We start from the raw sequence: 115,343 nt of genomic DNA on the forward strand, positions 1-115,343 counted from the left end.
GGCCGCTAATCCGAAGGCCGACGGACGGCAGTCGGATGTATTGATCAGCAGTTCTGACACCGACGCTGTCCGGTTTACCGGCAGTTGGAAGGAAGGCAGCAGCAAGGGATATGGTCTCACGTATGTGGAGGCCGACGGCAAAGAAGGATTGAGTACCGCCAGGTTTGTCGCAAACGAGCTGAATCCGGGCAGCTATCGGCTGTATACCTATTTTCCGAAAACCGATGAAAGTGCACCACGATTCAGTTACACGATCGCCGATGGCCGCCGGGTTTCGGAAAAATTATTAGATTTGTCCGGTGTAGAAATCAAGGGCCAGACTTCCAGCACATGGGTTCCGATCGGTGAATTGACCGTGGCGGAAGGTGCAGACGAGGTGTTCGTCGAGCTCACTACCAAAGGCGCCGATGGAGTCGTCGCGGCTAATGCGGTATTGTTTGTGCCTGCCGGCGATCAAGCGAACAACAATAAAAACTAATAGTAAACCATGAAATTTCTCTCTTTTTTAGGTGCGTTGTTCTTGCTGAGCCAAGTGAACTGTACGTCAGCCGACAAACCAATTGAGGCCGACATCGTAATCTATGGGGGCACATCGGCGGCTGTGATAGCGGCCGTACAGGCCAAGAAGTCGGGTAAGTCGGTCATCGTCGTGTCTCCGGACAGGCACTTGGGCGGACTGTCCTCGGGCGGCCTGGGCTTCACCGACACGGGAGACAAGTCAGTGATCGGCGGGCTTTCACGGGATTTCTATCATCGGGTCTACCGGCATTATGCCGACAGCGCGGCTTGGCAGTGGGAACGGCGGGAGGACTACGGCAACCGGGGGCAGGGTACACCGGCTATCGATGGAAGCGCCCGTACGATGTGGATTTTCGAGCCGCATGTGGCCGAACAGATCTTTGAAAATTACGTAGATGAATATGACCTGCAGGTGCACCGGGACGAGTGGCTAGACCGGGAGAACGGGGTGGAAAAGGCCGGCGGCCGCATCGTGTCCATCACCACGCTGAGCGGTAAGACCTACCGGGGCAAGATGTTCCTGGACGCCACCTATGAGGGCGACCTGATGGCGGCGGCAGGAGTCAGTTACCATGTGGGGCGTGAGGCCAACAGCGTGTATGGTGAGCAATGGAATGGCGTGCAGGTGGGCGTGCTGCACCACAAGCACTGGTTCGCAGCCGACATCAGTCCATATAAGGTGCCGGGCGACAGCACGAGCGGTCTGCTTTACGGCGTTTCGTCGGAACACCCGGGTGAATATGGAGAAGGCGACCATCGCGTACAGGCATACTGCTTCCGCATGTGCCTGAGCAATCACCCGGACAACCGGGTGGTGTTCCCGAAGCCGGATAACTATAACCCCGAACACTATGAGCTGCTGGCTCGGGTATTCGCCTCCGGCTGGCGGGAGACGTTTGAGAAGTTCGATGAGATACCCAACAAGAAGACGGATACCAACAACCATGGCCCGTTCAGCACAGACTTCATCGGGATGAACTACGACTACCCCGAGGCCAGCTACGAAAGGCGAAAGGAAATTATCAAGGCGCATGAAGACTACCAGAAAGGACTGATGTATTTTCTGGCCAACGACGTGAAGGTGCCGGAGGAAGTTAGGGAGGAAATGGCCCAATGGGGGCTGGCCAAAGACGAATTTACCGACAACGGCCACTGGCCGCATCAACTCTACATCCGTGAGGCGCGGCGGATGGTCGGGCAGTATGTGATGACTGAGCATGATACGTTCAGTGAGCGGACAATCAGTGACCCGGTTGGCATGGGCTCTTATACGCTGGACTCGCACAACGTGCAGCGGTACGTGAAACCGGACGGCTTCGTGCAGAACGAGGGCGACATCGGTGTGCACCCAAAGGAGGGGCCTTATCAGATCTCATATGGATCATTGGTTCCAAAAAGGGAAGAATGTACAAACCTATTGGTGCCGGTATGCGTGTCCAGTTCGCACATCGCCTTCGGCAGCATCCGCATGGAACCGGTGTTTATGATCCTGGGACAGAGCGCGGCGTTGGCCGCTTCCTTGGCGATTGAGCAGGGTGTGGGTGTACAGGATGTGCCTTATGCTGACCTGGAGGCGCAACTCCTGAACGAACAACAGGTGCTGAAGAAATAATACCGGATGGACATCCGTTATTAAGGACAGGATTTATACCTTTGGTGCCATGGTAACAGGTCGTGCCGATTTCCAATTCAAAACCAATGATTACTTTTTTTGTATGCGTATGCATTCTGGTACTGGGTTATTATACTTACGGACAGTTATGTGAACGGATTTTCGGTATTGACCGGGAGCGGCCTACACCCGCCACTGAGCTCGCTGATGGCGTAGATTATGTCGTGCTGCCAAGATGGAAGTCGTTTCTCATCCAATTTCTGAACATCGCAGGACTTGGACCGATTTTCGGAGCGGTGGCCGGGGCCATGTGGGGGCCGGTCGCTTTCATCTGGATCGTGCTGGGTACTTTGATCGCCGGGGGTGTGCACGACTATTTTTCGGGCATGCTGTCGCTCCGCCACGGCGGAAAGAGCTTCACCGAAATAACCGGGCGGTATTTAGGTGCCCCACTTATGCAGTTGATGCGGGTATTGACCTTTGTGCTGCTGATCATGGTCGGCACCGTGTTTTTTGTGGGACCGGCGCAGATCTTGGCTGATCTCACCGTAGGCGGGATGTCTGTTGCCGTCTGGTCGTGCGTCATCCTCTTTTATTATATACTGTCAACGGTGCTGCCGATCGATCAGGTTATCGGTCGATTCTATCCGATATTCGGCGGTGTGTTCCTGCTCATGACGGTAGCGCTCGGTGTGGCGATGGTCTATGGCGGGCTGCCGGTGCCGGAGTGGTCGGCAGGGATCCTATCAACCAACCAGCACATCCATCCCGAAAAATTTCCCGTGTTTCCGATGCTGTTTGTCACGGTGGCTTGCGGTGCCATCTCAGGATTCCACGCGACCCAGTCGCCGCTGATTGCTCGTTGTCTCCGCCACGAAGGCCAGGGCAGGAGCGTATTCTATGGCACCATGGTAACCGAAGGTGTGGTAGCCATGATCTGGGCCGCAATCAGCATGAGCTACTTCGGCGGTGTCCGGGAATTAAACCTGTTTATGGATGAACGCGCCGGCAACGCGGCCATAGCGGTGAATGAGCTCTGTACCGGTTTGTTGGGCCGATTGGGTGGTCTACTCGCAATCATCGGTGTGGTGGTTGCACCGGTCACCTCCGGGGATACAGCGTTTCGCAGCGCGCGGCTGCTGCTGGCTGATATTTTTAAGGTCAGCCAAAAAGCGATCAGAAACCGGTTGGCACTCGCTTTGCCGATGTTTGCCGTGGCCTACACCATCAGTATGATGGATTTTGCGGTCATCTGGCGTTACTTCGCGTGGACTAATCAGACACTGGCGACTGTGGTGCTGTGGACCGTTACGGCTTACCTGATCCGCGCAGGCAAAAATTACTGGATCGCCTTGGTGCCGGCAGTGTTTATGACCAACGTGGTCGTGGCTTACCTATTGATTGCACCTGAAGGCTTTTCGATGCCGCACGCGGTCTCGTATCTGTGTGGCTTGTTGATCAGTACCGCACTGTTGCTCTACACTTTTCTCTACATTTATCGGAAAGGAAAACGTCCGGTTTCGGTGCGACCGTAGGATGTCTCCACTTATTTTCCCAAATTTGGCGCGTGGAAAATAAAAATCTAGTGTTCCTGATAATTGTTTGTTGGCTAGGTCTCCAATGCCAAAGCCCACAACGCGACGGGGTGTTATCTCCCGAAGCTTCGTTGAAGGCGATGGAAGTGGAAAAAGGGTTCGAGGTTGAGCTGGTCGCTTCCGAGCCGCTGGTCGTTGCTCCGGTGGCGATGGCCTTTGACGGACAAGGACGGATGTGGGTGGTCGAGATGACGGGTTATATGCCGGATACGCTGGGTTCAGGGGAAGAGCTGCCGGTAGGCAAAATCGTTATTCTTGAGGACAAAAACGGAAATGGTAAAGCAGATAAGCGGACGATCTTCTTGGATTCACTAATCATGCCGCGTGCCATCTGCCTGATCGGTGGCGGGATATTGGTAGCCGAGCCGCCCAACCTGTGGTATTATGAAATAGTCGATGACCGGCCGCAAAACAAGCAATTGGTAGACAGTGCCTATGCCGACGGCGGGAATGTGGAGCACCAACCGAACGGGCTTTTAAGAGGCCTGGACAACTGGATATACAGTGCCAAATACGATTGGCGGTACCGCAGGTTTCAGGATGGGACATGGGCAAAAGAAAAAACGCACTTCCGCGGACAGTGGGGCATCAGCCAGGATGATTGGGGGCGGCTTTATTACAATGATAATTCCAGCAACCTTTGGGGGGACTATTTTCCACCGGGTCTCGGCGCCGGCAACGCGAATCAGCGCAAGGTAGCGGGCTATGGGGTTACCATCGTGGCCGATAAGCGTGTTTACCCCATTCACCCTACTCCTGGTGTAAATCGCGGGTACATGGAAGGGGTGCTTGACAGCACCGGTCGCTTGGTTAACTTTACTGCGGCGTGTGGCCCATTGGTCTACCGCGGCGGAGTCATCAAAGGCTTAAATGCTTTTGTAGCCGAACCGTCGGCCAACCTGATTAAGCGGAATGTGTTGGATACTGCGGGCTATCGGACAACGGGCAAGCAAGCCTATCAAGGCAGGGAATTTCTCGCCAGCAGCGACGAACGGTTTAGGCCGGTAAACCTTTTTGATGGGCCCGACGGATCCCTTTACGTCATCGACATGTATCGCGGTATCATCCAGCATAGCACCTATCTCACACCTTATCTTAAAGACGAAATTGAAGCGCGTGGACTGACCCGGCCACTGGGAATGGGCAGGATCTACCGGGTGTTCCCCAAATCCGCCGCGCGCGACAGGGTGACGATTCCCGAACGGACGGATTCATTAATCGCGCTGTTGGGGCATCCCAACGGCTGGGTCCGGGATCAAGCGCAGCATGCATTGATAGACCGCCGTCAAAAGGATGCTTTAACAGGACTGCGTAGCGTCCTTATTGGCAAACATAGCCCCCTGCAGGTCATCCATGCCCTGTGGACAATAGAAGGGTTGGGTGAGTTGACGGTGGCTGATATCCGGGCGGCGCTGAATCACGACCGTTGGGAAGTCCGATCGCAGGCATTGGTTGCGCTAACGTCATTGGGCGGGAATGCTGCTGGGCAGCTGATAGCGCTAATGGAAGCCCACCTGGCACCGACTGATACCCTGCTTGCACCTTACGCCACATTGGCCCTGGCGTCGCTGGCGTCAGCCGATCGCGCGACAGCCGCGCCTGTCCTTGAAAGATGGGCCCTTGACCATCCAGACAACCCGTACGTCGCCGACGCGGCGATCAGTGGCTTAGCAGGATATGAAGAGCAGTTCTTGCGAAAAGCCGCTATACAATTACAGGATACATCTGCCGTCCTATACCGGCGTATATCATCTGTGATCGATCAGATCCGGGGCAAAGCCGCGGGCGGTAATCAGGCCTCGTTAGCTAGAAAATATCCCGAGGGCATGACATTGTTCCGGACGGCTTGCCAGCCCTGCCATGGCGAAAACGGAGAAGGTGTCGCATCCGTCGCCCCGCCACTTGCCGGATCAGAGTGGGTACAAGGTAACAAAGAGCGGCTGGTTGCTTTGGTGTTGTACGGACTCACTGGGCCCGTAGATGTCGCAGGACGCACGTATAAAGCTCCCGATGTAAGTGGCGAGATGCCCGGTATCGCGCATAATACAGCCATCGGGGATGAAGACCTTGCCGAATTGCTGAGTTATATCCGCAATGCTTGGGGAAATAATGCGGACGATGAAGTGTTGCCGGAAGATCTGGGCAAAGTCCGCTCGGAGTTTGGCGACCGGACAAAACCATTCACTCAACAGGAGCTGTTCGTGTTGTTCGGAAAGGACTAATCAGATAGTTGTAGCGTTTATACGTCGAAAGTTTTCCAACGCCCTTTGCTGAACAACCATAGTGAAAATATACCAACGGCGGTTTCCGAAATGAACACGCCCCAGAATACGCCGGAATGCTGCCACCCCAGCGTGATGGCCAGAAAATATGAGAGTGGAATCTGGATCAGCCAGAAAAATACCAGGTTGATCTTCGTCGGTGTACGGGTATCCCCGGCACCGTTGAACGCCTGCACAGACACCATCCACCAGCCGTATACAAAAAAGGAATAGGAGAGGATGCGCAGCCATTCGGCACCAATGGCAACCACTTGGGCTTCCTGCGTAAACATGCGCATCAACGACTCGTTGTAAAAGAAATAGATAAACGAAACGCCAACGAGGAAGATCATGTTGTAAAACCCGATTTTCCATACACTTGATTCCGCACGTTCAGGGTGTCCGGCACCGAGGTTTTGCCCTACCAGGGCCGCTGCAGCATTGGATAAACCCCAAGCGGGCATCATCGTAAACATCATGATACGCATGGCAACTGTAGCCCCGGCAACGGCCTCGCTTCCGACGTCGGCCAGGATACGCATCAGGAATATCCAAGAGGTCATCATGACTAACATCTGGCCAATACCGCCGATGGAGGTACGGAGAATACTGCCCAGGGTTTTGGCGTGGAGATAGAGGTGTTTACGCATGACACGGATATGTTTCCCACCACGGAAGAGGGTCCAGCATTGGATCAGCACGCCGGCCGCTCTGCCAATATTGGTAGCAATAGCGGCGCCCTCAATGCCCAACGCCGGGATGGGGCCCCATCCGAAAATCAGCAGTGGGTCGAGCAAGATGTTGAGTCCATTGGCAATCCAGAGTACCCGCATGGCGATGGCCGCATCCCCGGCTCCGCGGAAGACGGCATTCAGAAGGAAAAGTAACACGATTACGACATTTCCGCCAAGCATCCATTGGGTATACCGATACCCATGTTCAATGGCCCAGGCATCGGCACCCATCAGCGCCAGTAGGTCTTTGGCGAAATAAATACCCACGACGGCAAAGGGAAGTGATGCCAGCACGGCGATAAACACGGCCTGTATCGCAGTGATGCCAGCCGCTTCTTTATCTTTCTCCCCGATACGCCGCGCCACAATGGCGGTCACTGCTGTGGATAGTCCCATGGCAACGGAGTACAAGAGATACAAATACGTTTCCGTAAGGCCGACAGCCGATATGGCTGAAGCACCCAATTTGGCAACAAAGTATATGTCCGCCACGGCGAAGGTAGACTCCATCACCAACTCCAGAATCATGGGCACGGAAAGCAAAAAAATGGCTTTCCTCAACGGGATTTTTGTATAATCTGCCTCAGTGCCCCGAATGGCGTCTTTCAAGGCTGCCCATAGGGACTGCTTGGGAGGATTCGGTAATTGCGCTGCCGTACTGGTAGTCTGCTCGTTCGCCATATATAATGCTGTGATGTCGGCTGCAAAAATAACATAAGCTGCACACACGGATGTGGTACATTCATGACATTTTACATGGCAATACACGACAAGGTGCAATGACGATGTACCCGGCAGGCCAGTTAACTTAAGGATGTGAGCCAAAAACAGTATGTTTTTTTTACATTTGCCATTATGTCAACGTTATCAAAGATCAAAGAATATCCGATTATCGCGATCATCAGGGGACTTCACCCCGACCATGTGGTGGAAGTTGCCGAAGCGTTGTATGTAGGCGGCATACAGGTGCTGGAGGTAACGATGAATTCGCAAGAGCCGCTGGCAGCCATTCGGCGATTGTCCGAGATCATGGGCGAACGGATGGTTATCGGTGCCGGAACGGTATTGGATACCCAGACGGTAAAAGCTACCGTGGCGGCGGGTGCACGGTTCATCCTTTCTCCGGTAGTGGACGCAGACGTCATTAAAGCGACCAAAGACGCAGGTGCGGTCAGTATTCCGGGGGCGTTCACGCCTACGGAAATTTATAGTGCATATAAGCATGGAGCGGATATCGTAAAAGTGTTTCCTGCTACCTCACCGGCTTATATCAGGGCTATAAGCGGGCCGTTTCCGCAGATACCACTGCTGCCTTCAGGGGGGCTTACACCGCAGAACATCAACGGCTTTAAACAGGCAGGCGCCGTTGCTTTTGGCGTAGGCAGCACATTGGTCGATACAGCGCAACCTATCACGGCAGGATACTTACAGCAATTGACCGATAAGGCCCGTGACTTCGTTGCGGCTATTGCCGATTAATGAGCCATTTGCAACAGGCGAACAAGCTTCATCACCGACAAAAACAGATTTATACAGATGAAAATTAAATCCTACGACCTATTCCAGGTTCCGCCACGTTGGCTATTCCTGAAAATTGAAACGGATGAGGGGATCACCGGCTGGGGCGAGCCAGTAATCGAAGGTAAGGCAGCGACGGTGAAAAGGGCGGTCGATGAGCTGATGACTTACTTGGTGGGCAAAGATCCGATGGCGATAGAAGATCATTGGAACGTGATGTACCGAGCCGGATTTTATCGCGGAGGTCCCATTTTGATGAGCGCAATTGCCGGCGTCGACCAGGCATTATGGGATATAAAAGGCAAATACTACCAGGCGCCGATCCATCAACTGCTGGGCGGTAAGGCACGAGATAAGATGAAGGTCTATTCGTGGATCGGAGGGGATCGTCCGGCGGAAGTGGGATTAGCGGCCAAACGCATGGCAGAAAATGGATTTCTCGCAGTCAAGATGAATGCTACGGAGGAGCTGCAATACGTTGACAGTTACAGCAAAATAGATGAAGCTGTGAAACGCATGGCGGCCGTCAGGGAAGCCGTGGGTGCAGACTTCGGCATCGGCGTCGATTTCCATGGACGGGTACATAAACCCATGGCCAAAATACTCGCTAAGGAGCTCGAGCCCTATCGGCCGATGTTTATCGAAGAACCGGTGCTACCGGAAAACAACGAAGCGCTAAGGGAGATCGCCAATCATGTAGCTATTCCTATCGCCACCGGTGAACGGATGTTTTCAAAATGGCAGTTCAAAGCGTTGTTGTGCGCAGGCTATGCCGATATCATCCAGCCGGATGTGTCTCATGCAGGCGGAATCACCGAATGTAAGAAAATCATTTCCATGGCTGAAGCGTTTGATGTGGCAGCTGCGCCACATTGCCCGCTTGGTCCGATCGCGTTGGCCGCATGCCTGCAGGTCGATGCTACCTGCCATAACGCGTTTATACAGGAGCAAAGCCTCGGCATCCATTATAACCAAGGAAGCGATCTGTTGGATTACTTGGTTGACAAGACTGTGTTTGAATACAAGGACGGGTACGTCAATATTCCGGAAAAACCGGGATTGGGCATCGAAATCAACGAAGCGTACGTTCGGAAGATGGCTGCTGTAGGCCATCAATGGCAAAATCCCGTTTGGCGGCATGTAGACGGTAGTATAGCAGAATGGTGAGCGATGGAAAAATTTCTAAGTTGCGACTGGGGGACAAGCACGTTCAGGCTGCGGCTGATCAACGCGGATAACCTCCGTGTGCTGGCCGAGACAACCCACGAATCCGGGATTGCTGACACGCACCGTCAATGGCTGCTGCAGCCTGAGGGTTCGCTGTCGCGCCGGGCATGCTATACAGCTGTTTTAAAGCAACGGCTGGATGAGCTTAGCCAAAGGGCTGGGATTGCACTGGATGATATCCCCATTGTGCTCTCAGGAATGGCCTCGTCGTCAATGGGCATGGTTGAACTCCCCTACAAATCACTCCCTTTTGATCTCGATGGCAGCGATTTGATCGTCGAGGCATTACCTAACTTGGATGTCAGCAACCCGATTTTTATGGTATCCGGTGCACGTACTGATCACGATGTCATGCGGGGAGAGGAAACCAAAGTATTGGGATGTTCGGCGATCGTGACGGAGAATAGCGATAAACAGCTCCTGATTCTTCCGGGTACGCATCCTAAACATATCATCGTGATAAGGCGCCAGGCGGTCGAGTTAGCGACCTACATGACAGGTGAATTCTTCGACCTGCTTTCGACCCATAGCGTGCTGTCGACCTCGGTAGAAGCTGGCGCGAATTTTGGTGACGCAGAAGCCCAGCGATGGTTTAGCGAGGGAGTCGAAGCCAGCCGTACATCCGGAATGCTCAAAGCCGCTTTTAAGGTAAGAACTAACGAATTGCTCAGACAGATTCCCAAAACCCATAATTTCTATTATTTGAGCGGTATTTTGATCGGTTCGGAGTTACAGCACATCACGCCGGCAGTACCGGTCTACTTGATTGCTGGATCAATGCACCGCGCCTTGTACAAGAAAGCACTGCAAATAATTGATGTGCCGATCGCAGGAGAGCTGGATGCCGACCTGGCGCTAATCAAAGGACAGCGGATGATTTTGTCCCGGTTATCTTGACGACTTGAGCAGTGATAGCTTAAAATCAGGTACACCGATTGAAAAGCGTAAAAGATCGTGTTTTTCGTGGCTTGCACAGCCCTCGTCTGGAAAGATTAGCGCTCGAGAATAAAATGGAAAAGGGCTTTCTTTACCTTTGCTTAAGCGTGGAGAAAACCTGTAATTTACAAGGCAGTTTAACAAGCTGGGGCTCATAGTCAGTCCGTGGGTGATTTACAAGGTCCAGCAAAAGTAAACCTGATTTTTGCCCAATTTCATAGGGTTGTTCTTTGAGTGAAGCGAGAGGTGGCCGCTCTAGATATTGGATCATCGGATTGGCGCCGTAGCCGATAAGCGCGATAGAGTCGGCTTTTGACGGAAATTCCCGCCGTAGACAGCTCAGCGCATCCAGCATGACCTGATCCTTAAAAGAAAGGATGGCCGTCGGCGGGGTGTTGAGCTGCATCAGTCGGCGCATGGCGTGGAAATTGCTTTCTTGGGTGAAGTCGCTTTCCTGAACGAGCGATTTATCAAACGGAATGCCGTGCTGAATCAAGCCATCACGATAGCCAAGAAAGCGGTCACGGCTGGTAGTCCAAAAAGAAGACGCATTGATGAAGCCAATCCGCTTATGACCTAGCGAAACGAAGTACGCAATGGCATCAATGGCACCGGCATATACGTCGCTGCAAACGCAATGATATTCCTCATTAATGGGCTTCCGCATAAAGTATACGATGGGTATACCTGATCGCACGAACTCGTTGATGTGTGTGGTGTCGACCGTCTCACGGGATATGGCTATGATTAACCCGTCTACTCGGTTACTTTGCATGGTGAGTAAGAGTTCTTTTTCCCGTTGAAGGCTCTCATGACTCTGGCCGATTAGAACATTGTAGCCGTTATCATAGGCGAACTTCTCAAAGCCTTCCACTGCAGCCACGTAAAAATGGTCAAGCATGCTCGGTATCAGTATGCCCAGCGTGAATGATCGCTGCTGTTTAAAACGGATTGCCGTTTGGTTGGGAACGAAATGGAGTTGCTTGGCAAGCCTTTTGACACGTTCTTTAGTGACCACACCTATATTTGGGTGATCTCTCAGCGCCTTCGAAACGGTGGATGGAGAGAGTTTCAGTTCCGATGCAATATCCTTGATGGTAGCTCGTTTGTGGCCCATTTGGCTAAGATACTAAATCGGCACCAAGATTCAAGGAGCGAAGGCAGAACACGAGGAAGAATTCCGGGCCGATTATTGATTGATGAAACACGATAGATAACAGATTGATGAAAACAAGAAGAGCATTTATTCAAAAAGCATTGTTGAGCGCATCGGCCGCTACCATACTGGGGTCATCCGTTGCCCTTGCGCACCCTCGCCGTCGCGGTCGAGGCAAACAATCGCAAGACAAGTTTGAACTCGGTGTCGCAGGTTACAGCTTTGTGCACTTCAGCCTCGACGAGTCCTTAGCGATGATGAAACGGTTGAATGTGCATTATTTGTGCATCAAGGATTTTCACCTGCCATTTAAAAGCAGCGATAGTGAAATCAGGGCCTTCCATGAAAAATTAGCTCAATCTGGCGTCACCGGTTATGCTGTGGGGCCGATTTACATGACGAAATCCAAGACTGAAATCGATAATGCGTTTGAATATGCCAAACGTGTCGGCGTTAAATTGATTGTGGGTATACCTAATAAGGAAGATTTGCCTTATATTTCGGATAAAACCGCAGAATATGATATCCGATATGCCATTCACAACCATGGACCTGAGGATAAGCTGTATCCAAACGCAACCAGTGTCTTTGACTTGGTAAAGGACCTTGATCACCGTGTGGGACTTTGTTTCGATATGGGACACAACATGCGTGATGGTCACGATCCAATCCGGGATCTAGCCCGATATCACAAGCGGATTTTTGATATCCATCTAAAAAATGTCACTGCCGTCGCGAAAGAAGGAACGACGTGTGAATTGGGGCGCGGTGTCATTGATATTCCTAACTTTGTAAATGCCCTGCGGAAGATTGGCTACGACGGAAAATGCAGTTTGGAGTTTGAAAAAGACATGAAGGATCCATTGCCCGGCCTGGCCGAATCGGTAGGTTACTTCAAGGGTGTGCTGGATGCATCCGTATAATCAGTAGCCAAGAAGTTTTTAATTCAATAAATCAATTATAATGAAAAAACACGAATATTCAAGAAGAAAATTTCTCCAACGGGCGATGTTAGCCTCTGCGGCTGCGGCAGTTGCGCCAAGTGTGCTATTAGCCAAGCCAAGGTTCGCTGCTGCCAACGAGCGGGTAAATCTGGCCTGTATTGGGATCGGTAACCGGGGCGCACAGATCATTGACGATCTCTACGCAACCGGATTATGCAATATTGTGGCGCTCTGCGATGTCGATATGGGTGCATCCCATACCACAGCAACGATCAAAAAATTCCCGAATGTGCCGCGTTTCCAGGATTTTAGAAAGATGTTCGATAAAATGGCGAACCAAATTGACGCGGTCGCTATCGGTGTGCCAGACCATTCGCACTTTCCAATAACAATGCACGCAATGGCACTTGGCAAACACGTGTATGTCGAAAAACCATTGTCGCGTACGTTCCAGGAGAGCGAATTATTGATGGAGGCTGCCAAGAAATACAATAAGGTGGTCACCCAGATGGGCAACCAAGGGCATTCCGAAGCTAATTATTTTCAGTTTAAAACCTGGGTGGAAGCAGGTATCATCAAGGATGTTACCGCCATTACAGCGCATATGAATTCTCCACGTCGTTGGCATGGCTGGGACCCAAATATGAGCAGTTATCCCCCGGCTGAGCGAGTACCGAAAACACTGGATTGGGAGTTGTGGCACATGGCGATCGCGGAGGAGCACGATTACAATAAAGATTTTATTAACGGACAGTGGCGTTGCTGGTACGATTTCGGTATGGGCGCACTTGGCGATTGGGGAGCGCACATCATTGATACGGCACACGAGTTTCTTGACCTGGGGTTGCCCTACGAAGTGGAATGCGTTAAGGCGACCGGACATAATCCGTTTTTCTTCCCCATGTCGTCAACAATTGTTTTTAGATTTCCCAAACGGAGGCAGATGCCTGCGCTTGACATCACTTGGTACGACGGATTGGACAATCTTCCACCAATCCCGGAAGGCTATGGTGTTTCAGGATTGGATCCGAATATCCCGCCGCCGAGCACCGGTGATATCGAACCGGTGAAGCTGAATCCTGGCAAAATCATCTATAGCAAGGAACTGACCTTCAAGGGAGGGTCGCACGGAAGTACGCTTTCCATCATTCCGGAGCAGAAAGCCAAAGATATGGCGTCACAGCTGCCGGAAGTTCCTGCCAGTCCTTCCAATCACTTCGCCAACTTCCTCAAAGCATGCAAAGGTGAGGAAAGAACGCGATCACCTTTTGAAATCTCCGGTCCACTCAGTCAGGTTTTTTGCCTCGGTGTCCTGTCACAGCAGCTAAAGACCAAGCTGGTATTCGACCGGGAAACCAAGACAATAACAAATAACCCATTGGCCAACAAACTGTTGGTAGGTACTCCGCCGAGGAAAGGGTGGGAAGAATACTATCGGGTTTAGTCTAGTAGTATATGCTCGATAATTAGTAGTTGAAAATGAAAAGTCGAAAGTTAAATTTCGACTTTTCATTTTCAACTCTGTTTTTTTTGAGATATATTCACCTCCATGGTTGGAAGGTGTCTCATACTCCTCCTGATCTCCTATGAAAGCATCGCCCAAACCTACCTAGGTCCGAGATTTCAAGCCATGGGTAATACGGGCGCCGCCCTTCAGGGGATTTACAGCCTGGCGGTCAATCCTGCAGGCTTGTCCGCGTTGGAGCGCCCGACAGTCAGCCTTGACTACCAACATCATTTTTTCGCTACCGATATTACCACACAATCTGCGATGCTGGGTGTTCCTACTCGTTTGGGAACGTTCGGATTGGCGGTCCGCCAATATGGGTTAAAAGGTGCCTTTGATGATATCAAAGCAGGGTTTTCCTTTGCAAAGCAGCTCGCCCCGTATTTCATCCTCGGCATGTCTGCAAGTTTTCACCAACTTTATGTGCCGAATTACCTGAGCACTTCTGCCTTGTCCGTGGATGTCGGCATGCAATATCTGTTTGGTGAAGGTGCGATTGTCGGACTGCAATATGCCAATGTCGGCAAGGCAGATTATGGATCTGATGCTTATGGCACCATCCCTGCTTATTTGCGGATTGGTGTTAGCTATCCGCTGGTTGCGGTACTGGTTTCTGCCGACGTTGTGTACCGTGCCGTTGGCTCGCTGGGCGGGCATCTGGGTATCGAGTACCGCTTGGGTGAGGTATTGCATTTACGCGGCGGATTATCCGTCAATCCCATGGAGCGGCACGCCGGTTTTGGTTTTCACTGGCAGCGTTTGACGTTCAACACCGCAGCGAGCTTCCATTCTAGGCTAGGCACTTCGCCTCAAATCGGTCTATGTTATGCCTTTTAACCGCTATCGGTATATTGCATTGTTAAGTGGCTTCCTTTGGTTGTCCAGCGTATGGGCGCAGACCGAGGAAGACTTGCTTATTGAACGTCTGGTCGAACTTTCGGCCGAGGACTTGGCGGAGGATGTTGACCTTTCCGAGCTGCAGGAGCAGATGGAATTTTACCGGAACAACCCCATCGATCTAAACCGTACGGATGGTAGCGAAATGCAGGACTTGCGGTTCATACCGCAGCTGTTTATCGACAACTTAATAGCGCACCGCGAACGATCGGGGAAGTTTGCTTCGGTGTATGAGCTTCAGGCCATTGAGGGGCTCGATGTCGAATTGCTTCGCATGCTCACACCCTATGTAACGGTGGTCCTTCCAAGGTCGTTGGCAAATACCGGGGCGAAGCAGCTATTGAATGAGGGCAAGCATGATTTGTCGGTCAGGTATGGCCGCACGTTGCAACAGCGTAGGGGGTATGCTATCGAAGATACTTCCCGCTCCCGGTATCTCGGCAGCCCTGACCAAGTACTGACGCGCTACCGGTATCACTTTGGCCGTGACCTGAGGATAGCGCTTAATATGAAGAAGGATGCCGGGGAAGCATTCTTTAGCGGTGCCCAGCGGTACGGCTTTGATTTTTATTCCGGGAGCGTCCATATACACGACCAGGGCAGGCTCAGGGATATGGTGGTGGGCGATTATGCGCTGCAATTCGGGCAGGGTCTGGCCATGTGGGGCGGTATGAGTTTTGGCAAAAGCTCAAGTCTGCAAAATTTGGCAAGACAGGCAACAGGTTTGCGTCCCTATACCTCATCCAGCGAAGTGATGTTTCTGCGCGGGGCTGCAGCCACCGTTGCACTGGGGCGCCTGGCGGTAACGCCTTTCCTTTCGTGGCGCCGCCTTGACGGATCGGTGTCTTATACCGCAGCGGGGGAAGCTGTCGTAGGCACCATTAATCAAACCGGGCTGCACCGCACGCCAACGGAAGTAGCAAATCGCGGCGCTTTGCAGCAACACGTATACGGATTGAATGTGCAGTACCGGGCCGGACGGCTGCAGGTGGGAACGACGACCTATCATACGGGTTTTGATGCAACCGTCCAGCCGCAAGATTTGCTGCGCAACCGATATGCGTTCCGGGGACGCAGTCTTTGGAACACAAGCTTGTATTATAAGCATTCGTGGCGCGGGCTGCACGTATTTGGCGAGACTGCTCATAGTATTGGCAGCGGTTTTGCCTTCGCCAACGGGTTGATCGCCAGCCTGCACCCCCACCTATCATTGGCGTTGCATTACCGCAATTACCAGCGCGACTACCATTCGTTCTTCAATCAGGGGCTTGCTGAAGGCAGCACCGCTGCCAATGAGCGCGGTTTTTACTCGGGTTTGATGTATCACCCGAATAGGAAAATAGAATGGACGGCTTATGCCGACTTCTTCCGTTTTCCCTGGCTGAGATACCGCGTAGATGGTCCGTCGCATGGCGTCGACCTGCTTACGCAGTTTACCTATATATGGTATAAAAAGGCCAACGTATCTGTTCGCTATCGCTATAGGCAACGTCAGGAAAATGCAGCCCTGGGATTGCCCGAGCAAACCGTCGCAGGTGTCTTGCGGCAGCAACTGCGCATAAGTGGGCAGTATACATTGAACGCGGCATGGAGCCTGCGAAGCCGTTTGGAATACGCTCAATATCAAAAAGAGGGTGTTGCCGCCGAAATGGGGTGGATGATGTATCAGGATGTGATTTATAAACCGATGGGCAGCCGGTTCAGTGGCAATATGCGTTTCGCCTTATTCGGAATCCCCGGATATAACTCGAGGATATACGCTTACGAAAACAATGTGCTGTATGCAAATTCTTTTTCAGTATATCACAACGATGGCATCCGCACCTACCTCAACATACGGTGTCGAATTGCGCGTAAAATGGATATATGGTTCCGTTATGCGGCGTTTATGTATCGCGGTATTGATCAGATCGGTAGCGGCCTCGATGCGATAACCGGCAGTAGGCGTTCGGACGTCAATGTACTGTTGCGGTGTCAATTTTAACTTGGCATCCAGGCGACGTGTCCGCAGGTTAGATTAGTCGGTAACCTGATTCTGGCTGTTCAATTATTTATATGGCAAGCAATACAGCAACAAACCCGTTCCGCCTCAACCATCAGGGCCATACGCCTTTCGTGCGTTTCCTGATGGCACTGTTGGCGGGGATAGGCACGGGTTACTTGCTCACGCCCGAGCAATCGTGGCATACCGTCGCATGGTGCATCCTGATCGTTGCAATGATTGCTTTTGTGGCAATCGCCTGGTATACTAGACTGCAGAAATACGGATATTACAGCGTGTTGGGTTTTGCTGTGTTTTTTATCCTGTATGCTTTAGGCTGGATTTCAACATGGCAACCCCATCCGGAAATAAACCGCGCTCATTTCAGCAATAGCCAAGCAGATGCATTGGCCGGCTATGTGGCCGATGAACCTGTCGAGCGGGGCACCCGCGCGCGGTTTCCCTTTGTGGTTACCAAAGTGTACCGTCAAGCCAGCTTCGAGGCCGCCACAGGAAAGCTGATGTTGACGGTCGACATAGGCGATACCGCGCTGACACAATCGTTCCGATATGGCGACGAATTGATACTCCCTTCGGAATACCGGGAAGTACCGCCGCCTTACAATCCCAATGAAATGAACTACAGGGGTTATCTCGCAAATAGAAATATGTGGCATCAAGCTTATTTGCGGGCTGATCAGCTACAACGCCTGGGTAAGGGAAAAGGCAACCGACTTATCGCTTATGCGTTAGCCGAAAGGCAGCGGATGGTTGCGAAGTTTTCGAAATATATAGCCGATAGGGATGCTTTCTCAGTGGCCTGCACATTAATATTGGGATATCGTGCAGACCTGAGCGACACGTTGATGCAGGCGTTTTCCAACACGGGAACCATTCATGTGCTCAGCGTGTCGGGTATGCATGTAGTTATTGTGTTTTGGTTGTTATCTAAGTTGTTTTGGTGGACGGACCGCAGTAAAAGACTAAGGGTTGCCAAGTTTGCGGTTTTGTTAACAGGCATATGGAGTTATGCGTTGCTGACTGGTTTTTCTCCATCGGTATTGCGGGCGTCCATTATGATCAGTTTTGTGCTGGCGGCGGCTAATTTTGACAGAAAAAACCGGATTTATAACAGCATTGCCGCTTCAGCATTTTTTCTGCTTTTATATAATCCCAAATTCATCGCGGCCATCGGTTTCCAGCTTTCGTATCTCGCGGTGTTGGGTATTGTTTCTCTGCTTCCGGTTCTCCAGCAGGTTTTCCTCGTAAGCAACCGTTTTGCCAGGCCAATTTGCGACTATGCTTGGATGTCAATTGCTGCGCAGGTCGGGGCGGGCCCGCTGGCGGCTTATCATTTTCACCAGTTTCCGCTTTACTTCCTTCTTGCTAATCTGCTTATCGTTTTGCCTGCAACTGGGATTATGTACCTGGGCTTTGCGCTATTGATCCTGCCATCCGGCCAATTGTCAGCCTGGACAGGTAAGGTATTGGAGCAGCTTATTTCGTTGACCAATAATATACTGCTCACCATAGAGCAACTGCCGATGGCAAATATCGGTGGGCTTTGGATGGCCTGGTGGCAAACGTTGCTGGTTTACTTGTTCATACTTGCCGTGCTGCTTGCATGGGTGATGCGCAGCAAACGCTGGGTATATGGTGCTTTCGGGTGCGTGGCTATCTGGGTATGCTCGTCTTTTCTGTCAATTACCCGGCATGCGAACAGCGCTAAGGCCATTATCTTCAACATTAGGCATAACCTCGCGATCGGCTTGATCCAAGACAGAAAGGTCTGGTTGTATACCAACTTGGCATCCGCTGATGACCCGACCATCGGCTATTCGGTATTACCTACATTAGCATCCCATGCGGCGTTCGATACCATCAATTTCATACCATACGATGGCAGCTACCGGGATAAAGTGGTATATGCAAGGGAGGGAATTTTGCAATTCGGCGAGATGCGACTGATGGTATATGACGGCACCACCACTTACAGCGGAAATCTGGATGTGGATGTCCTCCTGTTGCGGAACAATGCGGATGTGTCATTGAAAGCGATGTCCGAAACGGTTAGGTGCAAAATGATCGTCCTCGACGGTTCCAATCATGACACCACGATAAATCGCTTCAATGAAGAGGCACATGCCGCCGGAATTCCAGTTTACGTTCTGAAGAACAATTTTGCCTATCATTTGAATTGACAAAAGCGATCGGGCGCTGTGTTATTTATTGCTGGTCAGGGTATAGCCAACCGTCCATTCAACAAAATCGGCTACGGCTTTATGGGCTTTGATCGAAATGCCGGTATACGAATTCCCCATCACCCGGTAGCGCACCCCCATCCTCAAAAATATTGGATCTGTCTCACCATTGAACACGTTGCGGTGGAGATACCAGCCTACATTTCCGTTGAGATAGAGTCTGCTAGTGAGCAAATGATCGATGTTTAACGCGGGTCCTCCCGAAAACAACGCCCCGGGAGTGGACGCTTTTCCGCCTGCCTTTTCCGTGTCACTCCCCGATTGCGAATAGAAAATGTCGGCTCCCAATCCCAGGCGCCATTTATAGCTTAGCGGACGGTTCCAGTACAAGCCGAGTGTTGATTTAAAGTAACGGCGGCCACCAGGTTCGTATTGTTTTATCCCCGCCGCATAATGCATGTCAACGTGATGCGCTTTCTCCAATGGCGGTACGGGCGCTTCGCTGAAGTCGAACCGCCGCGGCTTTGGAAGGTATGTGAGGGCTACGGTAAGGGGAACCAAGTTGATGCCCGAGTTTGGTTTTCTGATCGCGCCATTCGAAAAGTGATGGAAAGCAAACCCAGCTCCCATCTGCAAGCGGTCACTCAAGCTGTAGTTTGCTTGCAGGCCGAGGTCAATAAAAACGTTTCGGTGGGTGCCCAGCAGTTCATTGAATGGGTTGTTGTCTTCATCATAGGGCTCAAAGTTGCTGGCAAGTCCCAAGGATATCCGGTAATTAAAATCCCATCGGCTAAACCGACCGGGCTTGATGGGAATGGCCACAAAACCGTATATCGCGTTAGGTGTACCTATGGCGGCCTTCCGGAACGTACTGGAATACAGCCCAATGCCGTAAACCGGATAGTTGAATAATTGGTGGTTGATATCCCCTCCGCGCTCGGTTTGCCATCCGATTTTGAGGTTCACACCGTTGTAATATATTTCACCCAGCTCCTCTTTTATTGCCCCATTCTTGTACAGCATACCGCCGTTCTCGATTTCCAACTGGACAAGTATCCTGGATAAGGCAATTTTGGAAGAGTCCCGGGGCAGATACCTGGAATGCTGGCCCCGGGGAATGACCTGCGACAGCAGATGATGCGGTGTCAGTAACAGGCAGCCCATGAGAAAAACGGATGAAATACAGTTTCTTAGATGGTAAAACGACCGTAACAGCATGGTATTGTAAATGTAGAAGCGCGTGTTTTCCGCCTGCGAAGGTATTATCTTTCGTAAAAAGATTTGTCTTGCCAATGTATTTTCTTGACAATACGGCACAGCACTCGCGATACGCTCAATGCAAAATACATTACGTATGTTTGTATGGGTTCAGACAACATGAACAGTGTAGAAATTCTTCATAAGTACTGGAAACATGAATCGTTTCGGCCGCTGCAGGAGGAGGTCATCCAGTCGGTCTTGATGGGTCGCGATACGTTGGCACTGATGCCTACCGGGGGTGGCAAATCAGTCTGTTTTCAAGTGCCGGCGTTGGTTAAAGAAGGGATATGCATTGTGGTGACGCCACTCATCGCATTGATGAAAGATCAGGTGGAAAACCTTAGGGCGAAAGGTATCGAGGCAGTGGCCATCTTTTCGGGCATGACTAAACGCGAGGTAGACATTATCCTCGACAACTGCATCTACGGCAACATTAAATTTCTGTACCTTTCACCTGAAAGGTTGGCTTCCGATCTGGTACGGGAGCGGATCCGCCATATGAATGTCAACCTGTTTGCCGTTGATGAAGCTCATTGTATTTCCCAGTGGGGATATGATTTCAGGCCGTCGTACCTTTACATTGCCGTGTTGAGGACACTGCATCCCAGTATTCCATTTCTTGCACTTACCGCTACTGCTACCATAAGGGTCATAAGCGATATCCAGGACAAACTGGAATTTGCACAGCATAATGTTTTCAAGACAGGTTTCGGCCGAAAAAACCTCGCCTACATGGCATTCGAAGAGGAAGATAAGATAGGCAGGATGTTCCGGATTATCCGCAAGCTTGGCGGTAGCGGCATCGTTTACGTCAGAAACCGGCGGGAGACACAGGAGGTAACCCGCATCTTGTTAAACGAAGGGGTTTCGGCCGACTTCTACCATGCCGGTCTGGATACCCCTGAGCGTGCACGCAAACAGGAAGCCTGGAAAAATAACAGCACGCGCGTCATTGTCGCGACCAATGCCTTCGGCATGGGGATCGATAAACCCGATGTTCGTTTTGTTATCCACCTGGATTTACCGGATTCTTTGGAGGCCTATTATCAGGAGGCAGGGCGTGCAGGGCGTGATGGTAAAAAGGCATACGCTGTACTTTTGCACCATCGCAGTGACCGCGACCGGCTTCTCCAGCACTTTGAGCTTAGTTTTCCGCCACTGGAAGATATCAAACGGGTGTACCAGCATTTAGGCAACTATTACCAACTTGCATACGGCGCAGGCGAGGGTGTCACACTTGACTTTGATATTGCCGACTTTTGCTCCCGGTATAAGTTGGATGTGATCGCGACGCTCAGCGCACTGAAATTTCTCGAACGCGATGGCTGGATAACCGCCACCGATACGGTATACCTGCCCTCAAGGATTAAATTTGAAGCAGACCAACACGAGTTATATCGGTTTCAGGTGGGCAATGCGGCTTATGACGGGCTGATCAAAACTGTTCTACGGAGCCATGGCGGCGCATTTGACCATTATGTCCCCGTACGTGAGCACGACTTGGCCCGCCGCATGGGCAAACGCGTATCTGACATCATTGATATGCTGCGATACCTCCAAAATGCGGAGATATTGAGTTACCTTCCACAGACGGATAGCCCCCAGCTGCAGTTTTTAAGGCCACGGGTGGATAGTAGGTGGCTGCATATCGACCGGCAGTACATCGTGCAACGGAAAATAATCAAACAGACGCAACTTGATGCCGTGTTCCACTACCTCGATAGCAATACCTGTCGAAGTAAGTCGCTGCTGGCGTATTTTGATGAGCCGAAGTCGACACGCTGTGGGATATGCGACAGGTGCTTAAAAAGCCAGAAAACGGAGGATCTGGACGATCAATTGCTGGCGGAACTGGTAGAAGTGCTGGCTGAAGGGCCGCTTTCCATAGATAAGTTGGTTACAGGCATGCGTTTAGGCGATGAGGAGGCCAGGCTAGCATTTATCCGTAAGCGGTTGGACGATGGAACCCTGAAGGTGAACGGAGATAAATATTACCTCGGTCGGGATCAGCCCGGTGAACGCCAGCTTGTAGAATAGGGTAATTTTCGCTACTTTTGAGACCCAAATTCATACAGATTATGTCGAAAAATACCACGATTTTTTACACGAGGACTGACGAGGCTCCAGCTTTGGCCACCTATTCTTTTTTACCCATTGTTACGGCTTTCACCGCCCCGGCCGGAATATCGGTTGAGGAAAAAGATATTTCATTGGCAGGCCGGATTCTGGCAAATTTCCCGGAATACCTGACGGATGACCAACGGATCAGCGATGCACTGAGCGAATTGGGCCAGTTAGCCACCACACCGGAGGCTAATATCATCAAATTACCCAACATCTCTGCCTCTGTGCCGCAGTTGAAGGCGGCCATTGCCGAGCTGCAGGCCAAAGGATATGCAGTGCCTGACTATCCTGCGGAACCGAAAAGTGAAGAGGAAGTGACCGCCAAGGCGCGATACGCCAAGGTGCTGGGGTCAGCCGTAAATCCTGTCTTGCGCGAAGGGAACTCTGACCGTCGGGCACCCCGTGCGGTGAAAAATTATGCCAGACAGCATCCGCACTCCATGGGTGCATGGTCGCCCGACTCAAAAACACGGGTGGCTTCTATGCCGGACGGCGATTTCTATAGCAGCGAGCAATCGCTTACAGTGCCACAGGCAACTACCTTCTCCATTCAGTTTGTGGGCGACGATGGCGAAAAGGTGGAGCTTAAGGGTCCGGCTAAGCTGCTGGCAGGAGAGGTCATCGACTCATCCCGCATGAGCATCAGCGCATTGAAGCGCTTTGTAGCCGAAGAAATCAAGGCGGCCAAAGAAGCGGGCCTGCTGTTTTCTGCACACCTGAAAGCGACGATGATGAAAGTGTCAGACCCGATTATTTTCGGAGCCATCGTAGAGGTATATTTTTCGGATGTGTTTGCGAAGTACGCCAAATTATTCACTGAACTCGGGGTAGATACCCGGAATGGCTTGGGCGATGTCTATGCAAAGATAGCTGGACACCCACAAGAAGCTGAAGTAAAAGCAGCATTGCAAGAGGCTATCGGAAACGGGCCGGACATTGCTATGGTAAACTCTGATAAGGGTATAACCAATCTTCATGTGCCGTCGGATGTGATTGTCGATGCATCAATGCCGGCAATGATACGTAGTTCGGGAAAAATGTGGAATAAGGACGGCGAATTGCAGGACACCATCGCGCTTATTCCAGACCGCTCTTATGCCGGCGTATATGTGGCAACCATAGACGATTGCAAGCAGCACGGTGCCTTCGACCCGTCCACGATGGGGTCCGTGTCCAACGTGGGACTGATGGCGCAAAAAGCTGAAGAATATGGTTCACACGACAAAACGTTCCAGGTTCGCGCTAACGGGGTAGTCCTGGTGGTGGATGGAGATGGCGCGGTGTTGATGGAGCAACAGGTGGAAGCAGGTGATATCTTCAGAATGTGCCAAACCAAAGATGCATCGATCCGCGATTGGGTGAAGTTGGCCGTAAACCGGGCACGTTTATCCGGTACACCGGCTGTATTCTGGTTGAATGAGAGCCGTGCGCACGACAGGCAGCTTATCGAAAAAGTCAACACCTATTTGCAGGAGCATGACACCGAAGGCCTTGATATCCGTATCATGGATCCGGTGGACGCGACGAAATTCTCACTGGAACGTCTCCGTAGGGGAGAGGACACCATCTCGGTGACCGGAAATGTACTGCGGGATTACCTGACCGACTTATTCCCTATCCTGGAGTTGGGTACGTCCGCTAAAATGTTGTCGATTGTTCCGCTGATGAACGGCGGGGGCTTATTTGAAACCGGTGCGGGCGGGTCGGCTCCCAAGCATGTTGAGCAATTTCTTCATGAAGGATACCTCCGTTGGGATTCGTTGGGCGAGTTTCTAGCGCTTGCTGTTTCCTTGGAGCACGTCGGCCAGACGCAAGGGAATGCCAAAGCACTTGTATTGGCTGAAGCGCTGGACGCCGCTACCGAAAAGTTTCTGGAAAATGACAAGTCTCCGGCGAGGAAAGTAGGCCAGATAGATAATCGGGGGTCTCATTTTTACCTGGCATTGTATTGGGCAGAGGCGTTGGCCTCACAGGATAAAGACGCGGATCTTAGCGCCCATTTCACCCCAATTGCTGAACAATTGAAAGCGAACGAAAGCAAAATCAATGAAGAGTTGATCGGAGCTCAAGGTAAGCCCCAAAACATCGGCGGATATTATTTTCCGGACCACGTATTGGCGGCTGGGGCGATGCGGCCAAGTGCAACGCTCAACAAGATCTTTGGATAGATAAGTTTCAGGCGGAGCTCGGCATGGATTTCCAACCCGCTGCTCGGGTTCCGCCTTATACAATACACCCGCCCGGGTGTTTCAGCACGTCTTTCGCTTCGGTTCCTGACCGCTTCCGTCCCTAGCAACGTTATCGCGCTCACCAGGCAGTTCGCTGTTTACGACATTCAATCTTCCCGCCTACACCAGCTTGCAAAAAAAATCCCCGCGCCTTTGGAAGGAGCGGGGATTACAATTATAGTTTGTGCGGAAGGCGGGTTACTTTTTCGCTCGCTTAGCGCTTTCCTCGTCTTCCAATTGCTCTTTCAATTGTGCAAGAACATCGAGGTCTCCTAAGGTGGACTTTTCTACCGACTCTTTCACTTTCTTCACAGCAGAAGACGCTGCTTTCGCCTCTTTTTTACGGTTATTGAAATCCTCCATCCGTGCTTCAGCCCGTTGGTCTTCCCAGATACGGGAATGAGAGATTACAACACGCTTGTTCTCTTTGTTGAATTCGATGATTTTGAAATCAGCGGTTTCATCAAGTTTCAATACGCTGCCGTCTTCCTTGACGCTGTGCTTGGCAGGGCAGAATCCTTCAACTCCGTACGGTAACGCTACAATGTTGCCCTTCTCGCCGACCTTGATCACTGTTCCCTGGTGGATGGAATCAAGCGTAAAGATGGTTTCGAACGTATCCCAAGGGTTTTCTTCCAACTGCTTGTGTCCAAGGCTCAACTTGCGGTTTTCCTCGTCAAGTTCAAGCACCACCACCTCCAATTCTTCACCAACTTTGGTAAACTCATTCGGGTGATTGATTTTCTTAGACCAGGAAAGGTCAGAGATATGGATCAACCCATCGATGCCCTCTTCCAGTTCTACGAATACGCCGAAATTCGTCATATTCTTAACAACAGCTTTCTGCCGGGAACCAATAGGATAGCGGTCTGCGATATTTTTCCAAGGGTCTGGGGTCAATTGTTTGATACCCAAGCTCATCTTGCGTTCGTCGCGGTCCAGTGTAAGGATTTGGGCTTCTACCTCGTCACCTACTTTCAAGAACTCCTGCGGACTGCGCAGGTTTTGCGACCAAGACATTTCTGATACGTGGATCAACCCTTCGACACCCGGAGTTATTTCGAGGAATGCACCATAGTCGGCCACGGTCACGATCTTGCCTTTTACTTTTGAACCGATTTCCAATGACGAATCCAAAGATTCCCACGGATGCTCGGTCAGTTGCTTCAAGCCAAGTGCAATACGTTTTTTCTCGTCGTCGAAGTCCAAAACAACAACATTGACAGTCTGGTCAAGCTGAAGCACTTCCCTTGGATGCTCGATACGGCCCCACGAAATATCAGTGATGTGCAGCAGGCCGTCTACACCGCCCAGGTCAATAAATACACCGAAGTCGGTGATGTTTTTGACCGTGCCTTCGAGAACTTGTCCTTTTTCGAGTTTGGAAACGATCTCGGTTTTTTGATTTTCCAGATCGTCCTCGATAAGTACTTTATGTGATACCACAACGTTTTTAAACTCATGGTTGATTTTTACAACCTTGAATTCCATGGTTTTACCCACGTATATGTCGTAGTCGCGTATCGGTTTAATGTCAATTTGCGATCCGGGCAGGAAAGCCTCCACACCTTTAATGTCCACAATGAGTCCACCCTTGGTACGGCTCTTTACGAAACCATCAATAATGGTATCATTTTCAAGTGCTTCGTTGATTTCTTCCCAGGATCTCTGGGTTTTGGCACGTTTGCGTGAAAGCACCAATTGTCCATTGGCGTCTTCCTGTGACTCAACAAATACATCCACCGTGTCTCCCACTTTCAGATCCGGCGTGTCACGGAATTCAGAAAGGGATACCAAGCCGTCCGACTTGAACCCGATGTTTAGCACCACATCTTTGTTGTTGATGGATACCACTGTGCCTTGTACGATCTCGCCCTTGTTGACCGAATTGAACGTGCCGGCATACAGATTTTCTAATTTAGCGCGCTCTTCATCGCTGTAATTGCCGAAACCTTTTTCGTCCCGCTCCCAATCGAAATCATCCTCAGGGGTGTTCCAGGTAGTCGATTTGATCTCGTCAATGAATTTCGAATCGGCTTCCGACTCGATGTCCTCTTTTTCTTTCACCAAGGTATCCTCGGTGTCATGAAGTTCAGCTTTTTTCGCTGCTAATTCTTTTTCTGCTTCTTGTTTTTTTGCCATTAATTCATTTGTCTCCTTTTTCCCGATTTTTATCAGGACTGCAAAGATATGAAAAACTTTTGTTTATAGGGAGTTATTATTTAACTTTGTTGCCTTTGAGGCCTTTACCTGATCCCAATCCGGTCGAAGGACCTGAGAAGCTCTTATAGAAGAGCTACCGCCATTCGATTTTATGAAGCTGTTGACGCTCGTTTGGAAAGACAGCCAAAGTGCATCTGTTTGACTAAAAGGACAACTTTGCCCAGGAAAAAATTCTGAAGCATTATGCAGCGTTGGCACCCCAGCATCCGTCAACCGATCCACGCCCCTTGTATAAAATATATACGAGCCGTCCGCTTGTTGTTCGTATCCAAAATCTCGGTTGCCGCTCACTGGATGCTGACCATACCTGGGGTCAAATATCGTGGAGAAAGTCCATGTGTTATTGCTACTTTGACTTACAATTACCGAGCCATTATCAGGGCCGGCCATGTCAATTGGTTCCGACACCTTTCTTTCTCACCAGCAGCTCTTCATAAACAAATTGTTGATTGCTTGCCGGAGTGTAGCGCAGGATATCGCCAGCCGCTTTGCCAGATCCACCGCATTCGGTAGCAGCTGGCAATGAGCTTGCGAAGCAGATTCTTTGCTTGCACAAGAAGAAATGATGTTTAGTTTGCCCCTAAGAAATACTTACAGGTCCTTCGCAAATAAATTGCTTTTTCTTCGGAGTTTGTTCGGAGTTTATTTGGTTTACACCGAATCAATACCTAATGAATTTCAAGTTGCTTTTGGATTAATAACAAATGATAAGTAAATTTGGATGACTGAAATTATAAACTAACAGTAACTCGCTATGGGAATACTAACTGATGGGATAACCGGGCATGTCCGGGGTAAGGTCGGGGGCGTTGTTTTTTATACCGCAAACGGGCAGAATATCGCACGTTCATTGCCCCGTGCCACCCGCAAAAAGCGTCAACCTACAGCGCTGCAAGCGCTGCAGCGGGAGCGGTTCAGAGTCGTGCAGGACTGGCTCCGGCCGCTGCTCCGGCTCGTTAAAGTTGGGTTCGGCAAGTATGCGCCGCCAAGGACGGGGCACAATGCGGCGATGTCGTACAACCTTACCCACGCAGTAATCTACAACAAAGAAGAATCCCGGTATGAAATTGACCCTGCTGCTTTTGCGTTCAGCGGCGGTCCGATTCCGGCACCATTGGACGTCAGTGCCGTACAGGATGGAAGTGTAGTACGTTTTTCCTGGAAGAATCCCGGCGGGCGGGACATCAGGTATGCCACCCGGACCATGCTTCTGCTTTACCGGCCCGGCGCCAGCTTCTGCTGCTACAAGACCTATGGGGACGGATGGGGGGAAGATACGTTGGACATCCAGGGGTATTACCAGCCGGGCGATACCTGCCACGCCTATATGGCGTTCATCGATGAGGAGACAGGAGCGGTATCCAATAGTGTGTATGGGGGAACATTGGTGCTGGAGGAATAAGAAAAAGATTTTGGCATCAAGTTGGCATTCTTGATAGAGATATGTAACATTTGTATCACAAGGTAAATGCCTTGCGGACGTTGCCTGCTTTTCTGCTAAATTGCGCTGAAAAATCAAACCAATGGCTGAATGAAAAGATGTTTACTATCGAGTTTTATTGCCTTATTGATTGGGGGCAGCCTCCACGCGCAAGGCGATTACAGTGACGGACGGCGGCTCGCCCAGCGGATAAATGCCCTAGCAAAAAGCCATCCCCAGTACGTCAAGACCCGGTCGCTGGTCAAGACCCTTGGTGGAGCCGACATCTGGCTGATCACCATCGGAACCGGGCAAACCGAACAGAAGCCAGCCATCGCCGTCGTAGGAGGGGTAGAAGGTAAGCATTTGCTGGGCGTCGAACTTGCGATCGGCTTTGCAGAAAAGCTGCTGGCGAGTGCACAGACGGACAGTATCCGGCGGCTGTTGGATGAACAAACGTTCTATGTGTTTCCTAATATGAGCCCCGACGCGACGGAACAATATTTCGCTGCAGTCCAATATGAACGGAATGGAAACGCCAGGCAAACCGATGATGATCGCGACGGAAAAATAGCAGAGGATGGCTACGACGACCTGGACGGCGACGGGAAAATCACGTTTATCCGTGTGGAGGATGCTACGGGCACACATATCCTCAATCCGGATGAGCCACGTTCACTGATCCCGGCGGACCTGGCAAAGGGGCAGGTGGGCCGGTTCCTGGTTTTCCCCGAAGGTATCGACAATGACAAGGATGGCACATTCAATGAAGATGGCGAAGAGGGTGTTCATTTCAATAAGAACGCAACCTACAACTACAGAAATTTCCTGCCGGGAGCGGGCGAACATGCTGTATCGGAAGCGGAAAACCGGGCAATGTTTGATTTTCTGTATGATGCGTTCAACGTGTATGCCGTAGTGGCATTCGGGCCCTACAATAACCTCTCCTCGCCCGAGCAAGCCGGCAGGGGAGACGGTGCTGGGCCCCCGCAGCAGGGTAGGCGTCCGGGTGGCCGGAAAATCACCAGCTGGTCCTCGCAGGATGCTAAGGCCAATGCGTTTGTTTCTGAGCAATATCGTAAGATCACGGGCACGACAGATGCGCCGAAGGCAACTGCCGGAGAAGGCAATTTCGCGGAATGGGCGTATTATCACTATGGCCGATTCAGTTTCAGTACGCCCGGTTGGTGGGTACCTCGGGTGAAGGCCGACTCCGCCAGCCGCGGGCGCAATCTGGACAATGCTTCGAACGGCAGCAACGACCCCGTTGCGGCCTACTTGAAATGGGCCGAATCGGAGGGTATCAGCAATACGTTCGCTGAATGGAAGCCTATTGAGCACCCCGACTTTCCCGGTAAGCGAGTGGAAGTTGGCGGAATCCACCCCTTTGTTCTTAATAACCCACCGCATACATTGGTAGATGATATCGCCAGCAAACATACCGCGTTTGTGGTTGCCCTCGCAGGCATGGCGCCAAAATTGGATGTGGTGGATCTGAAGACAGAGAAACTGGATAACAACCTCACTCGGATTTCGCTGAAAGTGCTCAATTCCGGACTGCTGCCCAGCCTTACACAGGTAGGCGAACGCAGCTATTTTCTAAAGCAAATAACCGTCAATGTAAAAACCACGGGAAGCCAAAATGTGGTAAGCGGACGGAAGATACAGACACTCGGAGCTGTAGCTGGCGGCCAGGCCGTCGAATTGAGTTGGCTTGTGCAGGGAAGCGGCAAACTGAGCATTGAAGCGGGTAGCGTATCTACCGGAAAGAAAACCGTTGAAGTAACGTTATAAAGCAGACCACCATGATACACGCAAAAAAATATACGCTTACGTTGGTACTGGCTGTGCAACTGACGTTTACGGCCATCGCCCAAAACCCTGAAAACATCCTGGCGGCCGCTGGCTCGCCACCCAATCCGAAGGTAGCCATCAGCTGGAACCGCTATCACGACAACACGGCACTGGAGGAGATTTACCGCAAAATGGTGGCCGCTCATCCCGACCTTGTCTCACTGCAGTCTATCGGAAAGTCGGTGGGCGGACGGGACCTCTGGCTGCTCACCGTGACGGATAAAACTCAGGGCCAGCTTGACCGGAAACCAGCGACTTATGTAGACGGCGGGATTCATGCCAATGAAGTCCAAACGGTTGAATTCGCTCTCTATATCGCTTGGTACGTAACAGAGATGCACGCGGCAGGGAATCCGTTTTTCAAGCAATTGCTGGCTGAAAAGACGTTTTATATCGTGCCGAGTATCAGCCCGGATTCCCGCGACAATTTTATACACCATGCGAATACCCCTCATTCGTCACGTACGGGGCAGCAGCCGGTTGACAATGACCGGGACGGTTTGGTGGATGAAGATGATTTTGACGATCTCAACGGCGATGGCCATATTACGCAGATGCGTCGCAAGAGTCCCTATGGCCAGTATGTCCCGGATCCACGTGACCCGCGAAGACTGATTCGGGCCGTGGAAGGTCAGGAAGGCCAATATGAATTACTGGGTTACGAAGGACTGGACAATGACGGCGATGGTTTGGTCAATGAAGACGGTGTTGGCGGATACGACCCCAACCGGGATTGGGGCTGGAACTGGCAGCCCAACTACGTCCAGGGCGGAGCCTACAAGTACCCATTTTCTCTTCCCGAGAACCGGGCCGTCGCTGATTTCGTCCTCAGCCACCGAAACATCGCAGCGGGTCAAAGTTTCCACAATTATGGAGGTATGATCCTCCGGGGCCCTGGAGCGGAGGAGGACGAGCCAAATTTTACCCGTGAAGACATATCGGTATACGATGCGCTGGGAAAGAAAGGGGAGCAGCTGATTCCCGGATACCGCTATATCGTAACCTACAAGGATCTGTATTCGGTATACGGAGGAGAGTTTGATTGGCTTCACGGCGCCCGTGGTATCTTCGCCTTGAGCAATGAGCTCTGGACGGCCAATTATTATTTCAACAGGCAACAGGGCAGCGGCGGCCCGGGCGAGCAGTATGACTTCGACCAATACCTCATGTTCGGGGATGGGTTCGTTGACTGGCAGCCTTATGACCACCCGCAATACGGGGAGATAGAAATCGGGGGTTTCAAAAAGAATTACGGCCGCATGCATCCTGGATTCTTATTGGAGAGCGACGCACACCGGAATGCCGCTTTCGTTATCTATCATGCATACCACACCCCGCAGCTTGAAGTGGCCGATGTAGAGATCCTGGATATTGGAAGTGGGCTTAAGCAGGTTACGGCGGTAGTAAAAAATACCCGGATCATCCCCACACACTCCGCCCATGATATTGCACATAAAATCGAAGTACCCGATGTGGTATCGTTGGCCGGCGGCGCCGTGGTAGCTGGAATGGTCGTTGAAAACCGTGACCTTGGAATCACAGTCGAGCAGCGTAATGACCCGGCCAACATCAATGTCCGCAATATCCCGGGCAATGGCATTGCTACCGTACGCTGGCTGGTAAAAGGGGGCAGCAAGTTTACGGTGACCGTAGACAGCAAAAAAGGAGGAATCGCCTCGAAGTCCGTTGAGTGATATAAAGGGTAAAAGCTCCTATTAGCTGTTTTTAAGGGCTCTTAGAATCGTTTTGACAACCTCATGCTCGGTGAAGGGTTTTTCGATGAAACCGTCGAATGATGCCTCAGCCGGGCTTTCTTCTGCATATTTAAGTGTCGACAGGTCGGCGGAAATAGCCAGAACCTTCATGGAATGGAAGCGCTCTTGCCCACGGATCCGTTCAAGCAGCTGCACACCGCTCATTCCCGGCATGTTGATGTCAGTAATCACGATGTCAAACAATTGGTCGTGCATCAACTGCCAGGCATCCTCGCCGTTGTTGACCGTATAAACACTGCCCACACTTTTGAAAAACTGCTTCATCAGCAAAATGTTTATGGGGTTATCATCAACCACAAGCAGCCGAAGGCTGGCTGGTAGGTCCGATAATGTAGCTTTCAGCTCTTCGTACGCTTCTATCTTGCTGCCCAAAATAGGGATGTCTGCGAAAAAAATTGAACCCGGTTCCTGCTTGGGCTTTAATCCGATGGTCCCACCCAGTTCTTCCGCCATCATCTTAGATATGTACAAACCTAGCCCAATTCCGCCCGAGTTGGCATTGGCCGTGAAATATTTGCGGAAAATCTGGCGCCTGTCCTGTTCTTTGATGCCGATGCCGCTGTCTTCCACCTCGATGTGCAGGCTGGGGCTGTTGCCGGCTTCGGATACCGATGCCCGGAAGTTAATTTCGCCTTTCTGGGTGTACTTAATGGCGTTACTCAGGAAGTTGGAAGCAATCTGCTTGATCCTGAATTCGTTGCTTAGCAAACTCCTTTGCGTGTCAATATCGATTTCGGTACGCAGTAGCAGGTTTTTCAATTCCGCCTGGTTTTGGTGGAGTGTAACAATTTCTTGAAAAGACCTGCACGGGAAAAAGTACTCCAGCGTAATGTTGCCTTTGTTGGATGCTTCCAGCTTGCTTAAGCTGAGAATATCTGTGATGTTATTGCTGATGATGTTAATGTTGTAGTATGCCGAGTCAATGAGCTTCTCGTCGACATGATCCGATTTCGCACGGTTCTTAAGCAAATCGATGATGCCCAATAAAGAATTGAGTGGCGTGCGGATCTCGTGGCTTATGTTGGCCAATACGCTGGTCTTTTCTTCAGCGAGCTTAGCGGCATAATCTTTCTCCTCCCGTAATCGGCGTTCGTATGAAGTGGCATAGATTTGATAGTACACCAGCGCAACAATCATCACCAGCATAAGGATCAATGCAAAAATAAGTTGCTTGCCGAATAGGTCTACGTTTTCTCTATATAGCGAAAAATCATTTTCTTCGGCTTGGCGCATCACATACATGTCAAGCGATTTGATGGCTTCCATGCTTTCCTTTAGCTTGTCCAGCAAAGTAAGGTTGGTTGTGATCAATTCCCTCTCTTTTTCGCGAAGCTTCAGAAATGTGTTACGAAGTTGATTGACGCTTCCTGAATAAGACTGTGCCAGTCCCTTTTCGGCTGCCGAGAGGTTTTTCTTAAGCACGGTAACCCGTTCGACATCATACCGCTGTTGTTCTTTCGGTACGACTATGGTGTCATCTTTGGTGTTGAAAATCCGTTTGAATAGACCGGGGTTTTTTCGTACAATCGTGTCGGTAACCACCTTTTTGATGGTATCGCTGGTCAATGCTTCATCAACTAGCGATTCGATATCCGTTGGGCGAATATTTTGTGGTCCCGATCCGGTGAGCTCCCCCAGCGTATCGCTGGTATGCATCACCAGGCGGTCAACCCTCTGTTTGAGCTCAGCAAATTCCATGGCAACTTTCTGCTGGTCGTCTACCTTCAATGCCGGATTGTGCAATGAAGTATGAGCCATGGTCTCCAGCGAATCAACAAACAATTTGAGTGTCTGCAGCTTTTCCAGATACGCTTGGTAGCTACTGTCGCTGAATTCCAACGTATATAACCTGAACATGTTTTCGGCTTCACTGTACGTCGAAAACAGGTTGCTGAGATTCTCAGAACCGGTCTGGCGGACTTTGTAGGCCTCGTTCAGCTGCTTTTCAAGCACCCGGTATTGCCCGTATTGGTAGATAAAAACGGTGCCGATGAAGAGAAACAGTATAGCGAAGCAACAGAGCAGTACAATCCGTAACGTCGGGGCATTTTTGGTGTTTTTTTTCATGTTCGTGTGGCTGACGTGCTAATTGCACAGGCCGAAGCTGCTAGCGGAAGCCAGACAAAAATATGCCAAAATTTCATTTGCGGCAAAAAAATTAATCATCATGTATGTGGCCCATTGAGCGGAGCACTTTTTTCTTGTTGTGATTCGGTAGACCGGAATGCGTTGAAGGTTCGCGGCCGGACAATCTTGATGCTCTGTTTAGAAAGCGCAATGCTGGCATTCAACTCGAAGCCAATGAGCAAGATCAGCGAATTGAGATACAGCCAGATCATGATCACGATCAACGTGCCGATAGAGCCATAGAGCTTGTTATAAGCATTGAAATTATTGATGTAGAACGCGAAACCCGAGAAAGTCAATACCGCCAGGATGGTGGCCAACATGGCGCCCGGGCTGAAGAGCTTCCATTTTCTTGACGATGCCGGGCCGAATTTATAGAGGATGCTTACCGTAAAGAAATAAATACCGAACAAGATGAGCCAGCGCGATGAGGTGACGACGAAACGCCAGAATGCCGCATTGAATTCGATATTCTCTTGCAGATAGCCGATGATGTATCCAGCCGCGGTGAAAATTGTCATCCCCGCTGCAAGCGCAATGATAATCATCAGGGTGAGGCCTATCGCGACAAGCCGCTGTAAGCCCCAGCTCCGGCTTTCGATAAGTAACGACGCCTTATTGAATGCAAGCATCAATGAACTCACGCCGTTTGTCGCAAAAAAGGTGGCTAAGATAAAACCTACTGAAAGCAGCCCCCTGTTTTGGTTTTTGATTATATCTTCTAACGTGGATTGGGTTGCGAGGAAAGCGTTTTCAGGCATCACCACCTCCATGAAGTCGAGCAGTTGCTCCTGAAAATTGTCGATAGGAATATAAGGTATCAGCGTAAACAGGAAAATAATGCCGGGGAAAATAGCCAGCATAAAATTGTAGGCCAGTGACGATGCCTTGTTAAGGATCGACTCGCGGGCAATCTCCTGGAAAAAAAACGTGGCCACTGTGTATAGCGGCAGGGATCCGAAACCCGGTAGCACGGCTACCTTCGTCCATTCCATGAAAAGCCAGTACGGTTTGAATTTTAGTAAGGTGCGATGCATCCAACCCATTGTTCAATCAAAATATTCCTTCAGCTGCTTCAGGAAATCGGCAGGTGGCATGCAGGGTTTCTTGCGCTTAATATTCACAAAAACCAATACCGTGCTGCCGGTGTTTAGCAATTCGCCTGACTGGTTAAACAATTCATAATCGAATCGGATCTTCACGGCTGGCATTTCGCTTAAAATCACTTTGACCGTGATTTCCTCATCATATGTTGCCGGTTTGAAAAATCTGGAATGAAGTTCCATCACCGGCATCATGATGCCGCTGTCCTCCAGGGCCTTATAGGAAAATCCGAGGCTACGGAACATTTCCACGCGTCCCACCTCGTAAAACGTGGCGTAGTTGCCGTAATAGACATAGCCCATCTGGTCGGTTTCGGCATAACGTATTCTCAGTTTTGTTTCAAACGTGTACATCAGCGCATGATATTTCGTTCATTCAGTGCCTGCTGAAATTTACGGGCGTTCCGGTTGTGTTCGGCGTGTGTCACGGCGAAATTGTGATAGCCCGAAAAGTCATCCTTGGCGACCATATAGATGTAATCGTGTTGTTCGTGGTTCAGTACAGCATCGATGGATGCAATGCTGGGCATCATGATTGGGCCAGGCGGCAACCCCCTGTATAAATACGTGTTGTAGGGCGAATCCGTGCGCAGGTGGCGATAAAGCACACGCCGGATGGAAAAGTCCTGATTCGCGAAGATCACCGTCGGGTCCGCCTGAAGCAGCATGCCTTTCCGCAGCCTATTGATGTATAACCCCGCGATCGTGGGCATCTCGTCTGTGTGCAATGCCTCACCCTTTACGATTGAAGCCAACACACTGACCTCCTGTGGGGTCAGGTTCAGCTTGGCTGCCTTTTGCCGGCGTTCTTCGGTCCAAAACTTTTGGTATTCGCTATGCATCCGTTCCACAAAGCGTTCCGCCGATGTATTCCAGTAAAATTCATACGTGTTGGGGAGGAACATGCTGAAGAAATTTTCAGCGTCGAACCCGTATGCTGTAGCCAGACTATCGTTGTTCAAAAGATTGATAAATGCAATGGAATCGGGTTCGAGCTGGCTAGCCAGTACTGAAGCAAGGTTTTCTTTAAGTCTTACGTTTTCAAAGCGGAGCTTGACCGCCTCCTGGAATCCGCCGCCCAGTTTGTTGATCAGTGTCCGGTTGTTCATGCCAGGTTCCAGACGGTACCTGCCCGGTTTTATCCGTGTAGGGTATTCCATTTTATCGGCTGCCCAGCGGAACAATGCAGTATCTTTGACGGCACGCAGTTCACCGATGCTGGTCATTACATCTTCGAAATCCCAATGGGAATAAATGTATAGGTATTCGGTTTCAGCCGTCACATTCGGTGCGAAGAACCCTTTGTAATACCTAAAACCGATCACTCCGGCGATTATAATCACAGCCGTGGCTATGATTAACGTTATGCGCAACTTTTTATTCATATGTTTCACTTCCATTCAGCGTCATTCATTCGCAAGCGCAATATTAATCGGTGTCCCAATACTTACCATTGGATCTTCCGGAGTCGGCGTCTGCGATATCACGGTTGCACTGAGGCTATCGGTTACGGGCCCCATATAATTAACCGTCCCCAACGTCAGTGAATTGCCTTGCAATGCAAACCTTACCTGTTCGAGTGTTAATCCTATTAAATCTGGCACAACTACTTCGTTAGCTCCCCTGCCATCTCCCAGCACCAGACCTACCGTCGATCCTTTCGGTATGGGGCGCCCGGCATTTAGCCGCTCGCCGCCAAACTTTACGTCCAATACCACGTCACGTGCGATATCGGGGATATAGGTGGTGTCTCCGAGTTTAAGCCCATAGCTGTTGAGGATTGCGCGGGCTTCCACGAACGTTTTCTCAATGAGGTCTGGAAAAGCAACTTCGGGGGCGGTTCGGGTGATGATGGTGAGGTAAAGCGTCCGGTTTTTCTTTACTTTGGTCGCAGGGTCCGGATCCTGTTCAATGACCAATCCCGGCTTCGCATCCACCTGATACACCGAGTCCACATCATATTCAAAGCCCTGTGCCTGCAACGTCTTAATGGCATCGTCAACCAAGAGCCCCTTAAGCTCTGGTACAATGACAGACTCATTATGGCGTGTATACTGACGCAAACCAAAGACAATAAGCAGGAAGAAGACGGTCAGTCCGATCAGCGCTCCAATGAGATTTTTCCGAAAGGTGTCCGTTCTTAAGTATTGGAAAAATTTATTCATGTTGAATTTGTTCATGTCGGCGCTACGTGCAATTAGTGTTTAACGTTGCAATATTAGCGCCAGTTTGCCGCCCCTGAATTTAAGTAAGGGGAAGCGGAAGCAAACTTAGACAAAGTTGCTTTGATATGCAAGTATAAGCAGCCCGTCATGCAGCGGTTCTTTCGTGTATCATGGGGCCCTTGATCGCCGTTATACGTCCGTTAGATTGTCGGCTTGGCGCCTTTTTTCTTTTGCATATAAACGGCGAGTTATCTAAGTTTGTCAAATCATGAGCAGCAAAAAAATAGCGTTAGTCACTGGCGGATATACTGCGGAATCCGACGTGTCATTTAAAAGTGCCGAGTTTGTTCACCAGCAGCTGGACAAGTCGCAATATGAGGTTTATCAAATAACCATCGCGGCCGACAGTTGGTTTCATGTCGGTGATAATGGGGTGAGATATCCAGTCAACCGTGACAACTTCACGCTGCCGTTAGATGGTCACACCATTTGGTTTGATCTGGCGTTCATCATGCTGCACGGGTCGCCGGGTGAAGACGGCCGTTTACAGGGATATTTAGATATGGTTGGTGTGCCTTACACATCCTGTGATGCGCTGACTTCGGCACTGACCATGAACAAGGCGTACACCAAGGCCGTGTTGGCGGATATCCCTGACCTGCACCTTGCCAAGTCGGTGCTGTTGTTCGACGGTCAACGGGATGAAGCTATCGACCTTATCCAGCGGGAGCTGTCATTGCCCTATTTCGTGAAACCTAACGCAGGTGGCAGCAGCATCGGCATGAGTAAGGTGAAGGTGGAGGAGGAATTGCCCCAAGCCATCGAAAAGGCATTCAATGCCGAGAATACAGGTAAGCAAGTGATCGTGGAGGAGTTCGTAGCCGGCCGGGAGTTTTCCGTCGGTGTATACAGGCGGCCTGACGGGTTGTTTGTGTTGCCCGCGTCGGAAGTGATCACCGAACGAGAGTTTTTCGACTTCGAGGCCAAGTATGTGCCGGGTCTGACCAAGGAGGTGACCCCCGCCGAGCTTACCGAAAAACAGCGGGCCCGCATCGAACGGCTGGTGAAAGCGATATACACCCGACTCAACTGCAAGGGGATGGTCCGCATCGATTTTTTCCTTGAAAGCAACACCGATAGATTTTACTTCATTGAGATCAACACCATACCGGGACAGACCGAGCAGAGTTTTATTCCCCAGCAAGTCCGGGCAGCGGGAATGACGGAGACAGCGTTTTATGGCGAACTCATCGAACAATCTTTAGCTTTTAAGTCATAAGCCGTCAGTGGTCCAAAGGAACCACTTCCACCCATTGTCCGGGTACAACGGCTCGAATACGGTTGTCATACATCGCTTCGGCACTTACGGCAGGAAGGAAAAACCGCCCGATGTAAGACGCGTTGAGTACTACCCGGTAGGTGACCGTCTCCTGCTGCCTGATGTTGAAATGGGTAAGTACACGGTCGTCGCGGATATCCTGATAAGTGGCAAGTGACGAACGCTGTGCCGGCGCATTGTCATTCCATCTGGTATTGATAATCTCCCATCCGGAGGGAAATATCTGTGCCAGCGCCATGTTATCGTAGGTACCCATGCTCCCCGTATTTTTCAACGTCACCTCGGCCATGAAATCCGTGCCTTGGGGCAGTGCTGTTGGACTGATTTCTTCGCCTTGATTGTTGGTGTACCGCACGCGCATGGTGAGTACTTCCGAATTGTTGTGCGCCGGCGGATTTTCGCCGGGTGGCAGCTGGCCTTCCCGTATGATGCGGACATATAGTTTGCTGCTGCCGTTATTTTCAATGTGCAGTTCATGCGGGGAGTTTCCTGCGTCGATGGTAATACGGTGGAGGTAAGCATCCGTGGTCACGCGCTTCGATGTCCCGTTGAGCGAGTAGGTAAAGTCGTTCTTGTTTTGTGCGTTGCCGCCGAATTTTGCAATGGCAAGCAATGCGTATGCCGTGGTCTGCGTGCTGTGCCAGGTTTCGTTGCCGAGCCCAGACGCCACCGCGCGCAACAATTTCTCGGCCTCTTGGCGACGGCCCAACAAATCCAGCGTTTCCAGGATCATGGCACGGTCGCGCAATGCCGAGCCGAAGGTGTATCCCGGGCGCTCGTAGGGCTTCACTTCGGTTGGCCGGTTTTTCACTAACTGGTTGGCTGTAACCCCTTGGCCGGCCAGCTGATAGGCGGCGGCAAGCCGCCATGCTGCTTCATCAGAAAGGTAAGAAAACTCCTTAAGCCTGTTCATTGCTCCGATTTCAGGAGCCTTGGCCAACGCCAGCAGGTATAGCCGATAGGCCTGCACGAGATCGCCGCCCCGCCAATTATATTGGTTGGGTGTCCAACTTTGTGCCATCCCGCGCTGATAACGCAACCAGGCGTCGAGGAAGCTGGGAGGCATGGAATAACCCCTGGCTTGCGCCTCCAGCAGAAAGTGTCCGGCATAGTTGGTGCCCCATTCATCGGCTTCGCGGGCTCCCGGCCAATAGCCCAGTCCACCGTTGGGAAGCTGGTAATTACGGAGTCTGTTGATACCTGCCTTGATATTTTTGTCGATGGCTGTGTTATCCTGTTCGTTGAGTTCCATGAGCCTGCCAAGCGTCAGCTGCGGAAATACGCCAGATGTAACCTGCTCCACGCAGCCGTACGGATAGCGGATTAAGTAGTTCAGGCGTTTACTCAGGTTGATCGGCGGTAGCGAGGATACCTCGACCACGGCGCTGTTCGCATTGCCCGGCCCGAACGGTTTGATCTGCTCTTGCAAGGATGCCCCACCTACGATCTCCGCTTCATCCACCGTAGTGATAAACGGATTCGGATTACGTATATCGATTTCTACTTCATACGTCGCTGTCTCATTACCACTTCTGGCTACAGCCCGTATTTTCCCCACGCCGGTGCTGTTGCCGGCTGTCACCGTAGCATATACCATCTGTTCGCCTTCCCGGGCAAACGTTATCGTCTGTTTTCCCTGCTGGACAGCCAGTCCGCCCGAAGCACTTACATCGATACTTACCTGTTTGATATCTTTTTCCATGGCAAATACCGTGAGCGGCAACGTAAAGGTCTCACCGGGGCCGGCGACCCTCGGCAGGGTTGCCAGCAGCATCAGCGGTTTCTTTACGGCTACGGCCTTTTCGGCATACCCATAGGCGCCGTCCTGTCCGGCGACAACCATGGCGCGCACCGAGCCGACATACTGGGGCAATGTGAAACTGTGCGTGTTTTTCCCTCCTTTGCGGAGGGTAAACGGACCGAGGAACTTGACAACAGGCTGGAAGCGGTTGGCTTTTGCCGCGTTTACGTTGCGGTCTATTTCGCCGTCGCCCCCGATACTGAGGATGCGCTCCAGGCCGCCGCCCCAGGCGCCGAGCACCTGATCAAATAAGTCCCATGATTTGACACCCAGCGCCTCGCGGGCATAGAAGACGGCATGAGGGTCGGGGGTCCTGAAGCGGGTCAGGTCCAGGAGCCCTTCGTCCACCAATGCGACGGTGTAGGTCATGGCCTTTCCCTGAGACTCAGACACCGTGATGGTCGACCGCGTTTCCGGGCGCAGCGTCTCGGGTATGGTTATCTGCGGTTTAAGTACCGTATTCAGATCTTCAATGAGGAGCGGGATGACGCCGTACATCCGTATGGGCAGGTCATTGGCTGTCTGTTCGTGCGACTGCAAAAGGGTTACGTTCACAAACACGTTGGGAGCCATGTCTTTGGTGATCTTGAACTTGGACAAAGTTTGCCCCTGTTCGGTGTCGATCCACCAGCTGTCGAGCACGCGGCTGCCATTCTCTATGCTAATAAGGCCTCGTCCGCCTGCGGACGAGGGTATGGTCAGTGTAGCTTCCTCGCCGGGCCGGTACGATTCTTTATCGGCCGTGAAGGAAAGCATAGCCGCTTCCGTAGGATTGTTTTGTTGTTCGCGCTGCGCCCAGCCCGGCCAGTCGATGTAGAGGGTTTTTCCCGCGGAATGGCCGCTTTCCAGATCAACAACGCGGATAAGGTAGCGGCCCCAGTCGGGATAATTCACGCGAAGCTTCCACTTGCCGCTACCATTGTGGAGTGTGATGGTCTCCTTTTTGAGCAGTTGGTTGTACTTGTCCTGGGTGAAATTTCCGAGGTATTCGCCCTCCTGGTTCCACCACCACCTCCAGCGTATCTTGTACAATTCGATTTGGACGCGCCGGTTTCCAGTCACCTGTTTGCCATCGGCACTCACATCCACGATATCGATTTCGTGGTCACGGTCTGTCAGGAGCATCCCTGACAGGCGGTCGCCCTGTGGTGTACGTAGCCCTACGTAGCTGTTATACGGACTATACGGCATGCTCACGTTGTCGATGCTGAAATTACCTCCCGGTTCAAACACGCGGGTAGTAAAGGTGGCGCGAAGCATGCCGGGAGCATTGTTGGTAGCCGCGATATCGGCGGCGAAGGACGCCTTGCCTGCCGCATCCAGTGTGCCGTCGAACATAACCTGGCTTTCTGTCGCGAAGCTTCGGGTAGGGTCATCAAACGTATACTGCCGGAAGTCGCCGAAGGTTGTTGCTGCAGGCGATATGACCGCTTCCACACGGGCTTTGAGGTGCTGTACATCCGCGCCGAAGAGCCATCGGGCTGAGAGGCCGATCGGTGTGCTGGTTCCCTTGTTCAGTACGCTACGTCCGCCGAAGTCGAGCGAAATCCGGAGACGGTTGGGCATCACGGTTTCAATTTTCAGCGTCTTTTGGAATACGGCACCGCCCACGCTTACTTTGGCCATCCAGTTGCCGGTAGGAGCCGTGGTTTCCGTAGCGGTTTTAAAGGCATAGAAGCCGTTGGTATGTTTCGATTCCACCAGCCTTTTGCTCAGCTGTCCTTTTGGATTGTACAGCTCGAACGTAACAGGATGGTCAGAAGGCAGATTGGCCGACTGGTTCTCCAGGATAAATCCGACGTACAGGGAATCGCCCGGCCGCCAGACGCCGCGCTCGCCGTAGATGAATCCCTTGGTGCCTTCCTGCACGACGTCGCCGCCGACATCAAACCGGCTAAGGGGTAAGGTAGACCCGTCGTCCATTTTCAGGTATCCACGCTCTTCATTTTTTGAGGCGATCAGCATGAAGGGCTTGCGCGGTGCCTCGAAACGGGCGAAGCCGTCGCCGGCCGTTGTGGCCGTTTGGATAACCTGCTGCTGATAATCCAGCAGCTTCACTTCCACGCCTCCCATGGGTTGTGCGGTGAGGATGCTGGTCGCAACAACGGTTACGCTGTTGTCATTGCCACGTTTGGCGATGAGCCCGATATTGGAGGCCAGCATATCGCGGCTGGCCCACCGATCGGTGGTGTAATAAGCGCTGTGGCAAGGATTGTCGCGTTCATTCCAGTCATAGTCGTAGGGATAGTAGCTGTTATACCGGGCCCAAAAATCATCATCACCGTCGATCGCTTCAGAATAGTACGAAGAATTGCGCTGTTTGTTTTCGGCATCGGCTATGGCGTCAGCGTCGGCATCGCCGCAGGGATAGACCGAATAGCTGTGCCTGAAACCGATCATTATTCGATAGATGGCGCCCGGTTCGGTTTTTAGCAATTGGTCGATATCGAGTGAAAAGCGGTTCTTGCGCCGGAGATTTATGCTTTCGTCGCTGTCCAGGGCGATGGTTTTCTGCACCACTGGCTTTGCTACGCGGCGCAGTTCATAGTTGCTGTCGTAGGTGTTTTGAAAATACTGTGGTACGTTGTTTTCGTAGATTTTTACAATCGTTACGTCCACCGCCCGCAGGTTGACCGCCTCGAAGGGCATGGTCAGTTTTCCCGAACCGGGGAGGATGGTACCTTTTCCAGGGATGCTGACGGATGGCCGCCTGTTCTCGAATATTAAATTTGCCGAATAAGCTGAAGTCAGTTTTTTGTTGGCGATATTTTCGATGCCTTCATTTACCGCGATGGAATAATCGCCCTCCAGCCGTTCCGCTGCATAAACTTTTACTTCACTGCCATCGATGGTGTATCGCAGGTCGCTGATGCCGCTGATGCCGATCAGGCCGTTGAGTTGCTGGGCTACCAATATGGGGTCCGAAAGCTGCACCAAAACATATTGTTCCGGCTCCTGTACAGCACGGATGTTTAGCACGTGGAATGCCCCCAGTTGAGGTATATCAATTACCTTTTCTTCTTTCTTTTTCGTGCCAATGGAAGTTCCGTCCCATTGCAGCGACAGCCTACCAGTCTCGTTGCCCTTGGGGATAGAATCAATGGTAAATGAAGACACACGCATTTGCTCTTGATGTTCCCATTTGATTCCCAGCGCTTTGCCTGAGTTGGTGGCTTTCAGCAGTTTTTCAATCTTATCTGGCTGTTCGGCGTCGGCAAGGTGGACGGTCCCGGTGAGCTTCAACCGGTCCAGCGCATTATTCGTTTGGGCTTTCAACCCATCGATTTCGACGCTATATGACGGCTCGATGACCTTGACATTAAATGCGAACGTGTTTAGGTCGTTGCTTACGTCGGTAATTTTACCGAGGTCGAACCGGACTTGATATTCCTGCCCGGATCGGAGCTGCGCATCGGGCCGGAATTCTACAGTGCGCGCATCTATCCAATAGGTCTTGCCCTTTACCGCAGGACTGAACGAAAATAGAGCGCGGCTGTCTTCCTGATTGGTTTGCTGGAAGGTGTTTACCTGCGAAGCAAGGCGCACTCGTATCGGGCTTTGACGCGAAATGATACCCGTGGTATAGCCTTCGATGTACCTGGCAAACGCGGCATTGTCGGCGTTAATGGCTGGTGGTTGACTGAGCTTCCAGATGAAAAAAGCGATGATTGTGAGGATGATGACCCCTGCTGCCGCGATGATGACTGTTCTTCGTGCAGGGTTCAAGTTGGCTTTATCCATGTGCAATTAAATTTACACAGCGAAAGTAGTGAAATTTGGTATATACTGATGGGCGCTGCCCAATGATTGCGGAAAATACCTGAATTCGGGGATATCGACGTATGCTTATTTTACATTTTCCCACCATCGGGAAAACGTTTGTGTACTATCCTTAAGATAAACAGGCTCGCCTATTCTTGGAGTCAGCAGTGGGATGCTGTCCACAGCATTCGCTTCGGTCAGCTCGATCAGCGGGTCATCCCAAGCGTGCATAGCCAATGAAAACTTGGAATTATGTACCGGTAAGGTACGCTTGGCATTTAAATCCCTGGCCGCGAGTATGACTTCGTCGGGAAGCGTGTGGATGTATTTCCAGTACGCATGATACTGTCCAGTTTCCAGTATAGCCAGGTCAAACGGACCATACTGCTCTCCGATGGCGGCAAAATGCTTGCCGTAGCCACTGTCGCCGCCGATAAAGATCCGGTTTGTAGGACTGTAGAGTACAAAGGAAGCCCACAGCGTGCCGTTGCGCTTTAAGCCACGGCCGGAGAAATGCCTGGCGGGGGTGGCTGTAAGCGTAAACCCTTCGGTCAGCACGGTCGACTCATACCAGTCGAGCTCCGTGATTTTGGATGGGGAGTATCCCCAGTGTTCCAAGTGAGCGCCTACACCTAAAGGACAGATTACCCGGCTTACACCGGGCTCCAATTTTTTTACGGTATTGTAGTCGAGGTGATCCCAGTGATCGTGTGTGATGATCAGGTAGTCGATGGCCGGCATGTCCTCGACATGGTAATTGGTAGTCCCAGGAAAACTTTTGGTTGTAAACGATACCGGTGATGCATTGCCATTGAAAACAGGGTCAACAAGGAACCGTTTGCCATCTGCCTGGAGGAAATATGACGAGTGTCCGAACCATATGAGGGCATCCTGGCTGACATCGAGTGCTTTGATGTCGGTTTTGACATGAGGGATGCGGTCGGTAGGGACCTGACGCGGCGTCTTGTTAAATAGAAAGCTCCATAAAACGGTCAGCATGTTCGCGCCTTCTGCTAAATCCGGCGTGTCTTCAAGGTTTTGGAAAGTGCTGTTTTTGAAATTTGGCGAGGCTTTCATCCGTTCGAGGCGTTCGCCCTTCGGGGCCCTGCCAAATGGCGGTTGCTGGAGAAATATGACAACAGCCACCGTAACGGCCGCCAAAACAATAACGAAGAAGTATAATGCCATTCGCAGGGTCTTTTTCATGCCGGTGTTGGAAACTGCGGCAAAGTAGCCATGCGCTGCGTAATAAACAATGGAAGCTGCGGAATTTTACACTGCACTGATGCGATTCAAAAAGCGGTTCATCTCAGCATTGAAGCGTTCAGCGTTTTCGAGGTTTGGCAAGTGCCCGCAATCGGGAAACTCCACATAGGTGGCATCTGATATCTTTGACACGAGGATGTCCGCATGCTCCTTGGTTGTTATTCTATCGTCCGCACCTCGGACGACCAGCACGGGGACGGATATAGCGGATAAGCTGTCCGTGGTGTCGGTCCGGGACGCCAGGGCCAGCAGTGTTGAGCAGATGCTGCTTTCTGTATTTCGGCGTATGCTGCTTTTGATGAGGTCTACAGCAACATGGTTTTCGATAAGGCTTTTCTGGGAAAAGACGTTATTGACAAAGCCGATTGAAAACGCCCGTTTACCATTCTTAAGGACAGATTGTATGCTGTCGAACCGTTTGATCTTTGCTGCGTTGTCGTCTGCTAATGAGTGGGTGTCGCTCAAGATAAGACCTGAGAAAACATCGGGTTGTATTTCATACGCCCTTAAGGCAATGTAACCGCCCATGGACACACCGCAAAGTACAGCTTTGGCGATGCCTAATTTCCGCAGGAACACCAAAAGATCTTTTGCAAATACATCCACGCTGAAAAAGCCATGACCAACGGTGCTGTTGCCATGGCCGCGCACGTCTACGGCAATACCGGTGGTGTTAGCAGGCAGTGCCTCTAACTGCGGTATCCAGGTGTTTTTATTGAACGGGAAACCGTGGACAAAGACGACGGTATGCGTAGGAGTGGGAGCTTCCCTCGTCAAGTAGCTAATGCTGATGTCTCCGATACGGATCCGCTTTCTTTTGATCAGGTGTTTATTGTATTCCATATGCTCTCGTAACAAACAACAGTTAGATTGGTTTTTCACCGATCAGTGCCTGCATGCTGTCATCTTTTGCCAAGCACGTGGATGTGGCGGAGATGGGACAAAAACGCGTGGCCCATGGTCCGATGCTCTATATAAGCGACATTATATTCCTTGCATGTCGCCTTGACGAGCTTGTTGATAGCCGGATAATGCACATGGCTGATGCGAGGAAAAAGATGATGCTCCACTTGAAAGTTGAGCCCCCCGAGCAGCCAGGAGATGAATCGGCTCCCCGTAGCGAAGTTTGCCGTGGTGCTCAGTTGATGCACCATCCATTCCTGTTCGATCTTTCCCGTATCGGGGTCCGCAACAGGAAACTGGGTGCCCTCAACCACGTGGGCTAACTGGAATACCACAGCCAAGCAGAAGCCGCACGAAATTCCGGCAATCAGCCAGCCGACCAGCGCGGGCAGCCAGCCCACCATGAGAATAGGTATGACAAGGTACACCGTGGTGTAGCCGAGTTTCGTGCCCCAGAAAATAACATGCTCGCGCAGCGGCATCGCTTTTCTGATTGCTTTGTTGCCCATTTTCCCGGAAAAGTACTTTTCGAAGTCCTGAAACATCACCCACGCGATGTAAGATATGCCATACAACAAAAACCAATAGGCAAACTGAAAGCGATGAAACCATTTTCTCGGCTGGTCGGTATGAGTACGCATAAACTTAATATCAATATCATGGTCCAGCCCATCTACGTTTGTATACGTATGATGATTGATATTATGTTTCTGTTTCCAGAAATAGATGGTGCCACCCAGCATGTTCAGGGTGTAGGCAGAAACCGTGTTAAGCCATGCCTTTTTAGAGAAGCTTTGATGCCCGCCTTCGTGCATAATATTAAACCCGATGGCGGCGAAATTGATGCCCAGTAGGATGCAGAGCACACAAGCCACCCAGATCGGAAGCGGAAAGAAAATCAAGGTTATGTATATACCAACGGCAAAAGTGACCAATATGATGCTTTTGATGTAAAGCCGCCGGTTTCCGGTATTGGAAATATTGCGGGTTTTGAAGTAGTCGTTTACTCTGTTGCGTAATGTGTTAGCAAAAGGTTTGTTGTTGTTATTGAAACTGACTTTAGTCATATATGTGCGTATTGAATGAGCATCCACAAATATACAGGTTTTTAATCCCGCTGCAGACCGTTGCGGATAGCTTTAACTGTATTTAACACTTAGGAAATGTAAATAAGGTTGTTGGTTAAAAAAAAACCATCCGGCATTTCGCGGCGGATGGTTTTCTACAATATCTGAAAAATGGATTTATATCAATTTTACATTTACTGCATTGAGGCCTTTTTGGCCTTGTGCTACTTCAAACGAAACATCGTCGTTTTCGCGGATACGGTCTTTCAACCCTGAAGTGTGAACAAAGACATCACGTCCACCGTCATTCGGGGTGATGAATCCGAAACCTTTGGTTTCGTTGAAAAATTTTACTACGCCTTCTTGCATGGCATTCTTGAATAAAAAAATAAAAAAATAATTAATTGCTGTAAAGGTAAGAATAATTTACTGAATTTCAGAATTTTTATTTTTTAATTTTATTGTCTCTCATGCACGCTCCCACTTATCGTAATGGGGTGAAAAATCATTTTTTCCAAAAATATTTCGTTGGTATCAATGAGATTTCTATCTTTGCAGACCGATTCGGGAATGCGCTTGTAGCTTAACTGGATAGAGCACCTGACTACGGATCAGGAGGTTAGGGGTTCGACTCCCTTCAAGCGCACATGTTACATCCATATAGCCTAATCAATATACCGATTAGGCTATTATTTTTCACGCGTAGACTATGCTAAACCTTGTATTGTTTGGCCCTCCGGGAGCAGGGAAGGGTACCCAATCGCAGAAGCTCATCGACCATTATCAGTTGGAGCACATTTCGACGGGCGACCTGTTTCGGGCGCACATCAGCAACCAGACTGATTTGGGAAAACAAGTGAGTAGGCTGATCGCCGATGGCGAATTGGTGCCGGACTCGATCACAATTGCGATGCTGGAAGAGGAAATTGATAAGAATCCACAGGCAAAAGGCTTTATTTTCGATGGTTTTCCGCGTACCGTTGCACAGGCGGAGGCACTAGATCGTTTCTTGGAATCCAAGGAAACCGCCATTACGGGAGTCATTGCACTCAATGTGACCGAGGAAGAACTTACCGTCCGTATCGCGAAGCGCAAGGTTGTCAGCAACCGTGCGGATGACGACAGTGAAAAGCTTAAAAAGCGGATTGACGAGTATTTCAGCAAAACCATTCACGTGCTTCCTTATTACGAACAGCAGGGAAAGCTGACAAAGGTCAACGGCATCGGCGAAATTGACACGATCTTTGAGGAGATCAAAACGGTTGTCGACGGTTGGTTGCCGGATAGTCGCTAGTCTTGGCACTTCATAAAAATGCCGCAGGGATCTAATTTCGTTGATTATGTAAAGGTGTGCTGCCGTTCGGGGCGGGGCGGGGCAGGTTCTGCTCATCTCCACCGCGATAAATTTACAGCCAAAGGCGGGCCTGACGGTGGCGACGGCGGCCGCGGCGGGCATATCATCGTCAGGGGCAATACACAACTGTGGACACTGCTGCACCTGAAGTACCGAAAGCATGTCATTGCCGAAGACGGGCAACCCGGCGGGAGTGCACTGAAGCACGGCGCCAATGGCAAGGATGAAGTGCTGGAGGTGCCCCTTGGCACGGTAGCGCGCCGGGCAGACACCGGCGAGATCCTATTTGATATTACGGAAAACGGCGAGACGAAGGTATTGACCGCCGGAGGAAGAGGAGGGCTGGGCAACTGGCATTTTAAAAGCCCAACGCAGCAGACCCCGAGGTTTGCGCAACCTGGTGAGGCCGGAAAAGAGGAATGGATTATCCTCGAATTGAAGGTGCTCGCCGACGTCGGTCTAGTGGGCTTCCCAAATGCCGGTAAATCTACCTTACTGTCTGTCGTGTCGGCGGCAAAGCCGGAAGTTGCCGACTACCCGTTCACCACACTCGTGCCCAATCTGGGTATTGTTGCCCATCGTGACAATAAATCTTTCGTCATGGCCGATATCCCCGGCATTATCGAAGGCGCTTCTCAAGGAAAGGGGCTAGGACATCGTTTCCTGCGCCACATCGAGCGCAACTCGGTTCTGCTCTTCATGATACCGGCAGACACCAACCGGACGATCGCAGAGGAATATGGGATTCTGTTAAATGAACTGATCGCTTTCAATCCAGAGTTGAAGGACAAGCCCAGAATATTAGCCATTACCAAGTCGGATTTACTGGATGATGAACTGGAGCGCGAAATGGAAGCGGAAGTTCCTGAAGGCATTCCGCACGTATTTATTTCAGCCGTTTCGGGCAGACATATCCAACAGCTGAAAGACCTGATCTGGAAAACCATTATCGACTGATAACGTCAGTTTCTCAACTCCGCGCCCCCGATTGAAGGCGTCGAGGTTATCCCGATAGGAGGCGAACGCTCGGTTCAATATTTTGCGGGTACGCCTTTGCCCGGCAAACTTGCTTTGATGAAGTTGCGGATATCCTCATTTCCCTTTTCCAGGTCCTCTTTGCGGAGGTACATCATGTGGCCGCTCCGGTAGCCCACAAAGCTCATCCGGTCCTGCAGCCTGCCGGAAGGATCCATCTGCCACATGTTATACTTGGCGTTGAAGTAGTCGCAGGCGCCATCATAGTAGCCCGACTGCACCAACACTTGCAGATAGGGGTTTTGCGCCATGGCAGCTCGGAGATTTTCGCCGGTACGGTCGTTGCTGCGATCCCAGGGATGCACAGGGCCGAACATATTATACTTCACATCGGTCCTGAAATTCAGTTCGTTGGCCATGTAATGATTGATGGCAGGGGTAAACGCATGCAGCCAGGCGGTCAGTTCAGCATTAAAATCAGGGCGTTCGCCCGCGTCGCGGCGGTCAATACCCAAGTACCGGGAATCCAGCCGGCCAACAGTATATCCGCTGTCGCGCAACAGCTCTTTCCAGAAAAGCGAAGTGGAAATGTCGAGGTTGTTTTGCAGGATTACTTTTTCGGGAAGACCGGAATAACGCGATACCCTTGTCGCGATCGCCTGCTTTTCAGCCGGTGTGAGGGTTCCCCCTTTAACGAGGGCCGGCAAAAACTCATTGACCGCATATTGCTCCACTTCGGGCAGCATGTCGGTGAGGTCTTTCTGCTGGAGATCAGCAGGTAGCCTGTTGTGGTACCAAGCGGTGGCCGCAAAATAGGGAAGGCGGAGTGCGACCTCCACGGGCCCACCCCGCTCGATGCCAAGTGTGGTGGGCGATACGAGGATAACCCCATTAAGGTACATCCACTGATTGCTTTGCAGTTCGAGCGCAAGGCCAGATACCCGTGTCGTGCCGTAGCTCTCGCCGATCAGGTATTTCGGAGAGGGCCAGCGGTCCTGGCGGGTTACAAAAGTATTCAGCCATTCAGCCAGGTACTTGATGTCGGCATTCACGCCGAAAAAGGTCGATTTGTTCGTTTCCTTGTCGAGAATGCGGGAGTAGCCCGTATTGACCGGGTTGACAAACACAATGTCAGCCACATCCAGGATGGAATACGGGTTTTTCTTGATGCCATAAGGCTGAACAGGATATCCTTCATCGTCTATCTCGAGCAGAGCCGGCCCGGTATAAGCGATTTGCATCCATACCGAAGCCGAACCGGGCCCGCCGTTGAACGAAATGACCAGCGGACGCGATGCACGGTCGCTGATGCCGTCACGTTCGTAATACGTATAATCCACCGCCGCTACCGCCTTGCCGTCTTCATCCCATACCGGTTGCGTGCCTTTATAGGCAGTGTAGCTGATGCGTTGTCCTGTAATGGTTGTTTCGTGCTTGGTTACCACCACCGAATCCGCCGGTATTTTCGGCTGCGCAAAAGAAAGCAGGCTGACTGATATGGCCGCCAACGTGGGTAGCAGGTGTTTCATGGTCTGCGTGTCGTTAAGTTTGGACACGCAAATTAGTGAATACAACGCATAGCCGGTGTTATATCTCAAGATTATTACACGGACTTAATACACCCGATTGCCACAGCGGGGCTGATGAAATATCCAGTCAGGTGCGGCCTATGGCAATGCCACCTTATAGATCATGTAGGGATACTTCACCTTGTCCTCGCCGTCATTCCATTGCGGGTCAAGCTGCAACTGGGCACATGAAACATACAGGTATCCATCTGATCCGATTCCGAATGAGTCCGGCCAGAGCAAGCGCGAGTCCTGTACCAGCGTATGCAGCTCGCCGGACGGCGTGAGGTACTTAATGCTGTAATCCATTGAGGAGGTCAGGTAAATGTTACCTTTTTCGTCGGCAATGAGGCCATGGGTTACCGTGGTTTCCCCCATATCTTCTACATGGGCGGCCAGCTGAGCATCATGCAATGACGCATCGGCGAGGTACTTGGTTTCAATCCGGTACAGATTGAGTTTATTGATGGGTTTGAAATAAAAATAGCGGTTGTCTTTGGTGAGTGCAATACCGTTGACATTTGACCGAAAGGGATTGCCGTGGCGGTCGCGCATTTCCCTGCCGTCATACGTAAGGACGATATCGGGATCTGCCGTGGTGGGTGGCTGATTTTTCAGCACCGTCCGGGAGCTGCCAGAGCTGAGATCAAGTACCACGATGGCCGCCTGTCCTGGATCGGACAGGTAGGCTAGCCCCTTATCCGTATCAATACGCATGTCGTTGAGTCCAGAGGCACTTTTGTCGAGGTCGTCAAACGTATAGACGCGCTCGACCGCATCGGTGGATAAGTTGATCTTCAATAGCTTGAACGCCCCTTCAGCAGGAGCGGCGGAGGCGCCCTGTCCGCCGAATATGGATCCTTTTGGGGCGGGTTTGGAATCCAGTACCCAAAGGTAATCGTCCGCGTCTACATAAAGGTCCTGCACGTTAACAAACCGGCTGGCGGAGTCTCCGGTATGGGCATTCCATGCATCATCCGGATAGGGAACCGGTTGGCCATCCACAATTTCGGTGAGGCCGTACAGGTAGTTGCTGCCCTGGTTGGGAAAGGAGACAAACAGCCTGTTGTCAGACGATACGCTGACACCGATGGCGCGGCGCTTACTCAGGTCGGCGACCGGAATAAGTTTGTTGCTGTGGTATCGTTGCTGACCGTGGGCGTACATGCTGATCATTATGCTAAACACGATCAATATCGACGTTACCTTACTGTATTTTCCTAAGTTTGTCATCGTTCAATCCGTTGGTCCAGCCGTTCGAGATCTTCCTTGTCCAGTTTCAGCGCCGGGGCGGCGATGATGGTCTCCAATTGGCGCTTGCTGGTGGCGCTGACAACGGGCGCGCCGATGCGTGGCTGGGCGAGCAGCCATGCAAGCGCAACCGTTGCCGGTGTCGACCGGTATTTGGCGGCCACGGTATCCAGTGCGTCAAGTACCGCCAAACCGTTTTCATTCAGGTATTTCTTTACGCCTCCACCACGGACACTCTTGCCAAGATCGGCTTCACTGCGGTATTTGCCAGTGAGGAATCCGGCGGCCAGCGCCCAGTAGGGGAACACGGTCAAACCGTATTTTTCGGCCAACGGCGCGTATTCGGTTTCGTAGCCGGCACGTTCCACGAGGTTGTAATGCGGTTGCAGGGCCACATAGCGGGGAAGGCCTTTTTGCGCTGCCAGTGCAAAGGATTCTTCCAGCCGCGCAGGGGGCACGTTGGAGGCAGCGATGTAACGTACTTTGCCCGCCCTAATGACCTCATCGTAAGCCGAAAGCGTTTCTTCCACCGGCGTTCGGTGGTCGTCATAATGCGTATAATACAAATCGATGTGATCGGTCTGCAACCGCCGCAGCGATTCGTCTACCGATTGGAGGATGTGCTTTCTACTGATGTCGAACGGATGGTCCCGGGTTTCGGAGCCTACTTTGGTCGCGATAACGACCTTGTCGCGGTTGCCCCTGCTCTTGAGCCAGTTGCCGATGATGGTTTCCGATTGACCACCCGTTCCGTTGACCCACCAGGCGTAGGTGTCTGCCGTGTCGATGAAGTTAAACCCGTTCGCTATAAATTCATCCAAAATATCAAAAGATTGCTGTTCATCGAGTGTCCAGCCAAATACGTTGCCACCGAGGTTGATCGGTGCGACCGCTAAGTCAGACGTACCAATTTTTACTTTTTCCATATAAGGGATTACGCAATGCAGCGCTTTTTGTTTGCTGTTTTCCGCTTAGGGGTTCACCCTTTTATATCCGTACGTTGGGCAAGTTTCGTGGCGATAATGCTTATAATCAGGATCTGCAGTGCATGGAATACCATCAGCGGCAGCAGGAGGAGCCCCACCGAACCGCTGTTGCCAAACAGCGCGCTCGAAAACACGGTGCCGTGCACCAGCGATTTTTTAGTGCCGCAAAACTGGGCGGCGATGCGGTCTTCGGTATCAAGACCGATCTTGCGACCGACGAACCCTGTGAACCCATAAATCAGGTAGAACAACGCGATCACCAGCAAAGCCATGACGCCGATGTCCAGCCATGCAATGCCTTTGAATACTCCTGCAATAAAGGAATGGGCAAAACTTTTGTAAACGATCAGTAGGATTACCGCTTTGTCAAACAAGCTGAGGTATTTGCTGTTGCGTTGTGCCAATTGTCCCAACCATCGCCGTAACGCTAAGCCGATGGCAAGTGGAAGCACGATTTCAAGCAGCAGGCCGGTATAAATACCTGCGGTATCAACCGATGTCTGTTGGGACGAAAGGAAAGGCGCTATCCACAGCGGTGTGATGGCTATGCCGATAATACCGGAAATGCTGGCGTTGAAGATGGCTCCGGGTACATTGCCGCGGGCCATGGACACCATTACCACCGAGGACGACACCGTTGAAGGCAGGGCAGCTAAAAATAAGAACGACAGCCATATCGTCTGCTGTTTTTCGCCGAAGATGAACGGGTACGCGGCTAATACAACCAGCGGGAAAACCACAAAGGTCGTCGCCTGTACCAGCAGGTGCAGCTTCCAGTTTACCAGGCCACGCATCAGCTCGGCCGTACTTAACTTCATCCCGTAGAACAGAAAAATCAACGAAATTCCTATCGAAGATACGGTGTCAAGCGGCAACGGGCTCTCCGGATTTCCCGGCTCGGGAAAGAAATAAGCCAGCAGAATGCTGAACACAATGGCAATGACGAACCGGTCTACTTTCATGATAAGTTTCAGTGCTACGGTACACCATCCATGCTGTCACAGTGTCTCTTCCAGCCAGCCGAAGAATTCGCGCTGCCAAACCAGGGCATTCTGCGCCCCAAGCACCCAATGGTTTTCATCCGGCAGGTAAAGCAGCCGGCTTTTGATGCCCATGAGCTGCGCGGCTTGGAACGCCTCCAGTCCCTGTTCGATACCTACACGGTAGTCCTTGCCTCCCTGTATGATGAATATCGGTGTGTCCCAGCGGTCAACATGCTCAATGGGATTGAAGTCCGTGTAGGTCTTCTGGTTTTGTTTGTCCCAATACGGTCCGCCGAGGTCTTTGTTAGCAAAAAACAGTTCCTCTGTGGTGCCGTACCAGCTGCGCATATCGAACAGGCCATCGTGGGCGATGAATGTTTTGAAGCGGTTTTTGTGCAGACCGGCGAGCATGAACACCGAATAACCACCATAACTGGCGCCTACTGCCCCAAGCCTGCCTGTATCTACATAAGGTTCCTTGGCAAAGTCATCGATTGCTGAGAGGTAGTCACGTATCGCTTGGCCACCCCAGTCGCCGCTGATTTGCTCGTTCCATGCTACACCGTAGCCCGGCATGCCCCTGCGGTTGGGTGCCACCACAATATAGCCCTGCGCGGCGATCAGCTGAAAGTTCCAACGAAAAGAATAGAACTGCGACAGTGCGCCCTGGGGGCCGCCCTGGCAGTAAAGTAAGGTTGGGTATTTTTTGGCGGGATCAAAATCCGGCGGATAAATGATCCAGGAGAGGAGGTCTTTGCCGTCTGTCGCTTTGGTAATGCGTGCTTCCACGTTGCTGGAGGCGATGCCGGCATAAATGCCATCATTTACGGACGTGATCTTGGCCAGCTGGTGCGTATGGAGGTCGAATCGGTAGAGTTCAGCGGCACGGTTCATATTGGTCAGGGAGACGACAAGCTGCCCGCCAGATTGCCCGATGATGCCCGTGATGTCGTGCTGTCCCCGGCTGATCTGCCGGATACTCGATGCTGTCATCCGGGCCAGGTTGTCATTCAACGCGATTTCAAACAACTGGACGGTTCCTTTCACTGCGGCGGTAAACCAGATCCCGCGGCCATCCGTGCTCCATTGATAGGCATCAACCGTGCCATCCCAGTCCTTGGTCAGGTTATAACGCTGCGAGGTGTGCTTATCAAACACGACGATGTCGTTTTTGTCGGCCTCGTAGCCGTCTTCGGCCATACTCAGCCAGGCGAGGCGTTGGCCATCAGGGCTATAGGAGGGCGATTTGTCATAGCCCATCATGCCTTCGGTGAGGTTGGTGGTATTTTTTGTGGCGAGGTCATACCGATAAATATCGGTATTGGTGCTCAAGGCATATGCTGTGCCGTACTTCTTCTTGCAAACATACAGTATGCTGCGTCCGTCCGGACTCCAGATGGCATCTTCTCGGCCGCCGAAAGGCCGCTGGGGGCTATGGTAGGGCTCTCCGGCCATGATATCGATGGCTTTTCCAATCTTCCCGCGGTCATACGGCGCATAAAAGACGTGGCTGAATTTGCCGTCTGCCCACGTGTCCCAGTGGCGGTAATGCAACTCGTCATAGACATAAGCGTTGGACTTCGGCAGGTCGGTGTGCCGGTCTGTGCTATGCACCTGTTTGATGGATACCGATCGGGTAAACAGGATGTGCCGGCCATCGGGCGAAAAACGGACATTTTCCAGAGGCTCTTTTCCTTTGGTCAGTTGTTTGGGTTTCCTCGAACCGGAGGCAAGCCGCCAGAGCTGCCCCTTTTGCAGGTAGATAATGTCGCCGCTGGTTCTGTCGATATGGACTACGCTTCTGTGTCCTTTGCCCGAAGTCAGCTGTTCGGCGGTTCCGCCGGATATCGGTATCTGGAACAGGTTTTTTTCGCTATTGTTCGCATTGAGGTCATAGCGGGTCACCCCATAAATGACGTCTTCCCCGTTGGCTGAAATCCCTTCAGCCGAGACCCGCCCCAATTGCCAGAGCAGTTTGGGCGTAAGTGGTTGCTGGGCATGACTTACACCCGTGGTCGACAATGCTGCTGCCATCATATATATCGTGTGCTTCATAAGGATTGCTGTGTAATGGGCGCAAGTTAGCGAACTTTTCTTTCATCTACCGGACGTTTTGTATGTTTGCTACCTATCATATTCGGAATTATGGCAAGATTAACTAACGGCATGCTGTGTGTAGAGATCGACCCCCAGGGGGCAGAATTGAAAAGCCTGCGCGATAAGGGTGGCCGCGAATACCTTTGGCAGGCCGACCCGAGGTATTGGGCCAAGACGAGCCCGGTGTTGTTTCCCATTGTCGGGGCGCTGAAAGACGACGCATATATCTTCAATGGTAAAGAATACCGGCTGTCGCGCCACGGGTTTGCGCGTGATCGGTTGTTTGAAGAATACCGGATATCCGAAACCGAGGTGGCTTATACCCTGAGGGATTCTGCTGACACACACAGCGTGTATCCGTTTGCTTTCGAGTTGACACTGCGTTATGCGCTTTCAAGACATACACTTAGCTGCACATACGAGGTATACAATCTGAGCGACAGCCAGCCGTTGCTGTTTTCCGTCGGCGGGCATCCCGCGTTCGCGGTGCATACCGAAGACGGAGGGCCGGCTTATACGGATCATTACCTTGAGTTCCCGGACGACGAGGCACTGTATTGCCACGCCCTGGAGGGAAACCTGGTTTCCGGCCGCGTTGACGCCGTACCGTTGAACAACAACCGCCTGCCACTCCGGTACGAGCTGTTTTACAGGGATGCCCTGGTAATAAAGACGTTGCGGAGCAGACGGATTAGCTTGAGAAACACGGTGAACGACAGGGGACTCCATTTCAGTTACGAACATACCCCATTCTTCGGCATCTGGGCCGCGAGGGATGCGGATTTCGTCTGCCTTGAACCATGGTGCGGAATCGCGGATTCGGTGGACCATAACCAGCAGTTGACCGATAAGGAAGGCATCCAGCGACTTGATCCGGGCCAAAAATGGAGCGCGAGATGGGCGGTGGAGTGCTTTTAAATAGCGGGTATATGGAGACAAACAACTGGAAAACGCTGGATAACCACACGGTTTACGAAAACGCCTGGATACAGGTGCAACACCGCGATGTTATCACACCCGCGGGCAAGCCGGGAATATACGGTGTGGTGAAGTTCAGGAACAAAGCCATCGGTATCGTGCCCTTGGATGATGAAGGCTTTATTTACCTCGTGGGGCAGTACCGGTATCCGTTGGATGAATATTCCTGGGAAATCCCTGAGGGAGGCGGGCCATTGGATGAAGATCCGTTGGTCACGGCGAAACGCGAACTGAAAGAGGAGACGGGATTGGAGGCTGGCACGTGGCAGCGTATCGGCCGCATCCATACGTCCAATTCGGTGACGGATGAGGAGGGATTCATATACCTCGCCAGGGCATTGCGACATGGAGATGCCGAGCCCGAGGAAACCGAAGAACTGCAACTGAAGAAAGTGCACCTTTCCGATGCCGTCGCAATGGTGATGCGTTCGGAAATTACCGACTCGATATCCATGTGCGGGATACTGCTGACGGCGAGGTTGATGGGGATGTGACTGTTGCACACCATCAAAGAAATGACGATCTTTGCATGATGTCACATCCACACGTTCAGGCCGTCTTTTTCGATATCGACGGCACGCTCCTCGGATTAAAGAGCAAGGTTATTCCCGATTCCACCATAGAAGCCTTGGCTATGTTGAAAGCAAAAGGGATCAAGATCTTTGTATCGACAGGGAGGTCGTACGAACATGCTAAGTTCTTGGAGCAGTATGGATTTGACGGATTTATTACGTTCAACGGGAGCTATTGCGTGGATGGAGACGGGCAATCGTTTTTCCGCCATACCATCGATGTGGACGATATCCGGATATTGCACGACCATTTGCATATGACCGAAAATTTTCCAGTGGGCGTGATGACCACGGAAGGGTCATTCATCAGTGATATCACCGACGAGGTAACGGCCATTTTCGAACTGCTGAAACTGGATGTACCCCGTCCTCGGCCTTTTGCTGATGCGTTGGAAAATGAAGTCCTCCAGCTCAATTTATTTGTCGACCAGGATAAAGAATTGCACCTGATCAATAACGTGCTGAAGAACTGTGAATCGAGCCGTTGGTGCCCGGTGTTTATCGATGTCAATGCGCGCGGCATCAGCAAGCAGATCGGAATGGAACAGTTTTTTGCGCGGTACGGCCTATCGGCTGAGCGGACCATGGCGTTTGGCGACGGCGGCAATGATATCCAGATGCTGCGCAGCGCAGGTGTAGGTGTGGCGATGGCCAACGCCGGGGAAAATGTGAAAGCTGCAGCCGACTATGTGACCGACACCACCGAGGGACACGGCATCTGGAACGCACTTAAACGCTATGCGATTATTTAAGCGTTTTTGTTTTTACTGTCGGTCGCGCACGTAGTTTGCAAATGACGATAGGATATAGGGCCACCCCTGCTTAGACGCCATGGCTTTTTGGTAGTTATCGGATTCCTCTCCGTGGTTTTTAAATTGATGATGGGTAAGCATCACGTTCGTATTGCTGTATTCGGCGTCTTTGAAAAGGATTTGCACCTCGCTGGCCTTTGCCGTGTCAGGTTCTGGATTGCGGTTTGCGGAAATCTGCCACTTCAGTGAAAAGCCGTGGCCGTAGTCTACCGCCGTCACGGTGCCCCAATCGCAGCGAAAGCCATTCGGCCCGATTTCACTGCACAGCCCATTCGGAATCAGGTCGATGCTTAATTCGACCAGTTTGTTTTTTGACCAGGTATACTCCTTGGGCCACCATAAGGTTATTTCCCTGACAAAGCATTCAAAAGCCTGTTTGCGGGGAAGTGCTATTTCGACTGATGCGGTCAAAGCGTCCATAACTTATCGTTGTTTTTTCTTATCAATACCAGTTGCATTAGAGGTAACGCGGTGGGCAGCTGATTGTTTTTTTTGCGACCAATCGTAACTTACCGTAAAATTATTTCGGGGTATGGATTAAAATATCGGTCTTTGTAAAAAGAATATGATAAAAATAGACAACTAAAGAAACCACGTGATGGATGCCGTCCGTTATTTCTTCGCTTTACAGGCCCAACGAATGCATCGCACCATCAGCGATTGGGGAATACATCCGTCGTTTGTATATGTATGCCTGCCGATACTCTTTCTCGCTGGCTCCATCACACTTTTTCTCCGTACATCATATGCACCATGGATTTATGTGGGAATTGCCGTTTTGATATTGTTGCAAGGGTGCGATGTGGGTCGGCAACGGTTTTTGCGGCAGGTGTTTGACCGGCTGACGTATTGGCGAATTCGTATACTTGAGAATATGTTGATGATTGCGCCATTTCTACTATTTCTCCTATACAGGGGCGAGGCGTGGTTCTGTTTCGGCCTTTTGGGGATGGCAATGGCTGCGCTACCGCTCCGTATAGGCGCTAGCGGATCGACCGTGCTACCTACACCATGCTCGGGCCATCCTTTTGAGTTTGCCGTGGGCTTCAGAAGCTCGGTCGGATTGCTGCTCATCGCTTACGTGCTGATGGTGGTCGGTATTTATGTAGGCAACGAGAAACTCAGCATAGCTGCGTTACTGTGGGTTGTCTTCGTATGCGCCAACTACTATGCCTGGTGTGAGCCCCTTTCGTATGTTTGGGTTTATCGGTTGACACCCGTGGCCTTTCTTTGGCTGAAAGTAAGGTCAGCTCTCGGACACCTGACCATTGTGTTACTTCCGATGGCTGCGGCTATTACCTGCTTTTTTCCGGATGACTGGCTTTTGGTATTGGCAGCTTCGGCGGTGGGATATGGTTATCTTGCCTTGGCTGTCCTGGCCAAGTATGCGGCTTTTCCACGGGGCGTGAGTATCCCGCAAGGTATTTTTATGGCGGTGTCATTCGTGTTTCCGCCATTGCTGTTGGTTTCCATGCCCTATTTTTTCCGCCGGGCAAAAAGTAATATCGCAATAGTGCTATGAACGTTGACGTTTCTCAATTAACAAAATCATTTGGTGGAGCCGCCGTATTGAAAGGCATTGACCTAAACTTCCGTAGTGGGCAGGTATACGGCCTTGTAGGGCGGAACGGCGCGGGGAAAACTACCTTTTTCAATTGCTTGGCCGGACTGGAAAAGCATGGTGGCAAAGTGGCGGCTGAAGGTGAGGTGCTCAAAGACCGGCTTGGCTTTTTGCAGACCGAGCCCTATTTTCCGTCGAAGCTCACCGGACGCGAATATTTACGGTTGTTCTGCAAGGCGCGTGGGGTTTCGGATGAAAACTTGGACGAGCGGAATGTGTTCGACCTTCCGCTCGATCGATATGCGCAGCAATACTCTGCCGGGATGAAAAAAAAGCTTGGTCTCTTGGCGATTCTTCTGCAGAAGAATGATTTCTTTATCCTTGATGAGCCTTTCAATGGAGTGGATATACATAGCGCATTGCTGATCACCGAAATCATCCGGCGGTTGAAAATTGAGAAAAAAACAGTATTGATTTCTTCGCATATCTTTTCAACCCTCAAAGAAACCTGTGACATTATCTATGTGCTGGAAGACGGCAAAATAGCCGAAACCATCGGACAAGATGATTTCGATCGGCTGGAGCGGGACATGGCTGCCTTTGCCATAGGAAACCGGCTCGATGCGCTTCAGTTTGGCTAAAATACCCGTCGAACAGGTGGTCTATCTTTGTTTTTCTGGACGCGACGAGGTGCCCGAAAAAGCGGTACAATTCATCAACGAGCAATAAGCGTTTCGGACGGCCCTCATGAGCCTGCTGATTTCCAGCGCAGGTTACATCTTCCCGATACCGAAGTGCAACCACTATGGCCGGTATTTAGACCGTTACACATTCATCTCCTGCGCTAAAGCCGCACACGGAATGTTGTTAACACCCAGTTTCATCAACGCCGGTACGAAGAATGACACGATGCCTACAACACTGATGACACTGCCCAGTATCACGAAAGTGAGGCTGATACCGATGTTGTCTGCAATGAATCCGGTGCTGAGCAACCCGATCATGGAAGGAAGCAATGCGATGCTGAAATACATCGAAAACACGCGTCCCAACATTGCCGGATCGATTTTTTCCTGTAGCACGGTGGTAAAGCTGGCGTTGTATATGGAGGCCGCGACACCGCCAAGGATGGTCAGTGCCGTGAAAAAGATGAACCCCGAGGCAGGCAGCAATCCTGATACCGCCAGACTGATGCCCAACAGGATGTGCATGCTGTTGATGATGATGACTTTGTTCAACGAGGGCTTAAATACGCCCAATAGGCCGCCGCCCACCAGCATACCGATACCCCAGACCACCTCAATTACACTCATCTCGAACTTCCCGCCCCCGAAGTGCTGCAGCGTGAGCAGCGGAAACAGCACCGCCACGGGCATGATGCAGAACGTGGCCAAGATGGAAAAGCCGAAAAGCCAGGAAATCCCCTTGTTGGATGTGACAGCGCGTATGCCAAGCGCGAGGTCGCGAAGCACTTGTTTCACTCCCGCTTGTTGCTTCGGATCCTTTTCGGGATTGGGAATACGGACCAGCAACAGGGACGTGATGGCCATTACGGCGCCCCCGATGTCCAGCAGCAGTACATAACCGATATCCATCAGACCGATGGCCAGTGCGCCGAGTGCCGGACCGGCGATGCTGGACACCGATTGGATCACCTGGTTGATTCCTCCGATGCGCAGCAATTCGGATTCCGGCGCCAGTAACGGCACGGAAGCTTGCATCGCCGGCATGTGGAATGCCGATCCCACCGATCGCAGCGCGAGCAGGACGTATATGAATGTCAGTCCGGAATATCCGAAATAGAAGAGTACGGACATCACCAGGGTGCATGCGGCAATGAACCCATCGGCAAAGATCATCGTCCGTTTGCGGTCCCAACGGTCGATATACACTCCGGCAAATGGACCGATAAGCGTCTGCGGAAGAAGCGCCGCGATGGCGGCATAGGCGAGTACCTCGGCGGAGCCGGTCTCGAGGCTCAACCAGATGATGATGGCAAAATTGACAGCGGAACTGCTGAGTAGTGATATAAATTGGCCACTCCAGATGATGGCAAATGTTCGTTTCCACGAGTGTTGCATGACGATCAGCTACAATTAATCCTTTCGATAAGGGCAATGGTTACTAAGATGTAAATAAACAGTTGAAATGCTTCAGGCCCGACGCCTGAAGGAAAGAGGAAGCCAAACGGAACTCCGTTTGGTCTTAGGCCCTGTCCCGAAAGACAAAGGCGACGCAGGTGCTGGTCATTCTCATCGGTGTATCGCGTTTGTTGCGGCGCAAAATTAAACAACTTCATCGAAATATGCAATAGCCTACGATGAGGGGCCTGATGCGCCACCGTCCTGCTGGCGGCAATAGGGCATGATTGCTTTACAGAAAAAAATGTACTTTTGCGCCCGTGCAACACCGCCTTGATCATCTCCGGATGTTCATGCTCGGCCCTATTGAAGCATAGGTATAATTCGATGTCGATGCAGAAACTTCTCAATCTGTTTGATTTTAAACAACGTATAAATTACAAAAACGAGATACTGGCCGGGCTAACGGTTGCGATGACTATGATTCCTGAATCGCTTTCGTTTGCCATATTGGCCGGACTATCTCCACTAACCGGTCTTTACGCCGCGTTTTTGATGGGTCTGGTTACCGCCGTTTTAGGCGGCCGGCCCGGCATGGTGTCTGGCGGAGCCGGCGCGACAGTCGTCGTGCTTATTGCATTGGCCGCCGCACATGGGGTAGAATATCTTTTCGCGGCCGTTGTTTTGGCGGGTTTCCTGCAGTTATTGGTCGGGTTGTTCAAGCTCGGTAAGTTTGTCCGATTGATTCCCCAACCGGTCATGTATGGCTTCTTGAACGGGCTCGCCGTCATCATTTTCATGGCACAGCTGGCACAGTTTAAAGTATCCGAAAACGGGCTTGATGGGTGGATGCACGGACCTGCACTCTATGTAATGGCCGGACTAACCGCGTTGACCATCGTCATAGTGATCCTGTTGCCGAAACTCACAAAGGCTGTCCCAGCGTCGTTGGTAGCTATTATGATTGTCTTTGGCATCGTCTATTTCTTCAATATTGATACCAGAAAGGTGCTCGATATTGCATCGGTAAGCGGCTCATTGCCTGCATTTCATATCCCTGAAATTCCGTTCAATCTGGAAACACTGCAACTCATTTTCCCCTATGCATTAGTGATGGCCGGAGTAGGGTTAATCGAATCGCTGCTGACCTTAAATATGGTCGACGAAATAACCAATACCAAAGGCCAGTCAAACCGTGAAGCGGCAGCTCAGGGCATCGCCAATATCACCAATGGTTTCTTCGGGGGGATGGGAGGCTGTGCCATGGTTGCCCAGACACTGGTCAATATCGGGGCGGGGGCGCGGACCAGGTTTTCCGCGGTGATCGGTGCCCTCACTATCCTGACGGTTATCCTTGTTGCGGGACCGGTCATCGAGCAAATACCTTTAGCTGCGTTAGTTGGCGTGATGATGATGGTGGCCATTGGGACCTTTGAATGGGCAAGTATCCGCATCATTAATAAAATGCCTCGCCATGATATTTTTGTCGGCATGCTGGTGGCCATAATAACCGTGCTTTTACATAACTTGGCGCTCGCGGTGTTGATCGGCGTTATCATTTCCGCCTTGGTGTTTGCCTGGGAAAGTGCTAAGCGTATCCGCGCTAGAAAATTTGTTGACGACAAAGGTGTAAAGCATTACGAAATTTTCGGTCCGCTGTTTTTTGGTTCGACCGCTGCATTTATTGAGAAATTTGATGTCATTAACGACCCCGATGAGGTCGTCATCGACTTCCGGGAAAGCCGTGTTGCAGATATGTCCGCTATAGAGGCGTTAAACAAAATCACTGAAAAGTACCACCAACGGGGCAAAAAGCTTCACCTGCGGCATTTGAGCCAGGATTGCAGGCAGTTGCTGAAAAATGCCGAATCGGTTATCGATGTCAACATTATCGAAGACCCTACATATCCCGTGATGACCAACAAATGAGAACGACAATAGCAAGAAACTAACCGGAATGAACATGCACCGTAGGGAAATGATCAAAAAAGCCGGAGCACTGGCGTTGGGAGCCACGGGCTGGTCCGTATTGCCTGTTGTTGGGTCGCCGTCGGCCAAGCCGGTAAACAAACTGCCCCGGTGGAAAGGGTTCAACGTGCTGGACTTCTTCAACCCTGACCCCAGGAACAAACGGCAAACCACGCTGGAAGACCATTTCCGCTGGATGGCGGACTGGGGTTTTGATTTTGTGCGCGTTCCGATGGCTTATCCGTATTACGTGGATTTTGATCGGACACGGCCCATTGCCAAAGCCGAAGTCTGCCGCATCAGTGTAGCGCGGGTGCACGACGTGGTTGATCTGGTAGAGATGGCCAACCGTTGTGGCCTGCACGTGAGTCTAAATTTGCACCGGGCACCCGGATTTTGCGTCAATGCCGGATTCGAGGAGCCTTATAACTTGTGGCAGGACCCGGAAGCCATGGAAGCCTTTACCTTCCACTGGGCATACTGGGCCAAGGTGTTCCGTCATAAGACCTCCAATCAGATCAGCTTCGATTTGCTTAATGAACCCTGCTGGCGCGAAAATATGAACGATCAGTTCTCAAAGCGTACCGCGGTGCCGAAGGAGCTGTATCGGTCTTTGATCATCAAAGGGTTTGATGCGATCCGGATGGCCAGCCGCAAGCACCTTGTCATCGCCGACGGCAACAACATCGGTACTGAGGTAATCGACAATATCCAAGAACTGGACGTAGGGCAAAGCTGCCGGGGGTATGCACCGGGTTTGGTGTCACATTACCGGGCGCCTTGGGTCTTTCAGCATCCCGACGACCTGCCTGACGTCTCATGGCCCAGAATGGACAACGGTAAACTGCAGGACAAGTCGTGGCTGCGGGAGCAGTTTGCGCCGTGGATCGCGTTGGTGGAGCAGGGGGGAGGTGTACATTGTGGCGAATGTGGGGCTTGGCGCGAAACCCCGCATGATGTCGCTTTGGCGTGGATGGACGACATGTTTTCCGTGTTGACTGAACACGGTATTGGATTTGCGCTGTGGGAATTCAACGGGGAGTTCGGTATCCTTAATTCCGGAAGGAAGGATGTGCAATACGAGGACTGGTACGGCCACAAGCTGGACCGAAAGATGCTCACGCTTTTGAGAAAGTTTGTGTCCCACCACGGCTGATACACTCCTTTAAACATTAGCCAACACGTTCGGTGTGGAGTACAACGTACACGTGCTATCTTCGATTTTACAGCATGTGGTACAAATATGATAATATACCTAAATCAATGGATAACCTATCCATTGTAACCTAACGCGGAATCCGCTCTCTTTGTAATAGTTTATAACCAAATAGCCGGGAAGCGATGCGCGACCTGCCAGCAAAAATCATCAATGGCCACCAGCGGAAATTGAATAACCGCGGCATAGGGGAAAGACCTCTTACAGGTCAAAAACGTGACGCTAAAGGCCGGCTAGCCGCGTATGCCATATTTGTGAAAGGATTTATTAGTTTAGCAAAACAATTCGACGATATCCCATACCATGATGAGACCATATGCCATGATCGTTGCGAGGATTTACGTTTTAGTGGTGACAATCGCTTGTGTAAGCAAAGTAACCAACGGACAGCACAGAGCCGGCCCATCCGAGCCGGGGTTAACGCTTTGGTACGACAAGCCCTCGGGCGAAATCTGGGAAAATGCCTTGCCGGTAGGAAACGGCTGGCTGGGCGCCATGGTATATGGCAACGTGCCACAGGAGACGCTGCAGCTCAATGAACATACGATATGGAGCGGCAGCCCGAATCGGAACGACACGGCGGTTCCCTGCGACTCGCTGGCCACGATACGCCAATTGATCTTTGACGGCAGGGCAAAGGAAGCAGAGGACATGGCCAACCGGCTGATGTTTCATCAGAAGTCTTCTGGGCAGATGTTCCAGCCGGCAGGTAACCTGAACCTGGCATTCAACGGACATGAACACTACACAGACTACCGCCGCGAGCTGGACCTGGAAACCGCCGTTGCGAAGACCACGTATACGGTTGGCGGGGTAACATTTACCCGGCAGGTGATCGCCTCGTTGCCCGACCGCGTGATTGCGGTGCACCTGACTGCCAGCAAGCCATCATCCATATCTTTCATGGCCTCTTATACGGCGCCGCATAAGACGGATACCGTCACGGCAGAAGGGGGGCAACTCCGTTTTTCAGGTGTCACGAGCGATCATGAGGGTGTAAAGGGAATGGTGAGATACGAAGGAATCATCAACGTTGTAGCCCAGGGCGGGACACTCGCAACCGATGATGATCAGTTGACCGTGACGGCGGCCGACGCGGTGACCATCTATATCTCCATCGGTACGAATTTCAACAACTATCGCAATATTTCCGGCAACGCGGCAGAACGGGCTGGCCACTACCTGCAAGGGGCGTTGAAAAAAGATTTTGCCCGTATGCTGGAAGGCCATATTGCGGCATACCAACGGTACTTCAACCGAGTAACAATCGACCTGGGAACCAGCGATGCGGCAAACCAGTCCACGGATGTGCGGCTGGCGAATTTCCGCCATACCCACGATCCGCAATTCGCGGCGCTTTACTTCCAGTTCGGACGCTACCTGCTCATTTCCTCATCCCAGCCGGGAGGACAGCCGGCGAACCTGCAAGGGATTTGGAACCACCGGTTAAAGCCCGCTTGGGATAGTAAGTATACCATCAACATCAATGCGGAGATGAACTATTGGCCCGCGGAACGGACCAACCTGGCCGAGTTGCATGAGCCTTTTCTGCGGATGGTCAGGGAAATGGCTGAAACGGGATCGGAAACAGCGAGAACGATGTACGGCACACGTGGGTGGATGGCACATCACAATACCGATATCTGGCGGGCTACCGGCCCCGTGGACGGGGCGTTTTGGGGAATCTGGAATGGTGGCGGCGCGTGGACGAGCCAGCACCTCTGGGAGCACTACCTGTATGGCGGCGATCGGGAATTCTTAGCAGCAGCCTACCCGGTGTTGAAAGGTGCTGCGGAATTCTATGTGGATTTCTTGGTGCCGCATCCCGCCAATGGTTGGCTGGTGATCAACCCCGGTACTTCACCCGAAAACGCGCCCCAAGGAACAGACGGATCGTCGTTGGCCGCAGGAGCGACCATGGATAACCAGTTGGTGTTTGATGTATTCTCCACGGTGATCCGCGCGGCGGAGCTGCTGGGCAAGGACGCTTCATTTGCTGATACGCTTAAACGTCTCCGTGACCGCCTGCCCCCAATGCATATCGGCAAGTATGGTCAGTTGCAGGAGTGGTTGGAAGATCTCGATAGTCCAGACGATAAGCATCGGCATATTTCTCACCTGTACGGACTGTTCCCGTCCAACCAGATTTCGGCTTACCGGACCCCCGCACTTTTCAAGGCCGCAGAGACGACGCTAATCCACCGGGGTGATGTCTCGACGGGCTGGAGCATGGGCTGGAAAGTGAATTGGTGGGCGCGGATGCAAAATGGTAACCACGCGTTCAAACTCATCCAGGATCAATTGACGCCAGTAGTCGGCAACAGGGGCGGCGGTACGTATAACAACTTATTCGATGCGCATCCGCCCTTCCAGATCGATGGCAATTTCGGCTGCACATCAGGTATTGCCGAGATGCTGATGCAAAGTGCCGATGGGGCGGTACACCTGCTCCCGGCGTTGCCGGATGCATGGCCATCCGGATCGATTACAGGGCTCCGTGCACTGGGCGGCTTTGAAATCGACGAGCTGGTTTGGAAAGATGGGGTTGTTGAGCGCGTGGTCATCACCGCCAAACTCGGCGGCCATTTGCGGTTGAGGTCTCCCAACCCACTGGTTTCCCCCGAGGGGGAGCAACTGAAGGAGGCGAAGGGGACAAATCCCAATCCCTTTTATTTCGTGGCCCCGACTCCGGAGCCGGTCATCAGCCCGGAGGCAAAACTAGTCAACTTGGCGTTACCTCAGGTGTTTACGTATGATATACCTACCCAAGCGGGAGAAACGTATGTCATGGTGTGGCGTAAGTAGGGAAGTGACGGCGCTCAGTTCGATGAACCGGATGGCAGAATCAGCGTATTCCACCGGGCGAGCGGGGCTCACCATCCCCCGAAATCAACGACCGCTTTAATGACACCGCTTGCCGGATCCAGCAAGTCCGCTAACGCATTGGGCAGTTCGGTGTGCGTGATCCGGTGCGTGATAAACATGTCCGGTTGGATGGCACCCTCCTGCAACAGGTGCGTCACCCAATCGAAGTCTTCGGTAAGCGCATTGCGGCTACTCAGTAGGGTGCTTTCGCGCTTGTGGAATTCGGGATGAGGAAACGCAATATCCTCCTGCTGCAAGCCGATGAGCACGTACCGGCCGCCATGCGCCAAATAGCTGAAACCGTTTGTTATGGCTAGCTGACTTCCCGTGCAATCAATAACCACACCGGCCATATCGCCGTGCGTATGGCTTTGCACCTGATCGTATACATTCCCGCTGGTAGCGTCTATCGTCACCAGATTATCTGCAAGAGTGGAGCAGTGGTGCAGGCGGTGGGTGTTGGTATCCATGATGATGACGTGTGCTCCCGCAGCTTGGGCCAGTAACATGGTGCCGATACCAATCGGGCCAGCACCCATGACGAGTACATACTCACCGGGGCGGATCCCAGCACGGCGCACGCCATGAGCACCGATGGCCAACGGTTCAACAAGCGAGAGCTGGTCAACATCCAAGCCATCACCTTTGACCAGTGCGGTAATCGGCAGCGAAACCCGGGCACGCATTCCGCCGTCTACGTGTACACCATAAACCTTCATATCCACACAGCAGTTGGTTTTCCCCTGCCGGCAGGCTACGCAGGTGCCACAATGAAAATAGGGCTTTACGGTTACAAGTTCGCCCACCTCGAAGCCATGCCCCGATGGAATGTCCAACACCTCAGCGGCAAGCTCGTGACCGAGGATGCGCGGGTAGCTGAAATACGGTTGTACACCCTGGAAGGCATGGAGGTCGGTGCCGCAGAGGCCAACTTGACGAATTTTAAGCGATGCCTCGGTAGCATGGGAGCGCGGCTCATCCGTTTGAATGAGTTGCAGTACGCCTGGGGTGTGACAAATGATGGTGTCCATAACTGAGCGTAAAATTATGCGTTTGGATCCATTAAAAGTTGCTTGTGCGTTGCCGGATGATTAAGAAATATTGCCATAATTTTTGTTTTTTAGCCCAAAAATCTGATAATTGTTTGAAAGAATATGGCGATGCGGGCAAAACAGCTATTTGTACAACAGCCGGTTGAAAGGTCATTCAGCATCCGACAAGATAAGGTGCCTAACACCAACAGCTGGTGGCACTTCCATGGTGAAATCGAATTGATTGCCTTTCACCAGGGCTCGGGCTTACAATTTGTGGGCGATAGCATCACACGCTTCGAAGTTGGCGACGTCGTCATGGTCGGATCGAACGTCCCGCATTGTTGGCGGTATGATGACGCGACGGAACGCGGTCAGCAGGCGGGACCTTACTCCACAGCGATTCACTTCAAGCCGGGCCTCTTGGGAGAGGTCTTTATGCACTTGCCGGAATCGGCCGGACTGGCTCAGCTTATCGATCAGAGCAGGCGGGGGCTCCGCTTACGTGGCGAATGTGCGCGGCGTGTGCTTGACCAGTTGGTCGCTGTCAATGAAACAGACGGTATACATAGGTTGATAGGACTGTTGCAATGCCTCGCAGCATTTTTAGCTATGCAGCCCAACGCCCAACCGCTATCATCGCCCGGCTTTGGCTACCAGATAGATCACATGGACGAGGCGCGGATTAATAAAATATACAGTTACAGCTTCGCCCATTTAGGGCATCCCATCGCCTTAGCAGACGTTGCCGATTTGGTGGGGCTAAGCCGAACTTCGTTTTGCCGGTTTTTTAAGCAGCGGACCGGAAAAACTTATGTGCAGTTTCTCACAGAAATTCGGATTGGTTATGTTTGCAGGCAGTTGGTGGAAAAACCACAACGGCCGGTCAAAGAGCTATGTTATTCCAGCGGTTTCCGTAATTTCGCTTCGTTTCATGAATCATTCCGGCAAATAACCGGAATGAGCCCCAAAGCGTATCAAGCCTTGCATAGGGCGGGGAGGGTGCCCGCATAACGGCTGGGGAGCTCTTACCAATTGACGAAACCGTCGCCGCGTTCGAAGTTGTGTATAAACAGCGCCGTTGGCATTGTCACGAAATACCTGAGGAGATTCCGAGCAACATGCCCACGGAACAAACCTTTGAGCTCATTTTGGAGACTACCCTTGGTGCTGAGATGCAACCGTCCGACGAACATTGAAATGACTATCTCACAGCCCACATCGGCTTGCTTTCCAGTATCTCGGCATATATCGGACAACCGGGATTGTGTGCGCCCGGCAGGTAGCCGGTGCTCATCAGAAATTCATTGACAATCTCGCCGCCGGTAAATTTGAAGGTGTTTTTAAAGAGCTTCATCCATTCCTGAAGTGTTTTGGGATGGTGATGTTGCAGCCACTTTTCAAATGAGCCGTATTCCTGCCGCAGTTGCATGATCGCTTTAGCATTTTCAATGGCTGCATTGACTTTGAGCCGGTTGCGAATAATGCCTGCATCGGCGAGTAGCCGATCGCGATCTTTCTCGACATATGCGGCTACTTTAGCGATGTCAAAATTGTCGTAAGCCTTGCGAAAGGCCTGTTCTTTGCGCAGGATGGTTTCCCAGCTCAGCCCAGCTTGGTTGATTTCCATGATGAGCCGGCCGAACAATTCGTTGTCATCATGAATGGGAAAGCCGTAATGTTTGTCGTGGTAGTTTTTGTGCAATGCCCGGCGCGCTTCGGGCTGCATGGTGGGGATGTAATCGCAATAGGACATCGTGCTATCGTTTTTAATACGCAGCGAATTTAGCAAAAAATTTTAGTATCTTAATTGGTCGCGATCCGCTGAGCCGGCAACTCGGCAAAGGACGGCCGCTGTAGTCCACGCCGGTGCTATCTCAAACCGATAAGCTGAAGAAATCATCGTCAGATAATGGGATTTTTGCAGCCCGCAGGTTCTCTTGCAAATGGATCAATGACTTGGTGCCGGGAATAAGCAGGATATTGGGCGATCGCCTCAACAGCCAAGCCAGCGCAACCTGGGCTGGGGTAGCTTCGTATTTGTCGGCCAAGGCACCGATTCGTTTTTGGAGCTTATCAGGGCCGGAGGCCAGTGGGTACCAGGGAATAAAGGCAATCCCACGTTCGGCGGTGTAGTCTACTACGGTTTCCCACTTGCGTTCAGCCAGGTTGTACAAGTTCTGCACGGATACGATGGGAACTACTTTCTCCGCGCGCTCGATGGTCGGGATGTCTACTTCGGAAAGACCTACTTGCAAAATTTTTCCGGCCTTTACGGCATCGGCTACCGGCCCGAGCGATTCCTCAATCGGTATGTTGGGATCCACCCGGTGGAGCTGCCACAGCTGTATCTCATCTTTGCCAAGCCGCTGGAGGCTGCCATCGATGGCTTGACGGATATGCGCTGGATGGCCGTTGATAGGCCATTGGTTGGGGCCGGTTCGCTCCAAACCTCCTTTGGTGGCGACAACGATATTCGGGTAGTAAGACGACAGGGCTTCACGAATGAGCACTTCGTTGGTATGCGGGCCATACGAGTCCGCTGTGTCAATGAAATTGACACCGGATTCGACCGCCGTCCGCAGCACGCGCTTGGCCAGCTCGCGGTCAGGGGCATCGCCCCATACGCCGGGGCCAGTAAGCTGCATGGCGCCGTAACCTATCCGGTCAAGCTCCCATACGCCACGGAGCTGGTAGGTGAGTGATGTTGTGGTATTCATGATCATTCGCTTTCGTTGTCTAAGGAGATAATGCCGATAATGCGGTTATTGTTTGCAAGAACGTTGTTTCGCTTCCAAGTATAGTGAAAATAGCGGAATAGGCTGAGTGAGCTGTTGCAATTGTTTTTTAAAAACGGCAATGCAAATTAATGGATCGTAAAATTTTTCTTATCTTTGATCGGCTTTAGGGGTATTCTGAGAAGAATTGAGACACACCCTTCGAACCTGATCCGGCTGATACCGGCGTAGGGAAAAGCAATCCAAAGGAATCCGCTTTAGCCATTTAATGTATTTTGATATGGAAAAGCAACTTTGGGATCATGTACAAACCGTCCGCCAGCAATCTCCGCTGGTGCAGAACATTACGAATTTTGTGGTTATGAACAATACGGCAAATGCGCTGCTCGCGGTGGGTGCCTCGCCCATCATGGCGCATGGCCATGCCGAATTGGACGATATGTCGCGGATTTGCCGGTCGCTGGTGGTTAACATTGGGACGTTGGATGATTATTGGGTGGCAGCGATGTTCCGGGCGGCGGTGTTAGCCGGGGAAGCCGGCAAACCTTGGGTACTGGACCCGGTGGGAGCCGGTGCATCGGGATACCGTGATACCACGCTCCGTGAGTTGCTGGAGCACCGGCCCACCGTAGTCCGCGGCAATGCTTCCGAAATCATGGCCTTGGCCAAGGCCAACACCAAGGCCACCAAGGGGGTGGACAGTACCGCGGCAAGCAGTGAAGCGTTGGACGCCGCACGATCCATTTGCCAGCGGTATGGCAGCGTAGTTTGCATTTCCGGTGCGGTGGACGTTGTGGTGGGGCCAGCCCAGTCGATGTATATCCACAATGGGGACCCACTAATGACGAAGGTAACGGGACTGGGGTGTTCGGCCACAGCCCTTATCGGTGCGTTTATTGCAGTGGTTGACAACCGCGTGGAGGCAGTAGGGGCGGCTATGGCGCTGATGGGTGTATGTGGCGAACTAGCTGCCGCCGCGAGTAGTGGGCCAGGAAGCCTGCAGGTCAACCTGTTGGACAAGCTGTATAACATTACGGAAGAGGAATTCACCACGCGGCTCCGGATTTCACATGAAGCCTGACTTTGCCTTTCCATATCGGCTATACCTGGTATTGTCTGAGGCCGACTGCAGGGGCAGAAACCCGCTGTGGGTGGCCGAGGAGGCTATCTTAGGTGGGGTAGACATTATTCAATTGCGGGAGAAGCATGCAAGTAATGATGTCTTCCAGAAAAAGGCAACACAGTTGAAGGCGGTGACAGACCGCTATGGAATACCCTTGATAATCAATGATAACTTAACGGTGGCTATGGCTGTGGGCGCATTCGGTATTCATGTGGGGCGGCAAGATATCCCACCCAGTGAGGTCCGCAATGCATGGCCAGATTGCCGGTTGCTGGGGTATTCCATCGAGCGATTAGCGCAATTGCAGCACTCTGAGACAGCAGTGGCCGACTGCCTTGGAGTCAGCCCGATTTTCAGAACGGCTACCAAGACCGACACGATAGCGGAATGGGGTATCACGGGCATCCGCCAACTCCGAAACTTGACGGGCAAACCGCTGATCGCCATCGGCCGGATGAATCGGGAAAACGTTGCAGACGCCATTCGCGCGGGGGCCGACTGCGTTGCCGTGGTTTCTGCGATCTGTGCAACAGACAGCCCACGAACCGCAGCAACTGAACTGAAAGAACTGATTAATAACGCGATATGAACAGAAAAAAATACCGATATCCTTCGGTACTTACCATTGCCGGGTTCGATGGCAGCGGAGGCGCCGGCATACAAGGAGACATCAAGACTATCTCTGCGCTGGGATGCTATGCTACCTCCGCACTGACCGCGCTGCCGATACAGAATACGCAGGGCGTCCGGACTATTTATCCGATTCCTTACCAAGCGGTAAACGAGCAGATAGAAACTATTCTTGACGATATTTTCCCGGATGCCATAAAAATCGGTATGGTACATACCGCTGAACTGGTGAGCACGATTTTGGATGCCTTAGCGCGGTATCCGCATGTGCCGGTGGTGTTCGACCCCGTGATGGTGGCTACCAGCGGCGACAAGCTCATCGAGGATAAGACCATTGCGGCGATCGTTGAGCGATTGTTTCCCATCGCAGCGGTCGTAACCCCGAACATGGACGAAGCGGCTATCCTCGCTGAGATGCCTGTGCGTACGTTGGATGACATGCGTCTTGCTGGCGCAAAAATCCGCCAACTTGGCTGCCGTTCGGTGCTGCTTAAAGGCGGACACCTCGATGCACCCCGTCTCACTTCCTTGTATTTTGATGAAGCGGGTGATGTACATGAGTTCAGCTTCGACAGGTTTGAGACAAACAACACACACGGTTCGGGCTGTACGTTGTCCTCTGCAATTGCCTGCTTTATCGCACAGGGAAGAAATCTGCTGGAAGCTGTGGGAGCTGGACAGGAATACGTGCACCAAGCGATCCTGCACAGCCGGGACGTGCAGGTCGGCCATGGCAATGGCCCATTGAATCATTTTTTTAATCCGCTTGAACTGAAGAAGTATGACTTGGTCTGAACATGCTTGGAGGTCCATTGAACCGCTGTACGGATCCATTATTGGCATGCCCTTCATTATGGAGTTGCAGGAGGGAACATTGCCCATCGTAAAGTTCCGGTTTTACATGGCGCAGGACTGGGGCTACCTGGAGCACTTCGGTCGTGCATTGGCGGTCATCGGCGCGCGCGCTGCGGGCATCGATGACGCGCTGGCATTCATGCGTTTCGGCGAGGGTGCTATCGTGGTGGAAAATGCGCTTCATGAATCGTATTTCCGGGATTTCGGTGTTACGGAGCGGGGCGTGCTTGAGCCTGCATGCCATCACTATGTGCATTACCTCAAAAGTACTGCTGCGCTGGAACCGGTAGAGGTGGCTATGGCTGCTGTGTTGCCCTGTTTCTGGATTTATAAAGAGGTGGGGGATCACATCTATACAAACCAAAAGTCTGGAAACAACCCTTACCAGCGGTGGATTGATACCTACGCGGGGGAGGACTTTGCGGTGTCCGTGCGACAAGCGATCCAAATCTGCGACAGCGTAGCCGAAGCGACGACGGGTAGTATGCGGGAGCGGATGACGGAAGCTTTTATCACAGCCAGCCGATTGGAATACCACTTTTGGGACAGTGCATACCGGCTGGTTAGGTGGTAGCGGTAACGCGGCGTTCGTCTCGATGTTTAGCTGACCGGCTTGCCCCGATCTGCCATCGAGGCACACCATGCCGGTAAAACCACTCGGGAACCCCGGCGTACATTCTAGTCGGTTGCAATGGCCGCCTCAGGACAACTCAATCCAAACTGGGGCATGGTCGCTGGTCTTTTCCCAGCCCCGTACATAGCGGTCTACACCAGCGGATTTGAGGCTCGGCTTTACCGAAGGGCTTAGCAAAAAGTGGTCGATGCGCAGGCCCGCATTGCGACCGAATGCATTGCGGAAATAGTCCCAGAATGTATAAATAGTTTCGTCGGGGTGGACGCTTCTGATGGCATCCGTCCATCCCTGAGCCATCAGCCTGCGGAAGGCTTCCCGGGTTTCAGGCCGGAAAAGCGCATCGTCTGTCCACCGCTCGGGTTTATACACGTCCATTTCTGTAGGGATCACATTGAAATCGCCGGTAAGGATCACGGGAGCTTTTTGGCTCAGCAGCGTTTGGCCATGCGCGATCAATCGGTCAAGCCAACGGAGTTTGTAGTCGAACTTGGGCCCCGGTGCGGGATTTCCATTTGGCAGGTATAAGCAACCGATGATGATCTCGTTTATTTTTGCTTCGATATAACGGCTGTGGCTATCTTCCGGATCGCCGGGAAGTGCCCGGCAGGTCTCCTCGGGCTGGCCGTACCGCGATAAAATCGCTACGCCATTCCAGCTTTTCTGGCCATGCCAAATAGCATGGTAGCCGGCATCTAGCAACGCCTCGGCTGGGAAATTTTCTTGGATGGCCTTCAATTCCTGCAGGCAAACGACGTCTGGCTGTGTTTCGCCCAGCCACCGCAGTACAACGGGTAGGCGGGCATTGATGCTATTGACGTTATAGGTGGCGATTTTCATCTGTTTGCGGATTTTGGGGCTAAATATCGTAATATTTAATTGTGGAACAAACTCAGGCCCTCTCGGCGACTACCGCCTTCCGTTTAGTAAGCACATCTGGACTGACATTGAGATGCTCAATTCGGTATTGCAAATCTAGAACCTAAACAGTCCGCTTTCAGACTATTGCACGTTCGTGGCTTAAGACGCAAAAAGTCGTTTTTCTATACGGAAAAACGACTTTTTTGACTGGTGACCCCGCAGAGATTCGAACTCTGGACCCACTGATTAAGAGTCAGTTGCTCTACCAGCTGAGCTACGGAGTCATCATCTGCTGCAAATATAAGAAAACAGAAACATCTGCTTGTTATTTTTCACCGATAAATTCTTACTCCATATTTATGTAGCGTTATTCCTATCGCATGTTATTTGCGGTATCGCATAGGATATCCCGCCGGCTGTAGCCCCTTTGCAATTTTCCGGAGTTTACCTTCCAACATCTTTCTTGTCAGCGGATGTAAATAATCAAGGTAGAGGATACCTTGAGTGTGGTCATACTCATGTTGCACCATGCGTGCCGTAGCCCCCGCAAAGGTTTTCGTCTGTTTTATAAAATTGCGGTCGTAATAGTCGATTGTAATTGCCCATGACCTGTTGATTTTTTGGGAAAAGTGGGGGATGCTCAGGCAGCCTTCTTCATCCTGCCATACTTGAGCCGATCGTTCCTGATCTCGGCATTGATAAATACTTCTTCGATTCCTTCATCATCAGGATGGAAATACAGTGCACGTTCCTCCTCATCGTAGTTTAAATAAGTCGTTTTGCTATCGATCACAAACAGCTGGATACACTTGCCGACCTGCGGTGCCGCCAATCCGCATCCGTTGGCATGGAGCATGGTTTCCCACATATTGTCGATCAGTTGCTGAAGTGCAGGATAACCCGCATCGATTGGTTCGCATTTCTTCCGTAGTATCGGATGGCCGTAAGACAGAATGGGTATAATCATGGCTAATCATCTTATCTTGGCAAAGGTCCATGGTACTGACCGATAATGCAATGAATCGATGTTAACAAATTTCCTTCCGTATGCGGCTGAGTGCCTGCGGCGTGATACCGATGTAAGACGCTACGTATTTGAGCGGGATGTGTTTGATGATTTCGGGTTGTTCGTTAAAAAGGTTCAGGTAACGCTCTTTGGCCGTGCAACGCAGCAGTGACAGTTCGCGTTTGCTTTTTAGAAGAACAGCTTTTCCGCGGCAATACGTCCGACAGCGTTGCCCGCTCGGGTGTTTGTATATACTTCTTGGAGATGACGGTAAGTTATACGCCAAGCAACAGTATCCGCCAGCGCCCCCAACTGATAGCCGGAAGGCGTTTGGGTAAGCAGGGAATCGTAAGCGCATGCGAATTCTTTACTAAAGCAGAAATGGAATGTGACTTCGTGTTCCTGATCTGGAATGTAATACCGCAGGATGCCGTGTTCAACGAAGTACAAAAATTGCTCAGTGTCGCCCTGTGCGGTCAGTATATCACCTTTCAAAAAACATATCCGTTCAAACCGGGCAGCGATATATTGCCAGTCTGTGCGGCTCAATGCCGTTAGTCCTTCGTAGTATGCTTTAATATGCCCCATGCGCGTAGCCGTCGTCTTGCAAAGATAAGCGATCCCGCCGTTATTTCGTCCTACTCAACGCCTTGTTAACTGTTTGTACGGGATGTAACACGCCTTGGTTACCAATCATCCGTTCCGGGATTAACGTTGCCTTAAGGCTTTGCAAGAGCGCCGATCCATGCGCGGGTCCGGCAGCAGTGGGAAGGAGCGCCCGCACGGGATTGGCTGCGTCCCGCATTACCCGCGCTCGTTGGCCGCAGCCTTCCCTACGCGGGGAGGTTCCAAAGCAAACAGCAAGGCTATCGCTGCGCTCGTCTTTTTTCGTTTAAACCGGTTAGCTCAAGCAAGCTTGGCTCAATCGTGTTAAACGAAAAACCCGACGGTCGTCGGGCTTGCTGTTTGCTTTGGCGGTGAGGGCGGGATTCGAACCCGCGGTACCGTTTCCAGTACGACAGTTTAGCAAACTGTTCCTTTCGGCCACTCAGGCACCTCACCTTTTTGCGAGTGCAAACGTACTATAAAAAAACGAATTTTAGAAAAATCGCATGCGAAAAAATCAATTTTTTCGGGGTGCTCAGTCGGTATGCTGAACAGTTCTGGGGTCGATCCGCTGAGCTGTGTTTCCCTTTTTGCTGGCATCGTAATCGATGCGGACATGATAAATACTTTTCAGCATATCCTTGAAGATTTCGCTGATCATTGTAATGTCTTTCAGTGTAATATTACTGTTTACAAGTTGCTTCTGGCTCAACTTAGACTCGATGATTTTGTCGACCAAATCGTTGAGGCTTTGCGCGGTGGGCTCCTTCAGGCTTCGGGAGGCGGCTTCCACGGAATCCGCCATCATTAATACGGCGGTCTCGCGCGAGAACGGGATTGGACCAGGATAGTGGAACACGTCTTCGTCTACGGATTTTTCGGGAAATGACTTGATATACGACTGATAAAAATAGTCTACTCGTGTGGTTCCGTGATGGGTCCGGATGAAATCAATGATCACATCGGGCAATTGATACTTCTTTGCCAACTCGATTCCCTTTGCCACATGGGAAATGATAATCTGCGCGCTCTGTTCGAAGGAAAGGCCATCGTGCGGATTGTATCCTTTAGTCTGATTTTCTATAAAATACTGTGGGTTTGACATCTTACCGATGTCGTGATAAAGCGCGCCCGCCCGTACCAGTAAGGTGTTGCCGCCTATCTTGTAAATCGCAGCTTCGGCGAGGTTGGCTACCTGCATGGAGTGCTGGAAGGTGCCCGGGGCTTTGTATGAAAGTTCGCGGAGCAACTTCGAATTGCTATTGGTGAGCTCCATCAAGGTGACGTCCGAAATAATGCCGAATACCCGCTCGAATCCGTAAATCAGCGGATAGGCCAGTAATGTAAGCAGCACGCTAAAGACAAAGGGTGCAATGTCTGACCAATTGAGGTTGCCGAACGATCCATCGCGCATAAGGCCCATCCCGATATAGGCCGCCAAGTAAGTGCCCAAAATAATGGCAGATGAAATCAGAAATTGCTCTCTTTTTACCAATGTTTTGATGCTATAAATGGCTACCATCCCGGCGGAAAACTGCAAAAAGACGAATTCGAAGCTGTTCGGTACAAAGAAGGCTGCCAAAAGCACCATCAGCAAGTGGATGTTGAGCGCCAAACGGGTGTCAAAAAGAATGCGTATGATAATCGGTACGATGCAATAGGGGATATAATACAGGCTGGGAAGCCTGATTGTGATTGCCCAAGACAATACCAGCAACATGCCTGTAATCACAATAAGAATCAGAAAGACCAACCGGTTGTTGTGATAGATGTCTTTTCGGAACAGGTAAATAAACACAAAGAGCAGTGTTACCACCAGGGCTACGATCAAAAACTGCCCAAGCATGACCAGTGCACGGTTTCCGCCGATACGCGCTTCCTCTTCGTAAGCTTTGCGCAACGACTCGACCTTTTGGTAAATCTCATTGGTTACGGTCGTTCCGTTTGCAACAATGAGCTCACCCCGCTGTACCATGCCTCTCGTGGTAGATATGCTTGCTAACGCATCTTCTTCCAGCTTGGCTGTCATGGATTCATTAAATTGATAATTCACGCTGAGGTAAGCAGTGAGCATTTCGACAAACCACTCTTTCTGCTTGATGGCCGACCGCGCTTTTATCGCCTTTTCGAGATGTTCACGTGCTGTCTCCGTGGTGAAAACCGCCGCAGTATTGAGTTGCCTTGCTACATTGTCCGTCAGCAGGGTGAAGTTGTAGTGGGTTTGCTCACGCTGAAATTTATTGTTCAATGCGATGATGCCGCGCTTGTAGACATCGGTAAGCAATTGGCGGCCAACCTGTTCATAGGTAGCCATGTTCTCCCCGAGGGTGTCCAATCCGGAGGCCCGCCATTTCTCAGGCAAATCGGTCTCGAACTGGGCGAGCTGCTGGTCTAAAAGTTGTGTGTTGTTGTTATAGATCGGATATACGGACTTAAGTACGTTTTCTCGGTCTCTGTCCAGCTCGGCCTGGGTTTTCAGGACGGCAAAATTGTAAGGGGATATCAGGTCTTCATGCATCCACACCTTACCCTTTTCAAACTCATACCTGAAACGCGGTTGCTTCGGCAAAAATAACGTGATCAATGTGACACTCGCCAGTATCATCGCATACTTGGGTAAATAACCGTATTTAGGCGCAGTATAAGTTGATTCGTATTTGATTTTTAGCCTTGCCACTTGTCATATTTTAGTCCAAATTTACTAAAAAAACGATAGCATGCGAAGGAAACTGGATTTTTGGGCCAAAAAGAAGTGGCTTAACAATATGGTAAATTACTGTTAATTGCAAGTTATTATTGATGCGGTAACTTTTGTCCGCAAAATAAATAGCGTGTATCATGACAAAATCGAATATTGAAATCACCGACAGTGAGTACCTCATCACATTGAGCAAAAGTGAGTTCGAATACCCGCTGGTGCGAAAGCTCCTGAATAGATTACTCAGCGGCAACCTGTATCAGGATGCCGACGACGCAAACGAAGAGGATCCGGCCAATAAATATCCCTCGGACCTTGGGGAGCGTTTCGACTTTCTTGCAGATAAATAACTTCAGATCGGTGCTTGGCAAAGAATAAGCGGTAATTGATTATCTTTGCAGAAAAAGAACCATGTCGAAGCGTAAACACCTTGTAGCTCCTTCTTTACTGTCCGCTGATTTTGCACATTTGCACGACGATATTACGATGGTCAATCAAAGTGAGGCAGACTGGTTTCACGTGGATATCATGGACGGTGTTTTCGTGCCCAACATCTCTTTTGGGTTCCCTGTGTTAGCGTCCATTGCGCACTATGCGAGAAAACCGCTGGATGTGCATCTGATGATCTCGGACCCTGATAAATACCTCGGACAGTTCAAAGAACTGGGCGCAGATCATATTACAGTGCATCTCGAAGCTTGTACCCACCTGAACCGGACAGTACACGCGATAAGGGAATTGGGATGTACCGCAGGAGTAGCCATCAATCCGAGTACCCCTGTCTCCCTTCTCCATGAGATCGTAGAAGACGTAGATGTGGTACTGATCATGTCAGTCAACCCGGGGTTTGGGGGGCAACAATTCATCGAGGGTACTTATCGGAAAATAAAGGAACTGCGGAGACTGGCTGAAGAAAGAAACGATCGTTTATTGATCGAGGTCGACGGTGGTGTAAGTATTCATAACGCCCTGGCGCTGTTGAAGGCAGGGGCAGATATTTTGGTGGCCGGGAACTCCATTTTTGCAGCCAAGAATCCAATTCATGCGATTGCCGAACTCAAACGGATAAAGCCGGATCTGATTTCCGTCTAATTGCGCAGCTCAAGTTCTTTGGGTTGTTTAGAACGTTTACAAATTGGTCGGGCGTACAGGCAATGGTCGTCAGAAGATGTTTTTTTTGTAAATTCGCAACAATTTTTCAGGTAACGGTACGATATTTCCGTTATGTGTTTCTTTTCTTAATCTTACGCTAATACATTATTATAGATGGCATTTGATATTGACATGATTAAAAAGGTTTACGGCCAATATGCAGCACGTATTGCAGCTGCACGTAAGGTTGTAAACAAACCGCTGACCTTGACAGAGAAGATTTTATACACCCATTTATGGGACGGTAATGCTGCGCAGGCATATGAACGTGGGGGGTCGTACGTCGACTTTGCCCCTGATCGCGTGGCGATGCAGGATGCGACCGCCCAAATGGCGTTGCTGCAATTCATGCAGGCGGGAAGACCCAGGGTGGCCGTACCTTCCACCGTGCATTGCGACCACCTCATCCGCGCGAAAGAGGGAGCCGAAAAGGACCTTGCTGTAGCTACCACGGAAAGCAGGGAGGTTTTTGATTTTCTCGCGTCCGTATCCAATAAGTATGGTATCGGTTTCTGGAAACCGGGGGCGGGAATCATCCATCAGGTTGTATTGGAAAACTATGCATTTCCGGGTGGACTGATGATTGGTACGGATTCCCATACCGTCAATGCGGGTGGACTCGGCATGCTGGCAATCGGCGTGGGTGGGGCTGACGCCTGTGACGTGATGGCCGGGCTCCCCTGGGAGCTTAAATTTCCCAAACTGATCGGTATAAAGCTGACAGGTAAACTCAACGGATGGACAGCTCCGAAGGACGTAATTCTGAAAGTGGCCGGTATACTTACGGTTAAAGGTGGCACCGGATGCATCGTCGAATATTTCGGCGAAGGAGCACAGTCTATGTCTTGCACGGGAAAAGGCACCATTTGCAACATGGGGGCTGAGATCGGGGCGACGACGTCTACGTTCGGGTATGATGAATCGATGGAACGCTACCTCCGTGCAACCAACCGTGCAGATGTGGCCGATGCAGCTAACACCATCAAAGAGCACCTCACGGCCGACCCGGAAGTGTATGCCGACCCCGAACGCTATTTCGATCAGGTCATTGAAATCAACCTGTCGGAGTTGGAGCCGCACCTGAACGGTCCTTTTACTCCGGATTTGGCAACTCCCGTGTCAAAAATGAAAGAAGAAGCCGCCAAGAACGGTTGGCCACTGAAAGTTGAATGGGGGCTGATCGGCTCTTGTACCAATTCCTCATATGAGGATTTGTCTCGCGCTGCATCCGTAGCAAAACAGGCGGTAGAGAAAGGGCTGGCAACAAAGGCGGAGTTCGGTATCAACCCCGGATCTGAGCAGGTGCGCTACACCGCTGAACGGGATGGTCTGCTCGATACGTTCACCGATTTGGATGCCACTATTTTTACCAATGCTTGCGGCCCTTGTATCGGAATGTGGGCGCGGGTTGGCGCTGAGAAAGCGGAAAAAAACACAATTGTCCATTCCTTTAACCGTAACTTTGCGAAACGTGCTGACGGCAACCCCAACACGTATGCTTTTGTAGCGTCGCCGGAGCTGGTCGCCGCCATTGCTATCTCGGGCAACCTCTCATTCAATCCGATTACGGACACGTTAGTCAACGATAAGGGAGAGGCTGTGAAGCTTGATCCGCCCTCGGGGGATGAGTTGCCCCAAAAGGGATTTGACGTGGAAGATCCAGGTTACCAAGCACCAGCTGCAGATGGAAGCAACGTCCAGGTGGTTGTGTCTCCGACATCTGACCGTCTCCAATTGCTCGATCCGTTTCCAGCTTGGGAAGGAACTGACCTTACCGGTTTGAAGTTGCTGATCAAGGCAAAAGGCAAATGTACAACAGATCATATCTCTATGGCCGGACCGTGGCTCAAATACCGCGGACACCTGGATAACATTTCAAACAACCTGCTCATCGGAGCGGTGAATTTCTTCAACGATAAGACAGATTGGGTAAAAAACCAGCTGACTAACGAATACGGGCCGGTGCCTGCCACCCAACGGGACTATAAGGCTGCGGGAATAGGTTCCATCGTTGTCGGTGATGAAAATTACGGTGAAGGATCGTCCCGTGAGCATGCCGCTATGGAGCCGCGTCATCTTGGAGTCCGTGCTGTATTGGTTAAGTCATTTGCACGTATTCATGAAACCAACCTGAAAAAACAGGGAATGCTGGCCTTGACCTTTGCTAGTAAGGACGATTACGATAAAATACTCGAAGACGACACGTTTGACATCGTGGGGCTTACCGATTTTGCGCCTAATAAGTCGTTGAAGTTGGTGATCCATCATATAGACGGTTCGGTGGATGAAATTGAAGTCAACCACAGCTACAACGAGCAGCAAATCGGCTGGTTCAGGGCGGGAGGTGCATTAAACATCATCCGGCAGGGCCAAGCCTTAGGGTAATATCGGCTGCCTCCGAACTGAACAAAAGCCGTTCCGTAATTTCCGGGACGGCTTTTTAAGTTATTTCTGTAGCCTTATCCAAGCCACTCATTCAATGAAAAGGTATCTTTTAGCCGGTACCCTTTCTCGGTCAGTTGAATGGTGCAGCATTCGTTTACCGGATCGTGCTCCAAAAACAGGGCGTAGTCGCCATCGACCGCTTCCTGCCAGTATTTTTTCCGCTCTTCCATTGTAGTGAGCGGGCGCACATCGTAGCTCATGACGTAGGGGAGGGGGATGTGGCCGGCCGAAGGAAGCAAGTCAGCCATGTAAAGTAGCGTCTTGCCCTGATAACTGATCTGGGGCAACATCATGGCATCTGTATGCCCATGGGCGAAGCGAATGGTGATATTTTCCGAGAAACGTATACCATCTTCTACATCCAGAAAGCGGAGCTGTCCGCTTTCGTATATGGGAATGATGTTTTCCTGTAAGAAGGAGGGTTTTTCACGGTGGTTTGGAAACAAGGCCCAGTCCCAATGTTGTTTGTTGCTCCAATACAGGGCGTTTTTAAAAGCAGGGAGTAACCGGCCATCAGCCTCAGAGCGATGAATAGCTCCACCTACGTGATCGAAGTGAAGATGCGTGAGGATCACGTCTGTGATATCATCTCGGTGAAAGCCGTTTTTGGCAAGCGAATCGTCCAGCGTCGCATCGCCATGGCGATAATAATGGCTGAAAAACTTGCTGCTTTGTTTGTTGCCGAGCCCCGTGTCGACCAGAATCAGCCGTTGGCCATCTTCGATAAGCAGTAGCCGTGCTGCCCATGTGCACATATTGCGTTCGTCTGCAGGATTTGTACGTTGCCATATCGATTTCGGAACGACGCCGAACATAGCGCCGCCATCGAGCTTGAATAATCCGGTATCAATGCTATATAGTTTCATGCGTCTTTACGTATCATTTGGTTAACTGCTAAAGATAACAAACAAGGGGAAAAACTTAAAACTGCATTCGATTTTTTGGAAAATACGGCTAAAACGATAAACTATACTGTAATACAATTTGTTATCTTAGTGTATCTTTTACAAAAAGCTGATTTACAGTGGTTTTTGATCTATAGTATCCGTTTTTAATCCCTACTTTTGCAGCATCTTGATTCATTAATTAGATAAAAATGCTATGAATGCTTCAAAAAAAGCAATTCCTGATCTAAGTTACCTTTTTATCCGGAATAAAGAAAAGGTACACTATCAAAAGAGTGTGGCCGAATTGGTTGAACAGGCAATCACCCGACAGGAGGGCACGCTCTCCGATTCCGGCGCGTTGGTTGCAGATACCGGGCGATTTACCGGTCGCGCACCACATGACCGTTTCATCGTACAGGATACGCTGACCCGGGATACCGTGTGGTGGGGGGATATCAACCAACCGATATCCGAGGCGTCATTTGCGTATTTGTTCAAGCAAGTGGCTGAATATTTCAGCCATAGGGAAATATTCGTCCGCGATGTTTTCGCCGGTTCGGATCGGGCGCATGCCATTGATGTGCGTGTGGTGTCAGAAACCGCTTACCAGAGTATCTTTGTTAACAACCTATTTATTCGGTCGGCTGCGCCCGATGAGCGCAAACGTCCGGCGTGGTCTATTTTAGCTGCTCCCGGCTATGCCTGCCCGGACCCAGAACAGCATGGGCTACATAACCATCACTTCGTAATCATCAATTTTTCCCAGCGGGTGATCTTGGTAGGAGGAACCGGATATACCGGCGAAATTAAGAAGGCGGTTTTTTCCGTGCTTAATTTCCTGCTGCCCCTTCAAAAGCGGGTGCTCTCGATGCATTGTGCAGCCAATACAGACGGCAACGGTCATACGGCACTTTTTTTCGGGCTTTCGGGAACCGGCAAAACCACACTGTCTGCCGACGGGGGGCGGCAGCTGATCGGGGATGACGAACATGGGTGGGACGAGTCTGGTATTTTTAATTTCGAAGGTGGCTGTTATGCGAAATGCATTGGCCTCGACGAAGATAAAGAGCCTGACATCTTCCGTGCCATCCGCTTTGGAGCGCTAGTAGAAAACGTCAATTTTTTTCCCGGGACGCGTAACCCGGATTATGAGGATGTGTCAAAGACAGAAAATACCCGGGTCGCCTATCCCATCGATCACGTGGCCGGCGCGGTCGCGTCAGGACGGGCAGCCGAGCCTAAGGACATTTTTTTCCTCACCGCTGACGCATTTGGCGTGATTCCCCCGGTATCACTGCTGTCCACTACGCAGGCAATGTATCACTTCATGTCCGGCTATACGGCAAAAATTGCTGGAACCGAGATTGGCATCAAGGAGCCGAAGGCCGTCTTTTCCGCATGCTTCGGCGAAGCGTTCCTGCCTTTACATCCGTCGCATTATGCTGAATTGTTGAGAGCTAAACTCGCCGATAAGCGCATCAATGTGTGGTTGGTCAATACCGGCTGGATTGCTGGACCCTATGGCGTGGGACGCCGGATCAAACTTGACTATACCCGTGCCATCGTCAGGGCGGCGCTTACGGGTACGCTCAAGGAGTCCACTTTCTGCCGCCACCCTGTTTTCGGATTTGACTATCCCACAAGTTGTCCAGGTGTGCCCGATGCGGTACTTGATCCGGTGCAATTATGGCCAGACAAAAGCGCTTACTATGCTCAAACCTGTCAGTTGGCGAAGCTGTTTGTGGACAACTTCCGTAAGTTTGAGAATCACGTGAGCAGCGACGTGCTGGAAGCATCGCCGATCGTTTTGGAGGCGGCCCCGATAGTTTGATAAGTATTGTTTAATAATCACAGATGTGCCTCCGCGAGCTGAGCTTGCGGAGGCATTTTATGTCACCCGGCAAACGGGTACTTGAATTTTTCTCAGATAGCGCAAACGATTGTGTGGCGAATTGATATGGTTATTACTTCACGAATTTGCATATTGCGTCTTGTTTTATAGCAGAGACCGTATATCTTATCTTTATGAGTAATATCAATCCAAAACGGCTACGCCTATTGGCAAATGTGTTTGCTATTGAAGGAAATGTTACCGCGGTCGTGCCGTTCGGATCGGGGCATATCAACGATACTTACCATGTCCAGACTGACCGTCAGGAGCCAGACTACCTGCTGCAGCGAATAAACCACCATGTGTTTGCCAATGTGGCAGCCGTGATGCAGAATATAAAGCTGGTAACGCAGCATCTTAAAACGCGCTATTACTCAATCGGTAATGGTATACAGCGGCCCGAGGAACGGGTGCTTACGTTGATACCGACCAAACTGGATAAGCTGTATTACCAGGATGAAACTGGCAACTTCTGGCGAATGTTTATCATGCTGGCCAATACGCGGAGCTACGACATTGTCCAGACGGAGCGTCAGGCCAGGGAGGGTGGACGGGCATTCGGGCAATTCCAGCGCCTTTTGGCAGATTTGGATGTACGGCTCATCCGTGAGGTCCTCCCGGGTTTCCATCACATCGGAAAACGATTGAGCAACCTCAGGACGGCCATTGAAGCAGATGCTGCGCAACGTGTCTCACGGGTAGCCGGCGAATTGGCGTTCATTACACGCCGGGAAAAGCGTATGCAGACCCTGTTAGATTTAGCCGGACCCGGTCAGCTGCCACTGCGGATCACTCACAATGATACAAAATTCAACAATGTGTTGCTGAATGCACAAGACCAATCGCAATGTGTAATCGATCTGGACACGGTGATGCCCGGATACGTAGCCTATGACTTTGGAGATGCAATCCGTACCATCATTAACAGCGCAGCGGAAGATGAAGCAGATGTGGATAAAATCAAATTAAATATCTCGTTGTTTGAGGCTTACACTGAAGGGTATCTCGAAGAAGCCCATCCTTTTTTGACGCAGGAGGAAATTGACTCGCTGATAGAAGGGGTGTTGTTGCTGCCCTATATGCAGGCCGTCAGGTTTCTTACGGACTTTTTGGAAGGCGATCATTACTTCAAGATTTATCATCCGGACCACAACCTGCAGCGCGCAAGGGCACAGCTCAAATTGGTAGAAAAGCTTGAGCAACATGAATCGGAGCTGCGGCATATTGTCACGCGCGTAGCCGAAGGATACCGGCGGACGGTTTAATGTTGATTTTTGATGAAGCAGTTAGTCATTCCCTTTTTGGAAGCAGTAGATTACAGTTCGTCAGCCAGAAGGCTATGGGAGGCATCAGCCACACTGATGGCCAATAAGCTTGACGAAGTGCCCTGGCCCTCATTTCCATATAAACCGTTGGTGCAATTTAGGGCCGCCCATACAATAGACAGCCTGTTGCTGGTTTATGACGTCAGCGAAAAACATGTTAAGGGGGTATACCGGAACACCAACGATCCAGTTTACAGAGACAGTTGTGTAGAATTTTTTCTGTCATTTGATGGGACGAATTACTATAACCTAGAATTTAATTGTCTGGGCGTTGGTCTGATCGCTTATGGAGGTACCGACAAGGGTATGCGCAGGCTATTGCCCAACGCCACGGTGGAAAAAGTGCGGGCAATCAGTGAGCTGGGCGCCGTCCGCGGTAAAGGCGCGGACAACCAATGGCGCTTGTTGTTGAATATCCCATTCACTGTGTTTGACGCCCATGCGGTGGATTCGTTGGCTGGCCGCCGCTGTCATGGGAATTTTTACAAGTGCGGCGATGACCTACCCATACCGCATTTTATTGCTTGGAACGGCATTGACTCCCCAACCCCCAATTTCCATTTGCCGGAGTTTTTTGGGGAGTTGTTGTTTCTGTAACCGGGAAACCGAAGTCTCCCCACCCAGAAGCTACCACTAAGCATGTCACGCGTTTGGACAATTTGTTCAACAAGCGAAATAATATTGGAAGTTTAACCGAAATATCCTATCTTTGCACGCTAAAACAGGAATATAGTAACTCGTAGATAAAATGAAAAAAGACTTGCATCCATCGAATTACAGGTTAGTAGTTTTTAAGGATATGTCAAATGATTATGCGTTTTTGACCAAATCATGCATTGACACGAAAGAAACCACCAAGTGGGAAGATGGAAACGAATATCCATTGGTGAAGCTTGAAATCTCCCATACTTCGCATCCGTATTATACAGGTAAGATGAAGTTGGTCGATACCGCAGGGCGTATTGACAAATTCCGCAACCGTTACAGTAAAAAGTAGGCGCCGCAAGCTAAATGAATATTGGTCCCGATATTTTATCGGGACTTTTTTATTTTAGCCGTTCTAAATGGAAGCCTATGCATGCGTGCTGGTTACCCAAATTTATATTGCCGTGCGTCTTCGCGACAAAACGTTGTCGTGCAGCAAGCCGATGGTGTCCTCCAGTCGCGCTATACTGTTTGTTGAGAACGGTGCCATGCAAATCAAAAGGCGCCGGGGTCCTAAAAAGTAATTTTTAATCATTTACATAGACATCAAGCATCATGCGAAAGAAAATTGTTGCCGGAAACTGGAAAATGAACCTTGACTACCAACAAGGATTAAGCTTATTCTCTGAAATTGTAAACATGGTAAAGGACGAGGTGATCGGAAGCCAACAGGTGGTCATCTGTAGCCCTTTCATCCACCTTCACAGCATCGCCCAATTGGCCAAAGGCACAACGCAAGTTGCGATAGGAGCCCAGAATATTTATTTCGAAGACGCCGGAGCGTATACCGGTGAAGTATCTGCCGTCCAGGTAAAATCCACGGGGGCTGACTATGTAATTTTAGGGCATTCCGAACGACGGGCATATTTCGGCGAAGATGATCAGATGCTACGCAAAAAAGCGGATGCTGCACTGAAACATGGGTTATCTCCTATTTTCTGCATCGGCGAAACGCAAGAAGAGCGTGAATCCAACAACTACTTTGAAGTGATACGGACGCAATTGGAACAGGGCATCTTTCATCTTTCGGGTGATGTCTTTGATCGGGTGGTATTGGCTTATGAGCCGGTTTGGGCGATCGGTACCGGGCTGACAGCATCACCCGAACAGGCGCAGGAAGTTCATGCATTTATTCGCAGCGAGTTGGTTTCCCGGTACGGTCAAGACATTGCCGGACGCACTACGTTATTGTACGGCGGGAGCTGCAACCCCAAAAATGCACCGCAATTGTTTGCCCAGCCGGATATCGATGGAGGCTTGATTGGCGGTGCATCACTAAAATCGCGTGATTTCACAGATATTGTAAAGGTATTCAATAACTGAACCGGCGATCCATTGCCATGAAATATACGGAAGTCATATTCACCTGCCTTGGCGGCGAAGACTGGCAGCAAGACTTGTTGATACATGACCTTGCCCGCATGGGGTTTGATACGTTCGAGTCGCTTGATCGTGGTTTTGCAGGTTATATTTCTTCAGAACAACTCAATTTACAAGCTGTTGAATCGTTGCTGATCCACCAGCCCAAAGGTTTTGAAGTAACTTATGAGGTGCGGGAAATTCTCCCCCAGAACTGGAATGAGGTTTGGGAGCGGAACTTTGAGCCGGTGATCGTGGCGGACCAGTGTTATGTGAGGGCGACGTTTCATGCCCCCAAACCTGAATGTCCATACGAAATCGTTATTGACCCTAAGATGGCGTTCGGTACCGGCCACCACCAAACCACGTCGCTAATGATGCGTTATATGCTGGAGACTGCATTTGAGGGTAAAACCGTACTGGATATGGGATGCGGAACAGGTATTTTGGCTATACTGGCTGCAAAACTAGGTGCCGCCAATATATGGGCGGTAGATAACGACCCAGTATGCGTTGCCAGCGTGGAGGAAAATAAGTTGCTCAACAATACCACATCTATTGTAGCTAAGGGTGGCTCTGCTGAACAGATTGCGAATCAACGTTTCGATATCGTACTGGCCAACATCAACCGCAACATCTTGCTGGATCAACTCACCAGCTACGCCCAATGTCTTTGCTCTGGGGGGATGCTGTTCATCAGCGGCTTTTACATCGGGGAGGACCTTGATGCGTTGAAGGCAGCGGCTACGCGGTACGGCCTCGCTTACGACAGTTGCAAGGAATTGGATGGTTGGGCTGCCGCACGGTTCACAGTACAATAATAAGATCGTTATGCGCGTACATTTCATTGCAATAGGGGGCAGCATCATGCACAACCTTGCTATTGCATTAGCCAAGAAGGGGTATATTGTTAGTGGATCGGATGATCATATCTATGAGCCGTCGCGAACAAACCTTGAAAAGCACGGGCTACTCCCTGAACCCGGATGGGAGGCTGAGCGCATCACCGAAGATATCGATGCGGTGGTATTGGGTATGCATGCTAAGGCAGATAACCCCGAGCTGTTGAGAGCTCAGGAACTGGGTGTTCGAATTTATTCGTATCCTGAATTTATCTATGAGCAGGCCAAAGAAAAGCTAAGGGTGGTTGTGGGAGGAAGCCATGGCAAGACAACCATTACCAGCATCATTATGCATGTACTGAAATCCGTTGGGCGGGATTTCGACTACTTGGTGGGGGCAAAGCTTGACGAATTCGAAGGCATGGTAAAGCTCACCAAGGATGCGCCGCTTATGATCATCGAGGGCGACGAATACCTTGCGTCGGCGATTGATCAGCGGCCGAAGTTCCACCTGTACCAACCAAACATAGCGCTTATTAGCGGTGTAGCATGGGACCATGTAAATGTATTTCCCACGTTTGAAAGCTATGTGAATCAGTTTAGGCTGTTCATCAAGAGTATCGAGCCCAAAGGCACTTTGGTATACAATAAAGAGGACAAGACGTTACAAGAACTGGTACTCGAAGACCACTCAAAGATAAATAAGCATGGCTACCGGACACCGGAATATACGATCAACAAGGGTATAACATATATGCATACCCATATCGGTGACATTCCTTTGCAGGTTTTCGGTAAGCATAATTTGTCCAATATTGCAGCAGCGTTTACGGTATGCGAATGGCTTGGCGTCGAGCGTGAAGCATTTTATGCGGCAATTAAGCAATTCAGGGGTGCCTCGCGGCGCTTAGAGTATGTAGCTAATAATAACGACAGCGTAGTCTACCAGGACTTTGCGCATACTCCTGCCAAGTTGAAAGCGAGTATACATGCACTCAAAGAGCAGTTTCCGGATAAAGCACTCGTCGCTATAATCGAACTGCATACGTACAGCAGTCTCAATACAGCATATCTGGACGAATACCGGGATACCATGAGGGAAGCGGAGTACCCTGCCGTTTTTATCAATCAGGAAGCCCTGAAGCAGACAAATGTCGAAGCGCTTTCCGAAGATACGCTCCGATCGGCTTTTAACCAACCTGATCTCGCCTACTTAAACAGCATCGAGCATATGAAGCAGTATCTCACACAAATGGATGCCGCTGGCAAGAACTTATTGTTTATGAGTTCAGGGAATTATGGTGGCATAAATCTTGTTAATTTTGCCGATAAGTTTTTGTACAAATAAAAGTTTAGTTATATTAGTTTCCCCATTAGGAAAATAATTTGAGGACAACTTCTTAAATTTCAAAATACCATCTTACCAATGAATGCATTAGGAAAAAAAATAAGGCTGTTGCGGCATCAAAGAGGGTGGAGCCAGGAGGACGTTGCCAAGCGATTGGACATATCCATACCTGCTTTTTCCAAAATCGAGACAGGGATAACGGATGTAAACTTGTCGCGGTTGGATCAGATTTCCCGGTTGTTCGGCCTGACGATTGTCCAACTATTGTCGACCAACGATTCGGAAGAGGAAAAGAAACATGTTTCTGAAGTAACATTGCTCAAAAAAAAACTACAGGAGCGGGAAGCCGAAGTGATCGAGTTGCAAAAAAAAGTAATTGAGCTTTACGAATTGCTACATAGGAAATCCGCGAATTAGCGACAATATGAAGCCTTGTAAGCATACCTCTACGCTGGTTGCTTGTGCATAGTAGCTGTTTCGGGAACAACTCGATAGTTAGCCCTAGTCCATATGCTGTATGCACCTTTCTTGAAATCGGTATACAGGTCTTTCGTAATACGTTACTGTGATGGGTAAATGTTTATTTTCAAATAAGAAAAGTTTTTATCAATAATCGTCGTCGTCATCGAAGTCGTCAAACTCATCTAACGAATCCAGCTCATCGAGCTCAAAACTCTCCTCATCATCAAAAAGGTCATCCGAATCATCATCTTCGGGCCCACCATCAAAAGTGACTAAAACGTCATCCTCCAAAACCGCAAAATCATTGTCGTGCATCATTGGCGTTTCCATTATCATGTTAATCGTGTACTGTTGTATATTTAGGATAAAAATAGCAAGTTTTCGGTTTCAAAACGTTTTTTTTGAAAAAAATATATTCCTCTGCATCAGTCAGTTACTTCACCTATGGCATTGTCTTCCTGTACGATTTCTTTGAGTTTTGGGAGGTCTGCCGTACTGGTCAGACCGAAATGATCCATGAACAGGTCGCTTGTGCCATATAGGATTGGCTTACCCAATGTTTCGGCCTTACCAACAATCTTGATCAGCTCTTTTTCTAACAGCCGTTGCACTGAATAATCGCAATTGACGCCGCGGATTTGTTCTATTTCTAATTTCGTTATCGGCTGTCGGTAAGCGATGATGGCGAGGGTCTCCAATGCAGTTTGGCTTAATTTCTTTTTCGCACGGTGCGCCTGCAACTGGTTGATCGTCTCATAGTATCTGGGCTTTGTCAGAAACTGGTATCCGTTATTTATAAATTTTAATTCGAGTATATGGCTTTCGTCGAGATATCTGGTTTTAATTTCCTCCAATGCTGTCAGGATATCTTGTTCAGCCATGTCATGGCCTGCCAAAGCTTCCAGCACCTGCTTGATTTCGGTTATCCCTATACCGTATTCCGAAGCATAAATTAGGGCCTCTATTTGTCGATTTAAGTTCACCAGTACCGATTGAGCGGTTAATAGTTAATGACCTGTTCTTCCATTGTCTCCGGTATTTCACGGAATTGATATTTCTGCGTGCGCAATTGAGGCTGGAATCCTGCTTCGCGGATAGCCTCCTGGATTGAATTGGAGGTAAAACGGTGCGGTGCACCAGCTGCAGACACTACATTTTCTTCGATCATGATCGATCCGAAGTCATTTGCGCCTGCATGCAGGCAGGTCTGTGCCACTCGTTTGCCCACCGTAAGCCATGAGGCTTGGATGTTTATGATGTTTGGCAACATGATGCGGCTCAGGGCAATCATCCGGATGTATTCGTGGCCTGTTACGCTATTGGTAATCCCCCGCAGGCGCTTAAGCAGTGTGCCGTCGTCCTGAAACGGCCAAGGAATGAAAGCGATAAAGCCGTATGCCCCCGGTGGCCGCTCTTCTTGGACCTGCCGTATCCATACCAAGTGCTCAAACCGTTCCTCCAGCGTTTCTACATGGCCGAACATCATGGTTGCAGATGTCGGTAAATTGATTTGGTGGGCGGCTCGCATCACATCCAGCCACTCCCTGCCACCGCATTTGCCTTTTGATATAAGGCGCCGTACGCGGTCGTTGAGTATTTCAGCACCGGCACCCGGCAGGGAATCAAGCCCCGCTTCCTTCAATGCCCTGAGCACGTCTATATGGCTCATGCCTTCGAGTTTTGCGATGTGAGCGATTTCAGGTGGGCCGAGCGAATGTAGTTTGAGCGCCGGGTAAAGCGACTTCAACTCCCTAAAAAGGTTGGTATAAAATGCCAGACCTAGGTCGGGGTGGTGTCCGCCCTGCAGCAGCAATTGATCGCCTCCGTATCGGAACGTTTCTTCTATCTTTTGTTTATAGGTTTCGATATCAGTGATGTAGCTTTCCGCATGGCCTGGCCGGCGAAAGAAATTGCAGAACTTGCAGTTGGCGATGCATACATTTGTCGTATTAACGTTCCGGTCAATCTGCCAGGTTACCTTGCCATGGGGTACCTGTATTTTGCGCAGCTCATTTGCCACATAAGCCAAGTCAGCAACCGGTGCATGATTATATAAAAAGATGCCTTCCTCGATTGAAAGGAACTCAAAATTCAGCGCTCGCCCAAGCAATGTATCCACATTCATGATAGCAAAGATACGCAGTTTTTGATAAACCCAACAGCTTTTTGCGAGGCCAAAATTATTCGCCTGGGGTCAGCTTTAGCAACATGCCTGGCCCTTCGGTAAGCACAAAAATAAATCCATCCGGGCTTTGGGCCACCTGCCGTACGCGTCCGATGTTCTGTAAGAGCTTTTCTTCATCGACGTATCGGCCTCTGGAAACTTCGATGCGCGCCACATGTGTCGAGGCAAGTGCCCCGGAAAACAGGTTGCCCTGCCAGCCCGGGTACTTGTCGCCGGTATACAGCAGAAGTCCGCAGGCGGCGATTGATGGTGTCCAGTAATGAATAGGCTGTTCCATGCCTTCTTTTTCCGTAAGTTCAGAAACGATGGCCCCGCTGTAGTCAATACCATAAGTGATCACCGGCCACCCATAGTTTCTGCCCTTTTCGACAACATTGAGCTCATCGCCGCCACGTGGACCATGTTCGGTGGCATAAATGAGGTCATTCGCGCTGTCATAAACCATTCCCTGCATATTCCGGTGTCCATAAGACCAAATACTGTGTTTGGCTGTCGGATCATGTACAAAGGGGTTGTCGTTGGGGATGCGGCCGTCATCGTGCAACCGGTGAATCTTGCCCATATCATTTGATAGGAGCTGTGCATTCTTCTTGACGCCACGATCGCCAGTGCTGAAATATAAATAGCCTGCCTTGTCAAAAATGATCCGGCTTCCGAAGTGCACGCCGGATGTTGACAGGGGTAGTGTTTGATATAATGTTTCGAGGTCGGTAATCTGATTGCCATTTAGCCGGAAACGGATCAGTACGGTACTACCGCCCCCTTGTCCCGGTTCAGCGTAGGTTACATATAGCCAGCCGTTTTCCGCATACTGCGGATGCCGCTGAATATCCATCAGTCCGCCCTGTCCTCGTTCATAAATTTCAGGAAAGCCATCGATCTTTTTGCCGGTATATCGCTCGTTTTCAAATACGAATATTTCGCCTTTACGCTCGGTCACGAGGATACGGCCATCGGGCAGCCAAGCTATTCCCCAAGGGTTGTCTAATCCGGAGTGAAGCGTGTCAATGTAAAAAGTTGCTTTCTCAGATTTAACCGCTACGCCGGTTTTTGTCAAGTTTTCGCCGTTGCGTTTGCCTATATTTTGGCAGCTGGACAATGACAACACGCTGGCAAGCGCGGTTAGCAAAAAAAGTGATTTCATTGACGTGAAATGGCATTTGTTTGTGGGCAAAGATAGGAACTATTATCGTGATTAGGCGCGGGACGTTTGCATTTCTGTAGCCGAATGGTTAAGTTTGTGTCAACCAATTATAGGAGTCCCTTGTTAAACAAACCAACTATCGACACTGACGCTGAGTTGCTTGACCGCATGAGCAGGGACGATCAGATGGCATTTAAGGAGCTTTATAAGCGGCATTGGAAGCGATGCTATTTGCAAGTATTGAGGCGGTCGGGAGACCCGATGCTGGCGGAGGATTTGATCCAGAGCGTGTTTATTACCCTGTGGGAGAAACGCAGTTCGTTGGCCATCAGCAACATCAGCGGCTACCTGTTTTCGGCTGTGCGTTTCCAATTCATCACGCATCTTAAAAATCAGTTACACAAAGAGAACTATACCGCCCATGTCTTAAGCAGTCGGGAATATGCCGGAAATGAGGCAGAAGTATCTTTGCGCATAAAGGAGCTAAACGAGGCTGTTGACAAGGGTGTTGCCCTGATGCCCGCAAAGACCAAGGCTGTGTATATCCTCAGCCGTATCGAACATTATTCGGTAAAGGAAATTGCTCATAAGCTCGACCTGTCGGAAAAAGCAGTGGAATACCATATAACCAAATCGCTGAAAACGCTCCGTTTGGCATTGAAAAATTTCCTAATCATTGCGTTACTTTTCAAAATTTTTAACTAGCCTTTAGGGATTCGGCCGTTTTGGCCGACTACATAAATAGGTGGGCTAAGTTGGCCCTCATTGGACATGAGCAGAGAACATTTTCATCAACTTTTGAAGCGATACTTGGCCGGACAGTGTACCAAAAGCGAGGAGCAGCTGCTGCATCACTGGTACCATATGCTTGATAAGGGCGAACACCAGAAAGAAAACACCTCCAGCCTGGAGGCGTTGGAAGACGCCCTATGGAATAAAATACACCAGCGGGTCAATGGAAACGGCGAAGTGGAAACCAATGTGACGACATTAACCAAGCGTTCAAACCAAACCCGTCTGTGGTTGGTTGCAGCTTCAATTAGCGCCCTTCTGATCACATCAGGGATGATGGTTTACCTGCGGATAGCATGCTATCCCATCAGGCCGTCGTTTGTGTCAACGCATACTGTTCCTGACAGTAATGTTATCGTGGTCCGGAATGAGACGACGCAGCATATGAAAGTCATTCTCTCGGATGAGTCACTCGTAGAGCTTTATCCGGGAGCTTTACTCGAATATCCCAAGCGGTTCAGCGGAAAAAACAGAGAAGTTCACTTGGTAGGTGATGCTTTTTTTGCCGTCGCAGCTAGCAAAGACAATCCATTTTGGGTTTTCCATGAAGGGATGATTACTAAAGTGCTCGGAACCAAATTCAAAATAACGGCACCAAAAGAGGGTGTCAAAGGTGAGGTCATTGTCTATTCCGGCAAGGTAGATGTGTTTTATAACGTTGGCCGAGAAAACTTCGTCAGACGGGTACTGTCCGTGCCGGACAAAATTTTAGTTACGACGAATAAAAAGGCAATATTGTTGCCCGAACGGCTTGAAGCGGCTGTGACTGAAAATCCTTTGCCACTTACAGGGCAGGCAGATGTGGTCCGCCAGGAAACATTCAGGGATATACCCATGCCAACGCTGGCTAAGACGTTGAGTGAGCTCTATGGATTAAACGTCGTGGCAGACGATAGCCTTGCGGAAACTACCTTCACCGGCAATATCAGTGGCATTGGCCTGTTCAAACAACTGGATATCATTTGCACCGTTACCGATACCCAATATGAAGTTATGGGTACGACCATCATCTTGAAAGACAAACATTGACCACAATTAGTCACAGATTTTATACCAAACACACAAACGCATTGACATGAAAGATGAAAAAACTTAATTAATTGTCACAGCGATAACCCAATCTCGCAAACTGTTGGCATTGCAGTGATTCGGCTTCGGCGACCCGTACTGATCGGGGTGGTCGTTGCATTCCCTCGGCGTTTTCTCGGTGGGGTGGTATGGCTTTGTGTGCGATTTATGTTGAACCAAATAAACAGAATTATGGAAAAAGCAAAGACTTGACAAAAAAAACCGGCAATATGGGGGTATTGCCGGCGATGACCCGGAATCGATATTCCGGAAGGATTTACAGTTCAAAAAAATTCCGTTTAACGAACCATAAATTTTCCAAAAATATGAAAAAAGTACGAATTATTGCTTTAACCAAACTAGCGATGAGACTAACCTTTTTATACGCCTTTATCACGTTGGTTGTCGCATTTACTGCACATGCCAAAGAGGCTGATGCACAGGGTGTGTTAGATAAAAAGATTGAGTTGTCAGCCAAGCGCATCACCATTAAGGAAATGATCGAAGCGTTGGAAAATCAATCGGACACCCACTTCATATATAGCTCTTCGGCCATTAAGGCCAATAGGAAAATTAAGACAGCGCCCATTTACGGCGAGCTGTCTAAAGTGCTCGATGAGGTTTTCAAACCTATGGGGATTGCATATAAGATTGATGACGATAAAATATTGCTGTTCAGTCTATCGCAGGATTTTACGATCACCGGAACAGTTATAGACGGGCAGGATAACACGCCGATCTCTGGGGCAGCTGTCAAGGTAAAAGGGACCACAAGGGGCACCAGTACCAACGACAATGGGCAATTCTCCTTAATTGTAAATCCGGATGACGTGGTGGAGGTCAGCTATATCGGGTATGCCACACAGGAATTTGTTGTGAATAAAGAGAAATTTGTCTATACGGTAGTATTGCAGGCATCGCTCAGCACATTGGATGAAGTCGTTGTTACCGGCTATTCGGCACAACGTGTGAAGGATGTCACTGGTTCAGTGGCGGTGGTTGACGTAAACCAGCTTAAGGCCCAGCCGGTTGCCAGCCCCGTGGAAGCGCTGCAGGGAAAGGCTACCGGTGTACAGATCATCAGTGACGGCGCACCGGGGGCGACGCCACAAATACGCATCCGTGGTTTCAGCACCATTAACAATAACGACCCGCTATATGTAATTGATGGGGTGCCTTATGAAGGTAAGCTAAGTTGGCTTAACCAAAACGACATCGAAAGCATGCAGGTATTGAAAGACGCTTCGGCGGCTTCTATCTATGGGGCACGGGCGAACAACGGGGTAGTGATAATCACCACGAGAAAGGGAGCAAAAGGCACACCCCAAGTTTCGTTTGACGTCTATTACGGCACGCAGAACCCCCGTCGTGAAGCATTTCCGAAAATGATGACCCCTGCGCAGTATGCCAATTACCTGTGGCAGTCTTTCGAAAACAACCCAGAGCTGGAGCCCGGGACGTCTGAAACCACAGGAAACAATTACCGGATGGTGAATGGCGTTATTCAATTGCCAGAATACTTGGTGGCCGGGTCGGCTACCGGCCACAACGTCACCAATGCAGATGCAGATCTGGCAAGATACAATTACAGCCGTGATCCTGGAACATTTTACCAGATCACACGGGCTAACCATGTCGGAACACCGTGGTTTGAAGAAATGACGCGTAAAGCGCCAATTCAGAACTACCAACTGAACGTGAGCGGTGGGGGAGATGGCGCTACTTACTCGGTTTCGGGGGGGTACATGGAACAGCAAGGTATTGTGAAGCACACGAATTTTGAACGGTTCAACGTTCGGACAAACACTACGTTTTCAGCGCTAAACAATCGGCTTCGTTTCGGTGAGAATTTGCAGTATAGTTACGAAGAGTTTTTTGGTGTGGGTGCTAATCCAAACGTAGCAGGAGATTACCAGGGTGAAGGCAGCGCATTGGGCTTTGCTTACCGGATTCCGACGATCATACCCGTTTACGATGAGATGGGCAATTTTGCAGGCAGCAGAGGAGACAAGCTCGGAAATGCACAAAATCCCGTAGCAATGCTATACCGTGCAAAAGACAATAAACGCAGGCGCAACTTCTTTTTCGGAAATATCTTTACCGAGGTGGATGTTGTAACCGGACTGACTGCACGGACTAGCTTTGGGTTGCGCTATGAGAATTATAACGGCATGAATATCGGCTATCCGAATCTGGAATTTTCAGAAGGGAGCAATGCAAACAACCTGGATGAATGGCAGGGCTTCTCTATGGATTGGACTTGGACAAATACGCTCACCTATAAGCGGACCCTGGGTGGCCTGCATGATCTTACGGCGATGGCTGGTACAGAAGCTATCCGCTCAAACGCGCGCGAGCTTGGGGGTGCCCGCAATGACTTCTTCCTCTTAGGGAATCTGGATTTTTACTACCTGTCGCGGGGAGCCAGCAATATCAGTAATAGAAGCTCGGGCAGTATCTGGTCAATGTTTTCCGTATTTGGGCGGGCCGATTATTCATTTAACAATCGGTACTTGCTCAGCGCTACTTTGAGGCGGGATGGCTCGTCGAACTTTGGCCCGGAAAACAAATATGGCGTATTCCCGGCCGGAAGTGCAGCTTGGCGTGTTTCGGAAGAGGCGTTTTTCGACGAAGCCGCCTGGTTGACGGACCTGAAATTGCGGGCGGGATACGGTGTCACCGGCAACCAGCGTATACCCGGGTTCCAATATTTGCGCCGCTATGAGGTCTCTATTCCTTCGGCTTCCTACCCGACAGGCGGCAGCGGGCTGACTACCGGTATCTGGCAGAATGCATATGACAATCCTTCCGTCAAGTGGGAACAGGTAAACTCACTGAATCTTGGTCTGGACTTTACGATGTTCGAAGGGCGGTTTGAGGGTGTATTTGATTGGTACACCCGTAAAACAACGGATATGCTCTATCCCGTGCCTTTGCCAGCTGCGGCCGGGGGAGAGGGCAGTTCGCCATTCATCAACATAGGCGATATGGAAAACCGTGGTATCGAGTTATCCTTGAATTACCATTATGGACAGCTAGATGGCCGTAATTTTCAATTCGATATCGGCGTGAATTTCACTAAGTATACGAACAAGGTCGTGTCTTTGGCACCGTCGGTCACCGAACAGCTCTATGGAAATTTCCGAAGCTTGCAGACCACTATACTCCGTCCGGGAGCGCCTTTCGGTTCGTTTTTCGGCTATCAAGCTGTCGGCATTTACCAAAGTACTGAAGACATCGCCAATAGTCCTTCTTATGACGGTGCGCGGGTTGGTGGACCGAAGTACGCGGATATTTCAGGGCCGGATGGAACCCCTGACGGCGTAATTAGTCCGTTTGACCGCACGATTATCGGCAATCCGCACCCGGACTTTCTGTATTCGTTGAGCTTAGGCGCCCGCTACAAGAATTTTGACATCAATATGTTTTTCAACGGGTCACAAGGCAACGATCTCTACGAAGCTACGCGATACTTCACAGACTTTAGCACCTTTGACGGCTCGGCAAGCGTACGCATGCTGGATGCTTGGAGCCCATCGAACACGTCGAGTACCATTCACTCGCCATATCGCGGAGCGTCCGATTTTGAATTGGCATCGTCCAGCTACTACGTGCAGGATGGCAGCTTTTTTCGGATGAAAAATCTTCAAATAGGTTATAATTTACCCGTTAACAACATTTTTCAGGGTAAAGTGCGCAATATCCGTATCTATGCGAGTGGCACTAATTTATTTACCATCACTAAGTACACAGGATTAGATCCGGAGGTAAGCCAAACTAACAGTACCTTCTCAGCACTTGGTGTTGATTTCGGCGTCTACCCGGTTGGGCGGCAATATTTAGTAGGTTTTAGTGTAGGGTTTTAATTTTAAAGGAGCGTACAATGAAAACATTGAAAAATATCATCGGCTTTATCTTTGTTGCTATAACCGTCTCTTGCAGCAGCGACTTTCTGGAACGCGTACCGCAGGGCGAGCTTATTACTCCCCAGCTGGAGAATCCGGATGGCGTGGAGGCTATGCTTGTAGGGGCTTATGGCTTGTTGAACGGCAATGTAAATGGCACATGGGGCAGTTATGCTTCGGCACCAAGCCAATGGCTGTTTGGAGAAGTTGCTGCGGACAACGCGCATAAAGGCAGTAACAACGGCGACCAGCCGAACATGAACCAAATTGAAGCCCATCAGGCGATAAGCACAAATGACAATCTGGCTGTTATGTGGAGCAGGTATTATGAAGGCATTGCTCGCTGCAACAACACGCTGCGGCTGCTCACCGCTGTCCAGAACGGCGCCGGGGATAAGCTGAGCGATCAGCGGGCTGCCGAAGTGGCCGCAGAAGCGCGAATGCTTAGGGGGCATTACTATTTTTTCCTTAAACGGGTCTTTAAGAACATTCCTTATGTGGATGAAAATACCACTACGGCTGATGCAGTAACTGTTCCCAATGACACCGACGTTTACCCATATATCGAGGCGGACTTTCGTTTTGCGGTAGATAACCTGCCACCGGGCAAGCCACTCGAAGAGGCGGGGCGTGTGGACCGGATTGCAGCGCAGGCATATCTCGGCAAACTGTTGCTATATCTTGGACGGCATGATGAAGCCTTGCCATTGTTTGAGGCGGTAATGGACGCAAAACCCGATATCACTACGCTACCCTTTACCGACAATTTTGATGTCACCAAGGAGAATGGCCCTGAGTCCATTTTTGCGGTACAGCATGTTATAAATCCGGATGGAAGCGGCGACAATGCCAATGTAGGCGACATGCTCGGCGGTTTCTATGGCAATGCGCCCGTAAATTGCTGTGGTTTTTTCCAGCCGACGTTCGATCTGGTGAATGCGTTTAAGGTAGACAATGAGGGCCTGCCGATGCTGGATGGCAGTTACCGGACAGACCCGTACCTCTCCGATTTCGGTCTCGTGGGCGATGCCAAAACCAACTACCAAGTGGATCGGACGCTGGCTTTTGACCCACGCTTGGATTACACGGTCGGCAGAAGAGGGGTTCCTTTCAGAGATTGGGGTATAATGCTTGGTGACAGCTGGATCCGCGACCCAGCTTACGCAGGTCCGTTTGTTGGCGTTAAACACATGATTGAGCAATCGCAATTTTCATCACACGCGGTGCAGGGTACTCTACAGATTACTGCACTGAATGTAAATCTTATCCGCTTGGCGGATGTTTACTTGATGGCAGCCGAATGCTATGCAGACGCGGGTAATCTTGGGGAAGCCCTGGCATTGGTGAATGCCATCCGCGAACGTGCGGCCCAGTTGCCCGCAAAGCAGGTAAACGGATCGCCTGTTGCAGCATACAATGTGCAGCCTTACCCGGCGTTTCCTGATCCCGCGTATGCGCTCAATGCCATACGCTTTGAGAGGCGACTGGAATTGGCACTGGAAGGTCATCGTTTTTACGACCTGGTCCGCTGGGGTATCGCCAAAGAGGTGCTGGAACGTTACGCTTCGTTTGAAGGAGAATATTTATCAGCCTACCGGAACCTCGTTTTTCAGCCGAGGAATGAATTTTTCCCAATTCCGCAGGAACAGATAGACCGTAGTCAGGGAGCACTTGTACAACATGACGAATACTAGCAGCAATGACTTCGAGAAAAAAATTTATTCAGCACATCGCACTCGGCTTAGCGGGCATCACTGTATCGCCAGTGGTGCTCCCGTTGCGTTCATGCGGTACTAAGGAAAGCGAGCGCAATGCAAACGAAGCTGAAGATGATTTGTTTTTCAGGATATCGTTGGCAGAATGGTCTTTGCACCGCGCAATATTCAGCAAGCAACTGAATCACTTAGACTTCCCGCGTTATGCGAAAGAAAAAATTGGCATTGACGCTGTGGAGTACGTCAACCAGTTTTTTGCAGATAAGGCGAACAACCAATCCTATCTTCGAGAAATGAAAAGCCGGTGCGACGACCTTGGCGTTACCAGTGTACTTATCATGTGCGATTTGGAAGGTGATTTGGGCGATGCCGTTCCCGCCAAACGTCGAGAGGCCGTAGAAAATCATTATAAATGGGTGGAAGCGGCGCAGTTTCTGGGCTGCCATGCCATCCGTGTGAATGCCGCCGGGCAGGGTACGGCGGAGGAAGTGGCTAAGAACGCCACCGAAAGCTTAACGCAATTAGCAACATTTGCTCGTGATTACGGTATTTCGCTTGTTGTTGAAAACCACGGAGGCTACTCGTCTGATGGCGCCTGGTTGCGCCGGGTGATGCTGGCCGTTGACCTTCCCAACTGCGGAACGCTGCCCGACATCGGTAATTTCTGTATCAGGCGGAGTGAACCGGATGCGAAGACGATCGAAGCTTATCTAAACACTGAATGCCTTGAAGAGTACAATCGGTATCAGGGTACGGAGGAGCTGATGCCTTTTGCCAAAGGAGTGAGTGCAAAGACCTATGATTTTGATGACGATGGCAATGAAACAAGCATCGACTACCGCCGGATATTGAAGTTGGTGAGGGATTCCGGATTTACCGGTTATGTGGGCATAGAATATGAAGGGCATAGCTTGCCAGCCGATGAAGGGATTGCCAAAACAAAAGCGATGCTAGAGCGGATCGGACGGGAACTGATGGTCTAACCTGTTAAGACATTACCTCTGATGCTAATGGGGTGCCCGTAAACCGTGACAGCAGCGGGCACCCATTTTTTGTGCTGATCGATTCCTTGGTAAACCCAACTATTCCCTATCTTAGCCGTTTCAACAGGATTCATGTCGACACAAAAAAACCATAAACCCACTATACGAGCGTGGGCCATGTTTGATTGGGCCAATTCGGCTTATAATTTGGTGATAACGTCCACGATCTTCCCGGCATACTATACGGCAATCACCTTTACCGAAGCGCATGGTGACCGTGTCAAATTTTTCGGCTTCAACGTAGTAAACACGGCGCTCTCTAATTTCTCCTTGTCGTTTGCCTACCTGTTTATGGCATTGGTATTGCCGATATTTTCTGCTGTTGCTGATTTCAAAGGCAGTAAGAAAGTGTTTATGATGGGGTTCACCTACCTCGGCGGGTTCGCTTGCATGGGGCTGTTCTTCTTTAAAATTGAAACCTTGGAGTGGGGAATATTCTGTTTCACGCTGGCGGCCATGGGCTATGTGGGAGGTGTGCTGTTTAACAATTCGTACCTGCCCCAGTTAGCCACCCCTGATCAGCAGGACCGCGTGAGCGCCCAGGGATTTGCCTATGGATACGTCGGATGTGTAACGATTCAAGTTATCTGCTTTATATTCATACTTAAACCTGAGTGGTTCGGCATCACCGATCCCAGCTTTCCGCCGCGCCTTTCGTTCCTGCTCGTAGGGCTGTGGTGGATAGGCTTTGCCCAGATTCCGTTTAAGAAATTACCTGCGGACACACCAAACGGCCAACGGGTCAACAAGCATGTATTACGTAAAGGATTTGCGGAGTTGCGGGAGGTCTGGGAACGGCTGAAGGGTATACCGGAAATCAAGCGGTTCTTACCGGCATTTTTCTTTTATGCCATGGGGGTACAGACCGTCATGATTGTGGCCGCTGCATTTGGCGAGAAGGTGCTGCGCCTTGGCGCGGCGAAGTTGATAATAACCATTTTGATTATTCAATTGGTAGCCATTGCGGGCGCATACCTGATGTCAGTGCTTGCGCGCTATATTGGCAATGTGCGGGTGCTTATGTTAGTGGTTTGCGTCTGGATTGGGATATGTGTGGCAGCATTTTATATCAATCACGAAGTGCATTTCTATATCCTCGCCGCGCTTGTGGGGCTAGTGATGGGTGGTATTCAGTCGCTTTCACGGTCGACTTATTCCAAGTTGTTGCCCGCTAACGAAGAAGACACAGCGTCATTTTTTAGTTTTTATGACGTTACGGAAAAAGTTGCTATTGTGATTGGTCTGTTCTCGTTTGCGCTCATTGAGCAGGTAACCAACAATATCCGCTACTCTGCACTGAGTTTAGGCCTGTTTTTTGTAATGGGCTTGTTATTATTATTTAGGATGATGTTACTGAAAAGATCCGAAGCATGACTGTTGAGCTATTCATCCCCTGTTTTATCGATCAACTGTTCCCCGAAACGGCTTTCAACACCAAGCGCATACTGGAAAAAGCTGGGTGCAGCGTTGTATATAATCCGGAGCAGACCTGTTGCGGCCAGCCGGCCTATAATGCCGGCTTTTGGGATGAAGCCAAGCAAATCGGGCACAAGTTTTTGCATGATTTTTCTGACGATCGTATGATTGTCTCGCCCTCGGCATCCTGTACCGGGATGGTTAAGAATGCGTATAACGACCTGTTCACCAATACGACCGTGCACAACCGTTGCCGTGCTATTCAAGGTAACATTCATGAGCTATCGGATTTTCTTGTGAATATACTCAAAAAGGATTATTTTGGGGCCGAATTGGAGGGACGTGCGGTGTACCACGATTCCTGTTCGGCGCTGCGTGAATGCCGTATCAAAGAAGAGCCCAGGCAATTGCTGCGCAAGGTGGATGGGTTAGAATTGGTAGAGATGAAGCATGCAGATATGTGCTGTGGCTTCGGCGGAACATTTGCGGTTAAGTTTGAAGCCATTTCCAGTGCTATGGCTGAGCAAAAGGTGCACCAAGCGTTGGAAGCAGAGGCCGATTTTATTATTTCCACCGATTCCTCCTGTCTATTACAACTACAGGGGTACATAGATAAGCATCAGTTGCCAATCAAGACCATGCATTTGGTGGATGTGCTCACGCATAGTTGGGCAAATATTTGATAAATATTATACCGATGATAGATAGAAGATCTTTTCTGAAACATGTTGGCCTGGGGGCACTGGGCCTTTCAGTATTGCCGACAACGGCGGCAGATGTGCTTTTCCCTCAACGAAAAGAGCTTTTTTTTGATATTTCGCTTGCCCAGTGGTCGTTGCATAAAACTATTTTCGGCGGAAAGCTGGACAACCTCGACTTTCCGGGGAGTGCAGCGAAAACGTTCGGCATTCATGCGGTGGAGTATGTGAACCAGTTTTTCAAAGACAAAGCGAAGGATAAGACCTACCTGCGCGATCTATTGCTTCGTGCAGACGACAACGGTGTCAAAAATGTATTGATCATGGTTGATGGGGAAGGGCCATTGGGTTCGACCGACGAAAAGGAGCGGACAACAGCCGTAACCAATCACTATAAGTGGGTTGAAGCTGCAAAATTCCTTGGTTGTCATGCCATCCGGGTGAATGCTGCGGGAAAAGGCACGCCAGAGGAAATTAAGTCCGCTGCTATCGAGGGCTTGGGACGATTGAGTGAATTCGCAGCATCACACGATATCAACGTGATCGTGGAAAACCACGGAGGCATATCTTCGCATGGCGATTGGTTAAGTGCCGTATTGCAAGGCGTCGGGATGGACAACTGCGGTAGCCTACCAGACTTCGGAAATTTTTATGAGTATGACCGTTACAAGGGGGTAGAAGAGCTCATGCCCTTTGCTAAAGGGGTGAGTGCGAAAGCCAACGTGTTTGATGAAAAAGGAGATGAGGCCAACATCGACTACCGGCGCATGCTCCGGATTGTCAAGGACGCGGGGTACCGCGGATATATCGGCATTGAGTACGAAGGAGATCAGCTGAGCGAAGAAGAAGGAATAAAAGCTGCGAAACGTTTGTTGGAGCGAGTGGGCGGCGAATTGAGCTAGACCGTTGCACTATAGTCACAACATTTGCTGTGCTCTGTTGTTGTCATTCTAAAAAGCGCAGCATGAGAGCAATATGGACGGGTGCAATTGGTTTCGGGTTAGTAAATATCCCCATAAGGATTTTTAGTGCCACTACAGACAGCAGGCCTGATTTTGATATGCTCGACCGCAAAGATCATTCGCGCATTCGGTATAAACGCGTGAATGAGAAAACCGGTAAAGAGGTAGACTGGAACGGCATTGTAAAAGGACATCTGCTGAAAGACCAATATATTATCCTGGACGATGCAGATTTCGAAGAGGCTAGCCCTGAAAAGACCAAGATGATCAACCTCCAATCGTTTGTTAAAACAGCTGACATCGAAAGTGTCTATTTCGAAAGCCCGTATTATTTGAAAGCACAGAAAGGAGGGGAGAAGGCGTATGAGCTTCTATTGAAAGCATTGGAAAAAACCAAGATGGCGGGGCTTTCTACATTTGTGATGCGGAATACTGAAAACCTGGCCATCATCAGGCCGTATCGCGGTATCTTGCTGTTGAACAAATTGCGGTTTGAAGAAGAGATACGACCCGTTGAAGAGATTAAATCATCCCAGAATATTAAGATCGCGAAGCAAGAAATGGATATGGCCGTTCAGTTGATTAAGCGGCATTCCAGTGATTTTGATATTGCAGCGTACCGCGATGAATACAGCAAGGAGCTGATGAAAATCATACGGGCAAAAGCAAAGGGAAAAAGGCCCACCATACGGAAGTTTAAACCGCGGAAAGCGGCTTCAGATGATTTATTGGAGCAACTGAAAGCAAGCCTGGCTTGACGCTTTAATTTCAACGGACGCAGTAACTGCACAAGAGCAAATAAGATTTTACTGGTCTACCCTCACTGGTGCGCCGCCCGCGTTTTCGGGGGCGGTTTCTTTTTGCGATACGCACACTGTAGTCTGCGTCGTGCAAGTTGATGGCGCAAAAGCGCCTTTCCGGCTTTATCAGATGGGCAAATGTTAAGGTATAATTTGTCATTTAAAAAATAAAGATGCAACTTTGCTGCAAATGAGTTGCAACTTGCAGCATTGTTCATTGTTCGCACACATGGCCTCAATGGTTATGATTGTGGCGGTGATCGCAATACCGTTCACCTATGCCATGCATACCCATGCGTACCACGCTGCAGATGACCGGTGCATCGGCTCTGACCGTTGCGGCGACCATGACCTGAACGGTGAGCATGGATGCAGTACATGTGAATTTTACGGCCGCTATGTCCCTGTTCAAGCTGATTTCAAACCACCTTACACGTTCCGTATCGCTGCGGTACGGCTTGAAGGCCTATTCAGGGCTCCCGCGTGTCAGAGTCCTTGTGAGGGACGGCTTGTCAACCACACCAATAAGGGCCCTCCATACGGTTGACGATCTCAAGTTCTAAAGCGATCACCTATAAATATGATTAGCATGGGTGATTTAAAAAGGTTAAAACATCATAAACGAATATTCATGAAAAAGCATAACAAATTAGCTGCATTAGCCCTTGTGGGCGGCGTATTATTTTCAGTGGTATCTTGCAACAAGGACAATGACAACGAGCCCGTTAAGGATGGTATTGAACGATCAGAACTCATTTTCACGGAGGTTAGTGGGGACGGGGTGGAAGCCCATGGCGACCATTTCCACGGCTTGGGAAACGGCGTGGAAGGTGAGTCGATCACCATCAAATTCGATGAGAATGGAACCGCCATCTCTAATGGTCACCTTCACTTGGAAGCCGATGCGGTATACAAAATTGAGTTGAAAGCGTGGGATTATACCGGAAAGGAAGTGCATAACGATTTCATAGCAAACAAGGCGACGGCAGACAACTACAAGGCGTTCTTAATCGGCGGTGATTTCATCTTGAATCCTGATTCGGACCATGAAAGTGGCGCTATTTTCCAGCCACGCGAGCAGACCTACGCAGACGGAGAGCGCGTAACCGGACAGTATGAAACTACCGGTATTTTAAGCTACTTTACCATCGGACACGACAATGAAGGCCCGACAAAGGAAGTTACCTATGTGTTGCGAAAATTGAACACAAGGGTTAAGGAGACTATTAGCCGGGTGGATTGGAACCGCAGTGATTATGCGACCAAATTTCCCGGGGAAAACATTTTGGAATTGAAATTTGATATCCATGCCGAACACGGGCACGGGCATTAATAATTAGGTTTTGTTGTATGTTACCGTGGGCGGCGGAGCGTATAAGTTCCGCCGCCCTTATTGATTGTATCTGACTGTAGGCTACTTGTGAGACGCAATCCTGTTGCAAATCTGGAAAGGTTGTTTATCTTTGTCGAGACTGGTTGGGCAATTGTTTGATGTTTCCGACTGTCAGCCTGCTTGAGGTCATGTGGTTTTGACCGGCAGGTAGTTTGGTTTTACTTTGTCATCCAATCACTCATGGTATCATTTGCGACACAATCAAAAAGGCATGCAAAATATGGTTCTACCAGCCAGCTTGTCTGCATTTTGCTTTCAGCAGTTGTTTTACTGTCCTGCGGCACTCGTGGTGCGGGTGTTTCTGATTTGCAAGTTGGCAGCCAGGGTAGCGGGGAAGCCTTCGTTGGGCACTCGTTCTCTGTTGAAGCCAACCTAAGGGCTAATACCTCAATAGCGCACGTGGTTATGGATATTCAGCCTGTTTCGGGAGACGGCTGGACATTTAATGAGCAATATACCGATGGCGTCGCAGGCGAAAAAGGGGCGAAGTTTACCACCGAAGTAGCTGTTCCGATAACGGCTGAACCAGGTCACTACCGATTGACCCTGCGCGCAGTGGACGATAATGGCTCGGCTACCGAATCGTCTACAGATTTCGAACTTAGTATCGACAGTACGGTTCCGACACTATCAGGTATAGATGTAGGCATAAATGCCGCTGGAGACGACCTCCACCTGGAGGCCGAACTGACCGCGCCAAGCAAGATAGAAAGTGTGAACGTGGAAGTCATCGGGGACGCTTGGAACAAGGAGTTCAGGTTTACCAACGAGCGATTGGTGGGTCAGCTCTCATACCATTTTCACGAGCACGTTCGTGTTTCCGAAGCCCCGGCAGGGACTTACAGGGTTGTCCTCACCATTGAAGATCAGCAGGGAAGGCGTGCGCAGGCTGAAGGCAAGTTTACTAAGTAGCTAGTCTACGCTATTTAATCGAAATACAGCATGCTTGAAACGTACTTCCTTGCAGAGACTTCGTTTGATCTCTCCTGCAATTAACGCACAGAAAGCTAACGGAACAGGGCTTCTCTAACCTGAGAAGCCCTGTTCCGTTCGGGGAAAATCCCGTTCTGTACCTGGAGCGGGAATCGAACCCGCACTCGCTTTAGGGCGAACAGGATTTTAAGTCCTGCGTGTCTACCAGTTCCACCATCCAGGCCAATAATGGTTTGCCAACAAGATTCCTTTTCTTTTTTCAAGAAGAAAGGACTCTTGGAGCGAAAGACAAAGTTCGAACTCGAGAAGCCTCTTCCCTCAAATAAATCTCTCGAGAATCAACCAGTCTTTTCTGGACGCAAATATAGGGTGTTTTACCTGTTTCCAAAGCTATTTTTAATTTTTTTGTTAGGTTTTCTAACCTGAAGAATCCAGGAGCTCCGATTTTTCGGCAGGAGTGTCGGTGTGTTCAACTGGCTATAGAAGAATCACGCTCTACTGCAAAATAAAACCCGCAGTGGCATAAGCATCAGCATAATAACTGAATTGCCCCGATATTATTGCTATAGGCTCTCCTTTTTCCTCTCCCCGTAAATTTACAGGTATCGCTTTGGATACTTTTATGCCTTTGGGCAACGTTACGTCGAGATTCCCGGAAATCCCAGCTTGCTCCCACAATTGCAGCACCGTCCCGTCCCCATCTGGATTTTTCCCAAATGCGGTAACTACCGTTCCTTTTCTTGATAATTGGACACCCGACGCAGCAATTGGTAAACAGCCCCCACTATCATTTACCAATGTGGACAACAGCGGAGACGGGATTCTTCAGAAGGCGTGATGATAGACTTCTCGTTACTAAAATCGTCTATAAACCATAAATCAATTCTTGCAGACCATGAGCCTTCGATCCATTCGGTAAAGTTAGTGCTTCAAAGATTATTGTAAAGACTGATAAAGACATTCGGTTTCTCGGGGATGAAATGCCGCGAGTACTTCCATAAGCCAGGCCTGTCAAGGCTAATACCTGGTGCATCAGGTGTGGAAATCCCAGCTCCATTACCATTGCTGTCAATTACCGCCATTCCCGAATTAAGGAAATTATAATCAAAATTACTTCCTTTAACGAAGTCCTTTGCCGGGTCTACTACTGGAATTCACCTCTTGCTGAGTAACCGATGATGAGCTCGCAAAGGACAGCCAGCACAACAGGTATAATGCTTTTCGTTTTATAATTGCTTGTGAATGTATGTATACGATACAACCTAAGAATGATATTACTAAACGGGTTATAAGTTGTTTGATTTATCTAAACCCCGCGGACAACAATAAGATAAAAGTACAACTAAACAAACGAAATCCATTAAAAAGTTTAGTGGTTTCGTTAAATGTATATACATATTACCTCGTCTTGACGATTTTGGAATATTTATGTGTATAAACCCAATTGGTTAGATGCAGGGGAATTCCCCTTCCGAACCCATCAAACACAAAAAACCCTTTCTATTGATGATAGAAAGGGTTTCATTTGGAGCGAAAGACGAGGTTCGAACTCGCGACCTCAACCTTGGCAAGGTTGCGCTCTACCAACTGAGCTACTTTCGCTTGCTGTTTGTGGATGCAAATATAGTGTAGATTTCGGCTCCCGTCAACAATTTTTTAAAAAAAATCACAAGTCATTGTCATTCAATAGTTCCATAATAAGTTCGCTTTCGAACCCCTTGCCCAGCGCATACCGCAAAAGTTTATGTTTACGTTTGTAGGTGTGAGTTTCCCGCTCAGTGCGGGCTTTAGCTTGCAAAAGATCATGGAGTTTAGCCCGATATTCCTGCTCGTCCAAACTGGCCAAGGCAGCACGGATAAGCGGGGCGGACACGGATTTCTGCTTCAGCCCTTGCTTGATTTTGTGGCGCCCCCAACCTTTCATGCGGAATCTGCCTGCGGCGTAGGCCAGCGCAAAGCGTTCCTCATTGAGGAAATTTTCCCCAATCAGGTCGGTGATAATGGTTTCAACGTCAGATTTGTGCAACCCTAAACTGTAGAGCTTGTCGCGTACTTCCTGCTGTGACCGTTCTTGATATACACAATACGCTTCGGCTTTGGATTTGGCTTGTTGCGGCGTTATTGTCTTGCGTTTTGTTTCACGGAAATCATCCATCTGCGCCAAAATGGGAAAAATTAGTACAGTACCCAAAAATTGTTGAAATTCGTGCCATGGCTATATCGGAGCAACGTTATACTATTCAAGACATCGCCGATGTGCTCAGTCCCGTGCGTGTTTTTCTGCCGATGCCGGCAGCGCGGGTGAGCTCGCTCTTGTATGATAGCCGGAAGTTAGCTGACGCTAACCAAGGCTTGTTTTTTGCGCTCAAAGGCCGGCGCAATGGACACGCCTATGTCAATGACGCATACGCCGGTGGAGTGCGCAATTTCGTGGTGGCCGAAGCGGAAGTGAACGAGAACGTATTCCCTGGTGCGAACTTTATTTTCGTCTACGATACATTGGAGGCGTTGCAGTCGCTGGCGGCTTACCACCGCAGCCGGTTCACCTATCCCGTTATTGGCATAACGGGCAGCAATGGAAAAACCATTGTGAAAGAATGGTTGGGGCAGCTGCTGTCGCCCGAATATCGCATCATAAGCAGCCCTAAAAGCTACAATTCCCAGATTGGCGTAGCCTTGTCGCTGTGGCGTATGGATGCGGGGCACAACCTTGCCATCGTTGAAGCGGGGATAAGTCAGCCGGGCGAAATGCAATTCTTGCAGCGCATGATCAGACCCGATATCGCCGTGCTGACCAATATTGGTCCGGCGCACGACGAAGGGTTCGCTTCTCGGACGGAGAAAGCCGTGGAGAAGTTGCGGTTGTTCGAAGGCGCCAAGACCATGGTATATTCCCCGCCTTACTTGCAGGGAATGGCTATGCCTCCGGCGGGGCAGCACGTTACCTGGGGGCAGGGTGAGGCGGCACTACAGGTACTGCACCATGAGCGGATAACCAGCCACCGGTGCCGGATATATGGGCGGTACCGCGGAAATGACGTTTTCATCACGATACCGTTTTCGGATGGAGCCTCCCGCGAAAACGCAACCTGTTGCTGGGCAGTCATGCTGACCATGGGGTATTCGCCGGCGGTGATCAATGAACGTATGGCCCTGCTCCAGCCCGTGGAGATGCGGTTGGAAATGAAGCGGGGCATCAATAACTGCACATTGGTGGACGATAGTTACAGCAACGACCTGGCTTCCCTTGGCATTGCGCTGGATTTTATCCGGCAACAGCATCAACATGTTTCTCGTACACTGGTATTATCCGATATACCGGGAACGGGTAGGAATGAAGAAGAAGTTTATGCAAATGTGTACAAGCTATTGGTTGATAACGGAATCAATCGGTTAATCACCGTAGGCGAACGATTGGCTGACCAGGCTTTCAGATTCCAGGGTATACGGCACGAGGCTTTCCCGAATACGGAAGCATTGCTTGAGGCATTGCCGAGCATGGGCTTTCATGACGAGATTATCCTGCTAAAGGGCGCAAGGGCGTTTACCTTTGAACGTATCAGTCAATTGCTGGCGGCGAAGCTGCATGATACGGTGCTGGAGATTAATCTCAATGCCCTGGAGCATAACCTCGGCCAATTTAAGTCGCTGTTGCCTGCGCATGTCAAGTTGATGGCTATGGTTAAAGCATTTTCGTATGGCAGCGGCAGTTTTGAGGTTGCTAATCTTCTCCAATTCAATAAAGTTGATTACCTGGCCGTGGCTTATGTGGATGAGGGCGTAGAGCTGCGAAAGGGGGGGATTCACCTGCCTATTATGGTAATGAACCCAAGCCCTGCGGCAATAGGTTCGTTGCTCAGGTATGATCTGGAGCCCGAAGTATACAGCTTCTCGGTGCTGGGTGACCTGGTGCGAACATTGT

General features: G+C 50.4%; 91 protein-coding genes, 5 tRNA genes, 1 pseudogene and 1 riboswitch (2 of these 98 only partly in view). Of the genes and pseudogenes, 59 read left to right on the forward strand and 38 right to left on the reverse strand.

The genetic code is table 11. The annotated features are described in order from the left end of the window. The 4 genes from ACFOET_RS09965 to ACFOET_RS09980 all read left to right on the forward strand — a co-directional run. Nucleotides 1-478 carry the final stretch of an FAD-dependent oxidoreductase gene (locus tag ACFOET_RS09965; protein WP_379022121.1) on the forward strand. The gene continues 1,553 nt to the left of window position 1, outside the view, so 478 of the gene's 2,031 nt are visible here — the last part of the coding sequence; the start codon falls outside the window, past its left edge; its stop codon occupies nucleotides 476-478. A 9-nt stretch (nucleotides 479-487) separates the two neighbouring features. Beyond that, a complete protein-coding gene (locus ACFOET_RS09970; protein WP_379022123.1) occupies nucleotides 488-2,131 on the forward strand; it encodes an FAD-dependent oxidoreductase in 1,644 nt (547 codons plus the stop codon). 86 nt (nucleotides 2,132-2,217) lie between these two features. Continuing rightward, nucleotides 2,218-3,666: a carbon starvation CstA family protein gene (locus tag ACFOET_RS09975; protein ID WP_379022125.1), complete on the forward strand. Its 1,449-nt coding sequence runs from the start codon at nucleotides 2,218-2,220 to the stop codon at nucleotides 3,664-3,666. 110 nt (nucleotides 3,667-3,776) lie between these two features. After that, nucleotides 3,777-5,948: a DUF7133 domain-containing protein gene (locus tag ACFOET_RS09980; RefSeq protein ID WP_379022127.1), complete on the forward strand. Its 2,172-nt coding sequence runs from the start codon at nucleotides 3,777-3,779 to the stop codon at nucleotides 5,946-5,948. 17 nt (nucleotides 5,949-5,965) lie between these two features. Here the strand turns inward: ACFOET_RS09980 and ACFOET_RS09985 are convergent, their stop codons facing one another. After that, nucleotides 5,966-7,402 (reverse strand): MATE family efflux transporter, encoded by a 1,437-nt coding sequence (locus ACFOET_RS09985; protein ID WP_379022129.1) that lies wholly within the window; start codon nucleotides 7,400-7,402, stop codon nucleotides 5,966-5,968. A 174-nt stretch (nucleotides 7,403-7,576) separates the two neighbouring features. Between ACFOET_RS09985 and ACFOET_RS09990 the strand changes: the two genes are divergently transcribed. The 3 genes from ACFOET_RS09990 to ACFOET_RS10000 are packed head-to-tail and all read left to right on the forward strand — an operon-like array spanning nucleotide 7,577 to nucleotide 10,363. Further along, complete coding sequence (locus ACFOET_RS09990) at nucleotides 7,577-8,200, forward strand: bifunctional 4-hydroxy-2-oxoglutarate aldolase/2-dehydro-3-deoxy-phosphogluconate aldolase (RefSeq protein ID WP_379022131.1); 624 nt, start codon at nucleotides 7,577-7,579, stop codon at nucleotides 8,198-8,200. 57 nt (nucleotides 8,201-8,257) lie between these two features. Beyond that, nucleotides 8,258-9,406 (forward strand): galactonate dehydratase, encoded by a 1,149-nt coding sequence (gene dgoD / locus ACFOET_RS09995; protein WP_379022133.1) that lies wholly within the window; start codon nucleotides 8,258-8,260, stop codon nucleotides 9,404-9,406. Between the two features lie 3 nt (nucleotides 9,407-9,409). Next, nucleotides 9,410-10,363, forward strand: coding sequence for a 2-dehydro-3-deoxygalactonokinase (locus tag ACFOET_RS10000; RefSeq protein ID WP_379022136.1), 954 nt, complete (start codon nucleotides 9,410-9,412; stop codon nucleotides 10,361-10,363). Between the two features lie 130 nt (nucleotides 10,364-10,493). On the opposite strand, the gene ACFOET_RS10005 is transcribed toward ACFOET_RS10000, so the two are convergent. Further along, a complete protein-coding gene (locus ACFOET_RS10005) occupies nucleotides 10,494-11,519 on the reverse strand; it encodes a LacI family DNA-binding transcriptional regulator (RefSeq protein WP_379022138.1) in 1,026 nt (341 codons plus the stop codon). Nucleotides 11,520-11,626: 107 nt separating this feature from the next. Between ACFOET_RS10005 and ACFOET_RS10010 the strand changes: the two genes are divergently transcribed. The 5 genes from ACFOET_RS10010 (at nucleotide 11,627) to ACFOET_RS10030 (ending at nucleotide 19,088) form a co-directional block, all read left to right on the forward strand. Then, the gene (locus tag ACFOET_RS10010) at nucleotides 11,627-12,481 is read left to right on the forward strand and encodes a sugar phosphate isomerase/epimerase family protein (protein ID WP_379022140.1); all 855 of its coding nucleotides are present in this window, start codon (nucleotides 11,627-11,629) and stop codon (nucleotides 12,479-12,481) included. A gap of 40 nt (nucleotides 12,482-12,521) precedes the next feature. After that, nucleotides 12,522-13,946: a Gfo/Idh/MocA family oxidoreductase gene (locus tag ACFOET_RS10015; protein WP_379022142.1), complete on the forward strand. Its 1,425-nt coding sequence runs from the start codon at nucleotides 12,522-12,524 to the stop codon at nucleotides 13,944-13,946. Between the two features lie 105 nt (nucleotides 13,947-14,051). After that, nucleotides 14,052-14,846: a PorV/PorQ family protein gene (locus tag ACFOET_RS10020; protein ID WP_379022144.1), complete on the forward strand. Its 795-nt coding sequence runs from the start codon at nucleotides 14,052-14,054 to the stop codon at nucleotides 14,844-14,846. Further along, nucleotides 14,836-16,890, forward strand: a complete 2,055-nt coding sequence (locus tag ACFOET_RS10025) for a ComEA family DNA-binding protein (protein WP_379022146.1) — start codon at nucleotides 14,836-14,838, stop codon at nucleotides 16,888-16,890. The genes ACFOET_RS10020 and ACFOET_RS10025 overlap by 11 nt, the downstream gene beginning before the upstream one ends. Before the next feature lie 71 nt (nucleotides 16,891-16,961). Next, nucleotides 16,962-19,088 carry a ComEC/Rec2 family competence protein gene (locus tag ACFOET_RS10030; RefSeq protein WP_379022148.1) on the forward strand — a complete coding sequence of 709 codons (2,127 nt, stop codon included), beginning with the start codon at nucleotides 16,962-16,964 and terminating at the stop codon, nucleotides 19,086-19,088. Nucleotides 19,089-19,109: 21 nt separating this feature from the next. On the opposite strand, the gene ACFOET_RS10035 is transcribed toward ACFOET_RS10030, so the two are convergent. Continuing rightward, on the reverse strand, nucleotides 19,110-20,252 hold the full coding sequence (locus ACFOET_RS10035) for an acyloxyacyl hydrolase (RefSeq protein WP_379022150.1): 1,143 nt from the start codon (nucleotides 20,250-20,252) through the stop codon (nucleotides 19,110-19,112). A 213-nt stretch (nucleotides 20,253-20,465) separates the two neighbouring features. Here ACFOET_RS10035 and ACFOET_RS10040 point away from each other — a divergent pair, with 213 nt between their 5' ends. After that, complete coding sequence (locus ACFOET_RS10040) at nucleotides 20,466-22,385, forward strand: RecQ family ATP-dependent DNA helicase (protein WP_379022152.1); 1,920 nt, start codon at nucleotides 20,466-20,468, stop codon at nucleotides 22,383-22,385. 41 nt (nucleotides 22,386-22,426) lie between these two features. After that, nucleotides 22,427-24,640 carry an NADP-dependent isocitrate dehydrogenase gene (locus tag ACFOET_RS10045; RefSeq protein WP_379022154.1) on the forward strand — a complete coding sequence of 738 codons (2,214 nt, stop codon included), beginning with the start codon at nucleotides 22,427-22,429 and terminating at the stop codon, nucleotides 24,638-24,640. A 258-nt stretch (nucleotides 24,641-24,898) separates the two neighbouring features. Here the strand turns inward: ACFOET_RS10045 and rpsA are convergent, their stop codons facing one another. Further along, nucleotides 24,899-26,842: a 30S ribosomal protein S1 gene (gene rpsA, locus ACFOET_RS10050; protein WP_379022156.1), complete on the reverse strand. Its 1,944-nt coding sequence runs from the start codon at nucleotides 26,840-26,842 to the stop codon at nucleotides 24,899-24,901. An 835-nt stretch (nucleotides 26,843-27,677) separates the two neighbouring features. Here rpsA and ACFOET_RS10055 point away from each other — a divergent pair. The 3 genes from ACFOET_RS10055 to ACFOET_RS10065 all read left to right on the forward strand — a co-directional run bounded on the left by ACFOET_RS10055 (nucleotide 27,678) and on the right by ACFOET_RS10065 (nucleotide 31,891). Continuing rightward, a complete protein-coding gene (locus ACFOET_RS10055; RefSeq protein ID WP_379022158.1) occupies nucleotides 27,678-28,325 on the forward strand; it encodes a DUF6266 family protein in 648 nt (215 codons plus the stop codon). A gap of 129 nt (nucleotides 28,326-28,454) precedes the next feature. Beyond that, the gene (locus ACFOET_RS10060) at nucleotides 28,455-30,137 is read left to right on the forward strand and encodes a M14 family metallopeptidase (RefSeq protein WP_379022160.1); all 1,683 of its coding nucleotides are present in this window, start codon (nucleotides 28,455-28,457) and stop codon (nucleotides 30,135-30,137) included. 11 nt (nucleotides 30,138-30,148) lie between these two features. After that, nucleotides 30,149-31,891, forward strand: coding sequence for a M14 family metallopeptidase (locus ACFOET_RS10065; RefSeq protein WP_379022162.1), 1,743 nt, complete (start codon nucleotides 30,149-30,151; stop codon nucleotides 31,889-31,891). Between the two features lie 21 nt (nucleotides 31,892-31,912). On the opposite strand, the gene ACFOET_RS10070 is transcribed toward ACFOET_RS10065, so the two are convergent. The 5 genes from ACFOET_RS10070 to ACFOET_RS10090 form a co-directional block, all read right to left on the reverse strand. Beyond that, on the reverse strand, nucleotides 31,913-34,039 hold the full coding sequence (locus ACFOET_RS10070) for a response regulator (protein WP_379022164.1): 2,127 nt from the start codon (nucleotides 34,037-34,039) through the stop codon (nucleotides 31,913-31,915). 98 nt (nucleotides 34,040-34,137) lie between these two features. Next, nucleotides 34,138-35,145: a YihY/virulence factor BrkB family protein gene (locus ACFOET_RS10075; protein ID WP_379022166.1), complete on the reverse strand. Its 1,008-nt coding sequence runs from the start codon at nucleotides 35,143-35,145 to the stop codon at nucleotides 34,138-34,140. Between the two features lie 3 nt (nucleotides 35,146-35,148). Next, nucleotides 35,149-35,556: an acyl-CoA thioesterase gene (locus ACFOET_RS10080; RefSeq protein WP_379022168.1), complete on the reverse strand. Its 408-nt coding sequence runs from the start codon at nucleotides 35,554-35,556 to the stop codon at nucleotides 35,149-35,151. Beyond that, a complete protein-coding gene (gene mltG, locus ACFOET_RS10085; RefSeq protein WP_379022170.1) occupies nucleotides 35,556-36,602 on the reverse strand; it encodes an endolytic transglycosylase MltG in 1,047 nt (348 codons plus the stop codon). Before mltG ends, ACFOET_RS10080 begins: the two co-directional genes overlap by 1 nt. Before the next feature lie 6 nt (nucleotides 36,603-36,608). After that, a complete protein-coding gene (locus ACFOET_RS10090) occupies nucleotides 36,609-37,382 on the reverse strand; it encodes a PASTA domain-containing protein (protein ID WP_379022172.1) in 774 nt (257 codons plus the stop codon). A 253-nt stretch (nucleotides 37,383-37,635) separates the two neighbouring features. On the opposite strand from ACFOET_RS10090, the gene ACFOET_RS10095 reads away from it, so the two are divergent. Next, nucleotides 37,636-38,646 (forward strand): D-alanine--D-alanine ligase, encoded by a 1,011-nt coding sequence (locus tag ACFOET_RS10095; RefSeq protein WP_379022174.1) that lies wholly within the window; start codon nucleotides 37,636-37,638, stop codon nucleotides 38,644-38,646. Nucleotides 38,647-38,650: 4 nt separating this feature from the next. On the opposite strand, the gene ACFOET_RS10100 is transcribed toward ACFOET_RS10095, so the two are convergent. The 5 genes from ACFOET_RS10100 to ACFOET_RS10120 form a co-directional block, all read right to left on the reverse strand. Beyond that, nucleotides 38,651-44,248 carry an alpha-2-macroglobulin family protein gene (locus ACFOET_RS10100; RefSeq protein ID WP_379022176.1) on the reverse strand — a complete coding sequence of 1,866 codons (5,598 nt, stop codon included), beginning with the start codon at nucleotides 44,246-44,248 and terminating at the stop codon, nucleotides 38,651-38,653. A gap of 105 nt (nucleotides 44,249-44,353) precedes the next feature. Further along, nucleotides 44,354-45,475 carry an MBL fold metallo-hydrolase gene (locus ACFOET_RS10105; RefSeq protein ID WP_379022178.1) on the reverse strand — a complete coding sequence of 374 codons (1,122 nt, stop codon included), beginning with the start codon at nucleotides 45,473-45,475 and terminating at the stop codon, nucleotides 44,354-44,356. 66 nt (nucleotides 45,476-45,541) lie between these two features. Continuing rightward, nucleotides 45,542-46,378, reverse strand: a complete 837-nt coding sequence (locus ACFOET_RS10110; RefSeq protein ID WP_379022180.1) for an alpha/beta fold hydrolase — start codon at nucleotides 46,376-46,378, stop codon at nucleotides 45,542-45,544. A 59-nt stretch (nucleotides 46,379-46,437) separates the two neighbouring features. Beyond that, nucleotides 46,438-47,505: a fatty acid desaturase family protein gene (locus ACFOET_RS10115; RefSeq protein ID WP_379022182.1), complete on the reverse strand. Its 1,068-nt coding sequence runs from the start codon at nucleotides 47,503-47,505 to the stop codon at nucleotides 46,438-46,440. Nucleotides 47,506-47,682: 177 nt separating this feature from the next. Then, on the reverse strand, nucleotides 47,683-47,874 hold the full coding sequence (locus ACFOET_RS10120; protein WP_379022184.1) for a cold-shock protein: 192 nt from the start codon (nucleotides 47,872-47,874) through the stop codon (nucleotides 47,683-47,685). 203 nt (nucleotides 47,875-48,077) lie between these two features. On the opposite strand from ACFOET_RS10120, the gene ACFOET_RS10125 reads away from it, so the two are divergent. The 3 genes from ACFOET_RS10125 (at nucleotide 48,078) to obgE (ending at nucleotide 49,816) form a co-directional block, all read left to right on the forward strand. Next, nucleotides 48,078-48,151 (forward strand) — tRNA-Arg (locus tag ACFOET_RS10125). Between the two features lie 63 nt (nucleotides 48,152-48,214). Continuing rightward, nucleotides 48,215-48,799 (forward strand): adenylate kinase, encoded by a 585-nt coding sequence (locus ACFOET_RS10130; protein WP_379022186.1) that lies wholly within the window; start codon nucleotides 48,215-48,217, stop codon nucleotides 48,797-48,799. A gap of 18 nt (nucleotides 48,800-48,817) precedes the next feature. Continuing rightward, the gene (obgE, locus tag ACFOET_RS10135) at nucleotides 48,818-49,816 is read left to right on the forward strand and encodes a GTPase ObgE (RefSeq protein WP_379022188.1); all 999 of its coding nucleotides are present in this window, start codon (nucleotides 48,818-48,820) and stop codon (nucleotides 49,814-49,816) included. Between the two features lie 74 nt (nucleotides 49,817-49,890). Here the strand turns inward: obgE and ACFOET_RS10140 are convergent, their stop codons facing one another. From ACFOET_RS10140 to ACFOET_RS10160, 5 genes are all read right to left on the reverse strand, one after another. Then, nucleotides 49,891-51,363 carry a S10 family peptidase gene (locus tag ACFOET_RS10140; protein ID WP_379022190.1) on the reverse strand — a complete coding sequence of 491 codons (1,473 nt, stop codon included), beginning with the start codon at nucleotides 51,361-51,363 and terminating at the stop codon, nucleotides 49,891-49,893. 138 nt (nucleotides 51,364-51,501) lie between these two features. Next, nucleotides 51,502-52,635 (reverse strand): SMP-30/gluconolactonase/LRE family protein, encoded by a 1,134-nt coding sequence (locus ACFOET_RS10145; protein ID WP_379022192.1) that lies wholly within the window; start codon nucleotides 52,633-52,635, stop codon nucleotides 51,502-51,504. Further along, complete coding sequence (locus ACFOET_RS10150; RefSeq protein ID WP_379022194.1) at nucleotides 52,632-53,579, reverse strand: aldo/keto reductase; 948 nt, start codon at nucleotides 53,577-53,579, stop codon at nucleotides 52,632-52,634. The genes ACFOET_RS10145 and ACFOET_RS10150 overlap by 4 nt, the downstream gene beginning before the upstream one ends. A gap of 53 nt (nucleotides 53,580-53,632) precedes the next feature. Next, a complete protein-coding gene (locus ACFOET_RS10155; protein WP_379022196.1) occupies nucleotides 53,633-54,601 on the reverse strand; it encodes a bile acid:sodium symporter family protein in 969 nt (322 codons plus the stop codon). A gap of 36 nt (nucleotides 54,602-54,637) precedes the next feature. Continuing rightward, complete coding sequence (locus ACFOET_RS10160) at nucleotides 54,638-56,677, reverse strand: S9 family peptidase (RefSeq protein ID WP_379022198.1); 2,040 nt, start codon at nucleotides 56,675-56,677, stop codon at nucleotides 54,638-54,640. Nucleotides 56,678-56,767: 90 nt separating this feature from the next. On the opposite strand from ACFOET_RS10160, the gene ACFOET_RS10165 reads away from it, so the two are divergent. Genes ACFOET_RS10165 through ACFOET_RS10175 form a run of 3 tightly spaced genes read left to right on the forward strand, consistent with a single transcriptional unit; the run spans nucleotide 56,768 to nucleotide 59,021 of the window. Beyond that, nucleotides 56,768-57,637 (forward strand): aldose 1-epimerase family protein, encoded by an 870-nt coding sequence (locus ACFOET_RS10165; RefSeq protein ID WP_379022200.1) that lies wholly within the window; start codon nucleotides 56,768-56,770, stop codon nucleotides 57,635-57,637. An 11-nt stretch (nucleotides 57,638-57,648) separates the two neighbouring features. After that, nucleotides 57,649-58,191, forward strand: a complete 543-nt coding sequence (locus ACFOET_RS10170; RefSeq protein WP_379022202.1) for an NUDIX domain-containing protein — start codon at nucleotides 57,649-57,651, stop codon at nucleotides 58,189-58,191. A 35-nt stretch (nucleotides 58,192-58,226) separates the two neighbouring features. Then, nucleotides 58,227-59,021, forward strand: a complete 795-nt coding sequence (locus ACFOET_RS10175) for a Cof-type HAD-IIB family hydrolase (protein WP_379022204.1) — start codon at nucleotides 58,227-58,229, stop codon at nucleotides 59,019-59,021. A 12-nt stretch (nucleotides 59,022-59,033) separates the two neighbouring features. Here ACFOET_RS10175 and ACFOET_RS10180 read toward each other — a convergent pair whose 3' ends face one another. Further along, on the reverse strand, nucleotides 59,034-59,501 hold the full coding sequence (locus tag ACFOET_RS10180; RefSeq protein ID WP_379022206.1) for an SRPBCC domain-containing protein: 468 nt from the start codon (nucleotides 59,499-59,501) through the stop codon (nucleotides 59,034-59,036). Between the two features lie 220 nt (nucleotides 59,502-59,721). On the opposite strand from ACFOET_RS10180, the gene ACFOET_RS10185 reads away from it, so the two are divergent. Both ACFOET_RS10185 and ACFOET_RS10190 read left to right on the forward strand, forming a co-directional pair. Then, entirely contained in the window at nucleotides 59,722-60,603 is an 882-nt protein-coding gene (locus ACFOET_RS10185) for a hypothetical protein (protein ID WP_379022208.1), read from the forward strand. Further along, complete coding sequence (locus ACFOET_RS10190) at nucleotides 60,600-61,283, forward strand: ABC transporter ATP-binding protein (protein WP_379022210.1); 684 nt, start codon at nucleotides 60,600-60,602, stop codon at nucleotides 61,281-61,283. The genes ACFOET_RS10185 and ACFOET_RS10190 overlap by 4 nt, the downstream gene beginning before the upstream one ends. Nucleotides 61,284-61,466: 183 nt before the next feature. Here the strand turns inward: ACFOET_RS10190 and ACFOET_RS10195 are convergent, their stop codons facing one another. Beyond that, entirely contained in the window at nucleotides 61,467-62,723 is a 1,257-nt protein-coding gene (locus ACFOET_RS10195) for an MFS transporter (protein WP_379022212.1), read from the reverse strand. Nucleotides 62,724-63,116: 393 nt separating this feature from the next. On the opposite strand from ACFOET_RS10195, the gene ACFOET_RS10200 reads away from it, so the two are divergent. The 3 genes from ACFOET_RS10200 (at nucleotide 63,117) to ACFOET_RS10210 (ending at nucleotide 68,712) form a co-directional block, all read left to right on the forward strand. Then, nucleotides 63,117-64,652, forward strand: coding sequence for a SulP family inorganic anion transporter (locus ACFOET_RS10200; protein WP_379022214.1), 1,536 nt, complete (start codon nucleotides 63,117-63,119; stop codon nucleotides 64,650-64,652). A 28-nt stretch (nucleotides 64,653-64,680) separates the two neighbouring features. Beyond that, on the forward strand, nucleotides 64,681-65,847 hold the full coding sequence (locus ACFOET_RS10205) for a glycoside hydrolase family 5 protein (RefSeq protein WP_379022216.1): 1,167 nt from the start codon (nucleotides 64,681-64,683) through the stop codon (nucleotides 65,845-65,847). A gap of 363 nt (nucleotides 65,848-66,210) precedes the next feature. Then, nucleotides 66,211-68,712, forward strand: coding sequence for a glycosyl hydrolase family 95 catalytic domain-containing protein (locus tag ACFOET_RS10210; protein ID WP_379022218.1), 2,502 nt, complete (start codon nucleotides 66,211-66,213; stop codon nucleotides 68,710-68,712). A gap of 68 nt (nucleotides 68,713-68,780) precedes the next feature. Here ACFOET_RS10210 and ACFOET_RS10215 read toward each other — a convergent pair whose 3' ends face one another. Then, nucleotides 68,781-69,803 (reverse strand): zinc-binding alcohol dehydrogenase family protein, encoded by a 1,023-nt coding sequence (locus tag ACFOET_RS10215; protein ID WP_379022220.1) that lies wholly within the window; start codon nucleotides 69,801-69,803, stop codon nucleotides 68,781-68,783. 129 nt (nucleotides 69,804-69,932) lie between these two features. Between ACFOET_RS10215 and ACFOET_RS10220 the strand changes: the two genes are divergently transcribed. Next, nucleotides 69,933-70,817 (forward strand): AraC family transcriptional regulator, encoded by an 885-nt coding sequence (locus ACFOET_RS10220; RefSeq protein WP_379022222.1) that lies wholly within the window; start codon nucleotides 69,933-69,935, stop codon nucleotides 70,815-70,817. A 190-nt stretch (nucleotides 70,818-71,007) separates the two neighbouring features. Here the strand turns inward: ACFOET_RS10220 and ACFOET_RS10225 are convergent, their stop codons facing one another. Both ACFOET_RS10225 and ACFOET_RS10230 read right to left on the reverse strand, forming a co-directional pair. Beyond that, nucleotides 71,008-71,559, reverse strand: a complete 552-nt coding sequence (locus ACFOET_RS10225; RefSeq protein WP_379022224.1) for a DNA-3-methyladenine glycosylase I — start codon at nucleotides 71,557-71,559, stop codon at nucleotides 71,008-71,010. A 121-nt stretch (nucleotides 71,560-71,680) separates the two neighbouring features. Next, a complete protein-coding gene (locus tag ACFOET_RS10230) occupies nucleotides 71,681-72,523 on the reverse strand; it encodes an aldo/keto reductase (protein WP_379022226.1) in 843 nt (280 codons plus the stop codon). A 176-nt stretch (nucleotides 72,524-72,699) separates the two neighbouring features. Next, nucleotides 72,700-72,792, forward strand: a riboswitch (TPP riboswitch). Nucleotides 72,793-72,821: 29 nt separating this feature from the next. Between ACFOET_RS10230 and thiM the strand changes: the two genes are divergently transcribed. The 4 genes from thiM to tenA are packed head-to-tail and all read left to right on the forward strand — an operon-like array spanning nucleotide 72,822 to nucleotide 75,723. Next, a complete protein-coding gene (gene thiM / locus ACFOET_RS10235) occupies nucleotides 72,822-73,622 on the forward strand; it encodes a hydroxyethylthiazole kinase (protein WP_379022228.1) in 801 nt (266 codons plus the stop codon). Beyond that, nucleotides 73,612-74,253 (forward strand): thiamine phosphate synthase, encoded by a 642-nt coding sequence (gene thiE, locus ACFOET_RS10240; protein ID WP_379022230.1) that lies wholly within the window; start codon nucleotides 73,612-73,614, stop codon nucleotides 74,251-74,253. Before thiM ends, thiE begins: the two co-directional genes overlap by 11 nt. Beyond that, complete coding sequence (gene thiD / locus ACFOET_RS10245; protein ID WP_379022232.1) at nucleotides 74,250-75,089, forward strand: bifunctional hydroxymethylpyrimidine kinase/phosphomethylpyrimidine kinase; 840 nt, start codon at nucleotides 74,250-74,252, stop codon at nucleotides 75,087-75,089. Before thiE ends, thiD begins: the two co-directional genes overlap by 4 nt. Further along, nucleotides 75,076-75,723: a thiaminase II gene (tenA, locus tag ACFOET_RS10250; RefSeq protein ID WP_379022234.1), complete on the forward strand. Its 648-nt coding sequence runs from the start codon at nucleotides 75,076-75,078 to the stop codon at nucleotides 75,721-75,723. Before thiD ends, tenA begins: the two co-directional genes overlap by 14 nt. A 126-nt stretch (nucleotides 75,724-75,849) precedes the next feature. Here tenA and xth read toward each other — a convergent pair whose 3' ends face one another. The 3 genes and pseudogenes from xth to def form a co-directional block, all read right to left on the reverse strand. Then, nucleotides 75,850-76,620 carry an exodeoxyribonuclease III gene (gene xth, locus ACFOET_RS10255; protein WP_379022236.1) on the reverse strand — a complete coding sequence of 257 codons (771 nt, stop codon included), beginning with the start codon at nucleotides 76,618-76,620 and terminating at the stop codon, nucleotides 75,850-75,852. A gap of 229 nt (nucleotides 76,621-76,849) precedes the next feature. Beyond that, nucleotides 76,850-76,925: transfer RNA gene (locus ACFOET_RS10260), tRNA-Lys, on the reverse strand. Nucleotides 76,926-77,024: 99 nt separating this feature from the next. After that, a pseudogene (def, locus tag ACFOET_RS10265) lies at nucleotides 77,025-77,608 on the reverse strand (peptide deformylase). 58 nt (nucleotides 77,609-77,666) lie between these two features. Here def and ACFOET_RS10270 point away from each other — a divergent pair. Continuing rightward, on the forward strand, nucleotides 77,667-77,819 hold the full coding sequence (locus tag ACFOET_RS10270) for a hypothetical protein (RefSeq protein WP_379022238.1): 153 nt from the start codon (nucleotides 77,667-77,669) through the stop codon (nucleotides 77,817-77,819). Nucleotides 77,820-77,836: 17 nt separating this feature from the next. On the opposite strand, the gene ACFOET_RS10275 is transcribed toward ACFOET_RS10270, so the two are convergent. The 3 genes from ACFOET_RS10275 to ACFOET_RS10285 form a co-directional block, all read right to left on the reverse strand. Beyond that, a complete protein-coding gene (locus tag ACFOET_RS10275) occupies nucleotides 77,837-78,235 on the reverse strand; it encodes a Crp/Fnr family transcriptional regulator (RefSeq protein ID WP_379022240.1) in 399 nt (132 codons plus the stop codon). A 384-nt stretch (nucleotides 78,236-78,619) separates the two neighbouring features. Next, a tRNA-Ser gene (locus tag ACFOET_RS10280) sits at nucleotides 78,620-78,709 on the reverse strand. Between the two features lie 79 nt (nucleotides 78,710-78,788). Continuing rightward, nucleotides 78,789-80,930 (reverse strand): HD family phosphohydrolase, encoded by a 2,142-nt coding sequence (locus ACFOET_RS10285; protein WP_379022242.1) that lies wholly within the window; start codon nucleotides 80,928-80,930, stop codon nucleotides 78,789-78,791. Between the two features lie 161 nt (nucleotides 80,931-81,091). Between ACFOET_RS10285 and ACFOET_RS10290 the strand changes: the two genes are divergently transcribed. The 3 genes from ACFOET_RS10290 to ACFOET_RS10300 all read left to right on the forward strand — a co-directional run bounded on the left by ACFOET_RS10290 (nucleotide 81,092) and on the right by ACFOET_RS10300 (nucleotide 84,488). After that, complete coding sequence (locus ACFOET_RS10290) at nucleotides 81,092-81,301, forward strand: hypothetical protein (RefSeq protein WP_379022244.1); 210 nt, start codon at nucleotides 81,092-81,094, stop codon at nucleotides 81,299-81,301. Nucleotides 81,302-81,362: 61 nt separating this feature from the next. Continuing rightward, on the forward strand, nucleotides 81,363-82,043 hold the full coding sequence (rpe, locus tag ACFOET_RS10295; RefSeq protein ID WP_379022246.1) for a ribulose-phosphate 3-epimerase: 681 nt from the start codon (nucleotides 81,363-81,365) through the stop codon (nucleotides 82,041-82,043). Between the two features lie 174 nt (nucleotides 82,044-82,217). Next, a complete protein-coding gene (locus tag ACFOET_RS10300) occupies nucleotides 82,218-84,488 on the forward strand; it encodes an aconitate hydratase (protein WP_379022248.1) in 2,271 nt (756 codons plus the stop codon). 74 nt (nucleotides 84,489-84,562) lie between these two features. Here the strand turns inward: ACFOET_RS10300 and ACFOET_RS10305 are convergent, their stop codons facing one another. Then, the gene (locus ACFOET_RS10305; protein WP_379022250.1) at nucleotides 84,563-85,414 is read right to left on the reverse strand and encodes an MBL fold metallo-hydrolase; all 852 of its coding nucleotides are present in this window, start codon (nucleotides 85,412-85,414) and stop codon (nucleotides 84,563-84,565) included. A 235-nt stretch (nucleotides 85,415-85,649) separates the two neighbouring features. On the opposite strand from ACFOET_RS10305, the gene pckA reads away from it, so the two are divergent. The 8 genes from pckA to ACFOET_RS10345 all read left to right on the forward strand — a co-directional run bounded on the left by pckA (nucleotide 85,650) and on the right by ACFOET_RS10345 (nucleotide 93,322). Further along, nucleotides 85,650-87,266 carry a phosphoenolpyruvate carboxykinase (ATP) gene (pckA, locus tag ACFOET_RS10310; protein WP_379022252.1) on the forward strand — a complete coding sequence of 539 codons (1,617 nt, stop codon included), beginning with the start codon at nucleotides 85,650-85,652 and terminating at the stop codon, nucleotides 87,264-87,266. Nucleotides 87,267-87,460: 194 nt separating this feature from the next. After that, nucleotides 87,461-88,591, forward strand: coding sequence for a phosphotransferase enzyme family protein (locus ACFOET_RS10315; RefSeq protein ID WP_379022254.1), 1,131 nt, complete (start codon nucleotides 87,461-87,463; stop codon nucleotides 88,589-88,591). Nucleotides 88,592-88,603: 12 nt separating this feature from the next. Continuing rightward, nucleotides 88,604-89,248 (forward strand): carbohydrate-binding family 9-like protein, encoded by a 645-nt coding sequence (locus ACFOET_RS10320; protein ID WP_379022256.1) that lies wholly within the window; start codon nucleotides 88,604-88,606, stop codon nucleotides 89,246-89,248. A 151-nt stretch (nucleotides 89,249-89,399) separates the two neighbouring features. After that, a complete protein-coding gene (locus tag ACFOET_RS10325) occupies nucleotides 89,400-89,648 on the forward strand; it encodes a type B 50S ribosomal protein L31 (protein ID WP_379022258.1) in 249 nt (82 codons plus the stop codon). 263 nt (nucleotides 89,649-89,911) lie between these two features. Next, entirely contained in the window at nucleotides 89,912-90,679 is a 768-nt protein-coding gene (tpiA, locus tag ACFOET_RS10330; protein ID WP_379022260.1) for a triose-phosphate isomerase, read from the forward strand. A 17-nt stretch (nucleotides 90,680-90,696) separates the two neighbouring features. Next, nucleotides 90,697-91,536: a 50S ribosomal protein L11 methyltransferase gene (gene prmA, locus ACFOET_RS10335; RefSeq protein ID WP_379022262.1), complete on the forward strand. Its 840-nt coding sequence runs from the start codon at nucleotides 90,697-90,699 to the stop codon at nucleotides 91,534-91,536. Between the two features lie 10 nt (nucleotides 91,537-91,546). Beyond that, nucleotides 91,547-92,905, forward strand: a complete 1,359-nt coding sequence (locus ACFOET_RS10340) for a UDP-N-acetylmuramate--L-alanine ligase (protein WP_379022264.1) — start codon at nucleotides 91,547-91,549, stop codon at nucleotides 92,903-92,905. Nucleotides 92,906-92,983: 78 nt separating this feature from the next. Continuing rightward, a complete protein-coding gene (locus ACFOET_RS10345) occupies nucleotides 92,984-93,322 on the forward strand; it encodes a helix-turn-helix domain-containing protein (RefSeq protein ID WP_379022266.1) in 339 nt (112 codons plus the stop codon). Between the two features lie 189 nt (nucleotides 93,323-93,511). Here the strand turns inward: ACFOET_RS10345 and ACFOET_RS10350 are convergent, their stop codons facing one another. The 4 genes from ACFOET_RS10350 to ACFOET_RS10365 form a co-directional block, all read right to left on the reverse strand. Continuing rightward, nucleotides 93,512-93,697, reverse strand: coding sequence for a hypothetical protein (locus tag ACFOET_RS10350; RefSeq protein WP_379022268.1), 186 nt, complete (start codon nucleotides 93,695-93,697; stop codon nucleotides 93,512-93,514). 95 nt (nucleotides 93,698-93,792) lie between these two features. Next, nucleotides 93,793-94,353: an SMC-Scp complex subunit ScpB gene (gene scpB / locus ACFOET_RS10355; protein ID WP_379022441.1), complete on the reverse strand. Its 561-nt coding sequence runs from the start codon at nucleotides 94,351-94,353 to the stop codon at nucleotides 93,793-93,795. Between the two features lie 14 nt (nucleotides 94,354-94,367). Next, on the reverse strand, nucleotides 94,368-95,492 hold the full coding sequence (mqnC, locus tag ACFOET_RS10360) for a cyclic dehypoxanthinyl futalosine synthase (RefSeq protein WP_379022270.1): 1,125 nt from the start codon (nucleotides 95,490-95,492) through the stop codon (nucleotides 94,368-94,370). A gap of 55 nt (nucleotides 95,493-95,547) precedes the next feature. Then, nucleotides 95,548-96,696: a PQQ-dependent sugar dehydrogenase gene (locus ACFOET_RS10365; protein WP_379022272.1), complete on the reverse strand. Its 1,149-nt coding sequence runs from the start codon at nucleotides 96,694-96,696 to the stop codon at nucleotides 95,548-95,550. A gap of 84 nt (nucleotides 96,697-96,780) precedes the next feature. Here ACFOET_RS10365 and ACFOET_RS10370 point away from each other — a divergent pair, with 84 nt between their 5' ends. The 12 genes from ACFOET_RS10370 to ACFOET_RS10425 all read left to right on the forward strand — a co-directional run bounded on the left by ACFOET_RS10370 (nucleotide 96,781) and on the right by ACFOET_RS10425 (nucleotide 111,400). Further along, the gene (locus ACFOET_RS10370) at nucleotides 96,781-97,401 is read left to right on the forward strand and encodes an RNA polymerase sigma factor (protein ID WP_379022274.1); all 621 of its coding nucleotides are present in this window, start codon (nucleotides 96,781-96,783) and stop codon (nucleotides 97,399-97,401) included. A 66-nt stretch (nucleotides 97,402-97,467) separates the two neighbouring features. Further along, nucleotides 97,468-98,517, forward strand: a complete 1,050-nt coding sequence (locus ACFOET_RS10375; protein WP_379022276.1) for a FecR family protein — start codon at nucleotides 97,468-97,470, stop codon at nucleotides 98,515-98,517. Between the two features lie 404 nt (nucleotides 98,518-98,921). Continuing rightward, nucleotides 98,922-102,422 carry a SusC/RagA family TonB-linked outer membrane protein gene (locus ACFOET_RS10380; protein WP_379022278.1) on the forward strand — a complete coding sequence of 1,167 codons (3,501 nt, stop codon included), beginning with the start codon at nucleotides 98,922-98,924 and terminating at the stop codon, nucleotides 102,420-102,422. 17 nt (nucleotides 102,423-102,439) lie between these two features. Further along, nucleotides 102,440-104,155, forward strand: a complete 1,716-nt coding sequence (locus ACFOET_RS10385) for a RagB/SusD family nutrient uptake outer membrane protein (protein ID WP_379022280.1) — start codon at nucleotides 102,440-102,442, stop codon at nucleotides 104,153-104,155. A gap of 5 nt (nucleotides 104,156-104,160) precedes the next feature. Continuing rightward, nucleotides 104,161-105,159 carry a sugar phosphate isomerase/epimerase family protein gene (locus ACFOET_RS10390; RefSeq protein ID WP_379022282.1) on the forward strand — a complete coding sequence of 333 codons (999 nt, stop codon included), beginning with the start codon at nucleotides 104,161-104,163 and terminating at the stop codon, nucleotides 105,157-105,159. Between the two features lie 132 nt (nucleotides 105,160-105,291). After that, nucleotides 105,292-106,593 carry an MFS transporter gene (locus ACFOET_RS10395; protein ID WP_379022284.1) on the forward strand — a complete coding sequence of 434 codons (1,302 nt, stop codon included), beginning with the start codon at nucleotides 105,292-105,294 and terminating at the stop codon, nucleotides 106,591-106,593. Beyond that, nucleotides 106,590-107,318: a (Fe-S)-binding protein gene (locus ACFOET_RS10400; protein WP_379022286.1), complete on the forward strand. Its 729-nt coding sequence runs from the start codon at nucleotides 106,590-106,592 to the stop codon at nucleotides 107,316-107,318. The genes ACFOET_RS10395 and ACFOET_RS10400 overlap by 4 nt, the downstream gene beginning before the upstream one ends. Nucleotides 107,319-107,332: 14 nt before the next feature. Then, nucleotides 107,333-108,235, forward strand: coding sequence for a sugar phosphate isomerase/epimerase family protein (locus ACFOET_RS10405; RefSeq protein ID WP_379022288.1), 903 nt, complete (start codon nucleotides 107,333-107,335; stop codon nucleotides 108,233-108,235). Nucleotides 108,236-108,297: 62 nt separating this feature from the next. Then, nucleotides 108,298-109,053 carry a non-homologous end joining protein Ku gene (gene ku, locus ACFOET_RS10410; RefSeq protein ID WP_379022290.1) on the forward strand — a complete coding sequence of 252 codons (756 nt, stop codon included), beginning with the start codon at nucleotides 108,298-108,300 and terminating at the stop codon, nucleotides 109,051-109,053. A gap of 280 nt (nucleotides 109,054-109,333) precedes the next feature. Next, nucleotides 109,334-109,642 (forward strand): hypothetical protein, encoded by a 309-nt coding sequence (locus ACFOET_RS10415; protein WP_379022292.1) that lies wholly within the window; start codon nucleotides 109,334-109,336, stop codon nucleotides 109,640-109,642. A gap of 84 nt (nucleotides 109,643-109,726) precedes the next feature. Then, nucleotides 109,727-110,428 carry a hypothetical protein gene (locus ACFOET_RS10420; RefSeq protein WP_379022294.1) on the forward strand — a complete coding sequence of 234 codons (702 nt, stop codon included), beginning with the start codon at nucleotides 109,727-109,729 and terminating at the stop codon, nucleotides 110,426-110,428. A gap of 240 nt (nucleotides 110,429-110,668) precedes the next feature. Continuing rightward, entirely contained in the window at nucleotides 110,669-111,400 is a 732-nt protein-coding gene (locus ACFOET_RS10425) for a DUF4625 domain-containing protein (RefSeq protein WP_379022296.1), read from the forward strand. Nucleotides 111,401-111,558: 158 nt separating this feature from the next. Here the strand turns inward: ACFOET_RS10425 and ACFOET_RS10430 are convergent. The 3 genes from ACFOET_RS10430 to ACFOET_RS10440 all read right to left on the reverse strand — a co-directional run bounded on the left by ACFOET_RS10430 (nucleotide 111,559) and on the right by ACFOET_RS10440 (nucleotide 113,612). Further along, a tRNA-Leu gene (locus ACFOET_RS10430) sits at nucleotides 111,559-111,644 on the reverse strand. Nucleotides 111,645-112,947: 1,303 nt separating this feature from the next. Then, a tRNA-Gly gene (locus ACFOET_RS10435) sits at nucleotides 112,948-113,023 on the reverse strand. Nucleotides 113,024-113,087: 64 nt separating this feature from the next. Beyond that, nucleotides 113,088-113,612 carry a regulatory protein RecX gene (locus ACFOET_RS10440; RefSeq protein WP_379022298.1) on the reverse strand — a complete coding sequence of 175 codons (525 nt, stop codon included), beginning with the start codon at nucleotides 113,610-113,612 and terminating at the stop codon, nucleotides 113,088-113,090. A 20-nt stretch (nucleotides 113,613-113,632) separates the two neighbouring features. Between ACFOET_RS10440 and ACFOET_RS10445 the strand changes: the two genes are divergently transcribed. After that, a protein-coding gene (locus ACFOET_RS10445) for a bifunctional UDP-N-acetylmuramoyl-tripeptide:D-alanyl-D-alanine ligase/alanine racemase (protein WP_379022300.1) crosses the window boundary here: on the forward strand, nucleotides 113,633-115,343 show its 5' portion. 752 nt of this gene lie beyond the right edge of the window; the window shows 1,711 of its 2,463 coding nt (coding positions 1-1,711); the start codon lies at nucleotides 113,633-113,635; its stop codon lies beyond the right edge, outside the window.

It is taken from the genome of Parapedobacter deserti (genome assembly GCF_042646065.1).
Lineage (GTDB): Bacteria > Bacteroidota > Bacteroidia > Sphingobacteriales > Sphingobacteriaceae > Parapedobacter > Parapedobacter deserti.

Excerpts from the sequence above, each read along its gene's own strand:
- ACFOET_RS09970 (WP_379022123.1), top strand. The coding sequence starts at position 488 with ATGAAATTTCTCTCTTTTTTAGGTGCGTTGTTCTTGCTGAGCCAAGTG.
- ACFOET_RS09975 (WP_379022125.1), top strand. The coding sequence starts at position 2,218 with ATGATTACTTTTTTTGTATGCGTATGCATTCTGGTACTGGGTTATTAT.
- ACFOET_RS09985 (WP_379022129.1), bottom strand. The coding sequence starts at position 7,402 with ATGGCGAACGAGCAGACTACCAGTACGGCAGCGCAATTACCGAATCCT.
- ACFOET_RS09990 (WP_379022131.1), top strand. The coding sequence starts at position 7,577 with ATGTCAACGTTATCAAAGATCAAAGAATATCCGATTATCGCGATCATC.
- dgoD (WP_379022133.1), top strand. The coding sequence starts at position 8,258 with ATGAAAATTAAATCCTACGACCTATTCCAGGTTCCGCCACGTTGGCTA.
- ACFOET_RS10000 (WP_379022136.1), top strand. The coding sequence starts at position 9,410 with ATGGAAAAATTTCTAAGTTGCGACTGGGGGACAAGCACGTTCAGGCTG.
- ACFOET_RS10005 (WP_379022138.1), bottom strand. The coding sequence starts at position 11,519 with ATGGGCCACAAACGAGCTACCATCAAGGATATTGCATCGGAACTGAAA.
- ACFOET_RS10010 (WP_379022140.1), top strand. The coding sequence starts at position 11,627 with ATGAAAACAAGAAGAGCATTTATTCAAAAAGCATTGTTGAGCGCATCG.
- ACFOET_RS10015 (WP_379022142.1), top strand. The coding sequence starts at position 12,522 with ATGAAAAAACACGAATATTCAAGAAGAAAATTTCTCCAACGGGCGATG.
- ACFOET_RS10020 (WP_379022144.1), top strand. The coding sequence starts at position 14,052 with ATGGTTGGAAGGTGTCTCATACTCCTCCTGATCTCCTATGAAAGCATC.
- ACFOET_RS10025 (WP_379022146.1), top strand. The coding sequence starts at position 14,836 with ATGCCTTTTAACCGCTATCGGTATATTGCATTGTTAAGTGGCTTCCTT.
- ACFOET_RS10030 (WP_379022148.1), top strand. The coding sequence starts at position 16,962 with ATGGCAAGCAATACAGCAACAAACCCGTTCCGCCTCAACCATCAGGGC.
- ACFOET_RS10035 (WP_379022150.1), bottom strand. The coding sequence starts at position 20,252 with ATGGGCTGCCTGTTACTGACACCGCATCATCTGCTGTCGCAGGTCATT.
- ACFOET_RS10040 (WP_379022152.1), top strand. The coding sequence starts at position 20,466 with ATGAACAGTGTAGAAATTCTTCATAAGTACTGGAAACATGAATCGTTT.
- ACFOET_RS10045 (WP_379022154.1), top strand. The coding sequence starts at position 22,427 with ATGTCGAAAAATACCACGATTTTTTACACGAGGACTGACGAGGCTCCA.
- rpsA (WP_379022156.1), bottom strand. The coding sequence starts at position 26,842 with ATGGCAAAAAAACAAGAAGCAGAAAAAGAATTAGCAGCGAAAAAAGCT.
- ACFOET_RS10055 (WP_379022158.1), top strand. The coding sequence starts at position 27,678 with ATGGGAATACTAACTGATGGGATAACCGGGCATGTCCGGGGTAAGGTC.
- ACFOET_RS10060 (WP_379022160.1), top strand. The coding sequence starts at position 28,455 with ATGAAAAGATGTTTACTATCGAGTTTTATTGCCTTATTGATTGGGGGC.
- ACFOET_RS10065 (WP_379022162.1), top strand. The coding sequence starts at position 30,149 with ATGATACACGCAAAAAAATATACGCTTACGTTGGTACTGGCTGTGCAA.
- ACFOET_RS10070 (WP_379022164.1), bottom strand. The coding sequence starts at position 34,039 with ATGAAAAAAAACACCAAAAATGCCCCGACGTTACGGATTGTACTGCTC.
- ACFOET_RS10075 (WP_379022166.1), bottom strand. The coding sequence starts at position 35,145 with ATGGGTTGGATGCATCGCACCTTACTAAAATTCAAACCGTACTGGCTT.
- ACFOET_RS10080 (WP_379022168.1), bottom strand. The coding sequence starts at position 35,556 with ATGTACACGTTTGAAACAAAACTGAGAATACGTTATGCCGAAACCGAC.
- mltG (WP_379022170.1), bottom strand. The coding sequence starts at position 36,602 with ATGGAAGTGAAACATATGAATAAAAAGTTGCGCATAACGTTAATCATA.
- ACFOET_RS10090 (WP_379022172.1), bottom strand. The coding sequence starts at position 37,382 with ATGAACAAATTCAACATGAATAAATTTTTCCAATACTTAAGAACGGAC.
- ACFOET_RS10095 (WP_379022174.1), top strand. The coding sequence starts at position 37,636 with ATGAGCAGCAAAAAAATAGCGTTAGTCACTGGCGGATATACTGCGGAA.
- ACFOET_RS10100 (WP_379022176.1), bottom strand. The coding sequence starts at position 44,248 with ATGGATAAAGCCAACTTGAACCCTGCACGAAGAACAGTCATCATCGCG.
- ACFOET_RS10105 (WP_379022178.1), bottom strand. The coding sequence starts at position 45,475 with ATGAAAAAGACCCTGCGAATGGCATTATACTTCTTCGTTATTGTTTTG.
- ACFOET_RS10110 (WP_379022180.1), bottom strand. The coding sequence starts at position 46,378 with ATGGAATACAATAAACACCTGATCAAAAGAAAGCGGATCCGTATCGGA.
- ACFOET_RS10115 (WP_379022182.1), bottom strand. The coding sequence starts at position 47,505 with ATGACTAAAGTCAGTTTCAATAACAACAACAAACCTTTTGCTAACACA.
- ACFOET_RS10120 (WP_379022184.1), bottom strand. The coding sequence starts at position 47,874 with ATGCAAGAAGGCGTAGTAAAATTTTTCAACGAAACCAAAGGTTTCGGA.
- ACFOET_RS10130 (WP_379022186.1), top strand. The coding sequence starts at position 48,215 with ATGCTAAACCTTGTATTGTTTGGCCCTCCGGGAGCAGGGAAGGGTACC.
- obgE (WP_379022188.1), top strand. The coding sequence starts at position 48,818 with ATGCCGCAGGGATCTAATTTCGTTGATTATGTAAAGGTGTGCTGCCGT.
- ACFOET_RS10140 (WP_379022190.1), bottom strand. The coding sequence starts at position 51,363 with ATGAAACACCTGCTACCCACGTTGGCGGCCATATCAGTCAGCCTGCTT.
- ACFOET_RS10145 (WP_379022192.1), bottom strand. The coding sequence starts at position 52,635 with ATGACAAACTTAGGAAAATACAGTAAGGTAACGTCGATATTGATCGTG.
- ACFOET_RS10150 (WP_379022194.1), bottom strand. The coding sequence starts at position 53,579 with ATGGAAAAAGTAAAAATTGGTACGTCTGACTTAGCGGTCGCACCGATC.
- ACFOET_RS10155 (WP_379022196.1), bottom strand. The coding sequence starts at position 54,601 with ATGAAAGTAGACCGGTTCGTCATTGCCATTGTGTTCAGCATTCTGCTG.
- ACFOET_RS10160 (WP_379022198.1), bottom strand. The coding sequence starts at position 56,677 with ATGAAGCACACGATATATATGATGGCAGCAGCATTGTCGACCACGGGT.
- ACFOET_RS10165 (WP_379022200.1), top strand. The coding sequence starts at position 56,768 with ATGGCAAGATTAACTAACGGCATGCTGTGTGTAGAGATCGACCCCCAG.
- ACFOET_RS10170 (WP_379022202.1), top strand. The coding sequence starts at position 57,649 with ATGGAGACAAACAACTGGAAAACGCTGGATAACCACACGGTTTACGAA.
- ACFOET_RS10175 (WP_379022204.1), top strand. The coding sequence starts at position 58,227 with ATGATGTCACATCCACACGTTCAGGCCGTCTTTTTCGATATCGACGGC.
- ACFOET_RS10180 (WP_379022206.1), bottom strand. The coding sequence starts at position 59,501 with ATGGACGCTTTGACCGCATCAGTCGAAATAGCACTTCCCCGCAAACAG.
- ACFOET_RS10185 (WP_379022208.1), top strand. The coding sequence starts at position 59,722 with ATGCATCGCACCATCAGCGATTGGGGAATACATCCGTCGTTTGTATAT.
- ACFOET_RS10190 (WP_379022210.1), top strand. The coding sequence starts at position 60,600 with ATGAACGTTGACGTTTCTCAATTAACAAAATCATTTGGTGGAGCCGCC.
- ACFOET_RS10195 (WP_379022212.1), bottom strand. The coding sequence starts at position 62,723 with ATGCAACACTCGTGGAAACGAACATTTGCCATCATCTGGAGTGGCCAA.
- ACFOET_RS10200 (WP_379022214.1), top strand. The coding sequence starts at position 63,117 with ATGCAGAAACTTCTCAATCTGTTTGATTTTAAACAACGTATAAATTAC.
- ACFOET_RS10205 (WP_379022216.1), top strand. The coding sequence starts at position 64,681 with ATGAACATGCACCGTAGGGAAATGATCAAAAAAGCCGGAGCACTGGCG.
- ACFOET_RS10210 (WP_379022218.1), top strand. The coding sequence starts at position 66,211 with ATGATGAGACCATATGCCATGATCGTTGCGAGGATTTACGTTTTAGTG.
- ACFOET_RS10215 (WP_379022220.1), bottom strand. The coding sequence starts at position 69,803 with ATGGACACCATCATTTGTCACACCCCAGGCGTACTGCAACTCATTCAA.
- ACFOET_RS10220 (WP_379022222.1), top strand. The coding sequence starts at position 69,933 with ATGCGGGCAAAACAGCTATTTGTACAACAGCCGGTTGAAAGGTCATTC.
- ACFOET_RS10225 (WP_379022224.1), bottom strand. The coding sequence starts at position 71,559 with ATGTCCTATTGCGATTACATCCCCACCATGCAGCCCGAAGCGCGCCGG.
- ACFOET_RS10230 (WP_379022226.1), bottom strand. The coding sequence starts at position 72,523 with ATGAATACCACAACATCACTCACCTACCAGCTCCGTGGCGTATGGGAG.
- thiM (WP_379022228.1), top strand. The coding sequence starts at position 72,822 with ATGGAAAAGCAACTTTGGGATCATGTACAAACCGTCCGCCAGCAATCT.
- thiE (WP_379022230.1), top strand. The coding sequence starts at position 73,612 with ATGAAGCCTGACTTTGCCTTTCCATATCGGCTATACCTGGTATTGTCT.
- thiD (WP_379022232.1), top strand. The coding sequence starts at position 74,250 with ATGAACAGAAAAAAATACCGATATCCTTCGGTACTTACCATTGCCGGG.
- tenA (WP_379022234.1), top strand. The coding sequence starts at position 75,076 with ATGACTTGGTCTGAACATGCTTGGAGGTCCATTGAACCGCTGTACGGA.
- xth (WP_379022236.1), bottom strand. The coding sequence starts at position 76,620 with ATGAAAATCGCCACCTATAACGTCAATAGCATCAATGCCCGCCTACCC.
- ACFOET_RS10270 (WP_379022238.1), top strand. The coding sequence starts at position 77,667 with ATGTTAACAAATTTCCTTCCGTATGCGGCTGAGTGCCTGCGGCGTGAT.
- ACFOET_RS10275 (WP_379022240.1), bottom strand. The coding sequence starts at position 78,235 with ATGGGGCATATTAAAGCATACTACGAAGGACTAACGGCATTGAGCCGC.
- ACFOET_RS10290 (WP_379022244.1), top strand. The coding sequence starts at position 81,092 with ATGACAAAATCGAATATTGAAATCACCGACAGTGAGTACCTCATCACA.
- rpe (WP_379022246.1), top strand. The coding sequence starts at position 81,363 with ATGTCGAAGCGTAAACACCTTGTAGCTCCTTCTTTACTGTCCGCTGAT.
- ACFOET_RS10300 (WP_379022248.1), top strand. The coding sequence starts at position 82,218 with ATGGCATTTGATATTGACATGATTAAAAAGGTTTACGGCCAATATGCA.
- ACFOET_RS10305 (WP_379022250.1), bottom strand. The coding sequence starts at position 85,414 with ATGAAACTATATAGCATTGATACCGGATTATTCAAGCTCGATGGCGGC.
- pckA (WP_379022252.1), top strand. The coding sequence starts at position 85,650 with ATGAATGCTTCAAAAAAAGCAATTCCTGATCTAAGTTACCTTTTTATC.
- ACFOET_RS10315 (WP_379022254.1), top strand. The coding sequence starts at position 87,461 with ATGAGTAATATCAATCCAAAACGGCTACGCCTATTGGCAAATGTGTTT.
- ACFOET_RS10320 (WP_379022256.1), top strand. The coding sequence starts at position 88,604 with ATGAAGCAGTTAGTCATTCCCTTTTTGGAAGCAGTAGATTACAGTTCG.
- ACFOET_RS10325 (WP_379022258.1), top strand. The coding sequence starts at position 89,400 with ATGAAAAAAGACTTGCATCCATCGAATTACAGGTTAGTAGTTTTTAAG.
- tpiA (WP_379022260.1), top strand. The coding sequence starts at position 89,912 with ATGCGAAAGAAAATTGTTGCCGGAAACTGGAAAATGAACCTTGACTAC.
- prmA (WP_379022262.1), top strand. The coding sequence starts at position 90,697 with ATGAAATATACGGAAGTCATATTCACCTGCCTTGGCGGCGAAGACTGG.
- ACFOET_RS10340 (WP_379022264.1), top strand. The coding sequence starts at position 91,547 with ATGCGCGTACATTTCATTGCAATAGGGGGCAGCATCATGCACAACCTT.
- ACFOET_RS10345 (WP_379022266.1), top strand. The coding sequence starts at position 92,984 with ATGAATGCATTAGGAAAAAAAATAAGGCTGTTGCGGCATCAAAGAGGG.
- ACFOET_RS10350 (WP_379022268.1), bottom strand. The coding sequence starts at position 93,697 with ATGGAAACGCCAATGATGCACGACAATGATTTTGCGGTTTTGGAGGAT.
- mqnC (WP_379022270.1), bottom strand. The coding sequence starts at position 95,492 with ATGAATGTGGATACATTGCTTGGGCGAGCGCTGAATTTTGAGTTCCTT.
- ACFOET_RS10365 (WP_379022272.1), bottom strand. The coding sequence starts at position 96,696 with ATGAAATCACTTTTTTTGCTAACCGCGCTTGCCAGCGTGTTGTCATTG.
- ACFOET_RS10370 (WP_379022274.1), top strand. The coding sequence starts at position 96,781 with ATGGTTAAGTTTGTGTCAACCAATTATAGGAGTCCCTTGTTAAACAAA.
- ACFOET_RS10375 (WP_379022276.1), top strand. The coding sequence starts at position 97,468 with ATGAGCAGAGAACATTTTCATCAACTTTTGAAGCGATACTTGGCCGGA.
- ACFOET_RS10380 (WP_379022278.1), top strand. The coding sequence starts at position 98,922 with ATGAGACTAACCTTTTTATACGCCTTTATCACGTTGGTTGTCGCATTT.
- ACFOET_RS10385 (WP_379022280.1), top strand. The coding sequence starts at position 102,440 with ATGAAAACATTGAAAAATATCATCGGCTTTATCTTTGTTGCTATAACC.
- ACFOET_RS10390 (WP_379022282.1), top strand. The coding sequence starts at position 104,161 with ATGACTTCGAGAAAAAAATTTATTCAGCACATCGCACTCGGCTTAGCG.
- ACFOET_RS10395 (WP_379022284.1), top strand. The coding sequence starts at position 105,292 with ATGTCGACACAAAAAAACCATAAACCCACTATACGAGCGTGGGCCATG.
- ACFOET_RS10400 (WP_379022286.1), top strand. The coding sequence starts at position 106,590 with ATGACTGTTGAGCTATTCATCCCCTGTTTTATCGATCAACTGTTCCCC.
- ACFOET_RS10405 (WP_379022288.1), top strand. The coding sequence starts at position 107,333 with ATGATAGATAGAAGATCTTTTCTGAAACATGTTGGCCTGGGGGCACTG.
- ku (WP_379022290.1), top strand. The coding sequence starts at position 108,298 with ATGAGAGCAATATGGACGGGTGCAATTGGTTTCGGGTTAGTAAATATC.
- ACFOET_RS10415 (WP_379022292.1), top strand. The coding sequence starts at position 109,334 with ATGGTTATGATTGTGGCGGTGATCGCAATACCGTTCACCTATGCCATG.
- ACFOET_RS10420 (WP_379022294.1), top strand. The coding sequence starts at position 109,727 with ATGAAAAAGCATAACAAATTAGCTGCATTAGCCCTTGTGGGCGGCGTA.
- ACFOET_RS10425 (WP_379022296.1), top strand. The coding sequence starts at position 110,669 with ATGGTATCATTTGCGACACAATCAAAAAGGCATGCAAAATATGGTTCT.